The 111,817-nt window shown below is 56.2% G+C and carries 115 protein-coding genes (1 of these 115 running past the window's edge); 59 read left to right on the forward strand and 56 right to left on the reverse strand.

Translation table 11 applies throughout. The features are described from left to right. The first annotated feature begins 51 nt into the window (after positions 1-51). The 4 genes from AC1RKG_RS04015 to dusC all read left to right on the forward strand — a co-directional run bounded on the left by AC1RKG_RS04015 (position 52) and on the right by dusC (position 3,288). Entirely contained in the window at positions 52-831 is a 780-nt protein-coding gene (locus AC1RKG_RS04015) for an IclR family transcriptional regulator (RefSeq protein WP_122077661.1), read from the forward strand. Between the two features lie 12 nt (positions 832-843). Next, a complete protein-coding gene (locus AC1RKG_RS04020; protein ID WP_493182119.1) occupies positions 844-1,293 on the forward strand; it encodes a universal stress protein in 450 nt (149 codons plus the stop codon). A gap of 25 nt (positions 1,294-1,318) precedes the next feature. Continuing rightward, positions 1,319-2,278 carry a D-2-hydroxyacid dehydrogenase family protein gene (locus tag AC1RKG_RS04025; RefSeq protein WP_493182121.1) on the forward strand — a complete coding sequence of 320 codons (960 nt, stop codon included), beginning with the start codon at positions 1,319-1,321 and terminating at the stop codon, positions 2,276-2,278. A gap of 80 nt (positions 2,279-2,358) precedes the next feature. Next, a complete protein-coding gene (dusC, locus tag AC1RKG_RS04030) occupies positions 2,359-3,288 on the forward strand; it encodes a tRNA dihydrouridine(16) synthase DusC (protein WP_493182123.1) in 930 nt (309 codons plus the stop codon). Between the two features lie 65 nt (positions 3,289-3,353). Here dusC and AC1RKG_RS04035 read toward each other — a convergent pair whose 3' ends face one another. Beyond that, a complete protein-coding gene (locus AC1RKG_RS04035; RefSeq protein ID WP_493182125.1) occupies positions 3,354-3,818 on the reverse strand; it encodes a FidL-like protein in 465 nt (154 codons plus the stop codon). Further along, positions 3,815-4,633 (reverse strand): winged helix-turn-helix domain-containing protein, encoded by an 819-nt coding sequence (locus AC1RKG_RS04040; protein WP_493182127.1) that lies wholly within the window; start codon positions 4,631-4,633, stop codon positions 3,815-3,817. The genes AC1RKG_RS04035 and AC1RKG_RS04040 overlap by 4 nt, the downstream gene beginning before the upstream one ends. Positions 4,634-5,034: 401 nt before the next feature. Between AC1RKG_RS04040 and AC1RKG_RS04045 the strand changes: the two genes are divergently transcribed. The 14 genes from AC1RKG_RS04045 to AC1RKG_RS04110 all read left to right on the forward strand — a co-directional run bounded on the left by AC1RKG_RS04045 (position 5,035) and on the right by AC1RKG_RS04110 (position 16,928). After that, complete coding sequence (locus AC1RKG_RS04045; protein WP_493182129.1) at positions 5,035-5,559, forward strand: fimbrial protein; 525 nt, start codon at positions 5,035-5,037, stop codon at positions 5,557-5,559. 83 nt (positions 5,560-5,642) lie between these two features. Beyond that, positions 5,643-6,188 (forward strand): fimbrial protein, encoded by a 546-nt coding sequence (locus AC1RKG_RS04050; RefSeq protein ID WP_493182131.1) that lies wholly within the window; start codon positions 5,643-5,645, stop codon positions 6,186-6,188. Between the two features lie 53 nt (positions 6,189-6,241). Beyond that, on the forward strand, positions 6,242-8,788 hold the full coding sequence (locus AC1RKG_RS04055) for an outer membrane usher protein (RefSeq protein WP_493182133.1): 2,547 nt from the start codon (positions 6,242-6,244) through the stop codon (positions 8,786-8,788). A 6-nt stretch (positions 8,789-8,794) separates the two neighbouring features. Further along, on the forward strand, positions 8,795-9,544 hold the full coding sequence (locus tag AC1RKG_RS04060) for a fimbria/pilus periplasmic chaperone (RefSeq protein WP_493182135.1): 750 nt from the start codon (positions 8,795-8,797) through the stop codon (positions 9,542-9,544). A 28-nt stretch (positions 9,545-9,572) separates the two neighbouring features. After that, positions 9,573-10,229 (forward strand): fimbrial protein, encoded by a 657-nt coding sequence (locus AC1RKG_RS04065; RefSeq protein ID WP_493182137.1) that lies wholly within the window; start codon positions 9,573-9,575, stop codon positions 10,227-10,229. A gap of 10 nt (positions 10,230-10,239) precedes the next feature. Further along, positions 10,240-10,734, forward strand: a complete 495-nt coding sequence (locus AC1RKG_RS04070; protein ID WP_493182139.1) for a fimbrial protein — start codon at positions 10,240-10,242, stop codon at positions 10,732-10,734. Positions 10,735-10,748: 14 nt separating this feature from the next. Next, positions 10,749-11,225, forward strand: coding sequence for a fimbrial protein (locus AC1RKG_RS04075; protein WP_493182141.1), 477 nt, complete (start codon positions 10,749-10,751; stop codon positions 11,223-11,225). A 14-nt stretch (positions 11,226-11,239) separates the two neighbouring features. Further along, on the forward strand, positions 11,240-11,767 hold the full coding sequence (locus AC1RKG_RS04080; RefSeq protein ID WP_493182143.1) for a fimbrial protein: 528 nt from the start codon (positions 11,240-11,242) through the stop codon (positions 11,765-11,767). Continuing rightward, positions 11,760-12,356 (forward strand): hypothetical protein, encoded by a 597-nt coding sequence (locus AC1RKG_RS04085; protein ID WP_493182145.1) that lies wholly within the window; start codon positions 11,760-11,762, stop codon positions 12,354-12,356. The genes AC1RKG_RS04080 and AC1RKG_RS04085 overlap by 8 nt, the downstream gene beginning before the upstream one ends. 173 nt (positions 12,357-12,529) lie before the next feature. Next, positions 12,530-12,862, forward strand: coding sequence for a hypothetical protein (locus AC1RKG_RS04090; protein ID WP_493182147.1), 333 nt, complete (start codon positions 12,530-12,532; stop codon positions 12,860-12,862). Further along, positions 12,852-13,700: a hypothetical protein gene (locus AC1RKG_RS04095; protein ID WP_493182149.1), complete on the forward strand. Its 849-nt coding sequence runs from the start codon at positions 12,852-12,854 to the stop codon at positions 13,698-13,700. The genes AC1RKG_RS04090 and AC1RKG_RS04095 overlap by 11 nt, the downstream gene beginning before the upstream one ends. Before the next feature lie 540 nt (positions 13,701-14,240). Further along, complete coding sequence (locus AC1RKG_RS04100) at positions 14,241-15,947, forward strand: PglL family O-oligosaccharyltransferase (protein ID WP_493182151.1); 1,707 nt, start codon at positions 14,241-14,243, stop codon at positions 15,945-15,947. Beyond that, entirely contained in the window at positions 15,916-16,695 is a 780-nt protein-coding gene (locus AC1RKG_RS04105) for a LuxR family transcriptional regulator (protein ID WP_493182153.1), read from the forward strand. The genes AC1RKG_RS04100 and AC1RKG_RS04105 overlap by 32 nt, the downstream gene beginning before the upstream one ends. A 62-nt stretch (positions 16,696-16,757) precedes the next feature. Further along, on the forward strand, positions 16,758-16,928 hold the full coding sequence (locus AC1RKG_RS04110) for a hypothetical protein (protein WP_493182155.1): 171 nt from the start codon (positions 16,758-16,760) through the stop codon (positions 16,926-16,928). Positions 16,929-17,089: 161 nt separating this feature from the next. Here AC1RKG_RS04110 and AC1RKG_RS04115 read toward each other — a convergent pair whose 3' ends face one another. Beyond that, positions 17,090-17,851 (reverse strand): arylamine N-acetyltransferase family protein, encoded by a 762-nt coding sequence (locus AC1RKG_RS04115; protein ID WP_493182157.1) that lies wholly within the window; start codon positions 17,849-17,851, stop codon positions 17,090-17,092. Between the two features lie 200 nt (positions 17,852-18,051). Continuing rightward, positions 18,052-18,990 (reverse strand): LysR substrate-binding domain-containing protein, encoded by a 939-nt coding sequence (locus tag AC1RKG_RS04120; protein WP_493182159.1) that lies wholly within the window; start codon positions 18,988-18,990, stop codon positions 18,052-18,054. A gap of 90 nt (positions 18,991-19,080) precedes the next feature. On the opposite strand from AC1RKG_RS04120, the gene AC1RKG_RS04125 reads away from it, so the two are divergent. Then, positions 19,081-19,932 carry a DMT family transporter gene (locus AC1RKG_RS04125; RefSeq protein WP_493182557.1) on the forward strand — a complete coding sequence of 284 codons (852 nt, stop codon included), beginning with the start codon at positions 19,081-19,083 and terminating at the stop codon, positions 19,930-19,932. 161 nt (positions 19,933-20,093) lie between these two features. Here the strand turns inward: AC1RKG_RS04125 and AC1RKG_RS04130 are convergent, their stop codons facing one another. Then, complete coding sequence (locus AC1RKG_RS04130) at positions 20,094-21,386, reverse strand: oligosaccharide flippase family protein (RefSeq protein ID WP_493182161.1); 1,293 nt, start codon at positions 21,384-21,386, stop codon at positions 20,094-20,096. A gap of 154 nt (positions 21,387-21,540) precedes the next feature. On the opposite strand from AC1RKG_RS04130, the gene AC1RKG_RS04135 reads away from it, so the two are divergent. After that, positions 21,541-22,395 (forward strand): ATP-grasp fold amidoligase family protein, encoded by an 855-nt coding sequence (locus AC1RKG_RS04135; RefSeq protein WP_493182163.1) that lies wholly within the window; start codon positions 21,541-21,543, stop codon positions 22,393-22,395. A gap of 15 nt (positions 22,396-22,410) precedes the next feature. Here AC1RKG_RS04135 and AC1RKG_RS04140 read toward each other — a convergent pair whose 3' ends face one another. Further along, a complete protein-coding gene (locus AC1RKG_RS04140; protein WP_142815712.1) occupies positions 22,411-23,313 on the reverse strand; it encodes a LysR substrate-binding domain-containing protein in 903 nt (300 codons plus the stop codon). A 113-nt stretch (positions 23,314-23,426) separates the two neighbouring features. On the opposite strand from AC1RKG_RS04140, the gene AC1RKG_RS04145 reads away from it, so the two are divergent. Continuing rightward, complete coding sequence (locus tag AC1RKG_RS04145; RefSeq protein WP_046374223.1) at positions 23,427-24,206, forward strand: HalD/BesD family halogenase; 780 nt, start codon at positions 23,427-23,429, stop codon at positions 24,204-24,206. Positions 24,207-24,361: 155 nt separating this feature from the next. Here the strand turns inward: AC1RKG_RS04145 and ansP are convergent, their stop codons facing one another. Both ansP and AC1RKG_RS04155 read right to left on the reverse strand, forming a co-directional pair. Continuing rightward, a complete protein-coding gene (ansP, locus tag AC1RKG_RS04150; protein WP_046374222.1) occupies positions 24,362-25,825 on the reverse strand; it encodes an L-asparagine permease in 1,464 nt (487 codons plus the stop codon). A 446-nt stretch (positions 25,826-26,271) separates the two neighbouring features. After that, positions 26,272-26,709: a PACE efflux transporter gene (locus AC1RKG_RS04155; RefSeq protein WP_048761278.1), complete on the reverse strand. Its 438-nt coding sequence runs from the start codon at positions 26,707-26,709 to the stop codon at positions 26,272-26,274. Positions 26,710-26,837: 128 nt separating this feature from the next. Here AC1RKG_RS04155 and AC1RKG_RS04160 point away from each other — a divergent pair, with 128 nt between their 5' ends. Together AC1RKG_RS04160 and AC1RKG_RS04165 are read left to right on the forward strand one after the other, a co-directional pair. After that, entirely contained in the window at positions 26,838-27,731 is an 894-nt protein-coding gene (locus AC1RKG_RS04160) for a LysR family transcriptional regulator (protein WP_493182166.1), read from the forward strand. Between the two features lie 78 nt (positions 27,732-27,809). Further along, a complete protein-coding gene (locus AC1RKG_RS04165; RefSeq protein WP_048761285.1) occupies positions 27,810-28,436 on the forward strand; it encodes a LysE family translocator in 627 nt (208 codons plus the stop codon). Between the two features lie 2 nt (positions 28,437-28,438). Here the strand turns inward: AC1RKG_RS04165 and AC1RKG_RS04170 are convergent, their stop codons facing one another. After that, a complete protein-coding gene (locus tag AC1RKG_RS04170) occupies positions 28,439-29,002 on the reverse strand; it encodes a DedA family protein (RefSeq protein WP_020825754.1) in 564 nt (187 codons plus the stop codon). Positions 29,003-29,052: 50 nt separating this feature from the next. After that, a complete protein-coding gene (locus AC1RKG_RS04175) occupies positions 29,053-29,733 on the reverse strand; it encodes a DJ-1/PfpI family protein (RefSeq protein WP_493182168.1) in 681 nt (226 codons plus the stop codon). Positions 29,734-29,824: 91 nt separating this feature from the next. Here AC1RKG_RS04175 and AC1RKG_RS04180 point away from each other — a divergent pair, with 91 nt between their 5' ends. The 3 genes from AC1RKG_RS04180 to pbpG all read left to right on the forward strand — a co-directional run bounded on the left by AC1RKG_RS04180 (position 29,825) and on the right by pbpG (position 33,012). Beyond that, positions 29,825-30,769, forward strand: coding sequence for a GlxA family transcriptional regulator (locus AC1RKG_RS04180; RefSeq protein WP_128864331.1), 945 nt, complete (start codon positions 29,825-29,827; stop codon positions 30,767-30,769). A gap of 47 nt (positions 30,770-30,816) precedes the next feature. Next, positions 30,817-31,920 (forward strand): adenosylhomocysteinase, encoded by a 1,104-nt coding sequence (locus AC1RKG_RS04185; RefSeq protein ID WP_128863950.1) that lies wholly within the window; start codon positions 30,817-30,819, stop codon positions 31,918-31,920. 162 nt (positions 31,921-32,082) lie between these two features. Beyond that, positions 32,083-33,012: a D-alanyl-D-alanine endopeptidase gene (gene pbpG / locus AC1RKG_RS04190; RefSeq protein WP_122077682.1), complete on the forward strand. Its 930-nt coding sequence runs from the start codon at positions 32,083-32,085 to the stop codon at positions 33,010-33,012. Between the two features lie 35 nt (positions 33,013-33,047). Here the strand turns inward: pbpG and AC1RKG_RS04195 are convergent, their stop codons facing one another. Then, positions 33,048-33,503: a GNAT family N-acetyltransferase gene (locus tag AC1RKG_RS04195; protein WP_176983696.1), complete on the reverse strand. Its 456-nt coding sequence runs from the start codon at positions 33,501-33,503 to the stop codon at positions 33,048-33,050. Between the two features lie 82 nt (positions 33,504-33,585). On the opposite strand from AC1RKG_RS04195, the gene AC1RKG_RS04200 reads away from it, so the two are divergent. From AC1RKG_RS04200 to AC1RKG_RS04220, 5 genes are all read left to right on the forward strand, one after another. Further along, on the forward strand, positions 33,586-33,990 hold the full coding sequence (locus tag AC1RKG_RS04200) for a VOC family protein (protein WP_041414313.1): 405 nt from the start codon (positions 33,586-33,588) through the stop codon (positions 33,988-33,990). A 65-nt stretch (positions 33,991-34,055) separates the two neighbouring features. Further along, positions 34,056-35,375 carry a sensor histidine kinase gene (locus tag AC1RKG_RS04205; RefSeq protein WP_046374216.1) on the forward strand — a complete coding sequence of 440 codons (1,320 nt, stop codon included), beginning with the start codon at positions 34,056-34,058 and terminating at the stop codon, positions 35,373-35,375. After that, positions 35,375-35,995, forward strand: a complete 621-nt coding sequence (locus AC1RKG_RS04210) for a response regulator transcription factor (protein WP_493182558.1) — start codon at positions 35,375-35,377, stop codon at positions 35,993-35,995. The genes AC1RKG_RS04205 and AC1RKG_RS04210 overlap by 1 nt, the downstream gene beginning before the upstream one ends. A 159-nt stretch (positions 35,996-36,154) precedes the next feature. Continuing rightward, positions 36,155-36,652: a GlcG/HbpS family heme-binding protein gene (locus AC1RKG_RS04215; RefSeq protein WP_129940096.1), complete on the forward strand. Its 498-nt coding sequence runs from the start codon at positions 36,155-36,157 to the stop codon at positions 36,650-36,652. 258 nt (positions 36,653-36,910) lie between these two features. Next, positions 36,911-37,831, forward strand: a complete 921-nt coding sequence (locus AC1RKG_RS04220; RefSeq protein WP_046374213.1) for a DUF808 domain-containing protein — start codon at positions 36,911-36,913, stop codon at positions 37,829-37,831. A gap of 31 nt (positions 37,832-37,862) precedes the next feature. On the opposite strand, the gene AC1RKG_RS04225 is transcribed toward AC1RKG_RS04220, so the two are convergent. The 9 genes from AC1RKG_RS04225 to AC1RKG_RS04265 form a co-directional block, all read right to left on the reverse strand. After that, complete coding sequence (locus AC1RKG_RS04225) at positions 37,863-38,051, reverse strand: small membrane protein YohP (protein ID WP_442476002.1); 189 nt, start codon at positions 38,049-38,051, stop codon at positions 37,863-37,865. Next, positions 38,051-38,587 carry a GNAT family N-acetyltransferase gene (locus AC1RKG_RS04230; protein ID WP_261103512.1) on the reverse strand — a complete coding sequence of 179 codons (537 nt, stop codon included), beginning with the start codon at positions 38,585-38,587 and terminating at the stop codon, positions 38,051-38,053. The genes AC1RKG_RS04225 and AC1RKG_RS04230 overlap by 1 nt, the downstream gene beginning before the upstream one ends. 197 nt (positions 38,588-38,784) lie before the next feature. After that, positions 38,785-39,810, reverse strand: coding sequence for a MerR family transcriptional regulator (locus tag AC1RKG_RS04235; RefSeq protein ID WP_122077692.1), 1,026 nt, complete (start codon positions 39,808-39,810; stop codon positions 38,785-38,787). A gap of 287 nt (positions 39,811-40,097) precedes the next feature. After that, positions 40,098-41,327, reverse strand: a complete 1,230-nt coding sequence (locus AC1RKG_RS04240; RefSeq protein WP_116690964.1) for a cysteine desulfurase-like protein — start codon at positions 41,325-41,327, stop codon at positions 40,098-40,100. After that, complete coding sequence (locus tag AC1RKG_RS04245) at positions 41,324-41,968, reverse strand: 2OG-Fe dioxygenase family protein (protein WP_041414315.1); 645 nt, start codon at positions 41,966-41,968, stop codon at positions 41,324-41,326. The genes AC1RKG_RS04240 and AC1RKG_RS04245 overlap by 4 nt, the downstream gene beginning before the upstream one ends. Before the next feature lie 317 nt (positions 41,969-42,285). Further along, on the reverse strand, positions 42,286-43,098 hold the full coding sequence (locus AC1RKG_RS04250; protein WP_116690963.1) for a MetQ/NlpA family lipoprotein: 813 nt from the start codon (positions 43,096-43,098) through the stop codon (positions 42,286-42,288). Positions 43,099-43,287: 189 nt separating this feature from the next. Next, positions 43,288-44,124: a DUF1460 domain-containing protein gene (locus tag AC1RKG_RS04255; RefSeq protein ID WP_046374209.1), complete on the reverse strand. Its 837-nt coding sequence runs from the start codon at positions 44,122-44,124 to the stop codon at positions 43,288-43,290. Positions 44,125-44,227: 103 nt separating this feature from the next. Continuing rightward, entirely contained in the window at positions 44,228-44,770 is a 543-nt protein-coding gene (locus AC1RKG_RS04260) for a GNAT family N-acetyltransferase (RefSeq protein ID WP_046374208.1), read from the reverse strand. Continuing rightward, a complete protein-coding gene (locus AC1RKG_RS04265) occupies positions 44,767-45,237 on the reverse strand; it encodes an acyltransferase (RefSeq protein ID WP_048761311.1) in 471 nt (156 codons plus the stop codon). Before AC1RKG_RS04265 ends, AC1RKG_RS04260 begins: the two co-directional genes overlap by 4 nt. A 204-nt stretch (positions 45,238-45,441) precedes the next feature. On the opposite strand from AC1RKG_RS04265, the gene AC1RKG_RS04270 reads away from it, so the two are divergent. Continuing rightward, positions 45,442-46,032: a Yip1 family protein gene (locus AC1RKG_RS04270; protein ID WP_020825776.1), complete on the forward strand. Its 591-nt coding sequence runs from the start codon at positions 45,442-45,444 to the stop codon at positions 46,030-46,032. 53 nt (positions 46,033-46,085) lie between these two features. Here AC1RKG_RS04270 and AC1RKG_RS04275 read toward each other — a convergent pair whose 3' ends face one another. The 6 genes from AC1RKG_RS04275 to AC1RKG_RS04300 form a co-directional block, all read right to left on the reverse strand. Then, positions 46,086-46,937 (reverse strand): DMT family transporter, encoded by an 852-nt coding sequence (locus AC1RKG_RS04275; RefSeq protein ID WP_258090045.1) that lies wholly within the window; start codon positions 46,935-46,937, stop codon positions 46,086-46,088. A gap of 342 nt (positions 46,938-47,279) precedes the next feature. Next, positions 47,280-48,821 (reverse strand): flavodoxin domain-containing protein, encoded by a 1,542-nt coding sequence (locus AC1RKG_RS04280; protein WP_493182174.1) that lies wholly within the window; start codon positions 48,819-48,821, stop codon positions 47,280-47,282. Between the two features lie 5 nt (positions 48,822-48,826). Continuing rightward, a complete protein-coding gene (locus AC1RKG_RS04285) occupies positions 48,827-49,252 on the reverse strand; it encodes a PAS domain-containing protein (RefSeq protein ID WP_020825779.1) in 426 nt (141 codons plus the stop codon). Positions 49,253-49,460: 208 nt separating this feature from the next. Beyond that, positions 49,461-51,179, reverse strand: coding sequence for a D-lactate dehydrogenase (gene dld, locus AC1RKG_RS04290; RefSeq protein ID WP_020825780.1), 1,719 nt, complete (start codon positions 51,177-51,179; stop codon positions 49,461-49,463). A 119-nt stretch (positions 51,180-51,298) separates the two neighbouring features. Beyond that, positions 51,299-52,093: a type I methionyl aminopeptidase gene (gene map, locus AC1RKG_RS04295; RefSeq protein WP_046374205.1), complete on the reverse strand. Its 795-nt coding sequence runs from the start codon at positions 52,091-52,093 to the stop codon at positions 51,299-51,301. Next, on the reverse strand, positions 52,090-52,293 hold the full coding sequence (locus tag AC1RKG_RS04300) for a ParD-like family protein (RefSeq protein ID WP_020825782.1): 204 nt from the start codon (positions 52,291-52,293) through the stop codon (positions 52,090-52,092). Before AC1RKG_RS04300 ends, map begins: the two co-directional genes overlap by 4 nt. A gap of 167 nt (positions 52,294-52,460) precedes the next feature. Here AC1RKG_RS04300 and ddlA point away from each other — a divergent pair, with 167 nt between their 5' ends. Continuing rightward, positions 52,461-53,564: a D-alanine--D-alanine ligase gene (gene ddlA / locus AC1RKG_RS04305; protein ID WP_115059531.1), complete on the forward strand. Its 1,104-nt coding sequence runs from the start codon at positions 52,461-52,463 to the stop codon at positions 53,562-53,564. 36 nt (positions 53,565-53,600) lie between these two features. Here the strand turns inward: ddlA and AC1RKG_RS04310 are convergent, their stop codons facing one another. Both AC1RKG_RS04310 and AC1RKG_RS04315 read right to left on the reverse strand, forming a co-directional pair. Beyond that, positions 53,601-54,380 (reverse strand): ABC transporter substrate-binding protein, encoded by a 780-nt coding sequence (locus AC1RKG_RS04310; protein WP_020825784.1) that lies wholly within the window; start codon positions 54,378-54,380, stop codon positions 53,601-53,603. A 42-nt stretch (positions 54,381-54,422) separates the two neighbouring features. After that, on the reverse strand, positions 54,423-55,577 hold the full coding sequence (locus AC1RKG_RS04315) for a pyridoxal phosphate-dependent aminotransferase (RefSeq protein WP_493182176.1): 1,155 nt from the start codon (positions 55,575-55,577) through the stop codon (positions 54,423-54,425). Between the two features lie 265 nt (positions 55,578-55,842). Between AC1RKG_RS04315 and AC1RKG_RS04320 the strand changes: the two genes are divergently transcribed. From AC1RKG_RS04320 to AC1RKG_RS04345, 6 genes are all read left to right on the forward strand, one after another. After that, a complete protein-coding gene (locus AC1RKG_RS04320) occupies positions 55,843-56,772 on the forward strand; it encodes a LysR substrate-binding domain-containing protein (RefSeq protein WP_493182178.1) in 930 nt (309 codons plus the stop codon). Between the two features lie 115 nt (positions 56,773-56,887). Further along, positions 56,888-59,185: a beta-glucosidase BglX gene (bglX, locus tag AC1RKG_RS04325; RefSeq protein WP_493182179.1), complete on the forward strand. Its 2,298-nt coding sequence runs from the start codon at positions 56,888-56,890 to the stop codon at positions 59,183-59,185. 187 nt (positions 59,186-59,372) lie between these two features. Then, on the forward strand, positions 59,373-60,413 hold the full coding sequence (locus tag AC1RKG_RS04330) for an ABC transporter substrate-binding protein (protein ID WP_493182180.1): 1,041 nt from the start codon (positions 59,373-59,375) through the stop codon (positions 60,411-60,413). Further along, positions 60,410-61,408: a FecCD family ABC transporter permease gene (locus tag AC1RKG_RS04335; protein WP_493182182.1), complete on the forward strand. Its 999-nt coding sequence runs from the start codon at positions 60,410-60,412 to the stop codon at positions 61,406-61,408. The genes AC1RKG_RS04330 and AC1RKG_RS04335 overlap by 4 nt, the downstream gene beginning before the upstream one ends. Then, positions 61,401-62,180, forward strand: coding sequence for an ABC transporter ATP-binding protein (locus AC1RKG_RS04340; RefSeq protein ID WP_493182184.1), 780 nt, complete (start codon positions 61,401-61,403; stop codon positions 62,178-62,180). Before AC1RKG_RS04335 ends, AC1RKG_RS04340 begins: the two co-directional genes overlap by 8 nt. Next, positions 62,173-62,904, forward strand: coding sequence for a substrate-binding domain-containing protein (locus AC1RKG_RS04345; protein WP_493182185.1), 732 nt, complete (start codon positions 62,173-62,175; stop codon positions 62,902-62,904). The genes AC1RKG_RS04340 and AC1RKG_RS04345 overlap by 8 nt, the downstream gene beginning before the upstream one ends. Before the next feature lie 31 nt (positions 62,905-62,935). On the opposite strand, the gene AC1RKG_RS04350 is transcribed toward AC1RKG_RS04345, so the two are convergent. The 7 genes from AC1RKG_RS04350 to lsrK all read right to left on the reverse strand — a co-directional run bounded on the left by AC1RKG_RS04350 (position 62,936) and on the right by lsrK (position 69,145). After that, a complete protein-coding gene (locus AC1RKG_RS04350) occupies positions 62,936-63,232 on the reverse strand; it encodes a hypothetical protein (RefSeq protein ID WP_020825792.1) in 297 nt (98 codons plus the stop codon). Further along, positions 63,229-63,864 carry a division plane positioning ATPase MipZ gene (locus tag AC1RKG_RS04355; protein WP_129983947.1) on the reverse strand — a complete coding sequence of 212 codons (636 nt, stop codon included), beginning with the start codon at positions 63,862-63,864 and terminating at the stop codon, positions 63,229-63,231. Before AC1RKG_RS04355 ends, AC1RKG_RS04350 begins: the two co-directional genes overlap by 4 nt. Positions 63,865-64,141: 277 nt before the next feature. Next, positions 64,142-64,483, reverse strand: a complete 342-nt coding sequence (gene yajD / locus AC1RKG_RS04360) for an HNH nuclease YajD (RefSeq protein ID WP_020825794.1) — start codon at positions 64,481-64,483, stop codon at positions 64,142-64,144. A gap of 58 nt (positions 64,484-64,541) precedes the next feature. Then, complete coding sequence (locus tag AC1RKG_RS04365; protein ID WP_020825795.1) at positions 64,542-65,003, reverse strand: GNAT family N-acetyltransferase; 462 nt, start codon at positions 65,001-65,003, stop codon at positions 64,542-64,544. A 52-nt stretch (positions 65,004-65,055) separates the two neighbouring features. Continuing rightward, complete coding sequence (locus AC1RKG_RS04370) at positions 65,056-65,949, reverse strand: LysR family transcriptional regulator (protein WP_493182186.1); 894 nt, start codon at positions 65,947-65,949, stop codon at positions 65,056-65,058. 210 nt (positions 65,950-66,159) lie between these two features. Continuing rightward, the gene (locus tag AC1RKG_RS04375; RefSeq protein ID WP_020825797.1) at positions 66,160-67,344 is read right to left on the reverse strand and encodes an MFS transporter; all 1,185 of its coding nucleotides are present in this window, start codon (positions 67,342-67,344) and stop codon (positions 66,160-66,162) included. Between the two features lie 235 nt (positions 67,345-67,579). Further along, positions 67,580-69,145 carry an autoinducer-2 kinase gene (gene lsrK, locus AC1RKG_RS04380; RefSeq protein ID WP_046374197.1) on the reverse strand — a complete coding sequence of 522 codons (1,566 nt, stop codon included), beginning with the start codon at positions 69,143-69,145 and terminating at the stop codon, positions 67,580-67,582. A 186-nt stretch (positions 69,146-69,331) separates the two neighbouring features. On the opposite strand from lsrK, the gene lsrG reads away from it, so the two are divergent. Both lsrG and AC1RKG_RS04390 read left to right on the forward strand, forming a co-directional pair. After that, positions 69,332-69,625 (forward strand): (4S)-4-hydroxy-5-phosphonooxypentane-2,3-dione isomerase, encoded by a 294-nt coding sequence (lsrG, locus tag AC1RKG_RS04385; protein WP_020825799.1) that lies wholly within the window; start codon positions 69,332-69,334, stop codon positions 69,623-69,625. Positions 69,626-69,710: 85 nt separating this feature from the next. After that, entirely contained in the window at positions 69,711-70,304 is a 594-nt protein-coding gene (locus AC1RKG_RS04390; RefSeq protein ID WP_262032729.1) for a LysE family translocator, read from the forward strand. Here the strand turns inward: AC1RKG_RS04390 and AC1RKG_RS04395 are convergent. Next, on the reverse strand, positions 70,301-71,113 hold the full coding sequence (locus AC1RKG_RS04395; RefSeq protein ID WP_493182188.1) for an AraC family transcriptional regulator: 813 nt from the start codon (positions 71,111-71,113) through the stop codon (positions 70,301-70,303). The two genes, AC1RKG_RS04390 and AC1RKG_RS04395, sit on opposite strands and share 4 nt — an antisense overlap. 70 nt (positions 71,114-71,183) lie before the next feature. On the opposite strand from AC1RKG_RS04395, the gene AC1RKG_RS04400 reads away from it, so the two are divergent. After that, complete coding sequence (locus tag AC1RKG_RS04400) at positions 71,184-71,402, forward strand: DUF7661 family protein (protein ID WP_041414319.1); 219 nt, start codon at positions 71,184-71,186, stop codon at positions 71,400-71,402. A gap of 29 nt (positions 71,403-71,431) precedes the next feature. Here the strand turns inward: AC1RKG_RS04400 and AC1RKG_RS04405 are convergent, their stop codons facing one another. The 5 genes from AC1RKG_RS04405 to AC1RKG_RS04425 form a co-directional block, all read right to left on the reverse strand. Beyond that, on the reverse strand, positions 71,432-72,280 hold the full coding sequence (locus AC1RKG_RS04405) for a PA4780 family RIO1-like protein kinase (RefSeq protein WP_020825803.1): 849 nt from the start codon (positions 72,278-72,280) through the stop codon (positions 71,432-71,434). A 123-nt stretch (positions 72,281-72,403) separates the two neighbouring features. Then, positions 72,404-73,894 (reverse strand): alpha-amylase, encoded by a 1,491-nt coding sequence (gene amyA / locus AC1RKG_RS04410; protein WP_493182190.1) that lies wholly within the window; start codon positions 73,892-73,894, stop codon positions 72,404-72,406. Between the two features lie 131 nt (positions 73,895-74,025). Then, positions 74,026-74,685 carry a DUF799 domain-containing protein gene (locus AC1RKG_RS04415; RefSeq protein ID WP_020825805.1) on the reverse strand — a complete coding sequence of 220 codons (660 nt, stop codon included), beginning with the start codon at positions 74,683-74,685 and terminating at the stop codon, positions 74,026-74,028. Then, positions 74,682-75,038 (reverse strand): DUF4810 domain-containing protein, encoded by a 357-nt coding sequence (locus AC1RKG_RS04420; protein WP_041414320.1) that lies wholly within the window; start codon positions 75,036-75,038, stop codon positions 74,682-74,684. Before AC1RKG_RS04420 ends, AC1RKG_RS04415 begins: the two co-directional genes overlap by 4 nt. Before the next feature lie 18 nt (positions 75,039-75,056). Further along, a complete protein-coding gene (locus AC1RKG_RS04425; protein ID WP_020825807.1) occupies positions 75,057-75,728 on the reverse strand; it encodes a CsgG/HfaB family protein in 672 nt (223 codons plus the stop codon). Positions 75,729-76,193: 465 nt separating this feature from the next. Here AC1RKG_RS04425 and AC1RKG_RS04430 point away from each other — a divergent pair, with 465 nt between their 5' ends. Continuing rightward, positions 76,194-77,117, forward strand: coding sequence for a bifunctional helix-turn-helix transcriptional regulator/GNAT family N-acetyltransferase (locus AC1RKG_RS04430; RefSeq protein WP_041414322.1), 924 nt, complete (start codon positions 76,194-76,196; stop codon positions 77,115-77,117). A gap of 63 nt (positions 77,118-77,180) precedes the next feature. Here AC1RKG_RS04430 and bhsA (AC1RKG_RS04435) read toward each other — a convergent pair whose 3' ends face one another. After that, on the reverse strand, positions 77,181-77,438 hold the full coding sequence (gene bhsA / locus AC1RKG_RS04435; RefSeq protein ID WP_020825809.1) for a multiple stress resistance protein BhsA: 258 nt from the start codon (positions 77,436-77,438) through the stop codon (positions 77,181-77,183). A gap of 203 nt (positions 77,439-77,641) precedes the next feature. Continuing rightward, positions 77,642-77,899 (reverse strand): multiple stress resistance protein BhsA, encoded by a 258-nt coding sequence (gene bhsA, locus AC1RKG_RS04440; protein WP_197820312.1) that lies wholly within the window; start codon positions 77,897-77,899, stop codon positions 77,642-77,644. Between the two features lie 175 nt (positions 77,900-78,074). Here bhsA (AC1RKG_RS04440) and AC1RKG_RS04445 point away from each other — a divergent pair, with 175 nt between their 5' ends. Beyond that, positions 78,075-78,719: a TetR/AcrR family transcriptional regulator gene (locus AC1RKG_RS04445; RefSeq protein WP_128863966.1), complete on the forward strand. Its 645-nt coding sequence runs from the start codon at positions 78,075-78,077 to the stop codon at positions 78,717-78,719. A 51-nt stretch (positions 78,720-78,770) separates the two neighbouring features. Here the strand turns inward: AC1RKG_RS04445 and AC1RKG_RS04450 are convergent, their stop codons facing one another. The 5 genes from AC1RKG_RS04450 to AC1RKG_RS04470 all read right to left on the reverse strand — a co-directional run bounded on the left by AC1RKG_RS04450 (position 78,771) and on the right by AC1RKG_RS04470 (position 82,912). Further along, the gene (locus tag AC1RKG_RS04450) at positions 78,771-79,589 is read right to left on the reverse strand and encodes a MetQ/NlpA family ABC transporter substrate-binding protein (RefSeq protein WP_046375068.1); all 819 of its coding nucleotides are present in this window, start codon (positions 79,587-79,589) and stop codon (positions 78,771-78,773) included. Positions 79,590-79,609: 20 nt separating this feature from the next. Further along, positions 79,610-80,278 (reverse strand): methionine ABC transporter permease, encoded by a 669-nt coding sequence (locus tag AC1RKG_RS04455; RefSeq protein WP_020825813.1) that lies wholly within the window; start codon positions 80,276-80,278, stop codon positions 79,610-79,612. Beyond that, positions 80,271-81,296: a methionine ABC transporter ATP-binding protein gene (locus tag AC1RKG_RS04460; protein WP_020825814.1), complete on the reverse strand. Its 1,026-nt coding sequence runs from the start codon at positions 81,294-81,296 to the stop codon at positions 80,271-80,273. The genes AC1RKG_RS04455 and AC1RKG_RS04460 overlap by 8 nt, the downstream gene beginning before the upstream one ends. 252 nt (positions 81,297-81,548) lie before the next feature. Beyond that, positions 81,549-81,992: an acetyltransferase gene (locus AC1RKG_RS04465; RefSeq protein ID WP_493182192.1), complete on the reverse strand. Its 444-nt coding sequence runs from the start codon at positions 81,990-81,992 to the stop codon at positions 81,549-81,551. Positions 81,993-82,021: 29 nt separating this feature from the next. Beyond that, a complete protein-coding gene (locus AC1RKG_RS04470; RefSeq protein ID WP_020825816.1) occupies positions 82,022-82,912 on the reverse strand; it encodes a LysR family transcriptional regulator in 891 nt (296 codons plus the stop codon). A 120-nt stretch (positions 82,913-83,032) separates the two neighbouring features. Here AC1RKG_RS04470 and AC1RKG_RS04475 point away from each other — a divergent pair, with 120 nt between their 5' ends. The 4 genes from AC1RKG_RS04475 (at position 83,033) to AC1RKG_RS04490 (ending at position 86,767) form a co-directional block, all read left to right on the forward strand. Beyond that, positions 83,033-84,013, forward strand: coding sequence for a quinone oxidoreductase family protein (locus tag AC1RKG_RS04475; protein WP_493182193.1), 981 nt, complete (start codon positions 83,033-83,035; stop codon positions 84,011-84,013). A gap of 58 nt (positions 84,014-84,071) precedes the next feature. After that, positions 84,072-84,944: an oxygenase MpaB family protein gene (locus tag AC1RKG_RS04480; RefSeq protein ID WP_217330946.1), complete on the forward strand. Its 873-nt coding sequence runs from the start codon at positions 84,072-84,074 to the stop codon at positions 84,942-84,944. 164 nt (positions 84,945-85,108) lie between these two features. Continuing rightward, on the forward strand, positions 85,109-86,212 hold the full coding sequence (locus AC1RKG_RS04485; RefSeq protein WP_129940112.1) for a suppressor of fused domain protein: 1,104 nt from the start codon (positions 85,109-85,111) through the stop codon (positions 86,210-86,212). Positions 86,213-86,239: 27 nt separating this feature from the next. Beyond that, positions 86,240-86,767: a cysteine hydrolase family protein gene (locus AC1RKG_RS04490; protein ID WP_020825820.1), complete on the forward strand. Its 528-nt coding sequence runs from the start codon at positions 86,240-86,242 to the stop codon at positions 86,765-86,767. Positions 86,768-86,808: 41 nt separating this feature from the next. Here the strand turns inward: AC1RKG_RS04490 and AC1RKG_RS04495 are convergent, their stop codons facing one another. Then, positions 86,809-87,684 (reverse strand): NAD(P)-dependent oxidoreductase, encoded by an 876-nt coding sequence (locus tag AC1RKG_RS04495; RefSeq protein WP_020825821.1) that lies wholly within the window; start codon positions 87,682-87,684, stop codon positions 86,809-86,811. Positions 87,685-87,765: 81 nt separating this feature from the next. Continuing rightward, a complete protein-coding gene (locus AC1RKG_RS04500) occupies positions 87,766-88,512 on the reverse strand; it encodes an SDR family NAD(P)-dependent oxidoreductase (protein WP_048761376.1) in 747 nt (248 codons plus the stop codon). 129 nt (positions 88,513-88,641) lie between these two features. Here AC1RKG_RS04500 and AC1RKG_RS04505 point away from each other — a divergent pair, with 129 nt between their 5' ends. Beyond that, entirely contained in the window at positions 88,642-89,577 is a 936-nt protein-coding gene (locus tag AC1RKG_RS04505) for a LysR family transcriptional regulator (protein ID WP_187962502.1), read from the forward strand. 157 nt (positions 89,578-89,734) lie between these two features. Beyond that, positions 89,735-90,742, forward strand: a complete 1,008-nt coding sequence (gene trpS / locus AC1RKG_RS04510; RefSeq protein ID WP_046374185.1) for a tryptophan--tRNA ligase — start codon at positions 89,735-89,737, stop codon at positions 90,740-90,742. Between the two features lie 43 nt (positions 90,743-90,785). Here trpS and AC1RKG_RS04515 read toward each other — a convergent pair whose 3' ends face one another. Together AC1RKG_RS04515 and AC1RKG_RS04520 are read right to left on the reverse strand one after the other, a co-directional pair. Continuing rightward, entirely contained in the window at positions 90,786-92,144 is a 1,359-nt protein-coding gene (locus tag AC1RKG_RS04515) for an MFS transporter (RefSeq protein WP_187962503.1), read from the reverse strand. Between the two features lie 218 nt (positions 92,145-92,362). Continuing rightward, positions 92,363-93,268 (reverse strand): GntR family transcriptional regulator, encoded by a 906-nt coding sequence (locus AC1RKG_RS04520; RefSeq protein ID WP_493182196.1) that lies wholly within the window; start codon positions 93,266-93,268, stop codon positions 92,363-92,365. A gap of 141 nt (positions 93,269-93,409) precedes the next feature. Here AC1RKG_RS04520 and AC1RKG_RS04525 point away from each other — a divergent pair, with 141 nt between their 5' ends. From AC1RKG_RS04525 to AC1RKG_RS04555, 7 genes are all read left to right on the forward strand, one after another. Beyond that, a complete protein-coding gene (locus tag AC1RKG_RS04525) occupies positions 93,410-94,435 on the forward strand; it encodes a zinc-binding alcohol dehydrogenase family protein (RefSeq protein WP_493182198.1) in 1,026 nt (341 codons plus the stop codon). A gap of 120 nt (positions 94,436-94,555) precedes the next feature. Continuing rightward, a complete protein-coding gene (phnC, locus tag AC1RKG_RS04530) occupies positions 94,556-95,389 on the forward strand; it encodes a phosphonate ABC transporter ATP-binding protein (protein WP_020825828.1) in 834 nt (277 codons plus the stop codon). Between the two features lie 51 nt (positions 95,390-95,440). Further along, a complete protein-coding gene (phnD, locus tag AC1RKG_RS04535; RefSeq protein ID WP_020825829.1) occupies positions 95,441-96,373 on the forward strand; it encodes a phosphonate ABC transporter substrate-binding protein in 933 nt (310 codons plus the stop codon). Positions 96,374-96,431: 58 nt separating this feature from the next. Further along, entirely contained in the window at positions 96,432-97,295 is an 864-nt protein-coding gene (phnE, locus tag AC1RKG_RS04540; RefSeq protein ID WP_020825830.1) for a phosphonate ABC transporter, permease protein PhnE, read from the forward strand. Then, on the forward strand, positions 97,292-98,191 hold the full coding sequence (gene phnE / locus AC1RKG_RS04545; RefSeq protein ID WP_041414326.1) for a phosphonate ABC transporter, permease protein PhnE: 900 nt from the start codon (positions 97,292-97,294) through the stop codon (positions 98,189-98,191). Before phnE (AC1RKG_RS04540) ends, phnE (AC1RKG_RS04545) begins: the two co-directional genes overlap by 4 nt. Before the next feature lie 340 nt (positions 98,192-98,531). Further along, positions 98,532-101,030 (forward strand): putative mucin/carbohydrate-binding domain-containing protein, encoded by a 2,499-nt coding sequence (locus tag AC1RKG_RS04550; RefSeq protein ID WP_493182200.1) that lies wholly within the window; start codon positions 98,532-98,534, stop codon positions 101,028-101,030. Positions 101,031-101,309: 279 nt separating this feature from the next. Further along, a complete protein-coding gene (locus AC1RKG_RS04555; RefSeq protein WP_020825833.1) occupies positions 101,310-101,774 on the forward strand; it encodes a YehS family protein in 465 nt (154 codons plus the stop codon). 104 nt (positions 101,775-101,878) lie between these two features. Here the strand turns inward: AC1RKG_RS04555 and AC1RKG_RS04560 are convergent, their stop codons facing one another. The 4 genes from AC1RKG_RS04560 to ssuD all read right to left on the reverse strand — a co-directional run bounded on the left by AC1RKG_RS04560 (position 101,879) and on the right by ssuD (position 107,664). Beyond that, a complete protein-coding gene (locus tag AC1RKG_RS04560) occupies positions 101,879-103,525 on the reverse strand; it encodes a methyl-accepting chemotaxis protein (protein WP_493182202.1) in 1,647 nt (548 codons plus the stop codon). Between the two features lie 483 nt (positions 103,526-104,008). Next, positions 104,009-105,403 carry an FAD/NAD(P)-binding protein gene (locus AC1RKG_RS04565; RefSeq protein ID WP_493182204.1) on the reverse strand — a complete coding sequence of 465 codons (1,395 nt, stop codon included), beginning with the start codon at positions 105,401-105,403 and terminating at the stop codon, positions 104,009-104,011. Next, positions 105,396-106,487 carry a dimethylsulfone monooxygenase SfnG gene (gene sfnG, locus AC1RKG_RS04570; RefSeq protein ID WP_493182205.1) on the reverse strand — a complete coding sequence of 364 codons (1,092 nt, stop codon included), beginning with the start codon at positions 106,485-106,487 and terminating at the stop codon, positions 105,396-105,398. Before sfnG ends, AC1RKG_RS04565 begins: the two co-directional genes overlap by 8 nt. Before the next feature lie 16 nt (positions 106,488-106,503). After that, on the reverse strand, positions 106,504-107,664 hold the full coding sequence (gene ssuD, locus AC1RKG_RS04575; protein WP_493182206.1) for an FMNH2-dependent alkanesulfonate monooxygenase: 1,161 nt from the start codon (positions 107,662-107,664) through the stop codon (positions 106,504-106,506). A 273-nt stretch (positions 107,665-107,937) separates the two neighbouring features. Here ssuD and AC1RKG_RS04580 point away from each other — a divergent pair, with 273 nt between their 5' ends. Both AC1RKG_RS04580 and atzF read left to right on the forward strand, forming a co-directional pair. Further along, a complete protein-coding gene (locus AC1RKG_RS04580) occupies positions 107,938-109,824 on the forward strand; it encodes a sigma-54-dependent Fis family transcriptional regulator (RefSeq protein ID WP_493182207.1) in 1,887 nt (628 codons plus the stop codon). A 321-nt stretch (positions 109,825-110,145) separates the two neighbouring features. After that, positions 110,146-111,817, forward strand: the 5' portion of a protein-coding gene (atzF, locus tag AC1RKG_RS04585; protein WP_493182208.1) for an allophanate hydrolase. The gene runs 200 nt beyond the window's last position; the window shows 1,672 of its 1,872 coding nt (coding positions 1-1,672); its start codon is at positions 110,146-110,148; its stop codon lies beyond the right edge, outside the window.

Genomic DNA, 111,817 nt, shown 5'->3' on the forward strand with positions numbered 1-111,817 from the left:
GGGAATAAAAAAATGTTACAGTGTGGGCCAAAAGTCAGGGAGAGAGCCTCAATGTCTGAACCTACAACCTACTGTGATGATGAAAGGGCCGGTGGCATTCAGGTCATTACCCGTGCAGCGAAAATCCTTGATGCCCTGGGTGAAAAACCGAACGGCATGAGCCTGGGGGAAATCGCTGCGGCGGTCGATCTGCCGCGCTCCACCGTGCAGCGTATTGTCAATGCGTTGGATTCTGTACAACTGGTGCGTGGCGGAGCCGGCGGCGTACGCCTGGGGCCGTCGCTGTTGCGGCTGATTGCCAGCGTACATACTGAAATGGTGGCGATTGCCACCCCCTGGTTGCAGGCATTGAGCGATGCTACCGGTGAGACGGTATCTCTGGGACGAGCCAGCGGGCTGCAGTTGGCTGTAGTGCACTACATCGTGGCGGATCGGGAACTGCGAGTCGTACCGCGCATCGGCATGAATTTGCCGCTGTACAGCACCTCCGGCGGGCGCGCGCTACTGGCGTTGAACAGCGATGATGCGGCGCGGGATCTGTTGGGTGAAGCCTATCAGGCGGTGACTGACTTGACGGTACGTGATTTTGCCGGGCTGATGGATCGCTTGGCTGACATACGCCGTACCGGGCTGGCTTACGACCGGGAAGAAACGCTGGAAGGCGTATCCACCATGGCGGTGGCTATCGACACTATCCTCGGGCGCTTCTCCATCAGCCTGTTAGTGCCCAGCAGTCGCTTGATCAAAAACGAAGCTCGCTATCGTGAGGAGATCCTCAAATGCAAAGAGGCGCTGATCGATGAGATTGGTAAAGGCACATCGCGAGATTGACGGGAGAAGACGATGAAAACGCTGTTGGTCGCAGTTGATAATTCCGCCACTGCTCGTAAAGTTATTTCACTGGCTGCTGAACAGGGGTTGGCCCAACGGGCAACGGTAGTGGTGCTATGCTGTGTGGACCTCAGCTATTCCACGACGGGCCCCTATGAGATTGCCGTCGGTGAAGATCCGGCGGATTTTGGCTGCGCACAGGATGAACAAGGCGCAGCGGCAGCCGTAGTGCGTCAGGCGCTGAGTGAATTGAAAGATGCCGGTGTCAGCGCGCGTGGCAGGGTAGTGCCCGGTGAACCGGCGGAAACCATAGTGGCTCAGGCTAAAGAGCTGAATGCCGGCATGATTATTATGGGCCGCAGGCATCTTTCACCCTTTAACCGTTTGTTGAGAGGCTCGCACAGCGCTTTGGTAATAGAAAACGCCGACTGCCCGGTGCTGATCGACGTACGCGCTGATTGACTGTCTCTGCTTCCCGGAGCCGAAGATGAAATTGAAGTGTGCAATTCTTGATGATTATCAGCAGGTGGCGCTTGGCATGGCGGACTGGTCGGCTATTGCCGATCGGGTAGAAGTATTCGCCATGAGCCAGCATTTTACCGACGAAGCGGAGTTGGCCGTGCACCTGCAGGACTGCGACATTCTGGTGATCATGCGCGAGCGCACGCCAATCACGGCCTCGCTGTTGGTGCGTTTGCCTAAGTTGAAGCTGGTGATCACCTCGGGTATGCGCAATGCGTCTGTCGATCTGGCCGCGGCGGCGCAACGTGGCGTTGTGGTCTGCGGTACCGCCAGCGGTTCGGCCGCGCCGATGGAGCTGACCTGGGCGCTGTTGCTTGGGCTGGCGAAGCATATCGTGCCGGAAAACGCCGGGCTGCGTAATAACGGCCCCTGGCAGCAGGCGCTGGGCGTGACGCTGCAAGGGAAAACGTTGGGGCTGTTGGGCCTGGGCAAGATTGGCAGTCAGATGGCGGTGGTCGCGCAGGCCTTTGGCATGCGTGTGGTGGCCTGGAGCCAAAATCTGACGTCGGAAAAAGCCGCGCAGCAGGGGGTTCACCTGGCGGAATCTAAACAGGCGCTGTTTGAACAAAGCGATTTTGTTTCCGTCCATCTGGTGCTGAGTGAACGCACTCGCGGGCTGGTGGGCCAGCAGGAGCTGCAGGCAATGAAAAAAACCGCTTACCTGATCAACACCTCACGTGCGGCCATTGTCGACCGCGCTGCGTTGATTGACGCCTTGCAGAACCAGCGGATAGCCGGGGCCGGGCTGGATGTATTCGAGGTCGAGCCTCTGCCGCTCGACGATATCTTCCGCCGTCTGCCCAATGTGTTGGCGACGCCGCATCTGGGCTACGTGGCGGATGATAACTATGGCATTTATTTCCGCGAAGCGATCGAAGACATCGTGGCGTTTCTCGCTAATGAACCGATACGCCGTTTGAACTAGCCGGCTTTTATTCCCCTGGATGCTTGTCTGATGCGGGTATTCGCCCGTATCATTGCGCGTCTTTTTTAGCAGGGGTAATCATGCGCGTATTATTGGCTCCGATGGAGGGTGTTCTCGATTCTTTGGTGCGTGAGTTACTCACCGAAGTGAACGACTACGACCTGTGCATCACCGAATTCCTGCGCGTGGTCGATCAGCTGTTACCCGCCAAATCTTTCTATCGCCTGTGCCCCGAACTGCATCATGCCAGCCGCACGCCGTCCGGCACCCTGGTGCGCATCCAACTGCTGGGCCAATATCCGCAGTGGCTGGCGGAAAACGCCGCCCGTGCGGTTGAACTCGGGTCCTATGGCGTCGATCTCAACTGCGGCTGCCCGTCCAAGCTGGTCAACGGCAGCGGCGGTGGCGCGACGCTGCTGAAAGATCCGGAGCTGATCTATCAGGGGGCCAAAGCGATGCGTGCGGCGGTGCCGGATCATCTGCCGGTCACGGTAAAAGTCCGGTTAGGTTGGGACAGCGACAGCCGCAGTTTCGAAATTGCCGACGCGGTCCAGCAGGCGGGCGCCACCGAACTGGCGGTGCATGGCCGCACCAAAGAGGACGGCTACAAGGCGGAACGCATCAACTGGGCGGCGATTGGCGAGATCCGCCAGCGGCTGACCATTCCGGTGATCGCCAACGGTGAAATCTGGGACTGGCAAAGTGCGCAAGATTGCCTGCAAACCACCGGCTGCGATGTGGTGATGCTGGGGCGCGGCGCGCTTAACGTGCCGAACCTGAGCCGGGTGGTGAAGTATAACGAACCGCGCATGCCCTGGCCGCAGGTGGTGCAGCTGCTGCAAAAATACGTTCATCTGGAAAAGCAGGGCGATACTGGCCTTTATCACGTGGCGCGCATCAAGCAGTGGCTGGGGTATTTACGTAAGGAATATGACGAGGCGACCGAGCTGTTCGGCGAAGTGCGCACCTTGAATAATTCAAAAGATATCGCCCGGGTAATTTGCCGCTGACGTGAGAAAAACGGCGGGTTACCTCGGTGATAACCCGCGCTAATTTTTCTCTTTGAGATAAATTATCAGTTCTTGGCACAAATGAGATATCCGGTGTTGATGGACTTCACCATCATAAGGTTATCCTTTAGGCGCCATATTTCTATATGAAAATCTATCCCCGGTAGCTCCGGTAAAATATCGGCCAGCCAAAGAGGGTCTGGTGTGGTGTCGCTAGGGTGCTTTATCACCTTGGTGATCGTGGCCTGTTTGACCTGATTAACCTCATGCAGGGAGAGGGTAAAATAGCTTTTCCTGGCCAGCAGGTAATTTTTGTCTTTGGTTGAAACTTTTCCGATCAGGCTGAAAAAACCCTCATTTTCATCTTTCAGGAATAGGGTGAGACGACCATCAAACAGGGTGTAGTCATTATCCTTTTCCACCAAAGTTTTATAATGAGATGTGCATTTGAACGGTTCTTCTGCATGTATGCTGAATGAAAAAAACAGCAAAAAAAGAAAACCATTAAGTACCATGAGTAGCTTTGTCATTTTGTAATATTTCTCTGGTTTTTTATATTGAAACAGGTGCCGTAATGATTGTTTTTATTTTTATTACAAAAGGAAATTAAACTAGCACGCACGTCTTTTTTATTAAGCCTGTCCTCTATGTAAAAAACATCACCTGAGCTATGTAGACAATCAATGCCTTCTCGCTTTAGAACGCCCTCAATATCCATTCTCAAGTCATTTGTGCTATCTGTTTTCTCCACGGTATAGACATCGCAGTTATTAAATTTGAATATTTTTTGATGCGGGTGTAAGTCGTCACTGTCCTCCCAAGTAATAAGGGTGGTGACTGTTAATATAAAAGCAGTGGCCAGCCCAAGTGCAGTAATTAACCACTTTGCTTTGGCTTGTGAAAAGTGTTTTATCTGATGATTAACTGCCTCTTCAGTATTTTTATTCTCGTCAACAGTATGCTTGGTCACTGTTTCTTCTGTGGCCGAAATTATATCTTTTCCATCGGCGTAAGGATTGAGGAGATCAATATAGCCTTCAAAGCGAAACCCCAGCTTAGGAATGGTTACGATAAATTCATTCACTAGCCCCAAAGATGCGAATGCCTTACGCAGCTCACTGATGTAATTATTTAAGCCGGCATTGGAGGCGGTGAAACCATAGGTGGTCCATACCCTTTCCATGAGATCGTCCCGGGTAATGTTTTTCTTGTTGTTCTGTATTAGTTCCAGCAATAACCGGCATGCCGGTTTAGTCAGCCTGGTGGCAACCTGGTTATTCTCGTAAAGGAATAATGTCAGTTCATCGGAGTTAAAAACAACGATTTTATTTATTATGTATTTCATGTTTATAAATTTTAGGTAGATGGGCAGGTGTTGTTGTTAGCCGTTATCCTAACGAAGATGACTTGGTTTTCAAGAAAAATCTTATTGCAGGCATAAGATTTTTTCAGTGGTGCTAATTTATTACTTTTACTCCGGGGCAATAATATGAGTGCTGCCATTATTTTGATAATTTTTGGTATAAAAACATAATTTACTTGTATTTTTTGGTTTTTAATATCGTAATTGATTGTTTATTTAGTTTATTTTGCTGTTTGGTTTCTGGTGGGGGTATCATTTTCACATCGCCAAAACAGGGGGGTAGCAAGATTCTCTGTATTGGCGAGCGCAAAAAATAAAGGGTGGCTGCGAAAGCACAAGGACTCTTTCTTTATTAAATTAATTGTATATATGGAATTAACACAATGAAACTGAACAAAATCATGCTCGCTGCAGTAATGACCCTGGGTACTATTTCTATGGCTAACGCCGCTAACCAGGGCTCCGGTACCGTGACCTTTAAAGGCTCCATCATTGATGCACCGTGCTCTATCGATCCAGGTACCCTGGATCAGACCGTTAAACTGGGCGATATCGCTTCTGCACAGCTGAAAAACGGTGGCAAGTCTACGCCGCAGGATATTCTGATCAAGCTGGTGGGTTGTGATGTGCAAACCGCTAAAGACGTGACCACCACCTTCACCGGTACCGAGTCTGAGGCAGCGCCTGGCCTGTTGGCAATGAAAGGTACCGCACGCGGCGCCAGCATTGCCATCAACGACATCGACGGTAAACTGCTGCCACTGACCAAAGCCAGCAAGGCGCAAAAAATTGAAGACGGCCAGGCGACCCTGCGCTTCAGCGCACACCTGCAGGGCGACGGCGCTTCTGCTGCCATCACTCCGGGTGAATTCAACTCCGTTGCTGACTTTACCCTGGCATACCAGTAAGCCCACGGCGATTTATTCGCACAGTTAATTGCATGCGGGGCAACCCGCATGCTGCTGATTAACGCGTTATGTGGGGATAGAGTATGTATTTACAGCATGGCAAATGGATATTGCACAGTGCGATGTTAGTTAATCTGTTGCTGTGTTCCTCTTTGGCGCAATCCGCCAATCAGGGGCGTGGCGAGGTTACCCTGAATGGCAGGATTATCGCCTCCGCCTGCGCCATTGACACCGAAAGCGGTGACCAAACCATTACCATGGCGACATTGCCAGTCAGCCAAATTATTCGTGACGGCCAAGGCGAGTTGCATGAATTTACTATTAAGCTGGTGAATTGCACCTTAGAGAAGTTCAACCCTGCGCTGGATGACTGGCGATATTTTGCCGTGACCTTTGACGGCAGAGAAGATGCCGGATTATTTGGTGTTGACGGCAACGCGAAGGGTATTGCCCTGCAAATATCCGATGCGCGGGGGAATGTCGCCGCACCGGGTATACCTATGGAAAAAAATGAGATTCAACCCGGCACCATGGCATTTAATTATGGCCTGCGGTTGATTGGAAATAGTCAGGTAATGAAGGCCGGGAGTTATTACTCCACCGTGCGCTTTAAAATGGATTACTACTAAATCTGCCTGACGCTGCCACGGCGAATTAAATAATTATTGATAAGGGTCTGCGGATGTCAACTACTCCGGCATATGGCTGTATAGGGAAAATACGACCGCGAATTTTGGGGCTGTTGATCGCCTTTATTCTGGCGGGGAATGCTGCCTGCGCCGCAGCTGCTGATATTGAATTCAATACCGACGTACTGGATGTGACGGATCGCGCCAATATTGACCTGGAACAGTTTTCTCGCGGCAACTTTATTATGCCCGGCGATTATCTGTTTGCCGTGCATATCAATAAACAGACATTAACCGATCAGCCGGTGGCGTTTTACCCGCCGGATGACGACGCCAAAGGCAGTGAAGCCTGTATTACCCCGCAGTTGGTGGAACAGCTGGGGCTGAAAGAATCTGCATTACTGAAATTGACCTGGTGGCACCAAAACCAGTGTCTGGATCCCCGCAGCCTGGAGGGGATGGAAGTGCGCGGCGATCTAGGCGCGGCGGCACTGTACCTGAATATTCCGCAGGCGTATCTGGAATATACCGCAGAGAACTGGGACCCGCCGTCGCGCTGGGACGAGGGGATCCCCGGGGTGCTGTTTGATTACAACCTGAATGCGCAAAGCCAGCGCCAGCAAAAGCAGGGCACGCAGAGCTATAACCTCAGCGGCAACGGCACGGTGGGCGGCAACCTGGGGGCCTGGCGCCTGCGGGCAGACTGGCAATCGCGGCTTGATCGCCAGGGCGGCTCGGGCGAGCCGACCCGCACCAGCTGGGACTGGAGCCGTTACTACGCCTACCGTGCACTGCCAAAGCTGGGCGCCAGGCTGACGATGGGCGAGGACTATTTAAACTCCGACATCTTCGACAGTTTCCGCTTTACCGGCGCGAGCCTGGTGACCGACGACAACATGCTGCCACCCAATCTGCGCGGCTATGCGCCGGAGGTGACCGGGGTGGCGCGCAGCAACGCCAAGGTGATTATTCGCCAGCAAGGGCGCGTGTTGTACGAGACCCAGGTGGCGGCGGGGCCGTTCCGCATTCAGGACATCAACGACGCGGTCAGCGGCCAGCTGGACGTGCGGGTGGAAGAGCAGGACGGCAGCGTGCAGGAGTTCAAGATGGACACCGCCAGCATCCCGTACCTGACCCGGCCCGGCTCGGTGCGTTACAAGGTGGCGGCCGGCCGGCCGGCGGACTGGGAGCACCACAGCGACGGGCCGATGTTCGGCACCGGCGAGTTTTCCTGGGGCGTGAGCAACGGCTGGTCGCTGTACGGCGGCGGCGTGGCGGGCGGTGATTACAACGCGTTGGCGCTGGGCGTGGGGCGTGACCTGATGATGTTCGGCGCTCTGTCGTTCGACGCCACCCAGTCGCGCGCCAACCTGCCGCAACAGGGCACGCTGAGCGGCGGCTCATACCGCCTGAGCTATTCCAAGCGCTTTGACGACTACGACAGCCAGGTGACCTTTGCCGGCTACCGCTTCTCGGAGCGCAACTATATGTCGATGGGCGAATACCTGGATGCGCGCCGCGACGGTACACGCACCAACAGCAGCAAGGAGATGTACACCATCACCTTTAACCAGCAGTTCCGCGATCTGGGGTTGAGTGCCTATCTCAACTACAACCACCAGACCTACTGGGACCGGCCGGCGAATGACCGTTACAACCTGACGCTGTCGCGCTATTTCGACCTGGAGCGATTCCGGAATATCAGCCTGTCGCTGACCGGCTATCGCAACAAATATAACGGCAACAACGACGACGGCATGTATCTGTCGCTGTCGCTGCCGTGGGGCAGCAACGGCTCGCTGAGCTACAGCGGCAGTTACAACCGCAACGATAACACCCATCAGGTGGGGTATTACGACCGGCTTAATGAGCGCGATACCTATCAGGTGAGCGCCGGCAGCGCGCGCAGCGGCGCCACCGCCAGCGGCTACTACAGCCACAGCGGCGATCTCAGCCAGGTGAACGCCAGCGCCAGCTATCAGGCCGGGCAGTACAGCTCGCTGGGGCTGTCGATGCAGGGCGGTGCGACCGCCACCCTGAAAGGGGCGGCATTGCACCGCAGCAGCATGAGCGGAGGTACCCGCATGTTGCTGGATACCGACGGTGTGCCGGGCATTCCTGTCCGCGGCTACAGCACACCGACGCTGAGCAACGCTTTCGGCAAGGCGGTGGTGGTGGATGTGGGTAGCTATTACCGCAACCAGTTCAGCATCGACCTGAATATGCTGCCGGAAAACGCCGAGGTCAGCCAGAGCGTGGCGCAGGCCACCCTGACCGAAGGCGCCATCGGCTACCGTCGTTTCGAGGTGGTTGCCGGCGAGAAGGCGATGGCGGTCGTGCGGCTGGCGGACGGTTCTGCCCCGCCGTTCGGCGCCACGGTACGCAATGGCAAGGGACAAGAAGTGGGTATCGTCAACGACAACGGCGAGGTGTACCTGAGCGGCATCAATGCCGGTGAAGGGATGCGTGTGAGCTGGGGCGGTGCGGAGCAGTGCGGCATTACCTTGCCGCAGACGTTGTCGCCGGGCCAGTTGGCCAATCTGTTACTGCCTTGCGGCCCGGTGGCCGACGGCAAGGCGTTAAACACTATTGAAGAGTAGAGATCAATGAAAACCAAACATGCAGTGACATTAATTGCCGGTGGCCTGGCGGGCCTGCTGGGCGCCCAACAGGTGAGTGCGGCCATCGCGCTGGACCGTACCCGGGTGATTTTCAATGGCGGCGACAAGTCGGTGAGCATGAGCATTAGCAACGAGAACAAACAGCTGCCTTACCTGGCGCAGGGCTGGATTGAAGACGCCAGCGGCAAAAAAATAAGCAGCCCATTGACGGTATTGCCGCCGGTGCAGCGGCTGGAGCCGGGCGCCAAAAGCCAGGTCAAGGTGCAGGGGCTGCCTGCGGCCAATACGCTGCCGCAGGATCGTGAAACTTTGTTCTACTTCAACCTGCGCGAGATCCCGCCGAAGAGCGATAAGCCGAATACGCTGCAACTGGCGCTGCAAACCCGCATCAAGCTGTTCTACCGGCCGAAGGCGATTGCGGTAGCTAACCCGGAGACCAGCGTGCCGTGGCAGGAAAAACTGACCCTGACCAAACAGGGCGACAGCTACCAGGTGAATAACCCGACGCCGTATTACGTGACGCTGGTGGACGCCAGCAGCAAAAAAGGCGGTGCCAGCGCGCCGGGCTTTGAACCGCTGATGGTAGCGCCCAAGGGCAGTGCGCCACTAAAGGTCGCCGCGTCTGCACTGGGCAACGCGCCGGTGCTGACCTACGTCAACGACTACGGCGGCCGCCCGCAGCTGAGTTTTAACTGTAACGGCGCGAGCTGCCAGGCGGTGGCGGGCAGCAAGTAAGGATCACTGAAAAACAGGTGGATAAGCGATGCGAACAACATCCCGGCGATGGAACGACGGCGGTTACCACCGCCATGAATGGTTGTATGCCCTGGTGATCACCGCGGCGGCGTTGATGGTGCCATTGTGCGTCTGCGCAATATTATGGCTGCTGCCACCGGCGATGGCGGCGGACAACTGGCAGGTGGAAGGTGCCCACGGCGTGCTGCATGTGCGCGGTGAACTGACCGAAAGCGCCTGTCGGCTGGAGTTGGCAAGCGCTTATCAGGCGGTGTTGTTGGGCAATACGGCTACGGCGCAGCTGGCGCAGGCCGGTGACCGCGGCGTACCGGTGAACGTTCAACTGCAGCTGCGCGACTGTCTGCGTACGGCGTCGAACAACCGCGATACGCGTACCGGCAACCTGCTATGGAGCGCCCATCAACCCGCAGTGTCGGTCAGCTTTATCGCTCCGGCGGACGCCGATAACCCTGAACTGGTGAAGGTACGCGGTGCGACCGGACTGGCGCTGCGCATTACCGACGAGCGCGGCAGGGATATCCGCCTCGGTAGCCGGGGGGCGCCGTTGGCGCTGGCGGTGGGGCAAAACGCGCTGAACTACCGCATTACGCCGGAACGCACCCGCGCGCCGTTGCTGCCCGGCGCCTATGCGGCGGTGGTGGATTTTCAGCTCAGTTATGACTAAGGGAACCAGCATGATGGCAGCGTTCAGACGGTATTTGCCCGGCTGCGGAGTGGCGGTGTTGATGTTGCTTGGCTCGCCGGTGCGGGCGGCGACAAGCATCAAAGTGACGGTGACTATCGTTGCCCCACCGCCCTGCGTGATTAACAACAACAACCTGATTGAAGTGAATTTTGGTAATGACGTCATGACCACCCGTATCGACGGCAGCTACAAGAAGCAGTCGGTGCTGTACTCGGTGGAGTGCAAAAACGCGCCGAACAATGCAATGAAAATGCAGATCCAAGGTAATAGCGCTGTGTTCGACCGTGACGTACTGCAAACCAACAAGAACGATTTGGGGATTGCGTTGTTGCGCAACGGCAATCGGCAGCCGATCAACACCTGGGTGAATTTTACCTACCCCAATCTGCCAAAGTTTGAGGCGGTGCCGGTCAAGCAGGCCGGGGCAACGTTGAGCGGCGGGGCCTTCTCTGCCGGGGCGACCATGAAGGTGGAATACCAGTGAAGGGGGCTGAGGCAATGGCGAGATACGGCAGCATTTTTCTGTTAATGGCCCTCGGCGGCCCGGCCGTGGCGGCGGACAATATGCGTTTTTCCGGCACGCTGGTCGAACCGCCGCCGTGCACCATCAACGACGGCGGCGAGGTGGATGTGAATTTCGGCAACCGTGTGGGGGTCAGCAAAGTGGATGGCGTTAACTATCTGCAACCGGTGAACTACCGGGTTACCTGTGGCCCCGGTGCCGGGGCATGGAGCATGACGCTGGAAGTGGTCGGCACCCCAGCGGATTACGACGAGTCGGCGATAGTGAGCAACATGGATGACCTGGCTGTCCGGCTGCTGCAAAACGGCAAGCGCTTTACGTTGAATAATCCGATCCCCATCAAGTTGAACGCGCCGCCGAGGCTTGAGGCGGTGCCGGTGAAACGGCCGGGTGCCACGCTGAAGGAAGGGGCGTTTGAAGCCACGGCGACCCTGCTGGCGGTGTACCAATGAGGCGGAGAACAGCCATGGTTAACAAAGCGGCCCGGTGCGCAACGGCGGCGTTGCTGCTGTGCAGCCAGTTGAGCCTGGCGGCGGAGAATATGCGTCTGCATGGCGCGCTGGTTGCGGAGCCCTGCGTGATACCGCCGGGGGACGAGACGGTGGTACTGGATTTTGACACGGTAATTGACAAGTACCTGTACCTGAACACCCGCACACCGGGCCAGACATTTGAGCTGCATCTGACGCAGTGCGATCTCAGCCTGGGCAAAACGGTGAGGGTGACCTTCAGCGGCGCGGAAAGCGCGGCGCTGCCGGGGTTGCTGGCGCTAAACGGCGCCAGCCAAGCGAGTGGCATCGCCATCGGCATGGAAACCCCGCAGGGCGAGCCGTTGCCGATTAACCGGCAAGGCAAGGCGCAGGCATTGGTGAGCGGCGCCAACACCATGACGGCGCAGGCCTACGTGCAGGGTGAACCGGAGGCGCTGAAGCATAAAACCATCGAACGCGGGCCGTTCAGCGCGGTGGCGACCTTTAGCCTGGAATATGAATAACCACGCGGCGGCATGGCAAGCCGCCTGGCGCTGGTTGTGCCAACGTCGCCGTCATGCGCCGCCCAATGCCGACATCTGGCATTTGCGCTTTCACTGGGCGCTGCAGGGTGAACGCCTGTATCAGCAATTACAGGATGGGCGTTATCGCCTGGCGCCGATGCAGGTGTTGCGGCGGGGTGGCCGCAGTTGGGTGCAGTGGTGTGCGCAGGACGCGCTGATATTGAAGTGGGCCGCGCTGCTGGCGGAGCCGCTGTTGCCAAAACCTGCCCGTTGCATGCACTTGCGCGGGCATGGCGGTAGCGTGGTTTCGGTAGCGGAAGTGCGGGCAGCCCTGGCCGGCGGAGAATACGCCTTCGTCTACCGAACGGACATTCGCGGTTATTACCGGCACATCCGTAAACAGCAGGTGATCGGTCAACTGAAATGGAATGTGGCCGACCCGGTATTGTTTGATGTGATTCAACAATATGTGCATTACAGCGTAGAAGATGGCGGTGAGTTTTATACCCCGCAAAACGGCATCTGCCGGGGTTGCGCGCTGAGCCCGTTGATTGGCGGCAGCTTGTTGCATCATGCATACCCAAAATAATTGGAGTTGCATCAAGGCGGCCAGGGCAGGAGTCCCCGGGAGCTTACTCAGGTAAGTGACTGGGGTGACTGCACGCAGCCAACACAGATGCAGCTTCAAGTATGACGGGGATAGATAATTTTATTAACGCTCAGGGGGGCCTGTGGTATGCACGATATAGGGATGATTTTTTGTTGTCTACCCGCACCCGCTGGCAACTGCGGCGCAGCGTTAAGCGGCTGCATGAATTTTTTGACCTGGGCGGGTTTGAAACTCACCCGGACAAAACCCAACTGGGCAGGATTGAACAGGGTTTTGACTGGCTGGGGGTATGGTTTACCCCCACGGGGGCCACCATAGCGCCCAGAGCGCTGGAAAACCACCTTGCACGGCGCGCGCGGCTTTACGAGCAGGCTCGCCGACAGGGGCTGTCATCGACAGAAACTGCGGAGCGGGTGCGAACGTACGAAGCACGGTGGACATCATGGGCAGAGCATATGCTGGATCATCTATTGGATGATATTTAGCGGTTTTTGCCGGATAAATAAAACTCAGGAACAAATTGTGATCAAGAAGCAGGTCTTATTCGGTTTTTTGTGGCTCGTGGCCAATATATTACCTTTGCCCGTGTACAGCTATGACATAAGTGACCTGACTATGGGTCCGAACTCAGGGTTGCCGCAACATGGGTACGTAGACTGGGTTTACGAGAAGGGAAAAATTCGGGTGCGCGATATCACCTTGTCTGGTGGTGACAAATACGACTGGTATGGCGGGCTGTGCACCACAAACCACAGTTGCGTTTGGGTGCGAACAGCCCGTGGGGGCAAGGTAACCGACTACAAACTTGAGAAACCCGTCTGTCTTCCTGAGGTTGGCCCCGGGCCCCTCTCTGATGCCGCCACTAGAATGGCTCGGGAACACCTTACCGGCATCATACCCATCACCGGCGACGTGACCGGAACGCAGCCAGAAACGATTGTAGCGATCGCGGTGTGCGGCCAGGATGGGAATGCCTTGGATTACCGCGCGTCCGGTGCTCCAGGCACATCATTAATATGCGCCCTGGAACTACCGGGAGAAGTTGATTTCCCTGCATTGTCTTATACCGATGAACGAATTATCAATGGGTCCTTCCGATGCAGTGGGGGGGGGAGTGCGCTTGCCCGGGTGACAGTGTTAGGATCTGACGTCGAGGAAATTGCACCTGGAGTAACAATATGGACCCGTACCGAGAACTCCGCGGTTACAGTTAACGGTGACAGCGTACCGGTCCCTGTGCGTCTCTCTGTTGGAGCCAACAATAACACCGGAGAGCCGGGAGTGTACAATGGCTATTTCATATACGCTGTTGATTATGATTAATCGCCGTCTTCCCTAATGGAACATGCGATGTCCGTCGTTTCGTGGTGTGAAAGTGAGTTCGGCCAAATATTAACAAGGGCTACCCTTCCTACCTAGTGCGGATGTTGGACTCGATCCCTGATAGTAATGGTGCTCTACGGCCGGTGGCTCAGTATGGCCTGTGGCTACCGCGATCTCACTCTGTGCCTGTATGTAGTCTGTCTGCCATACCCGCTCCAACCTGCCATATTACTGTAAATCTGAGTGCTACGATGATGATGCATGTATTGCAAGTGATGGGCGGGTAACGGGGCGGCGGATTCTAATACAGTACCCACTTTCTTCTGAGCCTGAGTTGTCCGTGTTCCGGCGGAGGATTGCACGTCACCGCGATTAGAGCTGTTGCTATTTGGAGGCGTTGGCACGGTGTATCGCTCCTCTGCCAAATGTATTTGGCCCGGACTAGTGGCAGAGCGCCGCCGCCCGGCGGTTGGACCATTAGTTCACCTGTGGTTACATCCATTGCGGCGGTGGAAACTTTAAAAAGCCGAGGCGTATATCATGACCTTTGATAATGTTTTTTTCTTATTTATCTTTTTGCTTTTTATTCCGCTGGCGATATATATCCCCAACCCCGGCGGTATTGGGGTAGCGCTGCCATTTAATTTGCTGATCTACGGCGGTGCGGCCCTATTAATGGGCGTTTGCTGGCGGGCAACACCGTTGCGCCGGATGGTGATAACGCCGACCTGTCGCGCCATATTTGTCGCATGTTCAGTGCTGGCGCTGCCGGTTATCTTTACCCGGCCCGAATGGCAAAGCGCCGCCGTTTGGCGGCTGGCTGGCTTATTTGCCGGGGCGGCATTTTATTTCACCTGGCTGCAGGTGCGCACGACCGCGCGCCAGCGCCATGCGGTGCTGTATTTGATTTTATCGGCTGCGGTGGTGCAGGCGTTAATCGTGCTGTTGCAGCTGTTTGCGCCAGCAATTGCACAATCCTGGATCCCCTCCGGCAGCTCGCGCGCCTTCGGCATATTCCAGCAGCCTAACGTGCTGGCGAGTTTTATCGCCACCGGGTTGGCGCTAGCGCTGGCGGCCTTTGTATTGCCGGGGTTCCAGCTACAGAATTCGCCAGTTGAACGCTGGCGTCGCCGCGCCCTGGCCGCGGCGTTGGTGCTGCTGCCGATGGTGCTGGTGTGGGTGCAATCGCGCACCGGCTGGCTGGCAGGTGCATTGGTGCTGGGGTTGTTTGTCCTGTGCTTTTTCCGCCGTTATCCGCACGCTGTCGCCATTGCTTCAGTGCTGGTTATCGGCAGCACCCTGGCAGCGATACTGGTGCTGTGGTGGGGTAATGAGCTGGGCGGTGCGTTGCGCTACGCCAGCCATACCGGCTCCAACCACGCACGCTACACCATGCTGCGCGATACGCTGGCGATGATCGCCGAAAAACCGATCCTTGGCTGGGGTTACGGCGGTTTTGAGTACAGTTTTCAGCATTTTCGTATAAACCAGACGCCGCCCACGGTGGTGACCGAAATCGCCCGTCATCCGCATAACGAACTGCTGCTGTGGTGGGTGGAAGGGGGCGTAATTGCGCTATTTGGCATGCTGCTATTGGTATGGGCGGGTATCAAACTGGTGGTGCGTGCCTGTTGGCATGACCAGCGGGCCTTTGCCTTTGGCAAAGCCTCGGCGGGCGAGGCGCTGGCATTGTGTCTGGCGCTGCTGCCGATTGCGTTGCATAGCCAAACCGAATACCCATTTTACCTGTCAGCGTTTCACTGGCTGGTATTCCTGTTGTTGCTGGCCATGCTCGACAGGCGGGTCAGTCCGCGGCTTGGCACCGACGCGGGGTTGAAACGCTGGCGATGGCCGATGCTGGCTTTGTCACTGGCGGCGCTGTTCATTATGGCGACCGGGTTTTACAGCGGGCTGGTATTGACCCAGGCGGAGCGCAGCGGGTTACAGAATATGCGGCAGGTGGAGGCCTTGCCGGGCTGGGCCAGTTGGGTGCATGACGATCGCCTGCAGTTTGATCGCCAGTTGGCGGGTTTGCTTGCCTTTAACCGAACGCGGGACGAGCAGCGGCTGGAAACCTATGCCCAGTGGGCGCAGCGTTATCTGAATTACCGCATTGATAAAAACGTTTACGCCAACCTGTTGGCTATCTTGTATCAACAGCAACAATATGTGCTGGCCGATGAACTGCGGTATGAGGCGGCGTTATTGTTTCCCCATGACAGGCGGTTTGCGCGCTCAAGCTTCTGACGGCAATAGGCATATACCCGTCATACTTGAAGCTGCATTTTTGTTGGCTGCGTCTGTTCGCCCTGGTCACATAGTTATCTATGTTCCCAGGGTCTTGCAGACTGGCCGCCTCAATGCAACTCCAATTATTTTGGGCATAAATCACGGTCTATCCCAGATATCTGTTTTACTCTCCAGCGTGTTTATTGATATGAAAAAAATACTATTGATGAGTCAATGCCAGTTCACGAAGCTGGCATTAAAAGCCGTGTTTGAAAATAAAACAGGCTATGAAATGGCGTTTGTTGAGCCGGGTTATTTAAGCGAGGGTGATGTTGGTCAGGCGATAGTGTTAATTCATGTCACCGATGACGACTACCCAATCATTTTACCCTTGCTAAGGAGTCCTCATTTTTACGGCCATCAGGATATCATCATCATTGCGCAAAAGCGGGCTATCGCAATCTTGGAGTATTTATCCATGAAAACGCTCAGGTTTATCGAGGAGGATGCAGGCGTTGAGGTGTTTGAGCGTGAAGTCATACAGGGGGGGGACTTTTCTGGCACTAAAGGCAATCGCGAGGTTTTATCTTTTATCGAATATAATGTGTTGAAATTTATCATATTAGGTATGAGTCCCACCAATATTGCATTTAGAACAAGGAAAAGTATCAAAACCATCAGCAGCCAAAAAATCAACGCGCTGAAGAAGTTGGGTTTAGATAATACCCCCTATTCGTTGGTTAAACTGTCGAAGTTATTTAATTAACTTTATAAAGAATGCCTGCTGTTTGAATGGCGTTTTTATTTTTATTGTAGAAGGATATTAGTATGTTAAGAAATCAATGGGTGATGCAAAAGTCTCGTGAAATGGCGCTGCACTATATTGCCCACGCCAGGGTAGTGTATTCACCAGAGGAATTTATAAAAAAGGTGAGTGAAATGGAGGGCGTATTTGCGCGCATTTTATTAGCCGAACAGAACGGGAAGCCAGGTGCGTAACCTGAACATCCCCGGATGTTTCAACTCTTTTTACCCGTCATACTTGAAGCTGTATCTTTGTTGACTGCGCCTGTGCGCCCCAGTCACAGAGTTATCTATGCTCCTGAGGACTTACAGACTGGCCGCCTTAATACAACGCCAATTATTTTGAGCATATATTCTCAACTTTCCAAATCAATCCCAAAATAGCGCATCAGCGCTTCACGGCGCTCCTGTTCCGAATGCAACGTCGACTCCCGACGGTGGTGATCTTCGGTGATAATCAGCTTGTTCTCACTGATCGTCACGCGGCCACTTTCTGTGGCGTGGGAACACACCAGTTTTTGGGTGAAGTGCGACTGCGGTGAGGTGCTGTGGTAGTGGCACATGCCGTCGAACTCACTCGACTCACGGGCTTGCAGGGTAAAGCGGTACAGGGTTTTGGCGTGCGAGCGATTGTCGCCATTGCGGCGTTCCAGATAGTAGGTCTCGCCTTCCTGTTCTAAATGGAAGGTGCCGCTGGTCTGCGGTTGCTGCTCGGTGGTGGTGATTTTCAGCGGCGTCAGGAACGAATCACCAAACCCCACGTCCACCAGATACGGCTGATCCAGCTCTACCATCAGCGCCATATGATCGAAGGGCGCGCCGAAGCTGCCGTCGCGGGCGCGGATCTCGCCGGAAATAAAATTCACCTTGAAACCTATGTCTTTCAGCAGCAGGGCGAACAGCCGGTTCAGCTCATAGCAAAAACCGCCGCGGTTGCGTTCGACAATTTTATTGAACAGCGCCTGTTCTTCCAGATCAATGCCCTGATGGTAAATAATGCTCAGGTTCTCAAAGGGAACCCGCAGCATATGGCCACGGTGCAATTGCTGCAGCGTCAGGAGGTCTGGTTGGGGGATGCCTGCGAATCCAATATGTTGCAGGTAGCGTTGTCTATCCACGGTTTGTCTCGCAGCAAAAAATTTGATTATATCTTTCATACTTCAAGCTGCCTCTTTGTTGACTTCCTGCGCTTACCCAGTCACGTACTGTTTGTACGCTCCCGGGGATGCGCTTAGTTGTCGCCGCGATGCAACTCGAATTATTTTGGATATATAAAATAGATGGATTTTTCGCACCTGTGGGAGCAATAAGTGCTGCGTCAGAACGCCGGGGGCTTGCCTGCCGCTTGCAGCAGCAAATTCACCCAGCGGCGGGTGGTGGTGCTAACGAACGCGCTGTCCGCCCAGCACAGGCGATATTGATAGGCTGCGGGCAGTTGTTGGTTTTCGCCAAACACCCGAACCAGCGTGCCGGCAGCCAGGGCGTCCTGAGCGACCGCCAGGCTACCGAGTACCACGCCGTTGCCGTCGATGGCTTCTTGCAGCGCATGCCCGACGCTGTTAAAGGTGATTATACCGCGTGGCGCGGTGGTGCCTTCGCCAAAGGCGGCAAACCAGTCCTGCCAACCGGCAACGCCGAGCTTATGCCCGTCTTTCCACGGCGAATGGATCAGCTGCATCGATGCCAAGTCAGCGGCGGTGATCGGCGCTGAATGGGCGGCGAGAAAGCTTGGGCTTGCCAGCGGGGCGAAGGCATCGGCGAGGAGTTCGTGCGAGTGTGGCGGCGGGTTGTCCGTGGGGCTATAGCGGATAGCAATGTCGGCTTCACCACTGGCCAGATCGCGTAAGCTTTCGTTGGCATCCAACACCAGCGAAACATCGGGATCGGCACGGCGTAACGCCGGCAAACGTGCCGCCAGCCAATGGCTGGCGATCCCCAGGGTACAGGTCAGTTTCAGCGTTTGCTGTTGCTCTGGCCGGGCACGGTCACTGGCTTTTTGCAGCAGCGTCAGCGCGCGGGTGACATCAATCGCCAGCCTTTTTCCGGTCTCGTTAAGCGCTACCGCATTGCCCTTGCGGTGAAACAGTTCCACCCCCAGCTCGTTCTCCAGATGACGTATCTGGCGGCTGACCGCACCCAGCGTCACGTTCAACTCTTCCGCCGCTTCGGTAAAACTGGCGCAGCGGGAAGCAACCTCGAAGGTATGCAAGGCTTTCAGCGACGGCAGGCGAGGTTGAGCGTTCAGCTTGAGTTTCATTCAACCATATTGCCAATCTATCGATGTTCCACAAGCGATTTTTTGCTTACTTTTGGGGCAACAATCGGACGGGAGTATCGCGTGGACGTAATGATGGGGCTGGCCGCCGCGCTGTGCTGGGGCAGCACGGATTTTTTGATCGGCATTAACGCCCGAGCGGTGGGGGTGCGCAGGGCGGTATTTTTCTCGCAGGCGATCGGCTTTGTGATTTTTAGCGCGTGGTTATGGGCCACTGCGGCTCCTTGGTTAGAAGCTTCAGCTTCCATTTGGGGGTTGGCGCTGCTGGCCGCGAGCCTGACGGTGAGCGGCACCTTGGCACTGTCGCAGGCCTTTGCTATCGGCAAGGCGGCGATGGTGGCGCCGCTGGTTACCAGCTACGGGGCGGTCACTACGCTGTTATCGTGGATCAGCGGTGAACGGCTGGGAGCTTTGACCCTGGCTGGGCTGGCGGTGTGTCTGCTGGGCGTCATGTTGACTGCCGTGAGCCCGGGTCGTCAGCCGGGCAGATCGCGCTCGACTTTGCCCGCAGTGACCTTTGCGCTGATCGCCGCCTTTTGTTATGGCACCGGTTTCTGGTTACAAGGGAAATACACGCTGCCGGTGCTGGGGCCGAGCCTTAGCCTGTGGCTTGGTTATACGGTGGGGTTGACGGCTGTGCTAGCGCTGAATACTGACCGACGCGCTTTGGTAAGCCGACCTAACTGGCGACAAGGAGGACTGCTGCTGCTGGCCAGCCTGCTGAGTCTGGCGGGCTTTAGCGCATTTGCCATGGGGGCCGGTAGCGGATCGCTGGCGATTGTGACGGTACTGAGCACCCTGTCTGGCGGCATTGCCGCACTGCTCGGCGCGCTGTTACTGCGCGAGCGGCTATCTGCCTTGCAGTGGCTTGGGGTATTGACGGTATTAGCGGGTGCCCTGGTGCTGCATATGAAATCGAGCTAGTTCACCGCCTTATTCGAGCGGCATTCAATCTAACCCCGAATGCCGCTCTCGGTCTGCTATTCACTGCTGAAACGAGTTGGTCGATAGCTCGCGGAGATTTCATTGTTTTTACCGCCAGGGTACCGGTAGCAATTTCGCCAGTATTCCCCGTGGCCGGGTTTTCAACCGGCGTGCTGAGTGCGTCTGATATAGGTCCAGGGGTTCAGCGAACGCAGATGCATTTGCAATACCGCGCCACGGCGGAAGAAGTAGTTAAGCAGGGTCAGTGACAACAGCTCTGTCAGCAGGGTGCTATAAGCGGCGCCCATCATGCCGTACTGGCGGATCAGAAAGTACGACAGCGGGATGTTGATGATAAACACCAGAAACATCTTCTTCGACAGGAAGCCATAGCCGGAGAAGAGCACAATGTATTTGTAGGCTACGGTGCCCAACGCGGAAAGCAGCGTTGAAATCGCCAAGACGCCCATCGCCGGATAGGCTGCCAAATATTGCTCCCCGTACAGCAACACAATGACCGGTTTGCCAAGCAAAACAATACCGGCCACGATGGCGGCGGCGATGGCCAGCACCAGCCCATTCAGTTTGGCGGCGGTGCGCATTGCGTCATCGCGGTGATAGGCAAAGATTTTGGCGAAAAACGAGGTGATCACCGCATCGGTAACAAACATCCAGGCGGTTGCCAGGGTGATGGCAACCGAGTAAATGCCCAGCGCTTGCGCCGAGACGAACCACATCAGGAACAGCTGCGCCAGCCGGGTATAAATGGCAATGGAGACATTGGAAACCGCCAGTGGCAAGCCGCTGGCGAGCAAATAGCGCACATATTTACGCCGTACGCGTTTTGGCGCGACAAAGCGCGGATAACGGCGGTGGTAGATATGGTGGCGAATCAGGTAGGGGATCAGGTAAACCATCACGATCGGGATTGCCAGGAAATACAGGTGCAGATCAAGATAAACAATCAGATAACGCACCAGCAGTGCGCTGCCCAACCCGGCTACGTTAGCCAGCGTATTGAAGCGTGATTCCAGCCGGGCGTCGTGATAAATGGTGAACACGTCTCTGAGCGAGAAGAAGCTGGCGACAAAGGTGGCGGCGCAAAAATAGAAGGTAATGAAATCTTCACGCAGCCCGCTGTAAATCAATATTGCCGCAGAGAGCAGCACAAAGCAGCCCTGTCGTAGCCGGTTGGTGGAGAACATCAGGGCGGTTCCGGAACCTGGGTTGCGGCTAATCCGCTTGAACAGCACGGTATCGGAGCCGAGCAGCGCCAGCGTTTGGGTAATGGCGAAAATAGCGGTAGCGAAGGTGATCTTGCCGAAGCTTTCCGGGCCAATGTATTTCGCCATATAGGCGGTAATGAAAATGACCCCCAGAATAGAGACCATTTTTTCGGATATCATCCAAAACGCATTTCTCACAATATTGATATCTATGAATTTTAATTTCATTGGTACTTTCCCTGTTGCCTCTAATAATAGGAATCGTCCGATTATTCCCTTACCCACTGTAAGGGATGCCCCGCAGGGTTTTATAATTGAGATGCAATAATCGGAATGTGAGAAGCATTCCTGCGTATGCTATGTTCATGGAAGAAAGAGAAGAATGAGAAAACTCGCAAAACGACTCTATCGGGCCGCACCCGATTTTATCTATTACCAAGTTAGCCATTATCTTGCCCATGGCTCTTGGGTTAGCTTCAAAAACCCGAAAACATTTTCAGAGAAGATTTATCATCGCATGCGCTACCCGCATAATGATTTCAGTATGTTAGCGGATAAGGTGGCGGTAAGAGAGTATATTTCTCGGCGGGTTTCAGATAAATACCTAACGCCCATTATCATGATCGTAGATAATTTTAGCGAACGGGACTACCTGGCCTTGCCACAATCATTTGTTATCAAAACCAATAATGCCTCGCAGCAGGTCAAGATAGTTAAAGATAAAAGTAAGGTCACCTATCAGGATATTACGAAAATTCTTAGCGAATGGTCTGGAATAACCTATTGGAAAAGATTTCGAGAAAAGCACTACGCTAATATTCCGCAGAAAATTATCGTTGAGGAGCTGCTGGATATTGAATGTGACGGTGAGCTGATAGATTACAAAGTGCACGTGTTTAATGGCAAATACTCTTATTTATTCGTTGAGTTGTTACGTGGCGGGCCAGAGCCGACTTCGCTGGAGTTTTTGGACGAATATGCCCACCATTGTTTTTTCACCCAGGGTGACATTCCGCAGATCAATACGCTGAACCAGAAACCGGCGTTTTGGGATGAAATGATCCAGGTGGCGAAAGCGGTCTCGGCAGATCTGGATTATTGCCGCGTCGATTTTTATCTCACTCGCGACCAGATCTACATTGGCGAATTGACGCTCACGCCCGGCGCAGGCAACGAAGTTTATCTGCCGCGCGCGACGAATCTGCTGCTGGGCGAGATGATGTCCAAGGACGGGTAAACATTGCGACGCCGCTTACCGTGCACCGTCCGCCGGTGCGATGCTTTGCAGCCACGCCAGAAATTCGGCGGCTTTGGGTTTGTCCAGCGTGCGTTGCGGGTAGACCACATAGTAAGGCTTGCTCAGCGGTAGCGTCGGTTCTGCCAGCGGCACCAGGGTTCCCTGAGCCAGTTCACGCTGGATCAGCTGCTGCTGGCCGAGCAAAACGCCGTGGCCCTCAACCGCGGCGTCAATCGCCAGCGAGGTCAGATTATAAGTCAGGCCGCGCCGCTGCGGCGGTGGTAACCCGGCGGCGCTGAACCACTCATGCCAGCCCGGCAGAAACTGGCTCTCCTTTCCCCAATCCACCTGAATCAGCGGCTGTTGAGTCCAGTCGCCGATCCTCTGTAACTGCGGGCTACATACCGGCTGCACGCAGTCCTGAAACAGCCGCACTTTTTCCATCAATGGATAGTCCTGATCGCCAAAGCTCAGGGCAAAATCCGCCGTTGAAGCGGCAAAATCGACCTCGGCGTGGGTGGCGTGCAGGCGAATATCCATCTGTGGATGCTGGTTCAGCCACTTGCCGATGGCTGGGTTCAGCCATTTTGACGCCAGGGCCGGCAAGGCAAAAATCGTCAATGCCTCTTGGCCCCGTTGGCGATCGACATGCTGTTGCGCCACGCGCAGCGTTTCAAACGCCTGCTGCACGTAGGCCAGGTAATCCGCCCCTTGTTCAGTCAGCGTCACGCCGCTTTTGGCGCGAATGAACAGTGTGATGCCCAGATGCTGCTCGAGCTGGCGGATCTGCTGGCTGACGGCGGCGGCGGTCAGCGCCAGGCTGTCTGCCGCTCTGGCCAGGCTGCCGGTACGGGCGGCGGTTTCAAACGCCAGAATGGCGCTCAGTTTGGGCAGGCGGCTGCGGGAAGGTGCGTTCATGGTGGCTATCGCTAAGAATTGGTTAGCTCATCCTTAACGCATTTTTGTTATTACGGCAATCCGACATTCGCTACAGTGAGGTTATCCGGCCCTTATGCCCTCAGGAGTTCAGCATGCAGCAACTTGCTCATATCATTGATTTATCCGCCAACCCGATTGGCGATGCTGCCTTTCAAGCCCGTTGCCGGGCGACGCTGGATGCGGCAGGGGCGCTGGTGCTGCCCGGCTTTTTGACCGCCGCGGCGCTGGCGACGGTGCGTTTGGAGGGGGCAGAGCACAGCCCTGCGGCGTTTTATGCCGCCAGCAAGCACAATGTCTACCTGAAACCGCAGGACGACGCCTTGCCGGCCGATCACCCACGCAACCGGCTGGTGGTTTCTTCCAAGGGGTGCATTACCGACGAGGATATCCCGGCGCAGTCGCCGCTGCGTACGCTGTACGATGCGCAATCCTTCCGCGATTTCCTCTGTGCGGTACTGCAAGAACAACAGCTGTACCCTTACGCCGATCGGCTGTCTTCAATCAACCTGCATTATGCCCATCGCGGGCAGGAGCTGGGCTGGCATTTTGACAATTCGTCGTTTGCCATCACGCTGCTGATCCAGAAACCGCGCGCCGGTGGGCAATTCGAGTACGTGGAAAACCTGCGGGATGCCGATCGTGGGGAGATGAATTACGCTGGCGTGTCGCAGGTATTGGACGGCGAACGGGCGGTTAAGACCTTGGCGATCGAAGAGGGGGATTTGGTGCTGTTCCGGGGACGCAATGCCATGCACCGCGTCACGCCAACCGAAGGCGATACCACCCGCATGCTGGTGGTGCTGGCCTACAATGCCCAGCCGGATATCGCGCTGTCGGAGAGCGCCAGAATGACCTTTTACGGCCGACTCTAAGAATAAAAAATTCAGAGGGCTGACAAGCCCGCATAAGGGTTAACCGATAGGGGGCGAACATGTTCGACCCGATTTAACCGATTGATTATGCGGTAGGGCGCGGCATGCCGCGCCCCTACTACGAATAACTGCCCCCAAAGGGGCAGTTAAGAGACTCAGTGGTGGGCTTCTTCGTGAGCCTGCTGTTCCAGCTTCACTTCCTGAGCCCGCTTGCGCAGGCCGAACCAGCCCAGCGTGAGCAGCACCGCCAGCACCGGAATGGTGGCGATAGTCCAGGTGCCGTTCGGGTAGTCGAACGCCATCATGATGACGACCGCCAGCAGGAATGCCAGCGTTAGCCAAGAGGTGAAGGGCGCGCCGGGCATTCTGAAGGATACCGGCTGGGCGCGACCTTCGCGTACGGCTTTGCGCAAACGCATTTGGCACACGATGATAAACGCCCATGAGGCGATAATGCCCAGCGAAGCGATGTTCAGCACGATCTCAAACACCCGCGAAGGCACCAGATAGTTCAGCAAAACGCCAATCACATAGATGCCGCAGGTCACCAGAATGCCGGCGTAGGGCACTTGCTGGCTGCTCATTTTGGCCATGAATTTCGGCGCTGACCCGCCCATCGACAGTGAACGCAGGATACGGCCGGTGGAGTACAGGCCGGAGTTGAGGCTGGAGAGTGCTGCGGTCAGCACCACGATATTCATGATGGTGCCGATATAAGGCACGCCCAACTTGCTGAAGAAGGTAACGAACGGGCTTTGGCCCGCCTGGTAGGCGTTCCACGGCAGTAGCAGCACCAACAGTACCACCGAACCGACGTAGAACAGGCCAATGCGCCAGATCACGCTGTTGATCGCTTTTGGCATCATTTTGGCCGGATCCTTACACTCACCGGCGGCGGTGCCGATCAGTTCAATCCCGGCGAAGGCGAAGATAACACCCTGCACTAACACCAGCGCTGGCAGTAGCCCGTGCGGGAACATGCCGCCGTTTTCGGTAATCAGGTGCAGGCCGGTGGTGTTGCCGGCCACCGGAGTACCGGTGCCGAGGAACACTACCCCCACCACCAGGAACAATGCGATGGCGACGACTTTGATCAGGGCGAACCAGAACTCCATTTCGGCGAACCACTTCACGCCGATCATGTTCATGGTGGCAACCACGCCGAGGGCGCAGAGCGCGAACAGCCATTGCGGGACGTCGGCGAAGGTGCCCCAGTAGTGCATGTACAGCGCCACCGCGGTGATATCGACGATGCCGGTCATCGCCCAGTTGAGGAAATACATCCACCCGGCGACGTAAGAGGCTTTTTCGCCGAGAAACTCACGGGCATAAGACACGAAGCTGCCGCTGGACGGGCGGTGCAGAACCAATTCGCCCAATGCGCGCAGAATGAAGAAAGAGAATATACCGCACACCAGATATACCAGCGCCAGTGCCGGGCCGGCCAATTCCAGACGGCCACCGGTACCGAGGAACAAGCCGGTACCGATTGAACCGCCGATAGCGATCATCTGTATTTGTCGATTGCCCATGCTTTTGTGATAACCGGATTCATGGGAGTCTAACCATCGTCTTCTGGCTGCGTGCTTGTCATGCGCAGACTTTTTATTTGATTGCATTATCCGTCCTGTTTACCTGTCTATGGAATTACCCTGCTCTGGCTTCAGAGCAAACGATTGCTATGGACAATCGTTATGAGAATGAGGTCATGGCATCATTCTGCTGTTTATTGTGTATACAAGCCGCCACGAAATAACGGCGAAGCATGCTACCTTTTCTCAGTAAATGTGGCAAAAAATCCTGCGTATAAATCGTGAACAAGTGTGTTTGTTTTTTGTTCTATATATAAAAGAATATATTATTCAATAAGATGGTTGATTTTATCAAGACGGAAATATCGAGGAATAAAAAGTGATTAAAATCACATAATAATAATTACCGTGCAAACTACAGGGAATTTTTCTTATTAATGGGTGAGGTGAAAGGAGGGGATAATAAGACCTCCCAACCTGTGGTGATATTGTCCGCAGGCGGGAGATAATAAAGGGAGAGATTTGGCCGATTTTTAGGCGGATTCACCGGCCGGCAGAGCCGAAGTCGGCAGGCCGAATACCTTGTCGAACACCCAGTTAAACACAAAGGTGTAGCACGGGATAATCACTATCAGGGCCATATCCAGCAGCAGCGCCTGCCACAGCGTAATTCCCATCCACCAGGCAATCAGCGGGATCAGGTAAACCACTAACGTTAATTGAAAGCCTATGGCGTGCAGAATACGGCGTTTAAGCGTACGGCCGCGTGAGGCCTGGCGACTTTCCCACAGCTCAAACAGCGAGTTGTAGATGAAGTTCCAGGTGACGGCGATAGTGGTAATGATCACCGCCAGCGGCCCGGTGCTGCTGGGGGCACTGCCGGAAAGCAGCGCCAGCCCGAGCGCTGAGATCGCCATGCCGATAATTTCATAGGCGGTGACATACACCAGTTTGCGTTTAACGCCTTGCATTACTCATCTCCTGACTGATTTCTTGGCTTTGTGGTCGAGTGACCTTTTGCCGTCTGGCGGGTAAGATAACGTCAACTACATTGATAGAAAAAGTCAGGAGCTGTCAGTTTTACTGACAGGAAGGCGCAATGAATTTTTCCAGCGACAATATTGAGCTGTTTCTGGCGGTACTGGATCGCGGTTCGTTTTCCGCCGCGGCCCGTTCGCTGCGCCGCGTACCTTCGGCGGTGAGTATGGGGATCGCCAATATGGAGGCGGAACTGGGGTTTCAACTGTTTGATCGTTCGCTCCGCGAGCCGGCGCCGACCGCGTTGGCATTGGCCCTGGCACCCCATGCGCGACTGATAGCCGAACAGCTTAAGCAGTTGCAGAACCACGCTATCGAACTGTCGCAAGGGCTGGAGAGTACCTTGTCGATTGGCGTTGCCTCGGACATCAACAGCAACGGCCTGCTGACGGCGATCAACACGCTGGCGGAGCGCTATCCGCTGCTGAATATTGAAGTGCTGACCGCTCCGCAGGATGACGTGGTGCATATGCTGCATCAAGAGCGAGTCGACGTTTGCCTGGCATTTGGCGGACTAAACATCAACAGCCAGGAACAGTTTCACTTCGTCGGCGCGGAATCGCTGGTTGCCATGCTTTCGCCACGGCACCCGGCGTTGCACGGGGCGCCGGATGAGCTGTTCCTCGAGGATTTGGTCAACGTGCGGCAGATAATGGTGGCCAGCCGTGATTTGCCGATCGCCGATCTGCGGCCGCGGGTGGCGGAATCTTACTGGCGCACCGACAGCCTGCCGATGGCGCTGAACATGGTCGAGGCGGGTTTGGGCTGGGGCAATTTCCCGCTATCGCTGACCGCACCATTGTTAGCTCAGGGGCGGTTGATCAGGCTGAAATTTAAAAACACCAAAAATGAGCTGCGATTGCCGATACACCTTGTCTGGCTGAAAAGCCGACCGTTGGATAAAGCCGCCCGCGAACTGGTGGCCCTGATGCGCGACGCGTCGCAGGCGGAATAATCCCGGCGGCCGTATTGCTTTTGTTTTCATCGCTGGGCTACTTTGAACCGTGGCATTTACGAAGGGAGTGCGGAAAGTATGATCAGCGAGACGGCATTATCGGTATTGAGCATTACTGGCGCCATTGCGCTGGGGGCAATGAGTCCGGGACAAAGCTTCATTCTGGTGGCGCGTACGGCCGTGGCATCGTCGCGCCGCGACGGTATGGCAGTGGCGCTGGGTATGGGCGTCGGCTGCTTTATTTTTGCACTGGTGGCTCTGTTGGGGCTTCAGTCATTGCTGTTGGCATTGCCATGGCTGTACTCCACGCTGAAAGTGCTGGGGGGCGCTTACCTGGTCTACCTGGCGTTCAAAATGCTGCGTGGGGCGAGTCAACCGTTGAACGTGGAGGCCGTCGGCGCGCAGTCTCTGGGCCTTCGCAAGGCCTTTACCACGGGGCTATTGACCCAGTTGAGCAACCCGAACACCGCCATCGTGTTCGGCAGCGTGTTTGCCGCCTTGCTCAGCCATAAAATCTCGCCGCTGATGTACATTATTCTGCCGGTGATCGCCCTGACGGTTGACGTCCTCTGGTATGCCTTCGTGGCCTTTGTGTTGTCATCACCACGTCCGCGTCGCGCCTACCTGCGTTTTAAAGCCTGGTTCGATCGGGTAGGCGGCGGAGTGTTGGCCTTGCTCGGTGTGAAACTGATGCTGAACCGATAAGCTTAATCGGCATGCCGACGGCGCCACCAAAACCGTACTAGCAGAATGGCGGCGATCACCAGCGCGCAGAACAGCACGCTGGTGAGTCTTTTGTCGAAGCCCGAGATAAAGCGGCCGATCGCCTCGCCACCAAAATAGCCCAGCAGCACAAAGATTGTCGCCCACAGGATGGCGCCCAGAATGTTCAGTGGTACAAAGCGCGACGGCGGCAGCTTGCTGGCGCCGATCAGAACCGGGCCGATAATGCGGAAGCCATACATAAAACGTACGCCAATCACGAACAGCATTGGGTGGCGTGCGATCAGCTTTCTGGCGCGTTCGATGCGTTTTTCCTGGCTTTTCATGCGTGAAATGACCCGTCCGCCGAAGCGACGGCCCAGGAAAAACAGCAGTTGATCCCCCAGCGTGCCGCCCAACGCCACCACCGCAATAACCCAGGGCAGATGTAACAGTCCCTGATGTGCCGCAATGCCGCCCAGCAGCGTGATGGTTTCGCCTTCGGCCAGACAGCCGATAAACAGCGCCCAATAACCGTAGTCCGTAATGTAGTGGGCTAAATCCGCCATTCTGATCCCCTATGTCTTTAACACATAAGGTTAAGTATACGCCCTGTGCGCTAGCCGCGGGCGGCAATCTGCGCCACCAACGCCCGACGTTGCCGCAAACTGTCGGCCATTTGCGCCTGAACCCGGGCCAGAACATGCGCCGGCGCCAGTTCCGGCGTCCCTCCCTGGAAAGGCGGTGCCGGCGCATATTCCAGATACAGTTGGATCATTTGCGCGGTTTCCTCATCGTGCAATTCGGCGATTAATGCCAGCGCGAAATCGATGCCGGCAGTCACGCCGCCGCCGCTGATGACGTTACCGTCACGCTCTACCCGGGCATGACTGGGGATCGCACCGAACAGCGCCAGGCTTTCGCGCATGCTCCAGTGACAGGCGGCGCGTTTGCCCTGCAGCAAACCGGCAGCGGCCAGGATCAGCGAACCGGTACACACGGAGGTCAGATAGCGGGCATCAAGTCCCAGACGGCGGATCTGGCCCATAAAGGCGTCGTTTTCCAGCGCCTGGGTGCAGCCGGCGCCGCCCGGTACGCACAGCACGTCGCAACGCGTGACTTCTTCCAGCTTCTGCAACTGGGTAAAGTGCAATCCTTCGGCGCTGATATCTGCGCCACCGACGGAGGCCACGACAATTTCGGCCCCAGGCATGTGTCGCAAGAACTGCAGTGGCCCGGTAAAGTCCAACTGGGTGACGCCCTGATAGATCGGAAAAACAATCACTAATGGTTCAGACATGATATTCGCCTCAGTTTTGTCATTTGCTTTGGGTAATAATAGCGACCCTGTTTTTGGCTGATATGACGGATAACCCTCAAAAAGCGCCATGATGAAAAATATCGGCTTTGTGGTCTTCCCCGGCTTTAATCTGCTCGACTTCGCCGGGCCACTGGCGGCCTTTGATAATGCCAACCAGTTTACGGCGACCCAGGCCTACCGGTGTCTGCCGCTCTCGGAGCGGGGCGGCAGCGTGGTGAGCTCTTCGGGTGTGGAAGTGCTCACTCAGCCGTTTGGCGAACATCGCCTTGATACGCTATTGATTGCCGGAGGCAGCGGCAACGTCGTCGCCACCCAGTCGGCGGGGCTATTGGCGTTTCTGCACCGGCAAAGCCGGCAGGCACGGCGCATGGCCAGCGTGTGCACCGGCGCATTTATACTGGCGGCTGCCGGGTTGCTGGACGGCAAGCGCGCGACTACCCATTGGTACCATGCCGCACGGCTGCAACAGAGTTATCCGCGTATCCGCGTCGACAGTAATCGTATTTATATCCGCGACGGCACGATCTGGACTTCGGCGGGCATCACTGCCGGTATCGATTTGGCGCTGGCGATGGTCGAGGAAGATCTCGGCAGCGCATTGGCGGCCAGTGTGGCTCGGCAACTGGTGGTGTATCACCGCCGTCCGGGCGGGCAGTCGCAGTATTCCTTGCTGCTGGAGCTCAACCCGTCTTCAGATCGCATTCGCAACGCGCTCTCTTATGCTCGTGAACACCTCCATCATCCGCTGACGGTGGGCGATCTGGCGGACGCCGCCTGTCTGAGCGAGCGGCAGTTTGGCCGCTTGTTCCGCGCCGAAACCGGCCAGACGCCGGCCAAGGTGATTGAACAATTGCGAGTCGAGGCCGCCAGGGTCAGGATTGAAGAAGGTCACGAAGCGCTGGAGAGCATCGCCCGCGCCGTCGGGTTCAGTGACCCGGAGCGTATGCGGCGGGCCTTCATCCGTCTGTTTGGCCTGTCGCCACAGGCGATAAAGCGCCTGAGCCGCAGCGGTTAAATCATTCTGCCGTGCCCCGGTGGCGCGGCGCAGTAGAGGAGCGACAGATGTATCAGGATTTTGAAAGTGAGCTGAACTGGGCGATGCGCCACATGCCGCGTACCCGGGCGGCCGTTGCTGCACTGCCGGATTTAAGCGGCGTGCGTCTGGCGTGCAATATGCACCTGGATCTGAAAATGGCCCCGCTGGTAGCGGGTCTGTTGGATAAGGGCGCTGCCATCTATCTGACCACCTGCAACCCGACCACGGTGCAGGATGACGTGGTCGCCTGGCTGGAACGCCGTGGGGCACAGGCTCACGCCTGGCGCGACATGAGCGACGCCGATTGGTCGGCATCGTTTGACCGCGCTCTGGCCTGGGGGCCTACCCACCTGTGCGAAATGGGGGCGGATCTGACTACCCGCCTGCACCAGTCTGCCGACGGCCCGCAGATTATCGCCGGGCTGGAAGCGACAGGTTCCGGCATCAGTCGACTGAACGGTATGGCACCGCGCTATCCTATTTTTAACTGGGACGATTTGCCGGTAAAAGAAGGGCTGCATAACCGTCACATGGTCGGCTTGACCGCCTGGCACACCTTCTTCCAAACCACCCATTTGACGCTGCATGAGAAATGCGTGCTGGTGATTGGCTATGGTTTGGTTGGGCAGGGCGTTGCGGCCGCGGCGAAAGCTTACGGCGGCCAGGTGATCGTGGCGGAAATCGATCCGGCGCGTGCGCTGCAGGCGCGTTATGACGGCTGGGCGGTCGTTGATTTGGCCAGTGCGGTCAGCCAGGCCGATGTAATTGCCACGGCAACCGGGGCAAAAAACGTGCTGTCAGCGCAGCATCTGCAACAGGCGAAAGACGGGGTGTTCATCCTCAACGTCGGCCATGTAACGGCGGAAATTGACGTCGGTTTCCTGCAGAACCTGCCGCACAGCGAGCCTATGCCGTTTGTAAATGCCTACCAACTTGGCGACAAACAGTTGTACTTGTTGGCCAATGGTTCAATGTTCAATCTGACGGCGGGCTACGGCGACAGCCTGAATGCCTTCGATGTGACGCTGGCGGTGATGGCTGCAGGCATTGGCCATATCGTCGGAGACGGCGCACGCCAGGCCCCTGGGTTGTACCTGTTGCCGCAGTCGGCCTGGCAACCGGCACTGTAACTTTTTCAACGCGGGCGTTCATCCCAGAGCGCTCGCGGTTTGCGCAATTATCTCTCCGACAGAATTTGTCACAAATCGGCTGACATAATCCCAGTGCCAATGGGAGAACCCTCACATATAATTCGGCCAAATAAGACCTTCATCTTCTTCAGTGACAGAGTAATGCATGTGAAAAAACGTGTTTTGGTACTAGCCCTGCTCGCTTTGCAGGCAGGGGCAGGCTTCGCGCCGCGCGCGCTGGCCAGCGAAAATAACGCCGTCACCCGGGCCGCCCAGCCTGAGCTGGCTTCCGGCAGCGCCATGGTGGTGGATATGCAGACCCACAAGGTGATGTATGCCCGCAACCCGGATGAAGTGGTGCCGATCGCCTCCATCACCAAGCTGATGACGGCAATGGTGACGCTGGACGCCCATCTGCCGCTGGATGAAATGCTGTCGGTGGATATTCACCAGACGCCGGAGATGAAAGGGGTCTATTCGCGCGTACGGCTGAACAGTGAGATCAGCCGTAAAGATATGCTGCTGTTGGCGCTGATGTCGTCGGAAAACCGTGCTGCCGCCAGTCTGGCGCATCATTACCCGGGTGGGTACGGTGCATTTATCAAAGCGATGAACGCCAAAGCCAGGGCGCTGGGCATGACCAACACGCATTATGTGGAACCGACCGGGCTGTCGATCAAAAACGTCTCTACCGCCCGCGACCTGACCAAACTGTTGATCGCTACCAAGCAATATCCGCTGATTGGCCAGCTCAGCACCACCACCGAACGCATGGCGAGCTTCAAGGATCCGAACTATACGCTGCCGTTCCGCAATACCAATCATCTGGTATACAACCCGAAATGGAACATCCAACTGACCAAAACCGGCTTCACTAACGAAGCGGGACACTGCCTGGCGATGCGCACCATGATCGGCAGTCATTCCGTGTCGCTGGTGGTGCTGGACGCCTTTGGCAAGTATACCCACTTCGCCGACGCCAACCGCCTGCGCAGTTGGATCGAAACCGGTAAGGTGACGCCAATCCCTGCCGCTGCCCGTGACTACCGTCGTCAGAAAGACGCCCGTCTGGCGAAGAACGAAACCGAATAATCGATGCTGTGGCCTGCGGAGCTGTTCGCAGGCCGTTACCGTCCCTCAGGGCGCCGGATCACAAAACCCCGCTCCCGATCGCCGTCGAACCCGGCGCGCAGATACAGCTGATGTGCCCCGGTGCGCTGTTGACCGGAGAGCAGCATCACTTTGTAGCAACCTTTCCGCCATGCCAGTTGCAATGCGTATTCAAGCATCGCTAAAGCAATACCTTGTCCGCGATGCGCCTGAGCAGTGACCACGTGCTCAATGATGCCGAAGGGTTGCCCCTGATGCACCAGCCCCGGCACCATCGCCAGCATGCAGGTTGCCACCGGTTGGTCATCGACCACGCTGACCACCAGACGAATCGCCGGGTTGTCCAGCAGGCGTTGCAAAGTACGCTGGGCATTATCCGGGCGCAGCGGCTGATCCTGCGGGCGTAACTCCCTGTACAGCGCCTGCAGGCCGGCAAGATCGCTCAATTGGGCCTGACGGTGGATGACGGTCATATTTCCTCCTTTCAATCGCCGTGAAGGCGTATCCATCCGCTATCATCAATTAATACCATATTGCACGCGAGGGCAGCATCCCATGAGCCACGTTTCTACCTTTGTCATGTTTCAGGGCCAGGCCCAACAGGCGATAGATCTTTATAGCGAACTGTTTGCCGGTTTCCAGGTTCAGCAACTGCTGCATTTTGATGAGCGCGATGGCGGGCCGCGACGGATCAAGCAGGCTACCATCGATTTTGATCGGCATAATCTGGTGTTTATTGACAGCCCGGTCAGCCATGACTTCAGCTTTACCCCGGCGGTCTCGCTTCATGTGAACTTGGCCACCGAGGCGGAGCTTGAAAGGATTTTCGCCCGCTTGGCAGAGGGCGGCGAGGTGCTTATGCCGATTGATGATTATGGTTTCAGCGCGCGCTTCGGGTGGTTGAACGACCGCTTTGGCCTGTCCTGGCAACTGAACGTGCCTGCCGGTGATGCCGGCTGAGATACCCGCACCCGCTCTTTTATGGTATTTAAGCGTTCAGAAAATTTGCGCAGGGATGGATGGGTATGTTCAAGATAATGGGCTGGTTAGCGTTGGCTCTGCTCTCCAGCGGCGGGTTGACAGCCTATTTTTTGCAGCAGCAGTACGAAGAGAAAAGCGCTGATTTTCGTATACTTTATCGCGACGTGACGGTGAAGCTTTCACAGCACGACGCCATCATTCCGCTATTGCCGGCCAGCCAATACAGCCGGGAAGTGCAGAGGATCTTTCCGCAAATCATCCATTGGCGTTCTCATCCTGGTATTGAACCGCGACGGCTCATCGTAGTGGAACAAAATGGGCGCTACTGGCTCAATGCCGGTAACCAGTCGTTGTTGATCGATCTGAACCAATTGATGAACGAATTGGTGGGAGAAAACGGCTTCCGGCACCTGGTGGTACGTTGGAACGGTCAGACCTTATTTGAGCGGGGGGCGGCGCAGGCTTCCTACTATTGGCAATGGGAAAAGGTGATAGCCAGCCAGTCGCAGCCTTTTGTGCTGGCCGCCGGTGACGATCCGAACTGGGCTACGCTGCCCTGGCCCCTGATCCTGTCCCCTGCATTGTTCTGGGGACTGGTGCTTTACTTGATTAACCAATATCGAACTAACCGTCGGCGGCGAGATATCGCCGATCTGCGTGCCCATTACGCCGAGATCACACGGCTCAATACCCTGGGCGAACTGACCGCCGGTATCGTGCATGAACTTAACCAGCCCCTCACCGCGATTTTGAGTTACAACCAAACGGCCTTGCGTCTGGTTCGGCAACAGCACACCGAACAACTGCCGCAGTTGCTTGAGGCCGCCGTGGTTCAGATCAAGCGCACCGACGCATTGCTGCAGCAATTTCGTCAGAAGCTGACCAGTGAGCGAGTCGATTATCAACCCGTCGCGCTGGGCGCACTCTGGGCCCGGGTGAGGACGCTGTTGGACAATGAAATTCGGGGCAATAAAGTCAAAATTAACAGCAGCATTCCTGACAATTTGCCCAGGCTGTTTGCTCCGCCGCTGTGGATAGAGCAAATTCTGCACAACATCGCCAGCAATGCGATTCAGGCGCAAGAAAATAATGCTGTCGGGACGGCCTGGATCAACCTGGCAGCCACGGCCACCGACGAGGGGATTGCTTTAACCCTGACTGACGGTGGCCCAGGGCTATCGGAACAGGCTCTTCAGCATGTCTTTATGCCGTTTTTCACCACGCGCGCCCAGGGCATAGGATTGGGGATGGCCTTGACGGATACGCTGATCCAACGTCTTAACGGCACCATCGAAGCGACGAATATTGTCGGGCAAGGGGCCTGCTTCCGACTCTGGTTACCGATACACCCTGAGGAGAGATGATGAACCAAACCATTTACCTTATTGACGACGAACCGGCCATTCTCTCCTCGCTTAGCGCCTTGCTGTGTACCGTCGGTTGGCAAACCCGTACTTACAGCAGTGCGCTGGCGTTTCAGCAAGGCGTCGGTGAGCTGCATGGCTTAACCGGCTGTCTGCTGCTGGATATCAGGATGCCGGGCAAAACCGGGCTGACGCTGTTGGAGGAATGGCAACGGCAAGGGTTGGCGATCCCGGTGATCATCATGACCGGGCACGCGAACATTGATTTATGCCGCCGGGCCTTCAAAAACGGCGCTTTCGAATTCCTGACCAAACCGATCGACGCCGATTTACTGTTCGAAGTGGTCGGCAGCGCATTGGAACAGCAGCAGAACTTGCAGGAGCGGCAACAAAAAATACGCCTGATGCAACACCGGCTGGCTACGTTGACTGCCCGCGAACAGGATATTTTTGAGCACATTATGCAGGGGAATTCGAGCAAGGAGATCGCTCGCGTTTTTGCACTGTCGCCGCGCACCGTGGAGGCCCACCGAGCCAATATCTTCGCCAAGCTGGACGTCAACTCTTTGCCCAAACTGATGAACGAATATGGCGAGCTGGCGCTGCTGAAAAAAATGTAACAACGCTTTGTTATTGATGAAAATGGGGCGCAAGTCCCGTCCCAAGGGCATTCTAGGTAAAATTACTTAATCGCGTAGGTAATCACGCCAATAGTGTGCTGCGGCTGCACCTTTTACTATCCCTGATATCCACAAGGGACAAGCAAGGAGCAAGCCAGTATGAAAATCATCATTTCAAGCATCATTTTACTCAGCAGCGTGACGTCGTTCGCCAGTATGGCCGGCGGCGTTCTCAGTGAAAAAAACCTTTCCCTCGACCTGGCCGATAAACTGGCTCAGAGCGCTATTCAGGCCTGCAGTGCGAAAAACTATAACGTCGCCGTCACGTTGGTCGATCGCGCCGGTACCCCGCTTGTCATCAAGAAAATGGATAACGCCGGTCCGCATACGATCGAAGCCAGCCGCATGAAGGCGTTTACCGCCCTCAGCACCAAAAACCCGACGGAAAACGTGATGAAGAATGCTCAGGCTAACCCAGGGGCGGCAAACCTGCGCGATATCCCGGGCTTCCTGTTGCTGGCAGGTGGCGTACCGGTGAAATCTGGGGACATGGTCATCGGTGCCATTGGCATTGGTGGGGCACCGGGCGGGGATCTTGATCAGCAGTGCGCGCTGGAAGCCTTGAAAAATAACCAGAGTAGCCTGAATGCCGGGTGATCTTTTTTAACGGTTACCGCCGCTTCTTAGGGCGCGGTAACCTGATGACCGGCACGGCTATACGCTTTCACCCACTGGATGATTTGCTGCAACCACTTGGGCAATCATCCAGCAATACTTCCTGTTTATCCCCCGTCTCTCCTCCCAATCGTTATTTCTCCACTAAAATATTCATTAGCAAATCGACAATCATTAATGTTGTAGTATGAATCTCGACGAAGAGATCGTGACTCGTGAATATGAAAAGGATGAACCACTTTGGCTGGAAGTAGCTTACTGACTTTAATCGACGATATTGCCTCACTGCTGGACGACGTCTCGCTGATGACCAAGATGGCGGCAAAAAAAACCGCCGGGGTATTGGGAGACGATCTGGCACTTAACGCGCAGCAGGTCACCGGCGTAAAGGCCGATCGCGAGCTGCCGGTGGTGTGGAGCGTGGCCAAGGGCTCGTTTATCAACAAGGCGATCCTGGTGCCGCTGGCGTTGCTGATCAGCGCATTTGCTCCTTGGGCGATCACGCCGCTGCTGATGGTGGGTGGGGCTTACCTGTGTTACGAAGGGTTCGAGAAGGTGTTCCACAGCCTGACTCACAAAAAACAGGATGGGGAAGAGAATAAAGAGGCGCTGAACGCCAATGAAGACGTGGCGGCCTATGAACAACGCAAGGTGAAAGGGGCTATCCGCACCGATTTTGTGCTGTCGGCCGAAATTATTGCCATTACTCTGGGCACCGTGGCCGGGGCGACCTTCAGCCAGCAGGTGATTGTGCTGTGCGGTATCGCGATTGTGATGACGGTGGGGGTTTACGGCATCGTGGCCGGCATCGTCAAACTCGACGACCTGGGGTTGTATCTGAGCCGTAAAAGCAGTGCGTTGGCCCGTTCAATCGGCAGCGGTATTGTCAGTGCGGCGCCTTATCTGATGAAGACCCTGTCAGTAGTCGGCACCATCGCCATGTTTATGGTCGGGGGCGGTATCCTGACCCATGGCTTGCCGCCGGTGCATCATTTGTTTGAGGACTGGGCGTCGTACGCCACCGTGGTGCCAACCTTCGGTCAGATCCTGCAGGGCGTGATTCCCGCCTTGCTCAACGTGGTGTTTGGTCTGGTTGCCGGCGGCGTAGTCCTGCTGGTGGTTTCGGCTCTGGGGGCGATCCGGGGACGTTTAAAGGCCTAAGCTAATCCCGCGCCTCTCGGCGCGGGGTCATTTAAAAGATCAGCTTGAACACGCCGGTGATGGTGAGCAGGCCAACGATAAAGATAATAGCGACAATCCACAGAATGATTTTCATTCGTCTCTCCCAATTGATTTGAATGACGGCGCGAGTTTTCGCTAACCTGATGAAATCATTATTTACTGTAGTCGATAATTCGCAAATTGCTCGCTGCAAGCCCATCAGGGGGGATTGTCGCCACCTGCGCCTAACGCACGCTGCATGATATGGGTGTCGCGCCACTTACCCAATTTAAACCCTACCGCCTTTAGCGTCCCCACGCTGCCAAACCCCAATTTTTGATGCAAGGCCAGCGAGCCATGGTTTTCCCCGGCATTGCCGACGACAGCCAACATTTGGCGCCACGGCCCCCGTTCGCAGCGGGCAATCAGCTCGATCAGTAACGCTTTGCCGATGCCCTGACCCTGTTGCCCTTCGGCGATATATACCGATTCTTCCACGGTGAATCGATAGGCTGGACGCGGTCGATAAGGCGTGGCGTAACAGTAGCCCACGACGAGATGATCCCGCTTGGCCACCAGCCAGGGCAGCCCGGCCTCTTGCACTTTGCCCAGCCGCTGCCGCATTTCTTCCTGCGTGGGGGGCGTTTCTTCAAACGAAGCGGCGCCGAATAACACGTGATGGGCGTAAATCTGTTGGATGGCGGCTATGTCGTCCGGCGTAGCGTCGGTGAGGATCAGCGGAGCGGTGTGGGGCATAGTGATTCATGTTTACCTTGGAAATCAGAAGATAAGCGCATTATGCGCCGCGCCTGGCGACAAGGAAAATTGGGCTTTCTTATGCTGAAGATAAAAAAAAGTTATACCCGGCCGCGAAACGAAAAAATGGCGCATGACGATCTTCGCCATGCGCCGGGAGCCGCTGCGAGCAGCATTCGGACGGGGAAAAAACCGGGCTAGCCGCGCATGAAGTGCGCCACCGCCTGCTGCAGGTAGCGTAATAGCGGCGGGGTCAGCCAGGTGCCTTCCGTCAGCGTCGGTTCCTGCTCCATGGCCTGGCGGATTTTCATCTGGGTGGCCGGGTGGGGACCGGCGTAGGACTGGAACAGTTCAAGCCATTGGGCTGCCAGCTGTTTTGCCCGCGCTGACTCTGGCGGTATGCCCTCATTCAGCGCCTGATGGAACTGGGCGATCAGTGCCGGCCATTCCTGCAGGCGGGTAAAGTAGTGCTGGCGCACATGGGCGTATTCTTCCGCCGACAGGTATTTTTGGTAGATTGACAGCTTGGTTTCGGCGAATGCACGGGTCACATAGTCGGTCATAGCCGGGGTAATGCCGGTTTGTTCGCGTATCGCGGGCTCATCGGCATGCATGGCGTTGAGTCGGGTGAGAAACGCCGGATTACGCGCCGTATCGCGTTCCAGCATCAGCATCCAACGACGCGCCAGCGCCTGAGCCTGCAACGCTTGCGGTTCAACGCCGCCATCGATCAACTGGCGCATGCTGCTGACCAACTCGGCCCACTCCTGATTGCGGCTCGGGTCGGCCTGATAGAAAGGCAATTGGGCCAGTTCGTCTGCGGTAAAATATTTATCGTACATGGTCATTAACTCCAACGTAGTCAGCCAGTCGTTCAGTTCCGGTTCGTCCCCGGCGGTGAGCTGAGCATGCATATGCTGCAGACGATCGCGCAGCGCGGCGGTCTGTTCCAACTGCCGCTCCAGCATGACGATTTGCTGTTGTATCACCGAAGTGAGCGCCATCCCCGAACGCGCCAAAATTGCCCCGACCTCTGCCAACGAGACGCCCATTCGGCGCAATGCCTGAATGTGGTGCAAGCGAGTGATGTCAGCCCGGTTGTATAACCGATACCCGGCGTCGGAACGCGCAGAAGGAACCAGCAAGCCAATGCTGTCGTAATAATGCAGCGTCCGGACGGTAATGCCGGAACGGCGGGCCAGTTCGCCCACTTTCAATAACATCGGTGTGCTCCTCCCTTGTGCGTTCCGGGATACTAAAACCTGACGTAGCGTGAGGGTCAATAGCGGAGTTAAGGATATTTTTGGCAACGGAGGAGGGCGTTTGCCTTAGGGAACATTAGCAAAGTGCTCTGTTGTTTCGTAGTAGGGGCACTGCATGCTGCGCCCTATTACATAATCAACAGATTAAATCGGGTGAACATGTTCGACCCTTACCGACTTAACCCATATGCAGGGGGGTCAGTAGTATGAGCCCAGCAGGGGGCTGGGCTTTGTGGATCTATGTGCTGCTACCTTTCGCTAACGAGCAGCTCAAACAGCGTGTCGATTTCCTGCAGGGTGTTGTAATGCATCATCCCAATACGCAATACGCCGCCGCTGTCTTGCAGGTTCAGCCGTTGGATTAAGCCTTGCGCATAGAAGTGCCCGCTGCCGACGCAGATATTGTGCCGGCCTAATCGGCGCGCAATCTGTTCGGGGGCATGTCGCTTAAAGGTCAGTGCAAAGGTGGGCGTGCGGCGTTGGCAATCCGCCTGAGGGGAACCGTACAGTTGCACATCGTCTATTTGCTGTAAGCGCTGCAAAAAATAACGGCACAGGTTCTCTTCATGGCGATGGTAGTCGGCAAAACTTTCCTGCAAACGCTGCCTTAAGGACGCGCCGGGCGTTCCCCATTGCGCCAGGTAGTCAACGGCTGCCGTGACTCCTGCCAGCCCTTCAAAACTCTGAGTACCCGTCTCAAAACGTCCTGGCCCCACGTCGGTAGCCGGTTCGACTTTATAGGGTTGCAGCCGCTGTAACCACTGCGGCGCGATATAGGCCATGCCGATGTGCGGACCAAAGAATTTATAGGCGGAGCACACTAAAAAATCACAGCCCAATGCCTGCACATCGATCAGATTGTGTGGGGCATAGTGCACGGCATCGACATAAACCTGAGCGCCGACCCGGTGAGCGGCTTCGGTGATGGTTTTTATATCGACGATGCTGCCGGTAACGTTGGACGCGTAGGTCACCGCCACCAGACGGGTTTTAGCGGTGATCTGTTCGCACAGTCGGGCAACATCCAAAGAACAGTCTGCTTGTTGCAGGGGGATTTGATGCACGGTGACTTGTTTATCGTTTGCCGCCTGTTGCCAACTGGAGACATTGGCGTAGTGATCCAGTTCGGTGACGATAATCTCATCGCCGGCCTGCCAGTGACGGCTAATGATTCGGCTGAGATGGAATGTCAGCGAGGTCATATTCATGCCAAAAATGATGTTATCGGGCGTCGGCGCGTTTAATAAGGCGCGCACCGACTCCCTGGCATTATTCATTACTTCGCCGGTCACGTGGCTGGAAAAATAGTGCCCGCCCAGATTGGCGTTATATTTCCCCAGGTAGTCCGTCATTTTTTCCAGTACGCCTCGTGAAACCTGAGACCCACCAGGGCCATCGAAGAAGATCACCGGTTGATCGTTATAATGCTGGGTCAGCGCGCTAAACTGGGCTCTGGCGAGTTCGGGCGTAAAAGTCATGCTTTTTCTCCGCGGGCAGTCAGGACAAAGATATCCAGGTGTCCTTCTTCTTCCGGGACAATGGCGCTGATCGGCGTGGCGTTATGCCATAACTTGCTGTCCGCCAGTAAAACGGCTTCGCCGTCCGCCAGCGCTTTTTTAAAGAAGGGAGGCTGGTGATTATCGGCGTATAACATGATTTCGCCGCCGACAATATTCTGCCGATGAATAGCAATCATCGCGATATGATCAAAACCATCCTGATGGATCCCTTCCGGCGCGACCTGCGTTTCATTATGAATGGCGACCACGCGCATCTGGTGAATTTCTATCTCCGCGCCTTCGGGTAAATCATTACTTTCCGCGAATAGATTACACATTTCATCCATGCCGGCGCTTTGCAACACGTCGCTATCAATGGGTTCAAAATGGCGTACCACGTTGCCCTGGAAGTGATTGATCTCATCGGACTGCACGAAATTGCGTTGGCCAACCTCTACCACATGGCCATTGAGATGTTTCACTACCGAATAGCGCCGTAAGCGGTATTTTCCGTCAGCGTGTTGTGTATGGGGCAATGCAGAAAACGACGGCGTTAATTGTTGGGTGGCCTGACGGCTAAGCGTAGTCATACTTATTACGTTTTCGTGTTTCTGTAACATAATCACCTCTAATATTATTGAATGATGACTTTGTAGGGAGGTATTTCGATTGAATTGTAGTCGACACTTTTGCCAAAGCAATTTTTGGCCGTCGCCCCGCAAATGTGGCTGTAAACGGGGATGAACGCAGAGAATGTTGGGTGTTGCGCGGCCGATGGTTTACCCGGTGCGGTGAGGCTGGCGTTCGGGGCTGTAATGAGCTGCGGAATGGTTTTGACTGGCTGCCGGACCGAGCGCGGCGAAGGTAGGGGGCTGAACCTGGGGGAGAGATTAAAAGTGCGAGCACCTGCACAGGTGCTCGCCAGTAGAGCGCTGTTTTACCAGCCTTTGACCGCACCGCCGTTAAAGATCTTTTCGGCGGCTTTGGCCACTTCATCCGACTCGTAGGCTTTGATGAAGTTTTGTACGTTCGGCGCGTCCTTGTTGTCTTCACGCGTCACGATGATGTTGGTGTACGGCGAATCCTTGTCTTCGATGAAAATGCCGTCTTTGGTTGGCGTCAGGCCAGTTTGATTAATGTAGGTGGTGCTGATGATTGCCACGGTGACTTTCGGATCATCCAGCAGCTGCGGCAGCTGTGCGCCTTCCAGCTCCATAATCTTGTAGTTATGCGGGTTGGCGCTGATATCCAGTGAGGTCGGCAATAGCCCCTTGCCCGGTTTCAGCTTAATCAGGCCAGTTTTTTCCAGCAGCAGCAGCGCACGGCCGAGGTTGGTGGGATCCAGCGGAATAGCGATAACCGCGCCGTCCTGAAGCTCTTTCAGCGATTTGATTTTTTTCGAATAGCCGGCCATCGGGAACACGAAGGTATTGCCTACCGCCACCAGTTTGTAGCCGTGATCTTTATTCTGTTGTTCGAGGAATGGCCGGTGTTGGAAAACGTTGGCATCCAGTTCACCTTTGTCGGTGGCGTCATTGGGCAGCAATGAACCGCTGAAACCGACCAGTTCAACATCCAGGCCGTACTTCTCTTTCGCCACCTGCTTGGCGACTTCCGCTACGTCCTGTTCCGCGCCGTTGATGACCCCTACCTTGATGTGATCCCGATCGGTTTTCTGTTCACAGCCCTGCAGTGCCAGCACCGCGGCAAACGCCGCCAGCAGAGGGGTATAACGCCAGCTTTTGGTCATCGAGTGCTCCCTGAAAAAAACAATGAAATCAGTTGGTTTTGTGCTGCTAGCTAAGCCTGAACCTGCGGGGAAGTCAAACGCTTGCTCAGCACAAACGCTTATAGCTCATAACGGGAAGTTTTAAATCCCCCTCTTGCAAAACGCTACGCCGTTAGCGGCAAGTGCAAAGCCAGAAGGGGGAGGGGAATGTTATTTGGCGCGCAGCACCACGATGCCCGGGGTGGCCTGGACGTACTCCATAAACGGTGAGTCCACCACCTGCATATTCTCTTTACGCGACGAGGCATTGCGCAATACTGGGCCGTTTTCGGTCATGATATAGATACCGGTATGGGTGACGTCCAGACCGGCCAGGTTGGTATAAATACCGATGTAATCACCGGTGTGCAACCGGGCCAGAACCTTGTCGTCAATCGCCTCGCTGGGCAGGTAGGTAATGCTGCGTCGAACGTTTTTCAGCCCTGGCAGATAGCTGCTGCCGTCTGATTTTTGATTGAGGTTTTTCACCAGCGTCACGGTATGCGGGCTGAGCGTGGCTGTAACGTCCGTTACGTTGGTTTTGGCCTGATGCGACCAGTCGGTGAAGAAGTGTTTACGCTTCAGGAAGCTGATATCGCCATTGGCATAGCGGATTTGAATCAGCCGCTGTACAAAGTCAGCCTGGCTGTTGGCCTGGCGCAGCGCATCGACATAATCGATGTAGGTGAAGCAATCCAGACCGCGGAAGTCGATCACCAGTTCTTCCGGCGTAGTCTGCGAGCCAATCAGCCGGTTGGCGACGTAGGGCGTACCGAGGAAAGGCCGCGACAGCAGGTCGATCATGCGGCCGTTATCCTGCCGTTGTTCGGGCGTTGCCTTGGCGCGCAGGGCGAGAAGCTCATTGAGTTTGTTTAACGTGTCGTTGTCCATGCTGGCCTTGAGATCTGCAGGTGGGGTAGTGATGGGTTCAGGTGTTTGCCCGACCGGAATTTTATCTGCACAACCGCTAAGCGCAATAGCCAATATCATTGAAACTACCTTGTACATTTTACCCTCCAATGGTTCGGCTTGTGATCGTAGAAATGATAACAGTTCTCACCATGGCCAGGATGGTTAATGTTTAAACATAGCCTCAACGTTCGGCGATCGCTTAATACCCGATTTCGCTGTTAAACGGCAAATACCAGAACAGGGCAATTTCGTGATCGGGAATATCAGGTTGAGCACGGTACAGCAGATGATCGATGCCGCCGAGGATAAACCCAAAGCGCTGGTAGCAGCGGCAGGCAGGCAAATTGGTGTTTTGCGTTTCCAGCATCAGCCCGGCGGTTTCGTGACGTTGCGCCCAGAGTCGTGCGCTCTCCAGCAGCGCCGTGGCGACGCCGAGTCGGCGCACATGAGCACTGACGACAATCTCCTCGATGAGCGCATAGCCATTCCAGTTATTGCTCAGCGTAATATGGCCAACCGCCTCCCCGCGATGACGCGCCAGAAAGGTTTCGCTTTCATCATTGACGAACGGTGCCAGCGGGTAGTGCTTGCGAAACGGCGTCACCGGCAGCAGCGGCCAGCTGTCAATCGGCGCGTTGAAAATCGGCTGGGCGTAATGGGCAATCTGAAAGCTGAAGTCGCAGCCGGTCAAGTATCCGTCGGGCAACTGGGTCACCGGGGTAATTTGAATCGCTTCGCTCATGGGGTCAGTTCTCTTAGCAGGCGGGCTGGATTGCCGGCGTAAATCCCCTTGCGGGTGATGTTTTTGGTGACCACCGCACCGGCGCCGATCACCACTCCGCTGCAGATTTCCACCGCCAGTACCGTGGCGCCGGACCCGATGGAGACGCCGTCGCCAATCCGCGTGCGGCCCCAGCTTGCCGGATCGGCATTGGGGGCGCCATCTTTGAACAGATCGTTGGCGAAGGTCACGTTATGGCCGATAAAACAGTCCTCGCCGATGGTGACATATTCGCAGATAAAGCTATGAGACTGGATTTTACTGCGGGCGCCAATGCTGACGTTTTTTTGGATTTCGACAAAGGGGCCGACGAACACTCCGTCACCGAGTCGGCAGCCGTACAGATTACAGGGCTCTACGACGGTGACATTTTGCCCGGCGTCGACATCGACGATGCCGACCTGGCGAATCTTGATGGCGGATGACATGGCATTCCTCGCGGCGGATAAGCAGGCGGGAATTATAAAACAAACTGCCGCCGCGTCTGCGCTTTCTGAACGTTTTTTCAGCGAAAGACTATAATTAGTACAGGGGAGAGAGCCCCGTGGCCGCAATCCTCGTACGGTTAGCAATCCGTCAGAGGGGTAAATTCGTTCGCCGATCGCGACCTACGGCGATGGAGGAGGTGTCTCATGGTTAATCATGTTTGGGGACTTCTGGCGCATCCAAGCACCGAGTTCGAACACATTAAAAGCGAGAACGAAAGCGTCTCGCACCTTTACACCCACCACGTGCTGTTGCTGGCGTTGATCCCGGTGATCTGCGCGTTTATCGGTACCACCCAGTTGGGCTGGCTTTCCGGCGAAGGGCACGCTATCCGGCTCGATATGTTTACGGCTTCCTATACGGCGGTCGCGTTTTACCTGCTGATGCTGGCAGGCGTAGCTATCATGGGGAAAGTGATCCACTGGATGGCGCGCCGTTATGAGGTTCGTCCCAGCTTGCATCGTTGCATGGTGTTCGCCGGTTATGTCGCCACCCCGATGTTCCTCAGCGGCATCGTGGCGTTATATCCCGTGGTGTGGTTGTGTCTGTTTGTCGGCGTGATTGGCCTGTGTTATTCAGGCTATCTGCTGAACCTGGGCATACCTCACTTCCTGAATATCGACAGTAAAGAAGGTTTTATTTTCTCCAGCTCTACCTTTGCCATCGGCATCCTGCTGCTTGAGTTACTGCTTGGGGTTACGGTGCTGCTGTGGGGGTATGGTTCCTGGTTGTTCTGAAGTGATTGAGTGTTAGCCCCTCACGCCGGCCTGGCGTGAGGGGCTTTTGCTATTTAAGGTTGGCGAAACACCAGCATCACCCCGAGCAGAATGGCCGCCATGCCCAGCATGCTGATGGCCGCCAGCGCATGGCCGAGCAGCAGATAGTCCAGCAGGGCGGTAACCGCCGGGATCAGATAAAACAGGCTGGTAACCTGCACCAGATTGCCGCGCTGGATCAGCCGGTACAGCAGGAAGGTGGCCAACACCGAAATCACCACCGCCATCCACAGCAGCGGCAGAACAAATGCCAGGCCCCAATCGACCCGCAGCGGTTCAAACGGCAGCACCAGCGTACACATCAGCAGCCCAACTGCATACTGCAGCGGCAATACCGCCAGCGGCGGTTGGCTAAGCCCTTTTTGTAGCAAAGTCCCGGCGGTCATGCAGCCCAGCGCGATAAAGGCGCACAGCATACCGACCAGTGAGAAGTGGGCAATCATCAGGCTTTGATACACCACCAGCGTCAGTCCGGCCATCGCCAGCAGCAGGCCCAAGCCGCGCAACCCTGAGCAGCGGCGTTCGGTAATGAACTGGGTGAGTATCGGCTGAACGCCGAGCAGCGTCGCCAACACGCCGGGGGTAATGCCCTGTTCCAGCGCCAGCAAATAACAAATCTGATAGCTGCCGATCATCAGCAGACCGATCAGCGCCACCCGAAGACGGGTGCCGGGAGCCGGCAAGCACTGCCGTTGCCACAGGCCGATAGCCAACAGCAGCGCCAGTGCGATGGCGCAACGAAAGAAGAGAAAAGCGAAGGCGGAAGCATGCTCCAACCCCCAGCGCGAGAAAATTGCGCCGCTGCTCCAGAGCAGAACGAATAGCGTAGCCAGGCCGGCGTTGGCCCAGTGAGAAATCAATCGCATTTTGTTTTCACCTGTCGTGAAAATAACAAGCTCCAGCACGCGCGGCGTTCTACGCCTGAGCGCAAAGCAAGGAAAGCTGGAGGTGAGGAATTCGGTTTGGCTTAACGCACAACCACGGCGTGTGGTGGGTAAGCGGCTACCGCGGTAACGACAGAGAAAACGGCGGGTGGGGCTGAGGATGCGCACAGCAGAACGACGGCCGCAAGCGGCGTGTTCGCAGGATCGGTAGCGTGCGCAAACTCTGTCATGGATATTCCTGAATACAGGGAGTGATTAACCTCTTCAAGATAGTCAAGTTTGGCGGAGGGCGCAACCTAAAAACGGCGCACTCCGCAACCGTTCTCAGTACAGCTCCAGATGCAGACGCCCTTGTTGCGTCAGCCTTTGCCACAGGCTGTCCGTCGCGGTTTCGTCCCCTGGAGCACAAGCCTTTTCCAGCGCCTGCGCGACGGCGGTTTCAAGATACTGTCGGTTGCCGCACAGGTAGAGGTGTGCCCCCTTAAGCAGCAGCTCCCTCACGTAATCGGCATGTTCTTCGATCGCGTGCTGCACGTAGTATTTGGCGGCACCATCGCGGGAAAACGCGGTAATGAGCCGATTCAGTACGCCATTCTTGCACAGTGACTCAAGCTCTTCGCGGTATAGGAAGTCTTCGTCGCGGCGTTTTTCGCCGAAGATTAAGGCGGTTTCTCGCTGTCCGCCGTCGATCGCCATTTCACGCAGCAAGCCTATCAACGGGGCGATACCGGTACCGGTGCCGATGAACAGCACGGGAGTTTGCGGATCGTGTGGCAGGTAGAAGTTGGGATTGGCGCGGCAGAAGACACGGAAGGGGCCTGGGTTATCGAGCAACCAGCCGGTGGCCGTGCCGTTTCGGGTGCGCCCATTACGCTCGTAGCGAACCTCGCGAACGCACAAATCCAGGCTGTCTTCTCGCGCAGCCGAAGCGATCGAATAGGCGCGCGGTAAGCAGGCAGGGAGCAGCGTTAGCAGATCATCCAAAGTGACCGACTGCGGCGTGCAAAACTCTTGCAGCACGTCCAGCAGATCGGCGCCGTACAGGTAGGCTTCCAGCGCTTTGCGCTGGCGGATTTTCAGCATCCCCTTAAGGTCTTCGCTGCCGGCAAGCTGCGCCAGTTCGCGCAATATCGCTTTGCTTATTTGGCGCAGTTCCCGGCTGCGCAGCGCCTCTGCGGCCTCCGGCCGGTCGAACCAGGCTGACAGACGAAGCAGTAAATCCTCGTCGTTTTCCGGCAACAGGTAGAGCGTATCGCCTGCCCGGTAGGCGATGCCGCTGCCGCTGATATCCAGACGAAGATGCCAGGCATGCGGCGCGCGAGCACTGAGCGAACGGCGCTCCAGCAGGCCGGCGGCAAAAGCATTGTCCTCGCCATAGGCGGTGACGCGCAGATGCAGATCGCGACCGGCCTGCCAATCCCCCGCAATCACCTGTTCCACTACGGCTGACCAGGTAGTGAAAAAGCTCTCGAAGTTTATGTCGGCATCAACGCGGTTGACGATGGCCTGCGCGCCGCGTTCGGACAACCCGGCGTCAAGCCATTGCGTGAAACCGCAAAAATGCGGGTACGCCGTGTCGCCCAAGCCGAAAATGGCGTAGCGCAGGTGCGTGAGGTTTGGCGTGTGTGCCAGAGCGTCGAAAAAAAGCTCGGCGTTGGCGGGCGGCTCCCCGTCACCAAACGAACTGGATACGATAAGCAATAGGTCGCCTTTCCCCAGGTTTGCCGGTGAAATTTCGTTGAGGGTCAATAGGGGGGGGGCGTAAGGGTGCAGAAAAGGTAACTCGCCCAAGCGCGTAGCCAGCGCCTGGGCTTTGCCCGATTCCGAACCGTAGCTAATCAGGATACGTTCGATGATATCGGCCATGTTTCTTACTTATCGTAGTGGTTGTCGAACTGTTCTTTGGAGAATTCGACGGAGTCGAAATCGGTCATCAGATCGTTGATCACACGGCGGATACTGATGTAGGCCTCGATTTTGCCCTGAGCGTCATAGAGTGGTTGCACGGTGGTGTCGACCACATACAGCACGCCACCCTTGCCAACGTTGGGAATGATGCCGGTCCAGATATTTCCGGCTTTAATGGTATCCCACATCTCTTTATAGATGGCCTTGGGGACGGAAGGGTGACGCACGATGTTGTGGGGTTGCCCTACAAGTTCTTCCCGGGTAAAGCCGGTGAGCTGGCAAAACAGGTCGTTGACATAGGTGATGGTGCCTTGCAGGTCGGTGGTAGAGATCACCATCACTTTGTCCAGTGCAGACAGCAGTTGGGCGGAATCGAGGGTCTGGCTCATGGTAGGTTCCTTCTCATTAATTTTGCGGTGAACGTCACGGCAGATGTCACGTATCCGTCATGACAAATTTGTTATTGATTCTTATTTACACCGCATAATAATCAGCAGACTTTAAAGTTGCAATAAAAATGCATCTTTAAGATTGCAAAAGAGGGAAGCATCTTGAAGGAGGGCTCGCCCGTACAGCGGCGAGCCGGAGGGAAGAAGGTTATTGACCGTTACCGGCCCAGTGCTTCCGCTTGCTGGTTTTGCCCAGACCGGGGTTAAAGCTGTTGGTGGGATCGGCGCTGCGGTAGAACGCCTGCAGATCCGGCTTGGCGGTGTACAGATGGCCGACGTTATGTTCCGCCGGGTACTCCGCGCCGCGTTGGTTGAGGATCTCCAACATCTTTTCCTTGAGCGCATGGCTGTCGACGCCTTTTTTCACCACATAATCCTGATGGAAGACGTGACACATAAAGTGGCCGTAATACAGCTTGTGCACCAGTTGGCTGTCGATTTCCGGCGGCAGGGTTTCGAACCAGTCGGTGTCGTTGCGGCGCAGCGCGATATCCAGCGCCAAAATATCCTCGACCTTGTCGGCGTGCACCGCATGGTAACGCACCGCGGCTCCGGCGGCGGCAAAGCGGTGCAGGAAAGCTTTCTTGCCTTCATCCGGGGTGCAGACGAAGAACGCCCCGTTGGCCTGAGCAAAGTATTGGCTCAGGTACTGCTGCGCCTCTTCAACGCCCGGCCCGGCCATTTTCAGCAGAAGGTGGTGTTCAAAGCGCTCGCGATACTCTTTCATGCGTTTAGGCAGGTGGCTGGGCGCCAGATGGCTCAGGCCCTGCATCAGGCGGTCGGTCAGGTTATGCGGCAGCAACGGCAGCTTGTTGAGGCTGGCGTCCATGCGGCCTTTCAGAGTGAAGAAGGTCGGCATCTGATCGGTGCCGAGCTTATCGATCATCATAAAGGTGTCTTTGCCGTACACTTCGGCGATATCAAAAATATCCCGGTGCATGTATTCGCCGGCAACCGGCAGGTTGTCAAACTTGCTCAGCATGTGGCGGCGCAGTTCGGTCAGTACGGCGGTGTCGTTGGTCCCGATGTAAAACACCTGCTCTTTGCCTTCTTTCTCGAAGGTGTCCAGCCGCACGGCAAATACCGCCAGCTTGCCTGCGCAGCCAGAGGCTTCGTACAGGCGGCGCTTGTCGGCGTTAAAACGGGAGGGCGTATCGGCATCAACGTCGCGTACGCGGCTGGCGTATTCATTGTCGGAGGCACGCAGTTCGCCGTGCTCGACATCTTCCGGCCGGTAGTCGCCTTTCTCCAGGCGGGTAAGGATCTCTTCCGGCGTGTCCCCGAGGTTAATGCCCAGATGGTTAACCAGACGCAACTGACCGTCTTCACCCAGTTGGGCGTACAGCGCCATCTCGGTATAGGCAGGGCCGCGTTTGACCAGTGAACCGCCGGAGTTGTTGCACACGCCGCCGATCACCGAAGCACCGATGCAGGACGAGCCAATTACCGAATGCGGTTCGCGACCATAAGGCTTGAGCAATTTTTCCAACTGGTTGAGCGTACTGCCGGGGAAGCCGACCACCTGTTTGCCATTGTCCAGCACCTGCACATGGTTGAGCCGCAGGGTGCTGATAATGACGATATCACGGTCATAGTCGTTGCCGCTGGGCGTTGAACCTTCGGTCAGACCGGTGTTCGCCGCCTGCATGATGACGATTTTATCGGCGGCGACGCAGGCCTCAAGCAACTGCCACAACTGCAGCAGGCGTGTCGGGAACACCACCGCCAGCGCCTGGCCCTCGCCGGAGCGGAAGCCCTTGCGGTAACGTTCGGTGCTGCGTTCACCGGTCAGCAGCTGCGGGCCACCGACGATGCTTTTGAGCTTACTGAGAAACGCCTGGTTGGTGGCGCTGGTGGACTGCGTCATGCCGATCTCCCTGTCGTCCCCATCGTTTTCCATCGGGCAGCCTTGTCGATTGCCCGGTGAAATCCATGAGGTGATTAATTTAGTAAGTCATTAACTTGGTAGCTTAATGGCTTAATAACTTAGTATCGTTCTTTGTAACCAGCCTGGCGCTCTTCGTCGCGCAGCGTCAGGATTTCCACGCCGTCGGCGGTGACCGCCACGGTGTGCTCCCACTGGGCAGACAGCTTTTTGTCGCGCGTAACCACTGTCCAACCGTCTTTCTTTTGCTTGATGCGGTGGTCGCCCTGATTGATCATCGGCTCGATGGTAAACACCATGCCTTCCTGCAGTACCATTCCGGTACCCGGTTTGCCAAAGTGCATTACCGCCGGCTCTTCGTGCATCTCGCGGCCGATACCGTGGCCGCAGTACTCCCGCACGATGCTGTATCCGGCCTGTTCTGCATGCTGTTGAATTGCATGGCCGATATCCCCCAGCGTCGCGCCCGGTTTCACCACGCGGATGCCTTGCCACATCGACTCATACACGTTATTCACCAGCCGTTTGGCCAGCGGCGTGATCTGCCCAATGCAGTACATTTTACTGGAGTCGGCAATATAACCGTCGTGTTCCAGCGTAATGTCGACGTTAACGATCATGCCGGAGCGCAGTATTTTGCTGACCGACGGAACGCCGTGACAGATCACTTCGTCAATCGAGGTATTGAGCACATAGGGAAAACCGTACTGTCCTTTTGTAGACGGGCGCGATTTCAGCTCATCAACGATAAAGGCTTCGGCGCGGTCGTTAATCTCCATCGTGGAGATACCTTCGACTATCACCTCATCGAGCATAGCAAACACCTTTGCCAGCAGCGCGCCAGAGTGACGCATTTTGACAATCTCTTCCGGTGTTTTGATCACAATCTGTTTCACCCGACAATCTCCTTTAACGTCATCGCGTTATCTTTCATCATTTTTTTTACCAGTTGGGGGTAGGTCAGTTCCGGATGGAACTCCGCCAGCATGCCGATCTTGATCCAGTATTCCGCCTGCGCGTTAATCGAACGCGTCATCGTCAGGCTGGCGAGGCGCAGATCGTCATGCAGCGCGTCTGAAATTTTCACAATGCCCATAGGCTGCTCCTCAGTGAGTAATATACGAAGTGTATACGTTTTGGATGGTCGCAATTTGGCATTCCGTGGGGTGGTCATTTTCCGGGTTGCAACGATTGCTGCCACGGGGCAATGCGTTTATTGTGATAAACGACTTTTTTGCCATGATTTTTCAGAAGGATTAGGGCGTGACCAAATTACGTGTTGGGGTGATCTTCGGCGGTAAATCGGCGGAGCATGAGGTTTCACTGCAGTCGGCAAAAAACATTGTGGATGCCATAGACAAAGAGAAGTTTGACGTCACATTGCTGGGGATAGACAAGCAGGGGCATTGGCACATCAACGATGCGTCCAACTATCTGCTGAATGCGGAAAACCCGGCGCTGATTGCGTTGAACCGCTCAAATAAAAATGTAGCGCTGATCCCCGGTCAGGAAAAACAGCAGTTGATCGAGTCAGGCAGCGCCGGTGCGCTGGGCCAGCTCGACGTGGTGTTCCCGATAGTGCACGGCACGCTGGGGGAAGATGGTTCATTGCAGGGGCTACTGCGGATGGCGAATTTGCCGTTCGTTGGCGCTGGCGTGCTGGGGTCTGCGGTCAGCATGGACAAAGACGTCACCAAACGCTTGCTGCGTGATGCCGGGCTGGCGGTCGCGCCCTTTGTAACCCTGACGCGCAGCAACCGCGCCAAATTCACGTTTGAACAGCTCAGCGAACGCCTGGGGCTGCCGCTGTTTGTTAAACCGGCTAACCAGGGTTCTTCGGTGGGCGTCAGCAAGGTGCAGGATCGCGACGGCTATGAGGCCGCAGTGGCGCTGGCGTTCAGTTTCGATCACAAAGTGCTGGTGGAGTCGGCGATTGTCGGCCGCGAAATCGAGTGTGCGGTGCTGGGCAATGATGATCCGCAGGCCAGCCTGTGTGGCGAAATCGTGCTGAGCGACGCCTTCTATTCGTACGACACCAAATACATCAACGAGCAGGGCGCTCAGGTCGTGGTACCGGCGGCGATTACGCCGGAGGTGAGCGACAAAATCCGTGAGGTGGCGCTGAAAGCCTTCCGGGCGCTGGAATGTTTCGGTTTGGCGCGCGTGGACGTGTTCCTGACGCCGGACAACAACGTGGTGATCAACGAGATCAACACGCTGCCGGGCTTCACCAATATCAGCATGTATCCCAAACTGTGGGCCGCCAGCGGCATCAGCTATAGCCAACTGATTACCCGTCTGATTGAGCTGGCGCTGGAGCGCCATCAGCAGGATCGTGCGTTGAACAGTTCGGTATTCGATCGCTAAAACAGTCAGGGGCGAAGCGATTTTCGCCCCTGATTTTTACTTCACCGTTACGTCAATATCGCCAAAATATTTCTTCGCCAGCTCGCTCACCGTGCCTTGCTGCTTCACTTTGACGATCGCCTCATTCAGTTTTTTCTTCAGCGCCTCATCGCCTTTACGCAGGCCGAAAGCAATGCCCTCGCCAAGGATTTTGTCGTCGCTGACCGCATCGCCGACGAAGGCAAAGCCCTTACCGTCCGGGTGCGCCAGGAAACCGCTTTGTCCCGACGGGGCCATCACCAGCGTGGCGTCGAGACGCCCGGCGGTCAGGTCCAGATAGGCCTGGTTCTGATCCTGATAAGACACCACGTCCACGCCCTGCGGTGCCCAGTGAGCCTTGGCATAAGTCTCCTGAATCGAGCCTTGCAGCACGCCGACGTGTTTGCCTGCCAGCGAGGTGGCGTTCGGCAACAGGCCGCTGTCGGCCTTGGCGATCAGGCGGTTCGGTACCTGATAGATTGAATCGGTGAAGTCGATGGCCTGGCGACGCTGATCGGTGACGTTCATCGCCGAGTTGATGGCGTCAAACTTGCGCGCCTTCAGCGCCGGGATCAGGCTGTCGAAAGAGGTTTCAACCCAGCTGCATTTCAACTGGGCGGCGGCGCAAACGGCATTGCCCAGATCGATATCAAAACCGACGAGCTGACCGCTGGCAGATTTGGATTCAAACGGTGGGTACAGCGCTTCCAGGCCAAAACGCAAGGTGTTTTCCGCCGCCAGCGTGGAACCGGCGGCCAGCAGGCAGCCTGCGGCGATCAACGTTTTCAGTGATTTCATATTCAGAGCCCTTTTCCCATGGTCAAAGCAAAAGTGAATGCATTACACCTGACACAGACGGCGTGCGCCCTCCAGCAGGGTCTGGTTATCTTTTGAAAAACTCAGTCGAATAATGCCGGTATTGGTGCCGTCGCTGTAGAACGCCGACAGCGGGATAGTGGCGACTTTGGCTTCGCGGATCAGACGCACCGCAAAATCGTTGTCGCTTTCGCTGCTGAAACCGCTAAAGCGGGCCAGCATAAAGAAACTGCCACGGCTGGGCAGTAATTCAAAGCGCGAATCTTGCAGGGCGTTCGCCAGCAGGTCGCGTTTTTGCTGGTAGAAAGCCGCCAGCCCTAAATAACTTTGCGGGTTAGCCAAGGCTTCGGCGAAGGCGTACTGCATCGGGGTATCGGCGGAAAACACCATAAACTGGTGTACCTTGCGGATCTCGTCCATCAGCGCCGCCGGTGCCATGCAGTAACCGATGCGCCAGCCGGTGACGTGATAGGTTTTGCCAAACGACGAAACGATCACGCTACGTTCGGCCAGCTGCAGGTGGCGTGCCATGCTGTGATGAATATCGCCGTCGAACACCACGTGTTCGTAAACTTCGTCGGACAGAATGACGATGTCGGTATTGCGAGTCAGGGCGGTCAGCCGTTCGATATCATGTTCACCGAATACGCTGCCCGTTGGGTTGTGCGGGCTGTTGACGATGATCATCCGCGTTTTGCTGTTGATGGCCGCAGCGACCTCATCCCAGTCAATATGCAGATCTTCCAGCGACAGTTTAATCGCCACCGGAGTGGCGCCCTGCAGACGCACGATCGGCGCATAGCTGTCGAACGCCGGTTCAAAATAGATCACCTCATCGCCAGGGTGCACCAGTGCGCTGATGGCGGAATACAACCCTTCGCTGGCGCTGGCAATGACCGTGATTTCTTCGTCGGCGTCATAGCGTGTGCCATATAAACGTTCAACTTTATCCGCCAGCGCGATACGCAATGCTGCCACGCCGCTCATCGGCGCGTACTGGTTATGTCCTGCACGCATGGCTTGCGACACTGCCTCAACCAATTGCGGTTCACAGGCGAAGTTTGGCGCGCCCTGCGACAGATTCAGGGCCTGGTGTTCGGCGCTGAGCTGGCCGATAACGGTAAAAATAGTGGTGCCGACGTCCGGCAACTTTGAACGTTGTGCGCAGGCGCTCTGCATGAGTGGCTCCAGGGAATAGGGGGATATCGCTTGATTAAGCATCAATGACGGTAGGCCAACAAGGGAAAGTTTGTCATACTTGCCATGCACTCAGATCATGACTGATTCCCCTTCATTCTTGAAACGATCTCGGCGTTGGCTGCGCTTACTTACCCGAATCACTGACTCATGTCAGCTCATCGGGTTGCGTTCACTGGCCGCCTTGATGTCGTTCCAATTATTTGGGGGAATCCTTGGAATTTCAGGGGATATCAAGGAACTCGCCATGTCGTCATTACTGCCGTCGCTCGACGTATTGAAAACCTTTTTGGTGGTGGCCCAGCGCCTTAATTTCACCCACGCCGCTCAGAGCCTGCACCTGACGCAGGGCGCGGTCAGCCGGCAAATACTGGGGCTGGAACAGCATCTGGGTTATCCGTTGTTTAGCCGTCGCGCGCGTGGCCTGACGTTGACACCGCAGGGAGCCATGCTGTTGGCCCCGGTGCAGCAAGCCCTGGGACAGTTGGATGAGGCGCTGAGCAGAATCGGGGCGCAGCCGGGGACCTTGCGGATCAAGTGCCCGACCTGTGCCATGCGCTGGGTGTTGCCGCGTATTATCCGGCTTCAAAACGAGCGACCGGAAATGCATATTGAGCTGACCGCTTCGGTATCGCACGGGCTGGATTTCGCTGCGGAACACTTCGATGCCGCGGTGGTGTTCGGCCAGCCGCAGGGCAAAAAACTGACGGTGCATCATCTGTTCGATGAAATTCTCACGCCGGTCTGCACGCCGACTTACCTGCCCGATTTATCCCGCCCGCCAACGCCGGCCGATCTGGCGGAGAAAACGCTGTTACATCCCACGCGCGATCGCCGCGACTGGCTGCTGTGGCTAAAGGCGGCGGGGCAGGAAGCGCTGCCTTCCGGTAAGGCGCAGCATTTCGATACGCTCGATCTGGCGATGAGTGCGGCACTGCAGGGTTTTGGCATCGCCATCGGTGATTTATGTTTGCTGGAGGAAGACATTCAGGCGCAGCGTATCGTTACGCCGTTCCCACTCAGCGTGCTCAGCGGTGCGGCTTACTATCTGGTCTATCCTGAACGAGCAGTGCAATCGCCGGCATTAACTACGCTGGTGGATTTCCTGGGCGATGAGGCGGCGCAAAGCCGCACCCGGCTGAAAAACTATCGCCCGGCCCGCGCTAATAGCTTGTAACCTTTAACATTACAAAGTATTTCTGCGGTGAAAAGGAGTATGGCACACTGCCTTTTCACATCGATTAATCATCTCCGCCGCGGTCTGCGACGGGAGCATGCCTGAGATAAAAAATATGAAATGGCTTTGTGTGGTGAGTATGTTGTCCGGTCTGGCCTTCAGCCCGGTTTTTGCACAGGAAAACGCCGTAACGCAAGGCGTTAATGCCCAGCAGCGCGATGCCTTTGTTTCCAACCTGATGAAGCAGATGACGCTGGAAGAAAAAATCGGCCAGCTGCGGTTAATCAGCGTCGGCCCGGATAACCCGAAAGAGGCGATCCGCGACGGCATCAGCAAGGGGCAGATTGGCGCCATCTTCAACACCGTCACCCGGCCGGATATCCGCGTTATGCAGGATCAGGCGATGCAGCTCAGCCGCCTGAAAATCCCGCTGTTCTTTGCCTATGATGTGGTGCACGGCCAACGTACCGTGTTCCCTATCAGCCTCGGGTTGGCGGCCAGCTTTGATCTGGAAGCCATCGCACTCAGCGGTCGGGTGTCGGCGCAGGAAGCCAGCGACGACGGCCTGAACATGACCTTCTCACCGATGGTCGACATCACCCGCGATCCGCGTTGGGGCCGGGTCTCTGAAGGCTTCGGTGAAGACACCTGGCTGGTATCCAAAATCGCCAAGGTGATGGTGGACGCCTACCAAAACGGTGACCCGTCCAAGCCCGGCTCAATCATGGCCAGCGTGAAGCACTTCGCGCTGTACGGCGCTACTGAAGGCGGCCGCGACTACAACACCGTCGATATGAGCCCATTGCGGATGTATCAGGACTATCTGCCGCCCTATAAAGCGGCGGTGGAAGCCGGCAGCGGTGGCGTCATGGTGTCGCTCAATTCGGTGAATGGCATTCCGGCCACCGCTAACCCATGGCTGCTGAAGGACCTGCTGCGCGATCGGTGGGGCTTCAAGGGCATCACCATCAGCGACCACGGTGCGATCAAAGAGCTGATAAAACACGGTGTGGCTGCGGACGCGCGTGATGCAGTACGACTGGCGATCACCTCTGGCGTCGACATGAGCATGAGCGACGAATATTACGACCAATACCTGCCGGGGCTGGTGAAAGACGGGCTGGTGTCGGAAAGCGACATTGACCGTGCCTGTCGCGACGTGTTGAACACCAAATATGATATGGGCCTGTTTAAAGACCCTTACACCCATCTTGGCCCGGCAGGTTCCGACCCGCAGGACACCAATGCCGAAAGCCGCCTGCACCGTGCCGAAGCGCGCGTTATCGCGCGTAAGACTATGGTGCTGTTGAAGAACGACCGGCAGACATTGCCGTTAAGCAAACAGGCGACCATTGCGCTGGTCGGGCCGATGGCCGACAGCCAGCGTGACGTGATGGGCAGCTGGTCGGCGGCTGGGGTAATCAAACAGTCGGTGACCCTCCGCGAAGGGCTGGAACGTGCGGTGGGCGACAAGGCGAAAATCCTCTATGCCAAGGGGGCCAACGTCACTCAGGACAAGAGCATTATCGACTACCTGAACGAGTATGAGCCGGCGGTGGTGTTTGACACCCGTCCACCGCAGCAGATGATTGACGAAGCGGTACAGGCGGCGAAGAAAGCCGACGTGGTGGTAGCGGTGGTCGGGGAATCGCAGGGCATGGCGCATGAAGCGTCCAGCCGCGCCGATATTACTATCCCGCAAAGCCAGCGCGACCTGATCGCAGCGCTGAAAGCCACCGGCAAGCCTTTGGTATTGGTGCTGATGAACGGCCGACCGCTGGCGCTGAGTTGGGAAAGCCAGCAGGCGGATGCGATGCTGGAAACCTGGTACAGCGGTACCGAAGGCGGTAATGCGGTTGCCGACGTGCTGTTTGGCGATTACAACCCGTCGGGCAAGTTACCGATGACCTTCCCGCGTTCGGTCGGTCAGATCCCGATGTATTACAACCACCTGAACACCGGCCGTCCGTTCGGCAAGGAAAACCCGGGCAAATACACCTCGCGCTACTTTGACTCGCCAAACGGTCCGCTGTATCCCTTCGGTTATGGCCTGAGCTACACCAGCTTCAGCCTGTCGGACCTGAAACTTTCCAGCCCGACAATGGCGCGCAACGGCAAGATCACCGCCAGCGTCACGCTGAAGAATACCGGCAAATATGATGGTGCCACCGTTGTGCAGCTGTACCTGCAGGACGTGACCGCCTCGGTCAGCCGTCCGGTGAAAGAGCTACGCAACTTTAAGAAAGTGATGCTGAAAGCGGGCCAGGCGCAGACCGTTGAGCTGCCGATCACCGAAGACGATCTCAAGTTCTATAACGCCAGCCTGAAATGGGGCGCGGAACCGGGCAAGTTTAACGTGTTTGTCGGCCTGGACTCTGACAACGTACAGGCACAGAGCTTTACGCTGAAGTAATCACCCTCTCTGACCCTCTCTCATCGCGGTGGGAGAGGGTTTGCGTTGCTTTTGAGATCCCAAGCTCTTCAGCGCATAACCGTTCTGCTTTCGCACGGAAAATCCCGTTGTTTTGATCCCGCTGATTGTTTCGCCATGGCTATCGCTATATGATTTTATATATAACGATAACTCACCGGAAACCCCCATGTTCAAACGCTTGTTGCTGATTTTTATTCTTTTCTCTTCCGCCGCGCAGGCAAATCGCCAGGTCACCGACCAACTCAACAGACAGGTCACATTGCCCGATACCATCACCCGCGCGGTGGTGCTGCAACACCAGACGCTGAACCTGCTGGTGCAGCTCGACGCGCTGCCGCAGGTGGTAGGTGTGCTCAGTAGCTGGAAGAAACAGCTGGGGCCAAATTATCTGCGGCTGGCACCTGGGTTGGCAAAAATGCCGATGCCGGGCGATCTCACCTCGGTGAACATCGAAAGCCTGCTCAGCCTGCACCCGCAGGTAGTGTTTGTCGCCAACTATGCACCGCCGGAAATGATTGCCCAGATTGAACGGGTCGGTATTCCGGTGGTGGCTATTTCGTTGCGCCGTGAGGCGGCGGATCAGGCCGGGAAAATGAACCCGGTACTCAATGATGAAGACCAGGCCTATAACCTTGGCCTGCAGGACGGTATCCGCCTGATCGGCACGGTAATGGGGCACCAGCCGCAGGCAGAGGCGATGATCCAGGACGTCTTTCAGCAGAGAACGCTGGTGGCCGACCGGCTGCGAGACCTGCCTGCGGACCAACGGGTTCGGGTGTATATGGCCAATCCGGATTTAACCACCTACGGTTCGGGCAAATACACCGGGCTGATGATGCAGCATGCCGGCGCACTAAACGTGGCGGCGAAGGATATTCAGGGTTTTAAGCAGGTATCGATTGAAGACGTGCTGAAGTGGAACCCGGCGGTGATTTTCGTTCAGGAGCGTTATCCCGAGGTGGTGCAGCAAATCCTCAGTTCGCCGCAGTGGCAGGGGATTGACGCGGTAAAAAATAAACGCGTCTATCTGATGCCGGAATACGCCAAGGCCTGGGGTTACCCGATGCCGGAAGCGTTGGCGCTGGGTGAACTCTGGATGGCGAAAAAGCTGTATCCGCAGCGTTTTAGCGACGTCAATTTGCAGCAGCGGGTGGATGCCTATTACCGGCAGTATTATCGCAGCAGCTGTTGCCAGAGCGAGCAATGAGGCTTGGCTGGCTGCTCCTGCTGACGTTGTTTTGCGCGCTGCTGTCGTTGGGGATTGGCCGTTACCCGGTATCGGCAGCTCACAGTCTGATGATCCTGCTCGAGCCGTTGACCGGCCCGAACGGTGCTATCGATGCGGTTCAACGTCAGGTGATTCTGGGGGTTCGCGTACCCAGAGTGTTATTGGCGATGGGGGCCGGCGCCTCTCTGGCCCTGTGTGGCGCCGCGCTGCAGGGGGTATTTCGTAATCCGCTGGTGGATCCGCATATCATCGGTGTCTCTTCCGGTGCAGCCTTTGGCGGCACGCTGGCAATTTTACTTAGCCTGCCGATGGCCGCGCTGTTGCTGTCTGCATTTGTATTCGGCATGGCGGCGTTGCTGCTGATTTTTGCCATTACCAGCGCCATCGCCCGGCGCAATATTTTGTCGCTGGTGCTGGCTGGGGTGATCCTCAGCGGCTTTTTCTCCGCCTGCGTCAGCCTGTTGCAATATCTGGCCGATACCGAAGAGAAACTGCCGAGCATCGTGTTCTGGCTGCTGGGCAGCTTCGCCACCGCCGACGACAATAAACTGTTGATGCTTTTCCTGCCGTTGTTGTTGGCTGGCGGGCTGTTATTGACATTGCGCTGGAGAATCAATTTGCTGTCGATGGGGGATGAGGATGCCGCTGCACTGGGCATTAACGTCGAGCGCACCCGCTGGTTGATCCTGACGCTGTGCGCCGCGATTGTCGCCGCACAGGTGGCGGTCAGCGGCAGCATTGGCTGGGTTGGGTTGGTTATTCCGCACGTTGCCCGGCTGCTGGTTGGCCCCGATCATCGTCGTCTGTTACCGGCTTCTCTGTGTTTGGGGGCGTTGTATATGGTGTTGATCGACGATTTGGCACGCACGCTGAGCAGCAGTGAAATTCCGCTGGGCATTTTAACGGCATTGATTGGCGCACCGCTGTTTGCGTTGCTGTTGCGCCGTGCGCAACTGAGAGGTTGGCATGGCTGAGACATTACTGACGGCTAAAGATCTCAGTTTTGGTTGGCCCGGCCAAGCGCCTTTGTTTAACGCGCTGAGCCTGCAATTGTCGCGTGGCGAAGTCTTGGCGGTACTGGGCCCCAACGGGCGCGGCAAAAGTACCCTGATGCAGCTGTTGCTCGGCACCCTGCCGCTGCAACAGGGGGCGGTTGAATGTGCCGGCGGCATCGGTTTTGTGCCGCAGCATTTCACGGCGCCTTTTGCCTATCGGGTGCTGGATATCGTGCTGATGGGGCGAGCGCGTTATGTGGGGTTGTTCCGCTCCCCTTCGGCGCAGGATCATCGGCTGGCGAAAGAAGCCCTGCAGTCGCTGGATATGTTGGGCTTTGCCGACCGCGAATTTGGCAGTTTATCGGGCGGACAGCGGCAGCTGGTGCTGATTGCCCGCGCATTGGCGATGAGCTGCGAGGTGCTGATACTGGATGAACCCACTTCGGCATTGGATCTTCATCACCAGGATCGGGTGCTGAGCATGATCTCGTCACTGGCGCGGGAACGACAGATGGCGGTGATGTTTTCGACCCATCAACCCAACCATGCTCATGCGGTGGCCGATCGTGCCTTGCTGCTGGGGGCCGAGGGACAGCATCAAATCGGGCCCTGTGCCAAGGTGCTGACGGCCGAGTGCTTGTCGCCACTGTTTGATTTGGCGATTGAGCGGGTGGCTTTGCAGATTGAGGGGGGGCAGTTTGAAACGCTGGTGCCTTTATATCGCAGTCAAAGGGAGCGTCATCATGAGTAATCTTCTGCTGTTTGCCGCCGGTAGCCTGCGTGTGGCATTTAGGCCGCTGCTGGCCGCGTTTCAGGCACAAACCGGCGAGGTTGTAGATGCGGTATTTGGTCCCGCAGGCCTGCTGCGTCAGCGCATTGAAGCCGGTGAACGGCCGCATGTTTTCGCTTCGGCCAATCTGGCGCATCCGCAGCGATTGGTCGATCTGCATTTATCGCCACGGGTACAAACTTTTGCCCGTAATCGGTTATGCGCGACGGTACATAATAGTGCCGGACTAACAGAACGCCCGTTGTTGGAGGTACTGCTGGACTCACGTTGGCGGGTGGCGACCTCAACGCCGGGTGCCGATCCTTCCGGTGACTATGCGCTGCAATTATTTGAACGTATTGAATTCCTGTTGCCGGGGCAGGGGACAGCCCTGCGGCAACGGGCTTTGGCTCTGGTGGGTGGCCCAGATTCGGCGCCGTTGCCGATGGACCGACCGGCGGCTGAGTATCTGCTCAACAGCGGGCAGGCGGATATCTTCCTCGGTTACGCCAGCTATGGTGCAGCGTTGGCAAGGTTTCCCGAGCTGGTGGTGCGGCAGTTACCGCCTTCGCTGACGATTGAGGCCGACTACGGTCTGTGTCTGTTGGATGGACGGGCACAGCCCTTGGCCGAGTTTATTCTGGCGGAACAGGGGCAGGCGATACTGCGTGAAAAGGGGTTTTTACCTGCCAACCTGGTGAGCTAATGGCTTATTAAGTTGGCAGGTTAAGAGGCTATTACAGCTTTTTCAGCAGTTGCATCAGATGTTCTTCGCTCTTCTCCGCCAGGCCGTCAATCGCCAGCTTGATGATATCGGAGCGGGTAATGCGCACCACGCCGTTACGCGCCGCCTGCACAATGATTTCATCGATGGCGTCGACGTGATTATCGGTCAGGCTGACTGAAATGGCTTTGTAAGTGCGTTTGCGACCCTGCGGCTTGGCTTCGGGGGCGGGAACCAGCAAAGTGTGCGACGTGGCGCTATTGATAAATTCGTCTTCCGACATGCGGTGGGTTGGGGTGCGTTTTTTCACAGGATCACCTCCTTCACCAGGCTTTCGATTTCCGCCTGCGCTTTTTCGTTATGCGCCTCATGCACGGTAATCGCCTCGCCCCAGGCGTCGCGGTAAATCTTGCGGTCGCACAGGCGGTTACTGACCAGCGTCAGTTCCGGGTATTCGCTTAATACCTGCGCCGCTTCGTTGGCTTCATTAATGAAGATGTTGGTCGGGCACATGTTCAGCACGATGTAGCCTTTCACCTTCTCGTTATATTCTTGCGCCGCGGCGAACATTTCAGACAGATACCCGACGGTGTCCAGATCCATCTGCGACGGGCGCAGCGGAGAAAGGAACAGATCGGCGGCCAACAGGCCCGAGCGCAGTTCGGCGCTGTCGCGGCCGGCGGTGTCGACAATCACATAGTCGTAATGGCGATCCAGCTCCAGCAGCGTCTCTTTGATTTTACCCGAGGCGGCAACCACCGGAATATGCGGCAGACCTTCAACATTTTGACGATCGTTATACCAGGTCATGATTGATTTCTGATCGTCGGCATCGACGATGATGGCCGTTTTTCCCTGCTTGAGGATCAGATATCCGGCGATATTGACCGCCTTGGTCGATTTCCCTACGCCACCCTTTTGCGAGCCAATCAAAACAATCATGCTGCCATCTCTCAAGTTATTAAGCTGGTAACTTATTAAGTTAATATGCTTATTAGGTTGATAACTAAACAGGTTAACTACAACAGAGCCTGAACAATATGCACCAATGTCGGCGGCTTGCCAAGCCAGTATGCGGTTAACTTTACAGCCTATTTTGCTGGTAACGTAGTCAGCGGGTAAGTAGGAATGTTCTGGGAAGGGGGGACAAGCGGAAGGATTTTTTTAATTTAGCAGCTTAATAAGTTATTAAGCTGCTAATGATGACGCTGCCAGAACGCTACTTTTTCAACATCGACTTCAGGTTGGCGAACGGGTTATGGGTCGCGAGACCGACGTCTTTTTGCGCATCTTCACCGGCAACAACCGTGGAGCCATATTGATCGGCTTCGGTGTATTTTGAATGCTCATGGTCGTGACAATACAGGCACAGCATTTCCCAGTTGCTGCCGTCTTCCGGGTTGTTGCTGTGGTCGTGATCGATATGGTGAACCGTCAGTTCGCGCAGGTTGGAGTACACAAACTCACGCGAGCAGCGTCCGCAGACCCAGGGAAAGATTTTCAGCGCTTTTTCGCGGTAGCCAGTCTCCAGCCTCGCGTAGTTTTTTGGGATATATGCCATGGTGTATGCCCGTCGGGTGATAATAATAATACGTAAAATAATACCACAAAGCGCCGGCTTACAGCGTGCGGCACATCACCGTGACGGTTTCGCCACAAACTTCACGTTGCTCAACAGGTTGCCAGCCCAGTTTCTGATAAAGCGGTTGTTGGTCGGGCGTGTAGAGATACAGCGCGGTGATCTGTTCCCGTCGGCAGTGGGCAATGCACTGGGCGATCAGTTCGCTAGCCACGCCCTGGCCGCGGTGTTGTGGATGGGTAAAGACTTCCCCCAGCCAGAACTTGCGCTCTGGCTTATCTGCCAGTTCGTAAACGATCAGGCTGGCGGTTCCGAGGATCTGTTGTTGCGGTGACAGAGCCAACAGCGCCAGCCCGGGGTGCTGTGGTTCACAGCGCTGTTCCAGGCGCTGGCTGATTTTCTCTCGGCAGCTCCACGGGGGGAAGTCCTGCCACTCCTGATGCAGTAAAGCGGCCAGTTCACCAATGCGCTGGCGATGCGCAGAAAGTCGTTCGATACGCATGATTAGGTTCATTTTTTGCCCAAGGGCAGACAACTATAGCGACGATTTTCGCCTATTTGAAGGTCTCGATCGCCCAATCGATAAATACCCGCATTTTGGCGCTCAGATGGCGGTTGGAAGGGTACACCACATACATCTGCTCAGCCGGTGGTTGCCAGTGGTGCAGCAGGCTGACCAGCTCGCCGCTGTCCAGATGCGGTTGTGCCATAAAACGGAAGGTTTGGATGATACCCAATCCGGCCAGCGCCGCCGCCAGCAGCGCATTGCTTTCGTTGACGCTGACGTGATAGCGGTGCTGGATATCGATTTCTTTGCCTCGATCGACGAAGTGCAGCGGCAGGATACGATCGTTCAACGCATGACGATAGTGTGCCAGCGGATACCCCAGTTCCAGATCGCAGGGGTGCTGCGGCGTACCGTAATGAGCCAGATAGGCCGGGGTTGCGCAGGTTACCCATTCAAGCTCGAACAACCGGCGGGCAATCAGGCTGGAGTCGGCCAGCGGACCGCTGCGGATCACGCAGTCAGCGCTGTCGTTGATCAGGTCGATGAGTCGATCGCCCACGCCCAGATCAATCTGTATTTGCGGATAGCGGGCAATAAAGTCCGGCAGCGCCGGCAACAGCAGCTGGCGAGCGGTGGCACCGCCAACGTCGATGCGCAGCACGCCCTGCGGCGCACTCTGCGACTCGGTCATGCTGCCTTCCATTTGCTCCAGCTCTGCCAGCCATTTAACCGTTCGTTGGTAGTAACATTCGCCTTCGGGCGTTACCGACACGCTGCGGGTGGTGCGCTTGAACAGCTTGGTTTGCAGGTGATCTTCCAGGCTTTGGATCAGCTTGGTGACGGTGGCTTTAGGCATCCGCAGCGAGTCCGCGGCACGGGTGAAGCCGCCGGTTTCCACCACGCGGTTAAACACCCGGATAGCGAGTAAATGATGATCCATAGCGCTCTCAGTGCAAACCCCGGCGGCAAGCCGGGGTGAATTTGATGACAAACACCCGAAAAGCGTGGTTTTCGGATGTTTGGGGTAAACCTGAAGACATCATTCTTTGTTTTTATTAGTACACAAAACATGACTTTTAAGCACAGAGGACTTTGTCAGCCGTCTGACCCCGGCGGCAAGCCGGGGAGTGTTTCTGCCAGTAAATAATGATTATGACTGTTTAGCGCTAATCATGCCGGAGCGCAAGGTCAGGCCGAACACCAGCGCGGCGGACAGGGTCAGTGCGCCACCGAACAACATGGCGCTGCTGACGCCCTGCCAGTCAACTACTTCTCCACCCAGCAGCGCGCCGGAGGCCAGGGCAATCTGGATCACGCAGACCAACAGTGCCTGGCCGGCCTCCGGTGCCTGCGGTACCGCAGCGAACATCCAGTTGGTAGCGCACACCGGCACGGCGCCGAACGCCAACCCCCATACCATCACCATCAGCGTAGCCCCGGCGATGCCGCTGAGGAACGGCGACACAATCAGGATGGCAGCCAACATGGCGGCAATCAGGATAAAGGTGGCGCGCAGGCTGCGTTCGGCCAGCCTCTCGCCCAAAAAGGTTCCGAGCAGGCCAATGGCGCCATAGGCCAGCAGCTGCAGCGAAATCGCCGACGGGCTGAGGACGAATACCTGCTGCAGCAGCGGTTTCAGATAGGTGTAGGCGGCAAAATGGCCGATAAACAGCAGCACGATGGCAATAAGCCCGGTACGCGCCATCGGCAGACGCAGCGGCAACAGCAGATCGCGTGGCGTAACCGGCCGGGTGGGGGGGACCGATGTCAGCAGGCGTAGCTGTGCCAATAACACCCCGACCGCCAGCACCGCGCTGCCAAAGAAAGCGGCGCGCCAGCCGAACAGGTCTCCAATCAACGCACCGGCAGGGACGCCGCACACGGCACCGACCGAAATGCCGCTCAGGATAAGCGCAGTGGCCCGGCCCTGGCTGGCTTCCGGCACCAGATGGCGGCCGTAGTTGGCGGCAAAGGCCCAAAAACCGCCGACGCAGATGCCCAGCAGCACGCGGCCCAGCAACATCATGGGGAAGTTTACCGCCAGTGCGGAGACCAGGTTGGAAACCGTCAATAGCACGCTCAATGCCAGCATCAGCAGACGACGATCGAGCCGACCGGCCGCCAGACTGAGGGCAGGGGCGGCGATGGCCGCGACGATACCGGGCACGGTCACCATCAGTCCGGCTTTGCCGGTGCTGACGTCCAGCGATGGGGCGATATTGGTCAGCAGGCCAATCGGTAGAAATTCGGTGGTAACCATCACAAAGCAGGCGACGGTCAGCGAGAAGATCGCCAGCCAGGGTGATGGTGCAGGTTTCTCATTATTATTCAGCATAGTACCGCTCGTCCCAGGTGGATGCGTAAACCGCGCGGTAGGCGCGGAGTGACAGAGATCACAATTTACGCAGGCCTCTGCGGCGGATAAATCCGTTTGCGGTGGTTACACTGTTTCTGAGGGGGAATAATCGCGCGCGGTCAGTCTGGCATGGGCTATCGGCCATCAGGCTGGCTAAATGTTTAATTGGCATAAGCTTATGCGATGGGTGCAGCAGGCTGCACCCGGTCGTGTATTACAAGCCCGGCGCTTTCCACATCGAGGTGGTCAGGCCGTGATCGACCAGGGTGAGCTGATCGGCATACACCTGACGCCAGGTTTCTTTTTGCTGCCGGTACAGCTCATGGTTGGCCATATCCGGCTGATATTCTCGCTCCCAACGCACCAGCTGTTCCCCGGTTTGCGCCAACGATTCATACAGTCCCGCCCCCACCCCAGCGGCAATTGCGCAACCCAGCGCGGTGGCTTCTTTCACCACCGGCACACGCACCGTCAGGCCGGTAACGTCGCTAAGGATTTGGCTCCACAGCTTGCCCTTCGAGCCGCCGCCGGCGAACACCAGCGAACGGGCCTGCACGCCGGAGAAGCTGGCGATTTGTTCCAGATTGCAGGCCGACACAATAGCGGCATTTTCTTCCAGCGCACGGAACAGGGTCTGCTTATTGCAGCGTTCCGGGTCGAGCGACAGGTTAATAAACGACGGCGCGGCGTGGTACCAGGTCTTGAAATGCATGGCGTCGGAAAATATCGGCATCACGCCGTAGGCACCAGGCGGCACGCGCGCCGCCATCTCTTCCAGCAGGCTGTAGGCATCGACCCCCAGTCGTTCCGCCAGCAGCTTCTCTTCGGCACAGAAAGCGTCGCGGAACCAGCGCATGGTCAACCCGGTGAAGAAACTTATCGACTCCGCTTGTGCCATGCCGGGGATCACGTGTGGGTTGATGCGAATGTTCATCTCCGGATCGGTGGCCGGTTCCGGCAGATTGACGATCTGTTGCCAGAAGGTGCCGCCCAGCACGGCTGTCTGTCCGGCATGCACCACCCCCAGCCCCAGGCTGCCCAGTTGCACATCGCCGCCGCCCATCACGACCGGTGTGCCGCGCAGTAAGCCGCTTTGCTGTGCCGCCTGTTCGGTGATGTGTCCCAGCACACAGCCGGTCTCTTTCACCGGCGACAGCATATCGGCACGCAGTCCTGCCATATCGAGCAGCGCCGGCCGCCAGTCGCGGTTGACCAAGTCGAGCATGCCGGTGGTACCGGCGTTGGAGGGATCCACCGCCAGTTCACCGCTGAGCATATTTGCCAGCCAGTCGCTGATCATGGTCAGCGTTGCCGCCTGACGGTAAATGTCCGGCCGGTGATGCGCCAGCCACAGCAGGCGCGGCATGGCGCTCAACGCCAGCGTTTGGCCTGAATACTGGTAAACCTCGCGCTCAAAATTATGGTTATGCAGCTCTTTCAGTTCGCTGACTTCCTGGCTGGCACGGGCATCAACGTTGGCGCAGGCCCAGATCGGCACGCCGTCGCGATCGTAGAGTACGATGCCTTCACGCATGGAGCAGCAGGCCACGGAACGGATGGCCTGGCCAGAGAGACCGGCGTTTTGCAGCGCCTGGCGGATACATTGGCAGGTCAGCTGCCAGTTGTGGCTGAGGTCAAACTCCATGGAACCGGGCACGCCCGGCACGGCCAAATGCCGCCATTCCGCCTGGCCCTGAGCGATCTGGTTACCCGCCAGATCGAAGATTACCGCGCGAACGCTGCCGGTGCCTGCATCCAGCGCCATCAAATAGTTATCCATAGCTCACACTCTCTGGGGAGGAACCTTAACTATAGATGCCGTACTGTTCGCCCCGGTGGGGGAAGCGACAGGCCTGGCGGGATTTGTGAGCCAGGCTGCAAAATTACCCTTGCGGAGGGGCAATCTGTGGGATTAAACCTATGGTTGGAAAGAACATTGACCTTCGAGGTTTAACAAGGAGTCGCCATGCACGTCACACTGGTAGAAATTAACGTTAAACAGGACAAAATCGACGAGTTTATTGAGGTCTTCCGCGCCAATCATCTGGGGGCGATAGAAGAGCCGGGCAACCTGCGTTTTGACGTATTGCAAGATGAATCCATCCCGACGCGGTTTTATATTTATGAAGCCTATCGGGACGAGCAGGCGGTCGCCGCTCATAAAAAGACGCCGCACTATCTGCAATGCGTGGAGAAACTGGAAGCGCTGATGACCGGCCCACGCAAGAAAACCAGCTTTATCGGCCTGATGCCGGGTTAGCGCCGGCGTAGGGTAATTCTGTTCAATACAGTAACAAGCCAAGCCGTCAGTCTGGCATCTGTGAACTCTTTCTCAGGTGCCTTTAATGAATATCTATCTTTCCATGGCCGCGTTTGCGCTAGCCGCTTCCATCACCCCCGGTCCAGTCAATATCGTTGCCCTGAGCGCGGGGGCACAATTCGGTTTCAACGCCACTCTGCGCCATGTTTCGGGCGCCACGCTGGGGTTTACTCTGCTGTTGATCCTGCTAGGTCTGGGGCTGAACACGCTGTTGGTGCTGTGGCCGGTGCTGACGCAGGTTATCCAGTGGGCGGGCATCGCGTTTTTGTTGTTTATGGCGTATCAACTGGCGTTTGATGACGGCCGCTTGGGGCAGGGTAGTCAACCGCAAGCCCCTTCTTTCTGGTACGGCGCGCTGTTGCAGTGGCTGAACCCCAAGGCCTGGCTGGCGTCGGTGGCCAGTCTGGGAGCGTTTGTTGCCGATGGCGATCGCCTGCTGCTGTGGCAGTTCGCGGTAATTTACTTTGTGATCTGTTATGCCTCGGTGGCCTGCTGGGCTTACACCGGCGCGATGTTGACCGGCCTGCTGCGGCAGGCACGCAACGTACGGCGTTTTAATCGCTTGATGGCGCTGCTGTTGGCAGCCAGCGCCTGCTATCTGTTGGCCGACGGCATTTAGCGTGGGTTTTGGTACTGGCCGGGGGTGGCGGCCAGCAACAGTTTGAAGGTGCGCTGAAAGTGCGCCTGATCGGCAAAACCGCTTTCGCTGGCCGCTGCGGCGATCGGATAACCGCGTTTCAGCAACCGGTGACCGAATTGAATGCGTTGGTTAACCAGATAAGCATGCGGCGTCATGCCGTAACGCCGTTTAAAGGCGCGTATCAGGTATGAGGGCGAAAGCGCTGCCGCCTGGCAGATGGCCTCCAGCGTGAGCGGTTGGGTGCAATGCGCGTTGATAAAGGCTGCTGCCGCCGCCAATCTTGGGTGCTCGTAAGGGGTAACTGGCGTATTCCCCAAAGAGGTCTGCAAATCGCTGAAGTATTCCACCAGAGCGATCTGTTTTTCCAAATGGCAGCGCAGTGGGTCGATCAGTAGCTCATACAGCCGGTTCAGGCCACCAAACAGTTCGGGGTCACGGCTGAGCACCTGAGTGAAGGGGATAAAACGGCCGTCGCCGCCGACGATTTCTTGCTGCAATTTACCCAGCCAGGCGGCATCAATATAAAACATGATGTATGACCAGCGCTGGTCGCCGATGGGGTTACAGGCGTGGGCCTGCTGCGGATTGATGATCACCACATCGCCGGTGCTGACCTGCAACGCTTGGCTGCCGTTAATATAAATACTGGTGCCGTCGGTGATGGCGCCGATGGAAAAGATTTCATGGCTGTGCAGGGCGTAACAAACCTTACGGCCATCTTCAATGGCGCGGGCTTCCACGAAGGGGAGCTGCGGATCACGCCAGAACTGCGGCGCATTAGCGGTCATTGTCTTTCCTTTTCGATGCGGCGGGGCTAGCTTGTGTTATAGCCTAAAACGCGCCGGGGAGGGAATGCGGGTGATGATTTTTAATGTGTTCGGCCGCCTGCTGGGGGTCAAACGGGCAGGGGGGCAATGGCAGCTGTTTCGCGTGACGTTGCCGGAGCGCAAGTATGCGCGCAGTTACGACATCGTGTTGCCGGATGAATTGACCGAAAGCGAGATAGCCGGCTATCTGGGGGACATTTACCACGAGGCTGCGACGGAACGCCATCCTGACGTCGTCAGGATCGAGTAAACCCCGGCCCGATAAAAAGGGCCGGAGGATTAATCTTCTTCGTTGCGGGCCATCAGTTGGCGTTGGTGCTCTTCGCTGGCCGCCTGGATCTCTTCCAGGACGGAACCGACATCGGCGCGTTTGTTGCTCTCGACAAACTTGCCGGTCAGCACGCTCGCCGGGGTCAGATTACCTTCCTGGTACAGCGCCCAAATCTCTTTGGCATATTTGCTGCCGAGCAGTTCCGGCGCGTACTGACCGTAAAACTGCGACATGTTGTTGATATCACGTTCGAACATGCTTTTGGCGTGGTTGTTGGCGGCGGCATCCACCACCTGCGGCAGATCGATAATCACCGGCCCGTTTTTGTCCATCAGCACGTTGAATTCCGACAGGTCGCCATGCACCAGCCCGGCACACAGCATGCGCACCGCGTAGTTCATCATCAATGCGTGATCGGCCCGTGCCTGTTCCGGCGTCAGGGTAACATCGCTCAAGCGCGGCGCTACCAGGCCTTCTTCGTCGGTGATCAGTTCCATCAGCAATACGCCATCCAGACAGATATCCGGCTGCGGCACGCGAACGCCCGCTTTGGCGAGCAGGTTCAGCGCATCGACCTCGGTGTTCTGCCAGGCTTCTTCCTGCTGCTGGCGGCCGAATTTAGAGCCTTTGCTCATGGCGCGCGCATCACGGCTGTTGCGCACTTTGCGCCCTTCCTGATAGTTCACGGCCTGCTTGAAGTTACGTTTTTCTGCTTCTTTGTAGACTTTGGCGCAGCGGATCTCTTCGCCGCAGCGCACGATAAAGACGTCGGCTTCTTTGCCACTTTTCAAACGGCGGATGACGTCGTCAATTAAACCATCATCTACCAATGGCTGGAGTCGTTTTGGAATTTTCATGCAGCCTTGTACCCTATTTAGGCTCCGGTGTGAATGGTTTGCTAAGGTGTTACCCCAATTTAGACCTGAAAGGCAAAAAATAGTTTGCCGCCGTTGCGACCGAACGCCGCAACGGCGCACCCGCTACAGGGTTTCCGCCAACACCCAAACGCTGACGCTGCCGCCGTTAACCGGGAAAGTTGCCTGCCCCAGTTCGTCGGTGATGACCTCATCCTGACGGTTGCCGAGCAGATCACGCCAGCTTTTATGTGCCAGAGCATCGCCCAGCGAAACCGCTTTGCCGCTTTCAGCTCCGTTGGTGAGCACCACCACGCAGCCAGGGGCATCGGCGGTGCCGCTGCGGGTGAAAGCGACGCAGTTTTTATCATCAAAATAATCGGTTTGCACGCCGTTGGCAAAGCGTTGACGCGCCTGGATCAACTTTTCCAATTCCGGGATCACCGGCATATCAATTTGGTATTCCTGGCCGTCACTGCCTTTATCCTTATAGCTGGCACCGTACAGATCGGGATAGAACACGCAGGGTACGCCTTGTTCGCGCAGCAGGATCAGAGCATAGGCCAGCGGTTTGAACCAGGGTTCGACCGGAGCTTCCAGCGATTGCAGCGGCTGGGTGTCGTGGTTGGCGACCAGCGTGACCGAATGGGCCGGATCGGCGGCGGTCAGGGTGTCGGTGAAAATCTGCGCCATATCGAACCCGTCCCCCTGCTTGGATGCCTGATGAAACTTCAGGTGCAAGGCTACGTCGAACAGCATCACTTTGCCCTCGACCAGGTCAATATACTGTTGCAACGCTGCCAAATCGTGCGACCAATATTCGGCGACGATAAACAGATCGCGCTGCGCGCTGTCACGCACATGATCAGCCCACTCTTTAAAGAACCAGGCCGGGATGTGTTTGGCGGCGTCCAGCCGGAAACCGTCGCAGGGCAGAGTCTCCATCAGCCAGCGAGCCCAGTATTTCAGCTCCTCCGTCACGGCGGGGTTGCGAAACTCAACGTCGGCGCCCATCAGGTAATCGTAGTTGCCTTTCTCGTCGCCGACCTGATCGTTCCAGCCGTCGTCGCCGTAATCATTGGCGATTTTGAAAACGCCTTTTTCATCGGGCTGTTCTACGTAATCCACTCCGCCGAAGCATTTGTAGTCCCAAATGAATTTGGAATAGGTACCTTGCCGCCCTGGAAAGGTGAAGCGGGTATAGGCCAGGGCGTCAAAACCCTGATCGTTGATGTCATTGCGGTTGTTGGCATCCGCTTTGTATACGTGCACCTGCTCTTTTTCGTCGGCGCCGAGCTTATGGTTAAACACCACGTCGTAAATGACCCTTACGCCGTTGTCGCGTAGCCGGTTGGCGGCAAGGACCAACGCCTCTTTATCACCATATTTGGTGGCGCGACTGCCTTTTTGATCGAACTCCCCGAGGTCGAACAGATCATAGCTGTCGTAACCTACCGAATAGCCGCCGGAAGCGCCTTTATAGGCAGGGGGAAGCCACAGGTCGGTGATGCCGATCCCGGCAATTTGCTCGGCGCGTTCGGCGGCTTCCTGCCATAACTTACCGCCATCGGGGTAATACCAATGGAAAAACTGCAGCAACGTGGTTTTTTTCGTCATGAGCAAGCCGTCCTGTTTGCCAAAAGGAGGTGCAAGATGAGCGGTAGCTCACCCCATCACTGTTACAGCATGGGCTACTTTTGGCAAAAGGGAAACCAGGTTTGGGCGGCCGGATCTGCCGCCCTTGGAGGTTAGCGTTGGCTGGCGTAATGCGGTGAGCGCGGGCCATACAAAATGGCGCCGTTCTGGCCGTTTGCTGACAACAGGCGGGTATTGGCGATGGCACCAACATCGAACCCCTTGTCACTGATGGTATCGGCAATTTGCGCGATGGCGGCGCTGATTACCATACCCAGCAGACCGCCGCTGGAGTTGTTGTTATTTTCGTTGCTGGAGGCGGTAGCGCTGCCGGCCCAAAGTTGCTTGCCGTTACGCAAATCGACCAACCTGGCTTTAACGGTAACGCGCGTTTCGCTGTTAATAACGATATAGCTGGTGCCGTATTGTGTGACATCCAGGTACAACACAGCGTCGGCACCGAAGATCTTATGCAGCTTTTGGATACTGACCGCACGGATATCGTTGGCGTTGGTCAGGCCGTTTTGCTGAAAAGTCTCTTCGACCACGGCGACCGGCAGCACATAGTAACCGGCTTCCGCCAACGGCAACGTGGTGCTGGCAAGGACGCTATGGCTGGCTTTGACATCCGGCGACTGATTGACAGGGGGGAGCACCAGGATGGATTTCGGCTTGCTCTCGTGGAAGGCTGCATAATCGTAAGGTGCTTGTTTGGCGCAGCCGCTCAACAGCAGGGTAACGGCGACGCTGAAGAAACCTAATGCACGTTTCATTTAAAGCTCCCCTTATCCTTAGCCATCAGGAAATTCATAAACGGCGCTGATTCCGGGAACAGCGTTTTCTCTGTATTGAACTCGGTCATGGCCTGGCCGGTATTGCCGGTTTTGCTGTACAGCAACCCCAGTTGCGCATGCAGGCCCGGCGGCACGGCTTTATTCTTGGCGCGAGATTTTTCGGCAATTTCTTTTAGCGTCAAAATCTGTTGTTCAGGGCTTTGGCCATCCTGTTGGTAATATTGGTAAATCGAAGTTTGATAGCCATCCCAGTTGTAGAGCGTTTTTGGCGCGGCGCAGCCGGCCAGCAGGGTCGCTGCGAACAGCGCCCCACCCATTTTTTTAGTTATCATATTGCTGCTTCTATTCCGTTAGTTAGCAGGGCGCCATGCGCCACTTTCGATACCGGCAACCAGATTATTGACCGCTTCGCGTACGGCCAGATCCAACACTTTGCCGTTGAGGGTGGAATCGTAGCTGGCGGTGCCGCCGAAGCCGATGATTTCACGGTTGGATAGTTGGTACTCGCCGGCACCTTGGGTGGAGTAAACCACTTCTGAGGTCTGTACGTTGACCACATTCAAATTGACCTTGGCATAGGCCACCTGCGTTTTACCGCGTCCCAGAATGCCCCACAGCTGGTGATCGCCCACTTCTTTACGGCCGAATTCGGTCACGTCACCGGTGATCACGTAGTTGGCGCCTTTCAGCGTCTGGGTTTGGCCTTTAATGCCGGCTTCAGTTTTCAACTCATCCATATTGGCGCGATCAAGCACGTTGAAGCGGCCGGTTTGCTGCAGATGGGTGATCAGGATGGTTTTTGACTGGTTGCCCAGGCGATCGACGCCATCGGAGAAGATGCCGTTCATATAGCTGGAGCGGTTATCGAACTTGCCGACGGAGATAGGGCTGCGCTGCCCCTGGTAGCTGGTGTTGTAGGACGCCACTTTAGGCACTTCCAGAGAGCGCGAGGATTCAGTAGCACAGCCTGCCAGCAGGCTGACGGAAAGGGCGACTGAGCAGACAACGAGTGATTTTTTCATCGGAATACAATCTCTCCATGATTATAAAAGCGCGCAAGACAGACCGTTTTGCGCCAGGAATTTAAACGGCAGGGGAAATAACAGGTGCTATTTAAACGGGGCAATCCTGCCATGGATATGTAACAAAATACAACTGAATATCGACATAATTGGCGCTATTGGGGATTAAATAACTCATTCAAATACAATGGATTGTGTAAGGATATCATTCGTATTTTATCTGGTTTGCTGAATTATCCGGTTTTTGATGGGTTTATTATTTGTAAAATATATATTTTGTGGATTTTTATTTTGTAAATTTAATTCATTAAAGAATGTAATTCTGCTTGAGGCGACAGATTGCTGCAGGTGTCTCGTCAGGTTGAGATTTCACGCCGTTTAAAAATCCGTTATGGTAATGAATATTAGGTAACACTATCAACTAAGTGAAGTGTTTTAGCGCTGGTACCAACGGGGACATTGATTGTGAACATCAGAGATTTCAGGGCATTGTCGCGCAACCTGGTCAGAGAACTGGGCATGCTGAATAAACAGAGTAACGGCAGCCGTTTTTCACCATTACAGATCCATATTCTGATTGAGATCAGCACGCTACCCCTGGGCGTGACCGAACTGGCCACCCGGTTGTGTATCGATAAGGCCAGTGCCAGCCGGGCGGTGCGTAGCCTGGTTGCTGCAGGCATGATTGAAGCGGTGGATTATCCGCACGATAAACGCCACAACCTGAATCAACTGACCCGTTTGGGCCGTAAAACGCTGGCGGCGATAGACACCAATGCCGATGGTTTTATGCAGGATGCATTGGCACAGTTGGACGATGATGAGTTGGCTGCCACTACGGCCGCGATGAAAAAGATGACCTCGGCATTACGTAACGCACGTAAGCAGCGTGACGCCGCTTTGCGGGTTCGTCCGATAACCCAGGATGATGATGCCGCGATGGCGGGGATTATTTGCAACGTATTCCGCGAGTACGGCATGGATAAAATGGAAGGCGTTAGTCTGCACGATCCCGATTTGGATCGCCTGACCGGCGTTTACCAGGATAACGGCGGAAAATATTGGGTGCTGGAACAGGAAGGCCAGGTAGTGGGGGGCGTCGGCATTGCCCCTTTGGCGGGCGGTGACGTCGGTTACTGCGAGCTGCAAAAACTGTTTTTCAAACCCAGCGTACGCGGGTTAGGCATGGCGCGTTACATGGTGGTGCAGGCGCTGAAAGCGGCGCGGGCAGCGGGGTACCGCTACTGTTATCTGGAAACCACCGAGCAGTTGAAAGAGGCGCTGGGATTGTATTATGCGCTGGGTTTTACGCTGCTGACGGAAAGACGCGGCAATACCGGCCACCACGGCTGCAATATCTACCTGCTCAAGAATCTGCAAAGCGACTGAGCACCATCCATAAAACAAAAGGCGGCCCAAGGCCGCCTCTTTGCGCAATGACTGATTCAGCCATTAATTGTAGATGATCGCAGTACCGTGCAGCTTGTTGTCGCCGGTAGTTGAGATGATCTGGAATGATTTAGCGCCTGCTTCATCCGCTTTGGCCGCCAGTTTGTTTTCCAGGCTGGTCAGGTCGGATGCACCGCTGACGGTGACTACGCCGGCTTTTTGCAGATCTGCCGGTTGAGCGTTAACCAAATCGGCGGCAAAGCTGCCGAATGAAGCGGTGGCCAGTGCGATGGCTGCGATGGTGATTTTCAGGTTTTTCATAGTCTTATTCCTATCTTTATATTCTGTATAAGGTTTTGTCTGTTGGGTCGTTAGATTAATTAACGATCGATAATTTAATGTTAGACGCCTGTTCGACGCTTTGCAACTATTTTTTTAGTGTTCGTTAATTAATTTTTTCTGACAGCTTTTTGCTGGAAGGCCAAAAGCCGTAGCCACTCCAGCGTTATTTAATCAACTTATTGTTATTTATAAATTAATGCGGTGCCGTGCAGTTGGTTGTTGCCGCCTGCGCCAACGATCTGGAACGATTTTGCCCCGGCTGCGTCAGCCTTGGCCGCCAAACCGGCTTCCAGAGAGGTGAGGTCTGAAGCTCCGCTGACGGTGATCACCCCGGCTTTCTGCTGATCTGCCGGTTGGCTGTTAACCAGATCGGCGGCGAAGCTGCCGAATGAAACAGAGGCCAGCGCAAGGGCTGCAAGCGTCATTTTTAAGTTTTTCATGATGTTAATTCCTGTTTTATCAACGTAAATGGGCGTATTTGAATTGGTTGTCGCTAATTACTTAACGATCGATAACTAAATGGTAATCTCTTCTCGACGAGAGCGCAATATTTTTTTATAATGACCGTTAATTTAATTGGCAAGCCCTGCTGCAGAGCGGGATAAGAGAGGGTCTATGAGCATCAATGAAGAAGTCTGCGCCAAAAAAACGCGTGGCAGACCGAAGCAGTTTGATCGCGACCGTGCGCTGGAAAGCGCACTCGATCTGTTCTGGCTGCATGGTTATGAATCCACCTCGATGGCCGATCTGGTCGAGGTGACCGGTGCCAAAGCGCCTACGCTGTATGCGGAGTTTGGCAATAAAGAAGGGTTGTTCCGCGCAGCGGTAGAGCGCTACCTGGAAAAATACACCACGTGCATCAACCAACGGCTGGAGCAGGATTTGCCGGTGGCGGACCTCGTCGAGGATTATGTGCGTTCTCTGGCGCAGCTGTTCACCGATCCGGAAAAACCGTCCGGCTGCCTGATGGTTTGTGCGTCCGCGGCGTTGTCGTCCTCTTCCGGTGATGTGGCCGAGATGCTGCGCAAAAAGCATCATATGCAGGAGGCCAGCCTGAAGGCTTGCTTCGACCGCAAGGTAGAACAGGGCGAACTGTTGGTGAAAACCGATACCGCGCTGCTGGCCAAATTTATCATTTGTACCATTGAGGGCATGTCGACTCAGGCACGCGAAGGCGCCAGCCGTGAAGATTTGTTGCGTTTGGTTGATGCGTTGATGCTGGTCTGGCCGCGCCTGAGTCAGGTGGGCAATAAGGTCTAAGCAGGGCACACGACAGGAATAAAGGCCGCATCGCTGCGGCCTTGGTCGGTATTATTGGTTAACCGGGATCACCGCACCCTGGTATTTTTCGCGGATGAAATCCTGAATCGCCTTGGAGTGCAGCACCTTCACCAGCGCCACAATTTCCGGCTTGTTCACGTCGGCCTTGTGCACGGTGATGATGTTGGCATAAGGGTTGTTTTCGCCGCTTTCCACCGCAATCGGGTCTTTGGTCGGGTTCAGCCCGGCGTCGATGGCGTAGTTGGCGTTAATCACCACCGCATCGCCCTCGTCGTTGTTGTACATCTGCGGCAGCAGTGCACCCTCTACATTGGCCTGGAACTTCAGGTGTTTCGGGTTTTCCACCACGTCAGAAATGCGCGCATCCACCTTGCTCACGCCCGGCTTCAGTTTAATCACGCCCTCTTTTTCAAAGATCGACAAAATACGACCTTCTTCCGCCACCGCGTCACGCATGATGATTTTGCCGTTGTCCGGTAAATCCTTCAGGCTTTTGTACTTCTTGGAGTAAATACCGATAGGTTCGATATGGATAGCGCCGGCGCTGACAAAGTCGTAGCTCTTGTCGTCGGCATGATCCTTAAGCACCGAATTCAGGTAAGGCACGTGTTGGAAATAGTTGGCGTCAATATCGTGGCTGGCCAGCGCGGTGTTCGGCAGGATGTAGTCCTGGAAAGGTTTGATCACCAGATCTATGCCTTCCTTCGCCAGAATCGGCTTGGCCTGCTCGAGGATTTCCGCGTGCGGCACGTTAGATGCGCCGACCACCAGCTTGGTTTCCGCCGAGGCACCCAAAGAGGCCAACGCGGTCAGTGAGGCGAAAGCCAGCAACATAATTTGTTTTTTCATCATCATTATTCCCTGGTTATTTATCGTTTATCGAGCGTGGTTGTAAGGGTGTCGCCAATGAACTGGATAACGAAAACGATCAATAAAATCGTCAGCGTTGCGGCCAGCGTCACGTCACCGTGGTTGCGTTGAAAACCTTCCAGATAGGCCAGATTGCCCAGCCCGCCTGCGCCAATCACCCCGGCCATTGCGGTGTAGCTCACCAGCGCGATCAGAGTAACGGTAATGCCTGAAACCAGTGCCGGTGAAGATTCCGGCAGCAGCACGCGGAAGATAATGGTGCTGGTTTTGGCGCCCATCGATCGCGCCGCCTCAATCACTCCTTTGTCGACTTCGCGCAGGCCAATCTCGACCAATCGGGCGTAGAACGGTGCCGCGCCGACGATTAGCGCCGGCAATGCCGCATCTGCGCCCAGAATGGTGCCGATCAACGTCTTGGTGAACGGGATCAACAACACGATCAGAATGATGAAAGGAATGGAGCGGAACACGTTGACCAGCACTGAAATCAGCGAATAGACGGCCCGGTTTTGCAGCAGCTGACCGCGGGAGGTCAGGAACAGCAACACCCCGAGGACGATACCAAGTACCAGCGTCGCCAAACCGGCGATCCCGGTCATATACAGGGTTTCCCAGGTGGCGTTCAACAACGAATCAAGACGCAGGTGAGGGAACAGTGACTCAAGCATGTTTAATGACCTCAACGGCGATCTGTTGCTCTTTCAACAGCTTCAGCATGCTGTCGATTTGCAGGTCGTTGCCTTCGACGTGAATGTAAAGTTCGCCAAAGGAACCATTCAGGGTTTGACTGATTTTGCCGTGCAGAATGTTGATACTTACCTTGTAACGCAGGATAACGTCGGAAATCACCGCCTGATGGGTCTGCACGCCGACAAACGTCAGCTTGAAAATCGCGCCCGACAGATGTTGGCTCAACAGCGGATTGAAGCTTTCCTCGGTTTCCTGATATTGCGAAACCTGTTTGACGAACTGTTGGGTGATCGGTTGTTGCGGCCGGGTGAACACGTCAATCACCGGGCCTTCCTCTACGATGCGACCGTTTTCCATCACTGCCACCCGGTGGCAAATTTTGCGCACGACGTGCATTTCATGGGTGATCAGCACAATGGTCAGGTTCAGTTTGCGATTGATGTCCAGCAGCAAATCGAGAATCGAGTCTGTGGTTTGAGGGTCGAGCGCCGAAGTGGCTTCATCGCACAGTAAAACCCCCGGATTATTGGCCAGCGCGCGGGCGATGCCGACGCGCTGTTTTTGTCCGCCGCTCAACTGCGACGGATAAGCATCTTCGCGGCCCTGCAGCCCAACCAGTGCGACCAGCTCCGCCACTCGCGGTTTAATCTGTGCTTTGGGCACGCCGGCGATTTGCATGGAAAAAGCAATGTTCTGACTGACGGTGCGTGACCACAGCAGGTTGAAGTGTTGGAACACCATGCTGATTTTCAACCGCGCCTGGCGCAAGGCGTTGCCTTCGGCTCCGGCGATATCGAAACCTTCAACCTGAATGCTGCCGCTGCTTGGCGTTTCCAGCCCGTTCAGCAAGCGGATCAGCGTGCTTTTACCGGCGCCGCTGTAGCCGATGATGCCGTAGATTTGCCCGGCCTCGACCGTCAGGTTGACGTCATCCACTGCGACAACGCGGCCCTGTGCGCTGTCAAAAGTTTTGCAAACGTTCGAAAGAACGATCATAGAGAAGCGAATCCTTATTTAATACATCACAGAATTCCGTCCGGAGTGCGTCACGCCGGAAAGGGATCGGCTTCTTGGGATAAGGGCAGACGGAACCTCTGTTGCTGGGTGAATACGGGCCAATCCTACCGGGGGTTTATAGTGACAGGAAGAATGTAAATTCTATTAGTTATTCTGATTTGGTATATCAAGTGATGAGCGGAAGTGATGGTAAAACGACGGCCAGGGCAGACCATGGCCGAGGGGTTGGCGTTAGCGTTTGGCGAGCTTCATGTGCAGCAGCGGGAAAGGGTTGCCCTGGCCGTCGAGCGCGGAACGCCCGGTGATTTCAAACCCGTAGTGGCGGTAAAAACCGCTGGCCTGCGGGTTCTGTTCATTGACGTCCAGCTGCAACTCGTTATACAAGGTTTCCGCATGCTCCAGCAGTGCTTTGCCGACGCCCTTGCCGCGCTGATCCTGATCGATAAACAGCATTTCCACTTTGTTGCCGCTCAGTCCGATAAAACCGCAGGGCTGGCCGGTGCCGTCCACGGCAACCCAAACGTTGACCGCAGGCAGGTAATCGTTCAGCACCAGCGGATAGAGTTTGGCGATGTCTTCTTCGGTAAGAAAATGGTGGGTAGCGCGTACCGAACGCTGCCAAATCTCCACCAGTTGCGCATTGTCTTCTGCCGCGCGAGCTCGGATAGTGAACATGGTAACTCCCGTATTTGGACTCATTTATTTTAAACCCGGCCCCACAGTCTGGCTACGGTCAGGGCGATAAAGGCTTCCAGCTTGGCGGATTGCCGCCTTTCGGGCAGATAGACCAGGTGCATCGGGCGCGGCAGTGGTGAATACTCCGGCAGTACCCGGACCAATCTGCCGGCGGCGATATCTTCATCCAGCAGCAGAGTGGCATGCAGCGCGATGCCAAAATCCGCCAATGCCGCCCGGCGTACCCCTTCACCGGAGTCCATTCTCAGTCGAGGCCTGACCGGTACGCTGATCTCTCCCGGCGGCCCCAACAGCCGCCAAAAGTGGTTGCCATCCCACTGGCTGAAACCAAAGCAGCAGTGTGCGCTGAGCTGCTCCGGCCTTGTGGGTTCACCGTGCTGTGCCAGATAATCCGGCGAGGCAGCCAGCGTCATGCGGTAATCGGGCAGGGCGCGCGCCACCAGGCCGTCGTCCGCCACTGGCCCGATGCGAAACGCGGCCTCGTAGCCTTCTTCGATCAAATCCACCTTGCGATCCGACAGCACCACTTCCGCTTCCACCTCCGGGTGCCGTTGCAGGAACTCGGTCAGTATCGGTGTCAGAACGCGGTTGCCGAAGGTGACCGGCGCGCTGATGCGCAACAGCCCGCTGGGGGAGCTTAACAGCGCCCGCGCACTGGCTTCGGCCGCGTCGGCATCGGCCAGCAGTCGGCGGCAGCGTTCGTAAAACACCCGACCGGCCTCGGTCAGCCCCTGGCGGCGAGTAGTACGATTAAGCAGCGGCGCATTCAACCGTTGTTCCAGAGCGCGAATGTGTTTGCCAACCATGGTCGGTGAAATAGCCATCTCTTCGGCGGCGGCGACGAAGCTGCCTTTTTCCACCACCCGTACAAACACCGCCATGCTGGTTAATCGATCCATTATAAACCCCTGGTGTTTTCTGAATGCTTTTTAGGCCACTGTTGCCGAGTATAGCGCTTTGCGATAATCAATCTATCGACCGTCAGTGTGTTATTGGCGGAAATTTTCCGGAGTGGCGATATGCAGGCATTAGCGTTTGAACAATTTGGCGGGCCGGACGTGCTCGAATACCTTGAGCTGCCGACGCCGGCGGTACCTGCGGGTGCGGTACAGGTACGCATGGGGGCCGCCGGGCTGAATTTTGCCGATATTTATCGCCGTAAGGGCAATTACGTGCTGCACGGCAATCCCCCCCATATTGGCGGTTACGAGGGGGTTGGGACCATCATTGCCTTGGGTGAGGGCGTTCAGGGGTGGCAACTCGGAGAGCGGATTGGTTTCGCTGACGTACCTTTTTGTCATGCCACTCGCATCAATGTGCCGGTGGAGCACGCGCTGCGTCTGCCGCAGGCATTGAGCGACGTTGAAGCCGCCTCTATTTTGCTGCAGGGGCTGACGGCGCAGTACCTGATCAATGACAGCGTTCAGGTCAAGGCGGGCGATCGCGCCCTGGTGCATGCCGCCGCCGGCGGTGTCGGACAGATCCTTACCCGGATGCTGGTGGCGCGTGGCGCGCAGGTTTACGCCGTTGTCTCTTCGGCGCATAAACAGCAGATTGCGTTAAGCAACGGCGCGGTGGCGGCCTTCACTTATCAGCAGGATTGGGTCACGCAGATTGCCGCTCTGACCGACGGCGGCGTTGAGTACGGTTTTGACTCCGTGGGCATCACTCTGCAACAAAGCATCGACGCGCTGCGCCCCGGCGGTCGGGTGGTCACCTTCGGCATGGCCGGGGGCGAGGCACCGGCGATCTCTGCCTATCAGCTGATGATGGATTCCAAAGGCGTAGTGGGGGGCGATCTCTGGACTTACCTCAATAGCGCAGAGGCGCGACGTACGCGGGCCGAGCGTCTGTTCAGCAGTTGGCAGAATGGGGAGTTTGCTATCCCGCACATCGAAACCTTCCCGCTCAAAGAGGGGGCGTCGGCGCACCGTCGCCTGGAAGATCGCAGCTTTGCCGGTAAAATTGTGCTGCTCAACGATAGCGACCCGCGGAGTTAAAAGCCGTATTTCGCTTCATGTTACACTGGCCGCCAGAAGCTAAACGGGGCCAGTCAGGATGGAAGTGATACGCGCAGCGATAGAAAAACAGGTCATCAGCCTGACCGGGCTGGCGCTCGGCGACATTGATTTTGAAAATCCGCCGGGGGATCCGGGCCTGTTCGGCCCGCAGTCGGTTATCTGGCAGGTGCACAACGATTTTACCTCGATGCTGTGCGGGGGCGTCAGCGCCTTGCTGATGCAAATGCTGCACCCGCTGGCGTTGGCGGGAGTGTGGGATCATTCCAACTTTCGTGAAGATATGCTCGGCCGCCTGCGCCGTACCAGCCAGTTTGTCTCCGTCACCACTTTTGGCCCCACCGCCGAAGCCGAACGCCTGATTGCCAAAGTCAAAGCTATTCACCTGCAGGTCAACGGCGTCAGCAGCGACGGCAGGCCTTACGCCGCCAGCGATCCTGAGTTGCTTACCTGGGTGCACGTGGTGGAAAGCAGTCGTTTTTTGGCCAGCCATTTACGCTACCGCAACCCGTCTCTTCCCCGTGAAAAGCAGGACCAATATTACCGTGAGGCTGCACGCGTAGCCGCAGCCTTGGGGGCGGAAGAAATCCCAACCTCCTGCACGGCGGTAGAGGAGTATCTGCAACGGATGCGTCCGCAATTGGTGTGCGATGAGCGCACGCGGGAAGTCGCGCGTATTCTGCTGGCCGCGCCGGCCCCCAGCGCATTGGCCCGGCCTTTTGGCGCTTTGGTGATGCAGGCGGGTATCGACCTGCTGCCTGACTGGGCGCAACAACAGTTTGATTTTCATCCCGGAAACTTACGCCGCCGCCTGGTGCGCACCGGTGCAGGGGGCGTCGGTAAAGTGCTGCGCGCCTCAATGCGTAATGGTTCATATCAGCGCGCGCTGCGCCGAATTAACCGACAGGCCTGAATCGGCGCAGACTATAATTCTTACCAATAACCCGATGTTTCGGGGCACTTTTGAGACTTTTACGGGTGATCCGAGCGGTAATGCGCTTTACACTGGATAAAAGCCAATTTCCATTTTATTTAGCGTGCAGCATTATTCTGCGCCTTGAACCTATTTGAGGTTATATGAACGAGTCACACGTACTTGCTGAAGTCAGTAATGAGAACCAGACGCTGGTCGCGGTGGTTCAGCAAGATCACCGGGCTGCTTATTTTTATATTTACCCTACAGAAGAAAATAGCGAGCGTTTTCAGGTGCGCGCTTGCTGGCTGCGTAACCTGGCCGCTGCGCCGCAGCAGGAAGACAGCGCGGCACTGGCGCTGGGGCAGCCACCGATGCTGGCGGCCGAGTTTTGCCGCAATCTGGAAGGGGAAGCGCCGCTGAACCCGGAAGGGCTGACGGTGGTTTGGACCGAGAGCGACGACGGCGCGGCACTGTGGTATTACGGTCAATTGCTGGCGGTGATCCCCGGCTGGAGCCTGTATATCGACCATTCGGTATGTTATTCCGCCAGCTGCATTAAAGAGAGCCCGCTGGCTTATCCGCTCGGTTCCGCTTCCACCAATACCCAGTATGCACTGGCGGAAAGTACCCGTCAGTTCTGGCGCAGTTGGCAGCGGGAGGAAGGGAATCCCTGGCCCAAGATGCAGAGCGATTATCAGGCGCATTACGAGCAGCATTTTGGCCCCTCGGTGAAATACTACGCCATCGATCAGGGCAAGTGGCCGCCGATGGCGATCACTCAGCATGAACGCGACGGCATCTACTATTTCCTTACCCTGGGCGTCAGCATCCGGCCGATGCCGTGGGTAGAGATCCTGTTTAACGACGACGCCTCCCGCTATCGCCGTATGGAAATGGGTATCGCCATCGACGGTCAATACATGACCGAGGAAAATGCGATACAGATGGCCAGCGCGTTGGCCGGTTTTGCCCACGTGCCCTGGTCAAAAATCACCTGGTTTGGCGAAGGGCATACCCTGGAGTCCGAAGTGGCGCCTCAGGGCTATGAGGGCTACGTGCTGTCTTCCTCCTTTTATCCGTATCACGAGCATCTGAGCTTGCCGAAACAGTATGGCGATCCGGTCAATATTTTCTGGGCCAGCCCGGTATTTGAAGCCGAGCGTCTGCTGGCGCATGCGACGCCGAATGGGGGTCATGAGTTGGTTAACAAACTGCGTGAGCAGGGCGTTGACCATATCTTCCGCCCGCGTCAGCCGGTATGCTGAGACGGAATTTATTCTCTGGAGCCAATCATGAAGTCAGCGCTGTTGGTTATTGATGTGCAGAAAGGGTTGTTTACACCGCCGCCGGCGGATGCCGAAGCGACGATCGATCGCATTAACACCCTGAGCGCCGCTGCCCGTCAGGCCGGCGTGCCGGTGATTTTCATTCAGCATCAAACGCAGCATGATGAGTTGGCGCACGGCAGTGACGCCTGGCAACTTGATCCCGGTTTGCAGGTAAAGGCCGGCGATCATCGGGTAGAGAAAACCACGCCGGACTCATTCCTGCGTACCGGATTGGGGCCGCTGTTGATTGCGAACGGTATCTCGCATCTGGTGGTTTGCGGCTATTCCACCGAATTTTGCGTGGATACCACCACTCGCCGCGCCGCAGCTCTGGGTTACCCGGTAACGCTGGCGGCCGATGCGCATACCAGCCACGACAAAGCGCATGCCTCCGGCCTGCAGATCCGCGCCCATCACAACGCCACACTGTCGAATATCGAAAGCTTTGGTGTCCTGATCGACGCACTGCCAACGGCAGAAATTCGTTTCTGACGGCCAAATAAAAAGCCCGGAGCGATCCGGGCCTATCAGGATTACTTCAATCCGGCTCTGCGTGCCGCCACTTTGGCCAATGCCGACCAATCCAAATCTGCGTCGCCTTGCGCCACCGCGTCGAGGAAGTTGTCCTTTAGCACGCTGGCGAACGGCATTGGCGTGTGGCTGTTGGCACCGGCCTCTAGCGCCAGGCCGACGTCTTTCATCCCCAGGCTTAATTTAAAACCCGCAGGTTCAAACTTTTCTTCGGCGATCAACCCTCCATAACCCTTGTAAGCCGGAGAGGCAAACAGGGTACTGGTGAGCATGTGCAGATAATCCGCGCCGGAAACGCCGTAGTTGCGCACCAGAGCACTGCCTTCCGCCATCGCCTCAATGGCGCTGGCCAACGTGAAATTGGCGGCGATTTTAACGATGTTGGCCTGCTCGGGCTGATCGCCAAAATGCCAGGTCTGCTGGCCGAGCACCTCAAACAGCGGCTGCACTTTGGCGAGCAACAGCGGATCGCCCGCCGCCAGAATATTCAGCTTGCCGGCTGCGGCTACGTCCACCCGCCCCAACACCGGTGCGGCGATATAACCGACGTTGCGCTCCGCGTGCAGCAACGCCAGCCGTTTGGCCAACGCCACCGAGACCGTCGCCATATTGATGTGAATCGCTCCCGCCCGCAGCTGTTGCAGCAGCCCGCTTTCCACCACTACCTGCTCGGTGGCGGCATCGTTGGCCAGCATGGTGATCAGTACGTCCACCTCCGCCAGTTCTTCCGGCTGCCGAGCCTGCACGGCCCCGGCGCTCACCAAAGGCTGTGCTGCCTGGGGCGAACGGTTCCATACCTTTACCCCATAGCCAGCCTGCAACAGGTTGGCGGCCATCGCGCTGCCCATACCGCCCAGGCCGGCAAATCCGATCTTCATATCGCGTTCCTTATCTCAGGTTATCTTCCTTCACCCTAACGCGACGCTCGGAGAACGCAAATGGCGGAATGTAACGCTTTCTTAACCGACCCGCGCCCCCCCGTTAATCGAGGTAACGGTTCCTGTGATGAAAGAGGCCTCTTTCGAAGCCAGCCACAGCGCGGCGCTGGCGATATCCTCTACCCGGCCGGTGCGCCCCATCGGTGTTTCGGCCGCGATGGCGTCAATGCGATCCTGCGGCAAACCGGTACCGAAAAAGCGAGTATCGGCGATAAAGCCCGGCGCAATGGCGTTAACCGTGATGCCTGCTTCGCCCAGTTCGCGTGCCAGGCTGAGGGTAAAACCTTGCACGCCGGCCTTGGCGGCGGAGTAGCCCAGGGCACCGGCACTGCCGCTGCCGCATTGGGCGGCGATCGAACTCAGGTTGATGATGCGACCGCCCGGTTTACGCAGGTGTGGCAGCATCGCCAACGTAAACAAAAAGGTACTTTTCAGGTTTCCGTCGATCACCGCGTCCCATTCCTGCTCGGCCTGCGCCAGGGGCGTATCGGCGGCAATCACCCGGGTAAAACCGGCGTTGTTGATCAGCACATCCAAAGTGCCCAGATCGGCGGCCAACTGGGCGGCCACTTCTTCCACCGCGCCACGTTGGCTCAAGTCCGCCGCATAATAGCGGGTGCCGTGGCCAATTTGCTGCGCCGCCTGTTGCAGGCGTTGAGGGTTACGCGCCACGATGGCGATGCGGTAATCCTGTTGTGCCAGTTGCTGGGCGATGGCCAGCCCAATACCGCTGGATCCGCCGGTAATCACCGCTGTACGTTGCGTCATAGCTGATTCTCCTGTGCCCGTGGTCCACGCCGGAATGGCGCAGCACTTGAGGGTTCGGAAAGTATTGGCTTTCGCTATCGATACATCCAATACTCTATTTATACTTCCAAAATACGAAAAAGGTATCACGTGATTGAGCTACGCCAACTGCGGCAATTTGTCGCCGTCGCCGAAGAGATGAGCTTTCACCGCGCCGCCGAGCGTTTGCACATGGCGCAGCCGCCGTTGACGGCCGCCATCAGAAAGATTGAGCAGGAGCTGGGTGTCCCGTTGCTGGAACGCGGCAACCGGATCACGCGCATCACCGAGGCTGGGCAGGTGTTTCTGATCGAGGCGCGGCGGACCCTGGCGCAGTTTGAGCGCACCCTTGGCAATACCCGACGTGCGGCGCGTGGCCTGACGGAATCGCTACGGTTGACCTTTGTCGATAGCACGGTCAATGCCCTGCTGCCGGGGATCCTGCGCCAGTTTCGTCAGGCGCACCCGCAGGCGGAGTTCCATTTGCAGGAGGCCACCACCGCCGAACAGCTGATCGCGCTGCGCGACGATCGCGCCGATATCGGCATGGTGGTCCTGCCGATAGCGCCGCAGGATGAGCTGCAGATTCTGCCTTTTTTACAGGATCGCATGGTGCTGGCGCTGCCGGATCACCACCCTTTGGCGACGCAACGGCACGTGACGCTGAGCGATTTGGCCGATCAGCCCTGGGTGCTGTTTCCGGCACATTATGGGCCGGGGATGCACGCGGCGATTTTGCAGGCCTGTGCGGTGGCGGGGTTCAGCCCGCGTATCGTGCAGGAAGCTCGGCAGATGCAAACCATCGGTGGGCTGGTGGCCGGTGGGGTGGGGATTGCACTGATGCCGGCTCTGTTTGCGGTACTGAAATCACCCGGCGTGGTGTTCCGCGAACTGAGTGGCGCAGGTAGCCCGGTGCCCTATACGCTGGCGCTGGCGTTACGCACCCCTTCACCGCTGATCGAGACATTTTGTCGTATCGCCGGCGAACAGGCGGCGGCCTGGCAGCGTGCGGTTATTGACAACCGGCGCAGTGGGGGGATACCTTAAAAGCATGAATATGCCGATGCACTCCACTCACAGCCAGTCTTGGTGGCGCCTCCTCTGAAGGCGGCACGGGTATTCACACCTCTTTTCAATGCCGCCGGTTCTGGCGGCATTTTTATTGCGTTGATCCGGTGGTGTATTTACTTTCAGGAGCAATGCAATGAGCTACACCATTTTGACCGGCGATCGCGCCACCGGATCCCTGCATTTAGGCCACTACGTCGGATCCTTGCGCCAGCGCGTTGAGCTGCAACAACAGCATCAGCAAACGGTGCTGGTCGCGGACCTGCAGGGGCTGACCGATAACGGCAACAATCCGCAAAAAATCAGCGCCAACGTGCTGAATCTGGTCGCCGACTACCTGGCGGTCGGCATCGATCCGCAGAAAACCACAATTTGCCTGCAATCCGCGCTGCCGGCGCTGGCTGAGCTGACCATGTATTATCTCAATCTGGTCAGCGTGGCACGGCTGGAGCGCAACCCCACAGTGAAAAGCGAAATTATCGAAAAAGACTTTTCCCGCAGCCTGCCGGCCGGTTTTCTGGTGTACCCGGTCAGCCAGGCGGCGGACATCACCGCATTTGGCGCGACCCACGTGCCGGTTGGTGACGATCAGCTACCAATGCTGGAGCAGACCAACGAGATCGTGCGGCGTTTTAATCGCATCGTTGGCAGACCGGTACTGACGGAATGCCAGCCGTTGTTGAGCAACGTCGGCCGCCTGCCGGGGCTGGATGGGCAGGGCAAGATGTCGAAATCGCGCGGCAACACCATTACTCTGGGCGCCGATGCCGAGCAGGTGCACAAGGCGGTGATGAGCATGTTTACCGATCCTGGTCACCTGAACGTTAAGGATCCCGGCCGCGTGGAGGGCAATATGGTGTTCACCTATCTGGATGCTTTCTGTGAGGATGCCGATTTGGTTGCCGATCTGAAGGCGCATTATCGTCGTGGCGGGCTGGGGGACATGAAAATCAAACGCCTGTTGGAAGATTGCCTGCAAAGCCTGCTGGAGCCAATCCGTACCCGTCGGGCCGAGTATCTGGCCGACAAGGGCGAGCTGTTGCGCATTCTGCAGCAGGGCACCCAGCGTGCCGATAAGATCAGCAAGCAGACGCTGGCACAGGTGAAAGGCGCGTTGGGGCTGGATTTCTTTAGCCTGTGTTGAACGCACGCCCTCAACCGTGGGAGAGGGCGGCGGGGTGAAATCCTTAGGCGGCGCGGTCAACGATCGGGTGTTTAACCACGAAGATATACGACAGCGCACCTATCAGGGTGAAGCAGGAACAGAGGATGAGCGCCAGGTTGAAAGAGTGGGTGGTATCGAGGATCCAGCCGGTGACCACCGGCGCGAACGAAGCGAAGATAAAGCTGGCGAAGTTTTGAATGCTGCCGACGGAGGCCGTCATGCGCGAGGTTACCGCCACGTGGATCAGGCCCCAGCAGGAGGTGCCGGCAAAGTGGATACAAAACAGCGCCATGCCGATCAACAACACCGCGCTGTAGGTGGTGGTAGCCTGGGCAACCACGGCGGTAAAGGAAGCGGACAGCAGCATGCCGGCCACAATGCAAATTTTGCGGCTTTTCAGCGGTGCCATTCCACGCCGAACCAAAAAGTCGGTGACGAAACCGTTCGACAACATACCGGCGGCGCCAAACAGGAAGGGGATGGCACTCATTAGCCCGGTGCTTTTCAGGTCCAGATGGTAAGTGGTTTGCAGGTAACCCGGCAGCCAGGCCAGATACAGCCAGGCGGTGTAGTTGATGCCGCTAAAGCCGATCATCATGCCCCACATGGTGCGGTTTTTGAATAGCCCACGCCACTCGCGAAAGTTCATCGGTTCAGGCCGCGCGCTGACGCTACCGGCGTTCAGATAGGCCTGTTCCTGAGCACTCAGGCTGACGTCCTGCCGATTGCGGTACAGCATGTACCAGCCGATCGACAGGGCGATTCCCAACACGCCGATGGTGATGAACATACCGCGCCAGCCGAAGGCCAGCATCATGGCCGTGAGGATTGGCGGGCTGATCGCCAGCCCGATGGTCGAAGCGGCATTGAAAATGCCCATGGGCATGCCGCGATCTTTAATGTTGAACCAGTCATTGATCACCTTTACGCCGCACGGATTCATTGGCGCTTCGCCGATCCCCAGCCCGATACGTACCCAGATAAACTGGGTGAAGTTATGGATCATGCCGGACAGCGTTTGAAACAGCGACCAGACAAACATCCCGATCCCCAGCATCAGACGTGGGCCTTTTCGATCCAACAGCGGCCCGCAGGGCAGTTGGGCGATGCCGTAGGCCAATGAAAAAGCCGACAGCAGCAAGCCGATTTCGGTACCGCTCAGCCCCATTTCTTCCCGAATGGTGGAGTTCGCCACTGAGAGCGAGCTGCGATCGAGAAAATTGATTATTGCCGCCAGAAATAGCAACAACATGGCCGTAGTTTGGATTTTTTTAATTTTTGCCGAGCGGACTAACATGCCCTCCGGCGGCATAGGAATTATGTTATCGGAATAGGGATCCGTTTGTGGTTTTCCGCTATCGACGGTATGGGTTCTTTCCATCTTTCTTTGCCTCCAGAATTTCGCATTAATAATATTTATTATTCCGGGTATTCCCCTGGGAAGTGCATTAGCAGGTGGTCGGCAGTAAGCCTAGTGGGCGAAATGGAGTTGGCGGTGTGTTTTGTCGCGGTTCCGTGCAGCAGCCAATATTTTGCTGCTTTTTATCGGTTTTAAATGCTGTGGGGGTGTTTTTTATCAATAAAGAGCGCCACCCCGAATCAGGCGATGCTCTGATTGATCGAGCGGATCATGGACTGCTTGGCGGTATCCAGATGGCGGTGCAGGCCGTTGATGGCTTCCTGATCGTTACGGCAGATCAACGCGCTGAGAATGGTCATGTGTTCTTCAATGGCGACGATATTGCGCTGTTTAAGATCGGTTTCATCCCACTGGTAGTGGAAATGGAAAATCACGGAAATGATCTCCAGCGACTGGTTGAAGAACGGGTTGTTGGCGGCGGAGAGGATCAGCCCGTGGAAATCGCGATCCAATTGGGAAAACAGGCGATAGTTGTCGCTGATGTTTTCCCGCAGTTGGCGGTGACGGCTCAGCAGCTCTTTGGCCTGCAGCCAGCGCTCGTCGTGCATCGGCAGATTGATAAAGTGGGAAAGGGCGTGCGTTTCCAACATCTGGCGCAATTCAAACAGCTGTTCGGCGTAGCGTTGATCAAATTTCTTCATGCTCCACTGACCGCGCCGGACGCTGTCGATCAGGTTGTAACGGCTGAAGTGCAGCAGAAACTCCCGCACCACCACCGGGCTCACGTTGACCGCACGCGACAGCTGCAGTTCGCTGAAGGTATCGCCGGCACGCAGCTGCTTTTGGTTGATCATTTGGTAGAACGCCTTTTCAAACTTTTTCCCCTGTTCATCAAGAGAAAGGCTCTGGCAGTCGAAGCCATCTTGCGGCAGTGCCCGGCGTAAAATAACGTAGTCATCGCCGACTTTTTCCAGCACGCCACACTGGGACAAGTGCGTCAGCGTATGGCGCACGGTGGTGCGGCTGATATTGTACATCTCGGCCAGGGCGGCCTGAGACGGCAGCGGCGAGCGCAGGTGGCCGTTATTGATGCTGTCGATCATCTGGTTTACCACGTTTTGCCGCAGGTTTTGGGTTCTGCTCATGCTGTGCCTCAGGTGTTTTTTATGCATTTAAAACCAATTTAAATCGGTTTATTTAGCGATACCTCACAGATTTGTCTGAACATATCGGCGGCGCTCCGGTTTTTATTTAATAACCTCCTCATCATTAGTGGAGGAAAAACGATGACAACAATGAAAACCTTAGTGTGTGAGCAGCCGACAAAATTAGTTTATCAGCGGCGTCCGGTGCCTTTTCCTGCCGCGCAGGAAGTGGTGATCAAAATAATCACCGTCGGCATTTGCGGCACGGATATTCATGCCTGGTCCGGTCATCAGCCTTTCTTCAGTTATCCACGCGTATTGGGCCATGAAATATGCGGTGAAATTGTCAGCGTCGGCAATAACACCACTGACTGGCAGGTGGGCCAGCGGGTGGCGGTAATGCCGTATATTTCTTGCCACCGCTGTGGCGCCTGCCAAAGCGGCAAAACCAACTGCTGCGAGAATATTTCGGTGATGGGTGTTCATCAGGATGGCGGTTTTTGCGAATACCTCAGCGTGCCGATCGGCAACCTGCTGGCGGTAGACGATGTGGCTCCTGAAGCGGCGGCGCTGATTGAGCCCTTTGCCATCAGCGCTCATGCGGTGCGTCGTGCCGGGATTGCGGCGGACGATCAGCTGCTGGTGGTGGGCGCCGGGCCTATCGGGCTGGGCGTCGCGGCGATCGCCAAAGCCGATGGCGCGCAGGTGGTGGTGGCGGATACCAGCGCCGAGCGTCGGCGGCACGTCGAGCAGGTGTTGCAGTTACCAACGCTTGATCCGCAGGATGAACGCTTTGATGCGGCGCTGCGCGGCCAGTTCGACGGCAAATTGGCCGCCAAGGTGATTGACGCCACCGGCAACCCGCAGGCGATGAACCACGCCGTCGATCTGATTCGCCACGGCGGCAGCATCGTGTTTGTCGGCTTGTTTAAGGGCGACCTGCAGTTCTCCGATCCGGAGTTCCATAAAAAGGAAACTACCCTGATGGGCAGCCGCAACGCGACCGGCGAAGACTTTGCCAAGGTGGGGCGGCTGATGGCGGCAGGGAAAATCACCGCGCAGATGATGCTTTCACACCATTTTGATTTCGATACCCTGGCGGAGCATTACGAAGCGCAGGTGATCAACAACAAGCAGTTAATTAAGGGTGTCATTCACTTTCAATAAGCCCCAGCGGGAAATGATGGCACGCGTCATTTCCCGGCCATAAAAGCATCATCCCGTTGTCATAAACTTATCCGTTAATAGGTGCCCATAATGATTAGTCACTGAAACCAGAGAAATCATATGGCTCAGGCACTGTTAAAACTGGCACCAACCGATTTTCCAGGGCAGCAACCGGTTCAACTACAAAAAGTGTTATCGGTTAAAGGTTTGGGAAAAGCGTATAAATCTCAGCATCGCGTGCTGGATGACATCAACTTCGATCTGCACGTCGGTGAATTCGTGGCGGTGATCGGGCGTTCCGGCGCCGGCAAATCCACCTTGCTGCATACCCTGAACGGCACCATTCCTTCGAGCTGTGGCGAGATGCTGCACTTTGAGGATGACGGCGTAGCTCAGGATATCGCGCAGCTTTCCCCTCGTCAGATGCGGCAATGGCGTGCCCGCTGCGGCATGATCTTCCAGGACTTCTGCCTGGTGCCACGGCTGGACGTGATGACCAACGTGCTGTTGGGGCGACTGAGCCACACCTCGACCCTGAAATCCTTCTTCAAACTGTTTGACGATACCGACCGCGCCCGTGCTATCGAGCTGTTGCAATGGCTCAATATGCTGCCGCATGCCCTGCAGCGCGCCGAAAACCTGTCAGGCGGTCAAATGCAGCGAGTGGCGATCTGCCGCGCGCTGATGCAAAACCCCAAAATCCTGCTGGCCGATGAGCCGGTGGCGTCGCTCGATCCGAAAAATACCCGTCGCATTATGGATGCGCTGCAAAAAGTCAGCGAAAACGACATCGCAGTGATGGTGAACCTGCACTCGGTCGAGTTGGTAAAAGAGTATTGCACCCGGGTGATCGGCATTGCACAGGGCAAGATCGTGTTTGACGGCCACCCTTCGCAATTGAACGAACGGATACTGCACCAGCTGTACGGCGAGGAAGCCAATCAGATCCATTAACCACCAGAACCTTTATCTTCACTTTTACCTTTACACACACAAGGCATTGTAATGAAAAAAGTATTGAGTCTGACCACAGTGATGGCCGGCGCGATGATGGTATTTAATGCTGCCGCAGCGGATGCACCTAAAGAACTGAATCTGGGCATTCTTGGCGGACAGAACGCCACCCAGCAAATCGGCGACAACCAGTGCGTGAAGCAGTTCCTGGACAAGGAACTGAACGTGGACACCAAGCTGCGCAACTCCTCTGACTATTCTGGCGTGATCCAGGGCCTGCTGGGCGGCAAAATCGATCTGGTGCTGAGCATGTCACCGTCGTCGTTTGCCTCGGTCTATATCAAGGATCCGAAAGCGGTAGATATCGTCGGCATCGCGATTGACGACGTAGACCAATCTCGCGGTTACCACTCCGTGGTAGTGGTTAAAGCCGGTAGCCCGTATAAAAAGCTGGAAGATCTGAAGGGCAAGGCCATTGGCTTCGCCGATCCGGATTCCACTTCCGGTTTCCTGATCCCGAACCAGGAGTTCAAGAAACTGTTCGGCGGCACGGTAGACAATAAATATAACAACGCCTTCTCTAGCGTCACCTTCTCCGGCGGCCATGAGCAGGACATCCTTGGCGTGCTGAACGGCCAGTTCGAAGGCGCGGTGACCTGGGCGTCGATGATCGGCGACTACAACACCGGCTATACCAGCGGCGCGTTCAACCGCATGATCCGTATGGACCATCCCGATCTGATGAAACAGCTGCGCATTATCTGGCAGTCGCCGCTGATCCCGAATGGCCCAATCCTGGTGAGCAACTCGCTGCCGGCTGATTTCAAAGCCAAGGTCGTGACGGCCATTAAGAAGCTGGATAAGGACGATCACCAGTGCTTCATCAAGGCCATGGGCGGTAAACAGCACATCGGTGACACCACTCTGGCGGAATACCAGAACATCATCGACATGAAACGTGAGCTGACCAAAGGCGACCGTTAATGCTGACGGGGCTCGGCCTGGCCGAGCCCCGCTGAATTCCTCACGTCGGAAACCTATTTTGAATACAGATTTTGCGCACTACTACCAACAGATCCGCAGCAAGCAAAAGCGCGAGACGCTGTTTTGGTCGCTCGGTCTGGTGGCGCTCTACCTGGGCGCCGGCAGCATCGCCGAGTTCAACCTGCACACCGTGTGGGTCTCCATTCCTCACTTCTTTGATTATCTGGCGGAAACCATCCCCACCCTGCATTGGAATCTGCTGTTCGCCGATGGCCGCACCGAAGGCTCTTTGGCCTACTGGGGTTATCGGTTGAATATCCAACTGCCGCTGATTTGGGAAACGCTGCAGCTGGCGCTGGCGGCCACCATTCTTTCGGTACTGGTGGCGGGGGCACTGGCATTCCTGGCGGCCAATAATACCCACAGCCCGGCGTCGTTGCGGCTGGCAATCCGAACGCTGGTGGCGTTTTTGCGCACCATGCCGGAGCTGGCCTGGGCGGTCATGTTCGTGATGGCGTTTGGCATCGGTGCCATTCCGGGCTTTTTAGCCCTGGCGCTGCACACCATCGGCAGCCTGACCAAACTGTTTTATGAATCGATCGAAACCGCGTCCAACAAGCCGGTGCGTGGGTTGGCGGCCTGTGGCGCGACGCCGCTGCAGCGCATGCGGTTTGGCCTTTGGCCGCAGGTAAAACCGGTCTTCTTGTCGTACAGCTTTATGCGCCTGGAAATCAACTTCCGTCAGTCGACCATTTTGGGGCTGGTGGGGGCGGGCGGCATCGGCCAAGAGCTGATGACCAATATCAAACTCGATCGCTATGACCAGGTCAGCATGACGCTGCTGCTGATTATTCTGGTGGTTTCGCTGCTGGACTATGCCTCGGGCGAACTGCGCAAACGGGTCGTGGAGGGGAAAAAATGATCACAGCACCAACGCTCACGGCGGAAGGAATGCAGGCGCTCAAGCAGCAGCATCCGGAAATATTCTCGCAGCAGCGTCGCTACCTGCGCACCGTCGGCATCATCGCGGTAGCGATCGCGCTGTATTACCTGTTCTTCTTCCAGTTTTTCGGCATCTCCTGGCCGCAGTTCGTTAACGGATGCCATCAGCTTGGCCGCTATTTTATGCGCATGTTCGTCTGGCATGATTTCGTCAACTGGCCGTTCATGTACTATTTCCAGCAGATTTTCATCACCATCGGCATCGTGTTCGCCGGGACCATTACCGCTTCGCTGATCGCCTTGCCGCTGTCGTTCTTCGCAGCGCGCAACGTGATGTCAACGCCGCTGTTGCGACCCATATCGGTGGTGGTGCGGCGGTTTTTAGATATTTTTCGTGGCATCGATATGGCGATCTGGGGGCTTATTTTTGTCCGCGCGGTTGGTATGGGGCCGCTGGCCGGGGTGCTGGCGATCGTGATGCAGGACGTTGGTCTGCTCGGAAAACTCTATGCGGAAGGGCATGAGGCGGTCGATAAATCCCCGAGTCGTGGTCTGACGGCGGTGGGGGCCAACGGCCTGCAAAAGCACCGTTACGGTATCTTCACCCAGTCGTTCCCGACCTTTCTGGCGTTAAGCCTTTACCAGATTGAATCCAACACCCGCTCGGCGGCAGTGCTGGGCTTTGTGGGGGCCGGCGGCATAGGGTTGGTGTATGCGGAAAACATGCGGCTGTGGAATTGGGACGTCGTGATGTTTATCACGCTGATCCTGGTGGTGGTGGTGATGATTATGGATAAGGTGTCGTCGATCCTGCGTAATAAATACATCATCGGCGAAGACATTCCGTTGTATCAGCAGAAAAGCCAAATCGATTAAGCCCCGACACTATTTCACTGGCGGTTGGACATATTTGGCTTCTGATGCTGCGTTATCCACTTACAAGATTAACGCAGCGTATAAATAGCCAGGTAATTATGATTAAGGCGCAATGTCACCGTTGCGCCTTGTTATTTTATGGGATTTATCCTCCTCGCTGTTCTATGTGTTGTGTGGTACTTCAGTAATCGCTATCTATTAGTGCGTAAGTGCATTCTTAATTATTTTATCCAGGTCTGTTAGAGGACAAAATAACCTTGAGGAATGCAGGATGCCAACTATCACTAAATCAAAATCACTTTATACTTTGACGCGACCCGTTTGGTTAGATGCTGCGGGCATGAGCAAAGGGATTGACCACGATCGTCAACATCTGGGGATTATTCTCGCCGCCGGCCAAGTGGTGCGCGTTCGCCAGACCAATGCGGCCTTTAGCGGCAAGCTGAAGCTGCGCTTGCTGAACGACGACAGCAAAACCGAGGCCGAATTCACTATCGGCAGCAGCTGGGTTGAGGCCAGCGTGAAGGCCGTATCCGTGCCGTTTATCGACACGCCATATGCGGCTGGGGCGCCCGTCGTGGAGGTTGAGTACCCGGACACGTCGAAAATCTTGCCGGTCTGCCGTAAAGGCGAAAACGAAACGGCGTTCTTCGCCCGCTGGGATAATCAGGATGCGGAATTTGCACTTGTCGAGTCCGACTACGCGGCGCTGCTGGTGCCAAAAATCAGCAAAAAAGAGCTGAAGGCGCTGGGCGAAGCTAAAAACATCGACGGCCTGATCGCCTATTACGATCGCATTTTCACTTTTTATAATGCGCTGGCGGGGGTGTCATTCGAGGCTGAGAATGCTTCGGATCTTAATATTAAAAACCGCTACTTTATTAAGGCCGATAAAAATGGCGCCGGCGCTGCTTATTACGGTGGTCGTTGGACGGCGGAAACCAGTAATTCGGTCAGCAGTTTCTGGCTAACCCCGAAAGACAATAACTGGGGAAGCCTGCATGAAATTGCCCATGGTTATCAGGGCCATTTTATGGGCGATAAATACTTCGCCACCGGTGAGATGTGGAACAATATCTATGCTGCCTGTTATCAGGACGTGATGCTGGGGGCGCGCAAATATCAAGAAGGCTGGTTGTATGCGCATGGCGATATGGCCGGCGTGGAGAAGGTTATTGTTGATTTTATCGCCAAAGCTACTCCGCTTAATCAATGGGACCTGCGCTCGAAACTCTACTTTGCGGTTCTGATGGTGGATAAGGCGGGCAAAAATGCCTTCACCCACTTTAATCAGCAATACCGTAAAAGTTGCAACACCCCAGGCTTTGTTCCTTCCGAACATGCGCTGCTGGATATGCTCAGCGAAAGCTTTGCGGTCTCCGGCGAGCAGATTGACGTTACGCCATTTATCCAACTGGTCGGCGGCTACGTCACACCGGCCCAGCAGAAGCGTAATGTCTTTAGCCATGCGAAAGCGGTTTATCCTCTCTATCAATTGGTTGCCGCGCAGGATCTTGATGCGGTGAAAACGCAGTTGAAGCTGGACTCCACCCTGCGTCTGGTGGATTCCGCCCAGTTGAAGGCTACCGGTCTGAAAGGCAACGTTACCCTGAGCTTTGACATTGACGATTTCACCCAGATTTACGGCGAAGATCTGATCCTGCTGGAAGGGGCCCGTTACGTTCGCAAAATGCGGATCGACAGCCCAACCCTGGTGCTGAAAGAGCTACCGATTGGCGTTTATACCCTGCGGCTGCCTACCGGCAAAGACCGGAAGTATCAGTTGGCCCAGGGTTACCTGGTGCTGAAACAGGGCGATAACGCGCTGAAGCTCGGTTTGGTTAAAAAAGTTGCGTCGCCGATCGCTACGCAAGAAATTAACCTGTTGGGGCTGAGTGATGCCGTTTTCGCCACGGTTGTGGCCGATCGCGGCAGGGGCAAAGTGGTGATTGACGTTACCAGCAAGGAACCGCACTCTTACTTCCCCGGAGAGACCTATGCCAAAATCACCCTGCGCAATGCACAAGATGCGGTGATCTTCAGCAAGGATATCCAGGGTACCGCCGCGAGCCTGAGCCATGATGAGTTGCCTCTTGCCGTCGGCGACAAAATTGAAATCTATCATGTGGAGCCGGGACGCGTACGGGTGGCACCGGCCTCTCCGGATATCATTGATAATAAAAATAAAACCAACGTATTGACGATCACCCAATACGGATTGAAGAACGAAACCTTGTCGGGAGATCCGCAGGCAGCTCTGTTGGTGCGTCTTGAGGCAGCGGTACAGCGTCTGCGTGAATACCGTCAGGCCTATTTAGCGCCGTTCAGTGAGTTTAAAGACGATATCTATCTGGCGATCAATACCTTCGACAGCCCGCAGCGCGAGCAGTTATCGGCAAGCTATCAGGACTGCATTCCGGTTCACAATACCCGGCCGGGAGATCACCTGGGCAATGTCTTTACCATTGCCGGCAAAGGCATTGGCGATCGTCAGTTCCTGACCGGTACGGTCGATTTGGTGAAGAAAACTTTCACCCTGTCGATTGGGGCAGGGATTGCACATCATTACTTCACGGATGTTTATGCGGCCGTTAGCTACACGGATGCGGAAGGTAACGTGCTGTATAGCGATGAGGTGGTGGGTAACCAGGAGCAACAGGCTCGTTCGGTCGTGTTGCCAATTTCCGGCTACGGCGGCGAGGTGATCCAACTGCGTCATGAGGAACCGGATAACCGCCTGATTATCACCAACGAGATGCAGCATGTCCGGCTGGCTGAAAAGGGTAAGCAGCAGAGCTATTGCCTCACGCCGGTGGGGTTGGAGCGGATGGCTGAATAACCTATACCCGTCATACTTGAAGCTGCCTCTGTGTTGGCTGCGCTCACTTACCCGAATCACTTACTACAGTAAGCTCATCGGGATGCGCTCCCTTGCCGCCTTGATGCAACTCCAATTATTTAGGGTATATATATGGTGCCGGTTTGATAACCCAAAAGCCAAATCGATTGAGAAACCCTGCACTGATCCTTATACTGCCGCACATATTCAAGGTGTGCGGCACTTATTTGATTTAACAACGCGAGCACGCCTTCCGGTTTACAAGCTAAAGGCAATTCTATGATCAACAATGACGTGCTGCGCAGCGTGCGCTACATGCTGAGTATTAACGACGCGAAAATGGTCGAGATTATCAAGCTGGATAATTTCGATGTTGCGGTCTCGGCAATGGGTGCTTACGTCATCAAAGAAGGTGAGCCAGGTTTCGAGAAGTGCCCGGACGAAGTGATGGCTCACTTCCTGAACGGTCTGGTGTTTTTCAAACGCGGCAAGGACGACAAGTTCCCGGCGCCGGAAGTGGAACTGCCGATCACCAATAACCTGGTGTTGAAAAAGCTGCGCGTGGCGTTTGAGTTGAAAGATACCGACATGCATCAGATTTTCACCGCCGTAGATTTCCGCATTTCCAAGCCGGAGCTAAGTGCGCTGTTCCGCAAAGAAGGCACCAAAAACTTCCGCCCGTGCGGCGATCAGATGCTGCGTTATTTCCTCAAAGGCTTGGCGCAACGCCTGCGCGGCGCATAAGTTACGCCACCATTGATGAAAACCGCTTCTCAACGCCAACATCCTGTTGGCGTTGTTCTTTCTGCGATATGAACCAAAATCGAGCTTAATTCTTATTTAGCGTCTCAAAAACGGCTCCAATTCTCCGCGTCATCATCGGCAAGCGCTGGTCCTTTCGCTGCGGTAATAACCTGCGGGCGGACATTAATCGCGGCGGGCGCGGACGTGGATAGTTTGAAAACGGCGACGGTTTGGTTCAAGTGATTGGCCTGATCTTCCAGTGCACTGGCGGCGGAAGCCGATTGTTCAACCAGCGCGGCATTCTGCTGGGTCACCTTATCCATTTCGTTAACGGCTTGCGCGATTTGTGCAATCCCACGGCTTTGCTCTTCTGAGGCGCTTGAGATCTCCTGCATGGTTTCCGTGACCTGACCGATGGCGGTAACAATCTCCGTCATAGCCCCGTTAACGTTCTCCACCAGATCGTTGCCCTGACTGACGCGCAGCACCGACGTATCAATCAGCGTTTTAATTTCTTTGGCTGCCTGAGCGCTGCGCTGTGCAAGGTTGCGCACTTCACCGGCGACCACGGCAAAGCCACGGCCTTGTTCACCTGCACGCGCCGCTTCCACTGCCGCATTCAGGGCCAAAATATTGGTTTGGAAAGCGATACCGTCAATGACGCTGGTGATATCACCAATTTTGCGTGAGCTGTCGGCGATATCGCTCATGGTGACCACCATTTTGCGAGTAATCTCGCCGCCGTTGATGGCACTTTGCGAAGCGCTTTTCACCAACGAAGTGGCAGCGCCGGCGCTCTCTGCGTTGTTTTTCACCGTAGCAGAAAGCTGCTCCATGCTGGCCGCCGTTTCTTCCAGTGAACTTGCCTGTTCTTCCGTGCGGCTTGAGAGGTCGTTGTTACCCGCGGCAATTTCCTGCACGCCGGTATAAATATTTTGCGTGCCTGCACGGACGGCGCTGACGGTATTCGCCAGCTCATCACGCATATTGACGAGGCCTTGCATCAGCTTGCCAATTTCATTATTCCCACTGGCATTAATTTCTATCGCCAAATTTCCGTGTGCAATTTCAGCTTGATAGTCGATAATCTGATTGATTTTGTTGATCACATATTTTCTGATCCAGACCAGTACCACGCCGGTGAGCAGAATAAAGATGAAAATAAACGTCAACGATAAAGGCACCATTTTATGGTAACTGTCCTGTGCCGCAATACCCGCTGGAGTAATAATATCGTTGGCAACGTAGGCTGAGGTCTCATCAAGCGCAGACATGAAATGCGTGGCTGAGCTATTGTGCATAATTGTTTGGAAACGGGAGATATCGCCATCTTCCAGGCTGATAATTAATTTAAGCAGGTCGCCGCGTGCTTTTTCATACAGATTCTTGACGTTCTTGGTCCGCGCTTGTTCATCCTGATCATTCAGTGACAGTTGATAAAATTCTTCCATCAATTTATCAACTTCAGTGAGGCGCTGGCGAAGTTCGCCCAGAGATTTTTTTGCATTGTGATTTTGTGGCTGCGTGCTGAGCATCAAGGCATCTTTCAGCACGTCTTCACGGATCTCGGTAACGGAAGCGTAGGCATTATCCATTGCCATGATTTGATTAAAGCCGGAGGAGATTTGTGTAATGCGGTTATTGGTGCCTGAGGCATCCAGAATGCTCCATGCGCCGGAGAATATCTGAATAATACAGAATAGGGTTAAAATCCCCATTAGCCCGTGGGAGATTTTTAATCGTTCAAACATAGTACAACCTGAGATTTCAGTGAGGTGCCAGTGCGGCAAATAACACTATTTTGCCGCGAGAAGTGCTGTGTGTTTTCGGCAGATTACGATAAAACTTTAGTGATTAATTGGGAGCGGGATTTGAGGACCATATTATCTTTGTTTTTAACTTTTCGTTTTTAGTTGAAACATACAGATAACATGAACTGGCCTGAGACCTATTATCCAAAGCCCGGCAGTAAAGTAATAGCGATACCTCGAGGGAAAATAGCTTAAGATTTTGTAACGGAGCGTATTTATTTTTCCCGGTAATTATTAATCATGTTTCTATTTTAATGGCGGTGCAGCCAAACCCAAACAGGGCTCGGACTGCTGACAAACGCTCGAAAAGGCTAAACCGGTAGGGGGCGAACATGTTCGACCCGATTTAATTCATTGATTATGCTATTGGGCGCAGCATGCAGCGCCTCTACCATTAAACAACAGAGCACTTTGTCAACGGCTTCAGCCCACAGGGGGGATTGGTGAACCACAGAGCAATTGCTGCGCCAGCGATTCTGCGTGTTGCGCCACCTGCGGCAACCCCATCAGTTCACCGAAGCGTCCGCGAGCGGCGGGGCCTGCCACGTAGAGACGATCGTTACTTTTTCCCTGGCGATCAATCGCTCGCGAGTGGTCATCGACCCAAATTCCCAGCGCCAGCGGATCGGGCTGGATAGCCCCTTCCGCTGCGAGCTGCTTCAGCAGCGCATCGCTGTTGAGCAACGCACCGTGCGCCGGGCCAGTTGTGACAATCAGTTTATCCACCCGCAGAGTTTCCGTGACGGCTTTACCGCGTGCCTTCACCGTCAGAATGAGCGTTTCTTTGTCTACCTCAACCTGCTTAAGGCTGGCGGCCAGCACCTTAAGGCGCCCATTTTGCTGTAGCAGGGACAAAACCTCGCTGACCTGCGGCGCAATGCGGTAACGGTGCACGTCCCACCATGGACGCAGATGGCGTAGAAAGCGCCGCTGTTCTTTCAGCGAAAGACGTTGCCAAATCTGCTGCCCGTTCAGCCGTATGTCATCCAGTACCCCTTGCCAGGGCAGGCCTTCCTTGGCGGCCAGCGCTACTTCCTGTCGGACTCGCCGCAGCCAGGCGCGGGCGCTGTCCGCCTGTGGACGCAGATAATCAAGCTGGCGAGGCGGCGACTCACCGGTCAGATTTGGCCGGGGCAGCAGGCCGCGGCGCGAGAATGCCAGGATCGGCCCACGATGCCCCTGGCGCTCAAGCGATGCCACCACGTCAGACATGGTTAACCCGGAACCGATGATAGCCACCCGCGCACTCTTCTCCACCCCGATTAACGCATCTGTCCGCCACGGGTTGGCGATCAGGCCTGGATGATCTTGCGGCACCTGCTGTAGTTGTCTCGGTACGTCAGGGGGAGGGTGGCTGATGGCCAGCACCACCTCATCCGCGCGATATCTATCCCCGGAGGCCGTCAGCACCTCTGCATTTTGCAGCGCCACGGCATAATCCTGAACATGGGTGACCTGTACCGGCGATATTTCCAGCGCAGCGGCCAGCTTGTCGACGATATAGGCGGCGAACCGTCCCCGTTGCGGATAAAGGCTGCCATCACTCCAGAGCGCTTTGTCATCCTGTTTGAGGCCTCCCTCCGCCCTCAGCCAGCGGTCGAAGTCACCTTCTTCGGCGGCGGAAAGCTGCATACGTGCGGCAGGGACGTTTATGCGATGCGCCGGGTCGACCGTGCCATAAGCCACGCCCTGAGCCAACTGCGCACGAGGCTCGATAACGATCACCTTCAGGCCGGATTGGCCCAACCGCGCCAGATGAATAGCCAGCGCGGTACCGCTAAAGCCGCCGCCAATGATGACAATCTGCCGATCAGCCATGACTTAACACCGGTTGCTGTTGGCGTTCCAGCTTGCGAACCCGCGGGATCACTTCGCGGCCAAAGTACTCCACCTCTTCCTGAAAATGCAGGAAGCCCAGCAGCATCAGATCCACGCCGGCTTGTTTGAGTTCGACGATCCGCTCCGCTATCTGCTGCGGGGTGCCAATCAGGTTGGTTTTGAAGCCATCGTTATATTGCACCAAATCCTCCAGCGTCGATTTCGCCCAGTTACCTTCCCCCTCAGGGGAGGCGCTACCGGCATTTTTCACCTCAGACTGGAACCCTTTCACCGCATCCGGATTCGCATTGTCCAGGATATCACGCAGTACGCTTTGCGCTTCCTGCTCCGTTTGGCGGGCAATGACGAAGCCATTGACGCCGATCTTGACCTTGTGCTGATTTTCGGCGGCTTTTAGCTGGATATCTTCAACCTGCTGACGGATACCTTCCGGGGTGTTGCCGTTGGTGAAGTACCAGTCGGACACTCGCGCGGCCATATCCCGCGCGGCTCTTGAACTGCCTCCCTGGAAAATCTCCGGTTGTGGATCCAGCGGTTTCGGCTTCAGCGAATAGTCGCGGAAGCGGTAAAAATCACCGGCAAAGGTGAAGCTGTCCTGCTGCCAGATGCCCTGCAGGCAGCGAATGAACTCTTCCGAACGCAGATAGCGCTCCTCGTGATCCAGCCAGGGTTCGCCAATGGCTTTGAACTCGCCCCGGAACCAACCGCTGACGATATTGACCGCAATACGCGCGTTGGACAGATGGCTGATGGTGGCAATCTGTTTGGCGGCGAGGGTTGGATTCCATGGGCCCGGCAACAGGGCGGCGATGACCTTGAGCTTCTCCGTCGCTCCCAGCAAGTCCTGTGAAAATGTCACCGACTCATGTTGATTATCCGCGCCATAGCCGGCGGTAAAGCGGATCTGCGTCAGGGCATAGTCAAACCCGGCGCGCTCGGCAATTTGCGCCAGCTTGCGGTTATAGTTTGCATCCCAACTGGTGCGCTGAGGGATTTGGCTGATCACCAGGCCACCCGACACGTTAGGGACCCAGTAGGCGAACTTGATCGGTTCATTGCTCATGGTTTTCTCCTCAGTTTCACTTTTTCACCGGACGACGATCGCCGCCGATGGTTTCTCCAAATGGCCCGGTGTTAACCGTGCGCTGACGTTTTTCGACGTTGCCCGCCAGCGGCAACAGTGGCATCACCAGTTCGGCAAACCGGTGAGCCTCTTCCAGGTGCGGATAACCCGAGAAAATAAAATTAGTGATCCCCAATGCCTGATATTCACGGATGCGTTCGGCAACCTGTTGTGGATTGCCGACCAATGCGGTACCTGCGCCGCCGCGCACCAGCCCCACGCCTGCCCATAAGTTGGGGGCGATGCGCAAACTGGCCTTCGAGCCGCCGTGCAGTGCGCTCATGCGGGCCTGTCCGGTCGAGTCCATACGCGAGAAAATTTTCTGTGCGGCGGCGATGGTGTCATCATCCAAATGGGCAATCAGTTTGTCGGCGGCAGCCCAGGCTTCCTCTTCCGTTTCCCGAACAATGACGTGCAGGCGAATGCCGTAGTCCAGCGTGCGTCCCCGCTCCTGTGCGCGCCGACGCACCACGGCAATTTTCTCCGCCACCTGCTCAACCGGTTCTCCCCAGGTGAGATAGGTGTCGATCTGGCTCGCCGCTACCTCCAGCGCTTCCTCTGACGAGCCGCCAAAAAATAGCGGCGGCCCGTTCTCCTGTACCGGCGGGAACAGCACTTCAGCGCCTTCAACCCGTAAATAATCGCCCTGAAAATCGACCTTTTCGCCTTTCAGCAGGCGGGAATAGACCTCCAGAAACTCGCGGGTGACCTGATAGCGCTCGGCGTGACTGAGGAAGATCCCATCGCCTTTGTTCTCGACGGGATCGCCACCGGTCACCACGTTGATTAACAGGCGTCCCTCCGAAAGGCGATCCAGCGTGGCGGCCATCCGCGCGGCAAGGCTCGGGGGCTGCAACCCAGGGCGCACGGCGACCAGATAGCGCAGACGTTTGGTGAGGGGGGCGAGTGCGGCCGCGACCAGCCAGGAATCCTCGCAGCTTTTGCCGGTTGGGATCAGCACGCCGTAATAGCCAAGGTTGTCTGCCGCCAGCGCAACCTGTTGCAAATAAGGCAGATCTACGGCTCTTCCGCCCTCGGTCGTGCCCAGATAACGGCCGTCGCCGTGGGTCGGTAAGAACCAGAATACGTTGATGTGTTGCGCCTGCCGTTCGCTCATTAGTCATTTCCTATATAACGATATCTTAATTTATTCAATAGAATTTCCATGCTTGGTTATAAACAACCAAGCAGAAAGCATGCCAAAATGATTGGTTATTTTTGTTCTTATCTATTAACAAGTTAGTGATTTTTGCCGTGGACGGTTTTGCTGCAAATGCAGCAGTGACTGATGGCAGGCTGTTGCATTTGCAGCAACGGGGCGGTCGAGCCTCTCGTCTTGTCTGGCCGCTGTCGGTATTGTTTCTGTACTGTTCCCTTAAAGGTATCGACGATGCAAAGCTCCGGTCCGCGGTTAATTGACCCCGCTTCTCTTGCCTTCCAAAACGTTCTGGATCGTCTGGCTCCGACGGACGCCACCGTGCTTATCGTGGGCGAAACCGGTACGGGTAAGGAGCTAATGGCCCGCTATCTGCACCATCACAGCTTAAGGCGCGATCGCCCCTTTCTGGCGGTGAACTGTGGCGCGCTGACGGAGAGCCTTGCCGAGTCGGAACTGTTTGGACATGAGAAAGGTGCTTTCACCGGGGCGGTGGATCGCCACCAGGGTTGGTTCGAGGCGGCAGAAGGGGGCACCTTGCTGCTGGATGAAATCGGTGAGTTAAGCCTGCCGCTACAGGTAAAGCTGCTGCGTGTATTGCAAGAACGGGAAGTGACCCGGGTGGGCTCCCATCGGCCGGTAAAAGTGAACGTCCGCGTCGTGGCCGCTACCCATGTGGATCTGGCGAATGCCATCCGCGAACGCCGCTTTCGTGAAGATCTTTATTACCGGCTCAACGTGGCCGCCGTCACTCTGCCTCCCTTGCACCAGCGGCGGCAGGATATTCCACTGTTGGCTGAGCATTTCCTGACGCTGTACGCGCGGCGGTTGGGGCGCCCTCAGCTGCGTCTTAGCGCAGAGGCGCTGACCACACTGATGGATTACCCGTGGCCGGGGAATATCCGCGAGCTGGAAAACACCCTGCATAATGCGGTGCTGCTCAGCAAAGCGCCGCTGATTACGCCGCAGCAGCTGAGGCTAAGCGCTGAAATGGCCAGCTTGCCGCCTCAGGGGGATGCTTCGCTGGACAGCTTCCTTCGCCAGCAGTTGGCGGGTAACGATGGCCCCCTCTACCAGCGGGTGATCGACTCGCTGGTGCGCAATGCTTTTGAACTGAGCCAGGGTAACCAGTTGCAGGCCGCGGCGCTGTTGGGCATCAGCCGTAATACGCTGCGTACCCATCTGGGGCATCTTGGCTTAATCAAAGCCAGGAGAAGCGTCGGCGGCACGGCGTTAAAATCAGGCCGGGAGACCGGCAGCCGTGAACGCGAACTGCGTATTGGTTACCAGAAGTTTGGCAACCTGGGAATACTCAAGGCCCGCCAGTCGCTGGAGGCGCGCCTGGCCGACAGTGGGGTGAGCGTGTTGTGGAGCGAGTTTCCTGCCGGTCCTCAGTTGCTGCATGCCCTGACTAACCGAGAGATCGATTTTGGCACCACCGGCGAGGTTCCTCCTTTATTTGCTCAGGCCGGCAACAGCCCATTGCTGTACGTTGCCTGGGAACCGGCCGCACCACAAAGCGTGGCGTTGCTGGTTACCGACGACAGCCCGATCCGCACTCTTGCCGACCTGCGCGGAAAGCGGATTGCGGTCAATAAAGGCTCCAATGTGCATTATCTGCTGTTGCAGATCCTTGATGAAGCCGGATTGACGCTGGAAGAGGTACGGGTGGTTTATGCGCCGCCAAAATACCCGCTGACCCCCAGCGATCATCATGCGGTGGATGCCTGGATGATGTGGGATCCCTTGCTGAGCGATGCCGAACAAAGCGGGCAGTTCAGGGTTATCGCCAACGGCGTAGGGCGGGTGAGCAACCATCAGTTCTATCTTGCTCACCGCGATTTCGCCGGCCACTCTTCCGATTTGCTGCACGGCCTGATGGCGGCGCTGGAACAAACCGGGCGCTATATTGACGCCCATCGCGACGAAGCGGCAACGCTGTTGTCGGCCGAACTGGGGCAAGGTATCCCCTCGCTCACCCACGCACTGGCTCGTCGCAGCCATCAGACACGCCGAATGGATTTAAATATCATTCGCCAGCAGCAGGCGATAGCCGACCGTTTTTACGCTTTGGGGCTGTTACCCCGAGCGATTAAAGTTCGCGAGGCGATATGGCAGTGACGGGTTACTTCCGTCATCAACCCAGTTCCCTTGGCGCTAATATATTCATCAAAGTGGGCTGCGGCTCGTTTGTGATCAATCGAAAAGCGGCATTTAGCCGCGTGAGTCGAGAGCGTGGTGCATACCAGAAAGCCCCGCCAGCGCTGTAATAACAGAAAGTGTACTGCACCTTTTTTGCTCGCCGATTGTGCAGCGCTGGTGCAGGATGATTATTTTATTGTCATAAGTTTTAATTATAATTTATTGAAATCATACGATTAAAAATTGGCACGTCGGTTGCTCTATTGAATCCCATCTTGTGTACTAGATGGAATTCAGCCGATGACCCAGCCTGTTAATACGCTACGCGGTTTCACCCTCAGCGAATGGCAACACCACTATCACACCCGCCCGGCCGACGAGCGCATTGCCTGCGTGCGCGCTACCCTGACTGCACTGGCCGCCGACCTGCCGGCGGATGACAACGCCTGGCTGTATCTTGCCAGCGCCGCACAGCGTGAAGTGCAGTACCAAAGATTGGCGCAGCGGCTTGAAGCGGTTGCCGGCGATATCAGCCAGCTTCCGCTGTTTGGCGTACCCTTTGCGGTAAAAGACAACATCGACGTCGGCGGCTGGCCGACCAGCGCGGCCTGCCCGGAGTTCGCTTATCTGGCGGCGTCGGATGCCACCGTGGTCGCCAATTTGTGCGCTGCCGGTGCCATCGCGATCGGTAAAACCAATCTCGATCAGTTCGCGACCGGGCTGGTGGGCACCCGTTCGCCACACGGCGCGGTGGTCAACAGTTTCGATAGTCGCTACGTCAGCGGTGGTTCCAGCTCCGGTTCGGCGTCGGTAGTGGCGCGCGGCCTGACGCCGTTTTCTCTGGGCACCGACACCGCAGGTTCGGGGCGCGTTCCGGCAGGATTCAACAATATTGTCGGCCTGAAACCGACCAAAGGCGGGCTGTCGAACCGTGGCGTGGTGCCCGCTTGCCGATTGAATGACACCGTATCGGTGTTTGCCCTGACGGTGGCGGACGCAGCGCTGGTGGCCGAATTGGCCGGCGGCTATGACGCAGCCGATGCCTATTCCCGCATTAACCCCCGCACCGCCCCGGCGGATTTACCTGCGTCACCTCGTTTCGCGGTGCCTGCGCAACTCGAATTTTTCGGCGATGTGCAGGCCGAGCGGGCATTTCAGCGGGCGCTGGCGCAGTTGAAAAGCAGCGGCGTGACGCTGGAAACCCTCGATTTTACGCCGTTTCGCGTGCTGGCGGAGCAGCTCTACTACGGCCCTTGGGTGGCGGAGCGCACCGTGGCGGTCGAAGCGATGCTGAGCGCCAACCCGCAGGCCATCAATCCGGTGGTGCGCGGCATCGTCAATAACGGCCTGAAGTACAGCGCCTGCGATGCTTACAAGGCGGAATACCTGCGTGCCGAACTGACGCGGCAGATTGAGCAGCAACTGGCTCCCTTTGATGCACTGGTGGTGCCGACCTCGCCGACGATCCGCACCCTGGCGGAAATGGAGCAAGAGCCGGTGTTGTTTAACTCGCAGTTCGGCACCTACACCAATTTCACCAACCTGGCCGATCTGAGCGCACTGGCGCTGCCTGCGCCGATGCGTGACGACGGATTGCCTGCCGGTATCACCCTGATTGCACCCGCCTGGCACGATCGTGCGTTGGCGGCGTTCGGCCAGCGCTGGCAGCAGGCCCAGGATCTGCCGCTTGGCGCAACGGGTCGCCGGTTGCCTGCTGCTCAATTCTTGACGCCATCCAGCCAGCACGTGCGGGTAGCGGTGGTCGGTGCGCACCTCAGCGATATGCCGCTGAATTTCCAGCTCGTGCAGCGCGCGGCAACCTTCGTAGAGCAAACCACTACCGCGCCGTGCTATCGCCTCTACGCCCTCGCCAATAGCCAACCGCCAAAGCCGGGGTTGGTCAAAACCGCTCAGGGGGCCGCCATCAGCGTCGAACTATGGGATATCCCGCTGGCGCGTTTCGGCGAGTTGG

Source organism: Serratia sp. GW822-FHT06D09 (assembly GCF_058799515.1).

Coding starts and splice junctions, on each gene's coding strand:
- AC1RKG_RS04015 (WP_122077661.1), top strand. CDS start 52: ATGTCTGAACCTACAACCTACTGTGATGATGAAAGGGCCGGTGGCATT.
- AC1RKG_RS04020 (WP_493182119.1), top strand. CDS start 844: ATGAAAACGCTGTTGGTCGCAGTTGATAATTCCGCCACTGCTCGTAAA.
- AC1RKG_RS04025 (WP_493182121.1), top strand. CDS start 1,319: ATGAAATTGAAGTGTGCAATTCTTGATGATTATCAGCAGGTGGCGCTT.
- dusC (WP_493182123.1), top strand. CDS start 2,359: ATGCGCGTATTATTGGCTCCGATGGAGGGTGTTCTCGATTCTTTGGTG.
- AC1RKG_RS04035 (WP_493182125.1), bottom strand. CDS start 3,818: ATGACAAAGCTACTCATGGTACTTAATGGTTTTCTTTTTTTGCTGTTT.
- AC1RKG_RS04040 (WP_493182127.1), bottom strand. CDS start 4,633: ATGAAATACATAATAAATAAAATCGTTGTTTTTAACTCCGATGAACTG.
- AC1RKG_RS04045 (WP_493182129.1), top strand. CDS start 5,035: ATGAAACTGAACAAAATCATGCTCGCTGCAGTAATGACCCTGGGTACT.
- AC1RKG_RS04050 (WP_493182131.1), top strand. CDS start 5,643: ATGTATTTACAGCATGGCAAATGGATATTGCACAGTGCGATGTTAGTT.
- AC1RKG_RS04055 (WP_493182133.1), top strand. CDS start 6,242: ATGTCAACTACTCCGGCATATGGCTGTATAGGGAAAATACGACCGCGA.
- AC1RKG_RS04060 (WP_493182135.1), top strand. CDS start 8,795: ATGAAAACCAAACATGCAGTGACATTAATTGCCGGTGGCCTGGCGGGC.
- AC1RKG_RS04065 (WP_493182137.1), top strand. CDS start 9,573: ATGCGAACAACATCCCGGCGATGGAACGACGGCGGTTACCACCGCCAT.
- AC1RKG_RS04070 (WP_493182139.1), top strand. CDS start 10,240: ATGATGGCAGCGTTCAGACGGTATTTGCCCGGCTGCGGAGTGGCGGTG.
- AC1RKG_RS04075 (WP_493182141.1), top strand. CDS start 10,749: ATGGCGAGATACGGCAGCATTTTTCTGTTAATGGCCCTCGGCGGCCCG.
- AC1RKG_RS04080 (WP_493182143.1), top strand. CDS start 11,240: ATGGTTAACAAAGCGGCCCGGTGCGCAACGGCGGCGTTGCTGCTGTGC.
- AC1RKG_RS04085 (WP_493182145.1), top strand. CDS start 11,760: ATGAATAACCACGCGGCGGCATGGCAAGCCGCCTGGCGCTGGTTGTGC.
- AC1RKG_RS04095 (WP_493182149.1), top strand. CDS start 12,852: ATGATATTTAGCGGTTTTTGCCGGATAAATAAAACTCAGGAACAAATT.
- AC1RKG_RS04100 (WP_493182151.1), top strand. CDS start 14,241: ATGACCTTTGATAATGTTTTTTTCTTATTTATCTTTTTGCTTTTTATT.
- AC1RKG_RS04105 (WP_493182153.1), top strand. CDS start 15,916: ATGACAGGCGGTTTGCGCGCTCAAGCTTCTGACGGCAATAGGCATATA.
- AC1RKG_RS04110 (WP_493182155.1), top strand. CDS start 16,758: ATGTTAAGAAATCAATGGGTGATGCAAAAGTCTCGTGAAATGGCGCTG.
- AC1RKG_RS04120 (WP_493182159.1), bottom strand. CDS start 18,990: ATGAAACTCAAGCTGAACGCTCAACCTCGCCTGCCGTCGCTGAAAGCC.
- AC1RKG_RS04125 (WP_493182557.1), top strand. CDS start 19,081: ATGATGGGGCTGGCCGCCGCGCTGTGCTGGGGCAGCACGGATTTTTTG.
- AC1RKG_RS04130 (WP_493182161.1), bottom strand. CDS start 21,386: ATGAAATTAAAATTCATAGATATCAATATTGTGAGAAATGCGTTTTGG.
- AC1RKG_RS04135 (WP_493182163.1), top strand. CDS start 21,541: ATGAGAAAACTCGCAAAACGACTCTATCGGGCCGCACCCGATTTTATC.
- AC1RKG_RS04140 (WP_142815712.1), bottom strand. CDS start 23,313: ATGAACGCACCTTCCCGCAGCCGCCTGCCCAAACTGAGCGCCATTCTG.
- AC1RKG_RS04145 (WP_046374223.1), top strand. CDS start 23,427: ATGCAGCAACTTGCTCATATCATTGATTTATCCGCCAACCCGATTGGC.
- ansP (WP_046374222.1), bottom strand. CDS start 25,825: ATGCAATCAAATAAAAAGTCTGCGCATGACAAGCACGCAGCCAGAAGA.
- AC1RKG_RS04155 (WP_048761278.1), bottom strand. CDS start 26,709: ATGCAAGGCGTTAAACGCAAACTGGTGTATGTCACCGCCTATGAAATT.
- AC1RKG_RS04160 (WP_493182166.1), top strand. CDS start 26,838: ATGAATTTTTCCAGCGACAATATTGAGCTGTTTCTGGCGGTACTGGAT.
- AC1RKG_RS04165 (WP_048761285.1), top strand. CDS start 27,810: ATGATCAGCGAGACGGCATTATCGGTATTGAGCATTACTGGCGCCATT.
- AC1RKG_RS04170 (WP_020825754.1), bottom strand. CDS start 29,002: ATGGCGGATTTAGCCCACTACATTACGGACTACGGTTATTGGGCGCTG.
- AC1RKG_RS04175 (WP_493182168.1), bottom strand. CDS start 29,733: ATGTCTGAACCATTAGTGATTGTTTTTCCGATCTATCAGGGCGTCACC.
- AC1RKG_RS04180 (WP_128864331.1), top strand. CDS start 29,825: ATGAAAAATATCGGCTTTGTGGTCTTCCCCGGCTTTAATCTGCTCGAC.
- AC1RKG_RS04185 (WP_128863950.1), top strand. CDS start 30,817: ATGTATCAGGATTTTGAAAGTGAGCTGAACTGGGCGATGCGCCACATG.
- pbpG (WP_122077682.1), top strand. CDS start 32,083: ATGCATGTGAAAAAACGTGTTTTGGTACTAGCCCTGCTCGCTTTGCAG.
- AC1RKG_RS04195 (WP_176983696.1), bottom strand. CDS start 33,503: ATGACCGTCATCCACCGTCAGGCCCAATTGAGCGATCTTGCCGGCCTG.
- AC1RKG_RS04200 (WP_041414313.1), top strand. CDS start 33,586: ATGAGCCACGTTTCTACCTTTGTCATGTTTCAGGGCCAGGCCCAACAG.
- AC1RKG_RS04205 (WP_046374216.1), top strand. CDS start 34,056: ATGTTCAAGATAATGGGCTGGTTAGCGTTGGCTCTGCTCTCCAGCGGC.
- AC1RKG_RS04210 (WP_493182558.1), top strand. CDS start 35,375: ATGAACCAAACCATTTACCTTATTGACGACGAACCGGCCATTCTCTCC.
- AC1RKG_RS04215 (WP_129940096.1), top strand. CDS start 36,155: ATGAAAATCATCATTTCAAGCATCATTTTACTCAGCAGCGTGACGTCG.
- AC1RKG_RS04225 (WP_442476002.1), bottom strand. CDS start 38,051: ATGGGCTTGCAGCGAGCAATTTGCGAATTATCGACTACAGTAAATAAT.
- AC1RKG_RS04230 (WP_261103512.1), bottom strand. CDS start 38,587: ATGCCCCACACCGCTCCGCTGATCCTCACCGACGCTACGCCGGACGAC.
- AC1RKG_RS04235 (WP_122077692.1), bottom strand. CDS start 39,810: ATGTTATTGAAAGTGGGCGAACTGGCCCGCCGTTCCGGCATTACCGTC.
- AC1RKG_RS04240 (WP_116690964.1), bottom strand. CDS start 41,327: ATGACTTTTACGCCCGAACTCGCCAGAGCCCAGTTTAGCGCGCTGACC.
- AC1RKG_RS04245 (WP_041414315.1), bottom strand. CDS start 41,968: ATGTTACAGAAACACGAAAACGTAATAAGTATGACTACGCTTAGCCGT.
- AC1RKG_RS04250 (WP_116690963.1), bottom strand. CDS start 43,098: ATGACCAAAAGCTGGCGTTATACCCCTCTGCTGGCGGCGTTTGCCGCG.
- AC1RKG_RS04255 (WP_046374209.1), bottom strand. CDS start 44,124: ATGTACAAGGTAGTTTCAATGATATTGGCTATTGCGCTTAGCGGTTGT.
- AC1RKG_RS04260 (WP_046374208.1), bottom strand. CDS start 44,770: ATGAGCGAAGCGATTCAAATTACCCCGGTGACCCAGTTGCCCGACGGA.
- AC1RKG_RS04265 (WP_048761311.1), bottom strand. CDS start 45,237: ATGTCATCCGCCATCAAGATTCGCCAGGTCGGCATCGTCGATGTCGAC.
- AC1RKG_RS04270 (WP_020825776.1), top strand. CDS start 45,442: ATGGTTAATCATGTTTGGGGACTTCTGGCGCATCCAAGCACCGAGTTC.
- AC1RKG_RS04275 (WP_258090045.1), bottom strand. CDS start 46,937: ATGCGATTGATTTCTCACTGGGCCAACGCCGGCCTGGCTACGCTATTC.
- AC1RKG_RS04280 (WP_493182174.1), bottom strand. CDS start 48,821: ATGGCCGATATCATCGAACGTATCCTGATTAGCTACGGTTCGGAATCG.
- AC1RKG_RS04285 (WP_020825779.1), bottom strand. CDS start 49,252: ATGAGCCAGACCCTCGATTCCGCCCAACTGCTGTCTGCACTGGACAAA.
- dld (WP_020825780.1), bottom strand. CDS start 51,179: ATGACGCAGTCCACCAGCGCCACCAACCAGGCGTTTCTCAGTAAGCTC.
- AC1RKG_RS04300 (WP_020825782.1), bottom strand. CDS start 52,293: ATGGGCATTGTGAAAATTTCAGACGCGCTGCATGACGATCTGCGCCTC.
- AC1RKG_RS04310 (WP_020825784.1), bottom strand. CDS start 54,380: ATGAAATCACTGAAAACGTTGATCGCCGCAGGCTGCCTGCTGGCCGCC.
- AC1RKG_RS04315 (WP_493182176.1), bottom strand. CDS start 55,577: ATGCAGAGCGCCTGCGCACAACGTTCAAAGTTGCCGGACGTCGGCACC.
- AC1RKG_RS04320 (WP_493182178.1), top strand. CDS start 55,843: ATGTCGTCATTACTGCCGTCGCTCGACGTATTGAAAACCTTTTTGGTG.
- bglX (WP_493182179.1), top strand. CDS start 56,888: ATGAAATGGCTTTGTGTGGTGAGTATGTTGTCCGGTCTGGCCTTCAGC.
- AC1RKG_RS04330 (WP_493182180.1), top strand. CDS start 59,373: ATGTTCAAACGCTTGTTGCTGATTTTTATTCTTTTCTCTTCCGCCGCG.
- AC1RKG_RS04335 (WP_493182182.1), top strand. CDS start 60,410: ATGAGGCTTGGCTGGCTGCTCCTGCTGACGTTGTTTTGCGCGCTGCTG.
- AC1RKG_RS04340 (WP_493182184.1), top strand. CDS start 61,401: ATGGCTGAGACATTACTGACGGCTAAAGATCTCAGTTTTGGTTGGCCC.
- AC1RKG_RS04345 (WP_493182185.1), top strand. CDS start 62,173: ATGAGTAATCTTCTGCTGTTTGCCGCCGGTAGCCTGCGTGTGGCATTT.
- AC1RKG_RS04355 (WP_129983947.1), bottom strand. CDS start 63,864: ATGATTGTTTTGATTGGCTCGCAAAAGGGTGGCGTAGGGAAATCGACC.
- yajD (WP_020825794.1), bottom strand. CDS start 64,483: ATGGCATATATCCCAAAAAACTACGCGAGGCTGGAGACTGGCTACCGC.
- AC1RKG_RS04365 (WP_020825795.1), bottom strand. CDS start 65,003: ATGCGTATCGAACGACTTTCTGCGCATCGCCAGCGCATTGGTGAACTG.
- AC1RKG_RS04370 (WP_493182186.1), bottom strand. CDS start 65,949: ATGGATCATCATTTACTCGCTATCCGGGTGTTTAACCGCGTGGTGGAA.
- AC1RKG_RS04375 (WP_020825797.1), bottom strand. CDS start 67,344: ATGCTGAATAATAATGAGAAACCTGCACCATCACCCTGGCTGGCGATC.
- lsrK (WP_046374197.1), bottom strand. CDS start 69,145: ATGGATAACTATTTGATGGCGCTGGATGCAGGCACCGGCAGCGTTCGC.
- lsrG (WP_020825799.1), top strand. CDS start 69,332: ATGCACGTCACACTGGTAGAAATTAACGTTAAACAGGACAAAATCGAC.
- AC1RKG_RS04390 (WP_262032729.1), top strand. CDS start 69,711: ATGAATATCTATCTTTCCATGGCCGCGTTTGCGCTAGCCGCTTCCATC.
- AC1RKG_RS04395 (WP_493182188.1), bottom strand. CDS start 71,113: ATGACCGCTAATGCGCCGCAGTTCTGGCGTGATCCGCAGCTCCCCTTC.
- AC1RKG_RS04405 (WP_020825803.1), bottom strand. CDS start 72,280: ATGAAAATTCCAAAACGACTCCAGCCATTGGTAGATGATGGTTTAATT.
- amyA (WP_493182190.1), bottom strand. CDS start 73,894: ATGACGAAAAAAACCACGTTGCTGCAGTTTTTCCATTGGTATTACCCC.
- AC1RKG_RS04415 (WP_020825805.1), bottom strand. CDS start 74,685: ATGAAACGTGCATTAGGTTTCTTCAGCGTCGCCGTTACCCTGCTGTTG.
- AC1RKG_RS04420 (WP_041414320.1), bottom strand. CDS start 75,038: ATGATAACTAAAAAAATGGGTGGGGCGCTGTTCGCAGCGACCCTGCTG.
- AC1RKG_RS04425 (WP_020825807.1), bottom strand. CDS start 75,728: ATGAAAAAATCACTCGTTGTCTGCTCAGTCGCCCTTTCCGTCAGCCTG.
- bhsA (WP_020825809.1), bottom strand. CDS start 77,438: ATGAAAAACCTGAAAATCACCATCGCAGCCATCGCACTGGCCACCGCT.
- bhsA (WP_197820312.1), bottom strand. CDS start 77,899: ATGAAAAACTTAAAAATGACGCTTGCAGCCCTTGCGCTGGCCTCTGTT.
- AC1RKG_RS04445 (WP_128863966.1), top strand. CDS start 78,075: ATGAGCATCAATGAAGAAGTCTGCGCCAAAAAAACGCGTGGCAGACCG.
- AC1RKG_RS04450 (WP_046375068.1), bottom strand. CDS start 79,589: ATGAAAAAACAAATTATGTTGCTGGCTTTCGCCTCACTGACCGCGTTG.
- AC1RKG_RS04455 (WP_020825813.1), bottom strand. CDS start 80,278: ATGCTTGAGTCACTGTTCCCTCACCTGCGTCTTGATTCGTTGTTGAAC.
- AC1RKG_RS04460 (WP_020825814.1), bottom strand. CDS start 81,296: ATGATCGTTCTTTCGAACGTTTGCAAAACTTTTGACAGCGCACAGGGC.
- AC1RKG_RS04465 (WP_493182192.1), bottom strand. CDS start 81,992: ATGTTCACTATCCGAGCTCGCGCGGCAGAAGACAATGCGCAACTGGTG.
- AC1RKG_RS04470 (WP_020825816.1), bottom strand. CDS start 82,912: ATGGATCGATTAACCAGCATGGCGGTGTTTGTACGGGTGGTGGAAAAA.
- AC1RKG_RS04475 (WP_493182193.1), top strand. CDS start 83,033: ATGCAGGCATTAGCGTTTGAACAATTTGGCGGGCCGGACGTGCTCGAA.
- AC1RKG_RS04480 (WP_217330946.1), top strand. CDS start 84,072: ATGGAAGTGATACGCGCAGCGATAGAAAAACAGGTCATCAGCCTGACC.
- AC1RKG_RS04485 (WP_129940112.1), top strand. CDS start 85,109: ATGAACGAGTCACACGTACTTGCTGAAGTCAGTAATGAGAACCAGACG.
- AC1RKG_RS04490 (WP_020825820.1), top strand. CDS start 86,240: ATGAAGTCAGCGCTGTTGGTTATTGATGTGCAGAAAGGGTTGTTTACA.
- AC1RKG_RS04495 (WP_020825821.1), bottom strand. CDS start 87,684: ATGAAGATCGGATTTGCCGGCCTGGGCGGTATGGGCAGCGCGATGGCC.
- AC1RKG_RS04500 (WP_048761376.1), bottom strand. CDS start 88,512: ATGACGCAACGTACAGCGGTGATTACCGGCGGATCCAGCGGTATTGGG.
- trpS (WP_046374185.1), top strand. CDS start 89,735: ATGAGCTACACCATTTTGACCGGCGATCGCGCCACCGGATCCCTGCAT.
- AC1RKG_RS04515 (WP_187962503.1), bottom strand. CDS start 92,144: ATGGAAAGAACCCATACCGTCGATAGCGGAAAACCACAAACGGATCCC.
- AC1RKG_RS04520 (WP_493182196.1), bottom strand. CDS start 93,268: ATGAGCAGAACCCAAAACCTGCGGCAAAACGTGGTAAACCAGATGATC.
- AC1RKG_RS04525 (WP_493182198.1), top strand. CDS start 93,410: ATGACAACAATGAAAACCTTAGTGTGTGAGCAGCCGACAAAATTAGTT.
- phnC (WP_020825828.1), top strand. CDS start 94,556: ATGGCTCAGGCACTGTTAAAACTGGCACCAACCGATTTTCCAGGGCAG.
- phnD (WP_020825829.1), top strand. CDS start 95,441: ATGAAAAAAGTATTGAGTCTGACCACAGTGATGGCCGGCGCGATGATG.
- phnE (WP_041414326.1), top strand. CDS start 97,292: ATGATCACAGCACCAACGCTCACGGCGGAAGGAATGCAGGCGCTCAAG.
- AC1RKG_RS04550 (WP_493182200.1), top strand. CDS start 98,532: ATGAGCAAAGGGATTGACCACGATCGTCAACATCTGGGGATTATTCTC.
- AC1RKG_RS04555 (WP_020825833.1), top strand. CDS start 101,310: ATGATCAACAATGACGTGCTGCGCAGCGTGCGCTACATGCTGAGTATT.
- AC1RKG_RS04560 (WP_493182202.1), bottom strand. CDS start 103,525: ATGTTTGAACGATTAAAAATCTCCCACGGGCTAATGGGGATTTTAACC.
- AC1RKG_RS04565 (WP_493182204.1), bottom strand. CDS start 105,403: ATGGCTGATCGGCAGATTGTCATCATTGGCGGCGGCTTTAGCGGTACC.
- sfnG (WP_493182205.1), bottom strand. CDS start 106,487: ATGAGCAATGAACCGATCAAGTTCGCCTACTGGGTCCCTAACGTGTCG.
- ssuD (WP_493182206.1), bottom strand. CDS start 107,664: ATGAGCGAACGGCAGGCGCAACACATCAACGTATTCTGGTTCTTACCG.
- AC1RKG_RS04580 (WP_493182207.1), top strand. CDS start 107,938: ATGCAAAGCTCCGGTCCGCGGTTAATTGACCCCGCTTCTCTTGCCTTC.